Origin of the sequence: Streptacidiphilus jiangxiensis (assembly GCF_900109465.1) — a bacterium.
GTDB lineage: Bacteria > Actinomycetota > Actinomycetes > Streptomycetales > Streptomycetaceae > Streptacidiphilus > Streptacidiphilus jiangxiensis.
On the sequence record NZ_FOAZ01000001.1, the window covers coordinates 56,055 to 170,418 of the forward strand.

At 72.2% G+C, this 114,364-nt stretch carries 98 protein-coding genes (2 of these 98 only partly in view); 56 read left to right on the plus strand and 42 right to left on the minus strand.

Going from position 1 to position 114,364, the window contains the following annotated elements; genetic code table 11:
• Together BMY61_RS00255 and BMY61_RS00260 are read right to left on the minus strand one after the other, a co-directional pair.
• On the minus strand, window positions 1–239 hold the 5' portion of the coding sequence (locus BMY61_RS00255; RefSeq protein WP_042453594.1) for a YcxB family protein. Its footprint begins 223 nt before the window's first position; 239 of the gene's 462 nt are visible here — the first part of the coding sequence; its start codon is at window positions 237–239; its stop codon lies beyond the left edge, outside the window.
• A 26-nt stretch (window positions 240–265) separates the two neighbouring features.
• A complete protein-coding gene (locus BMY61_RS00260; RefSeq protein WP_042453596.1) occupies window positions 266–934 on the minus strand; it encodes an HD domain-containing protein in 669 nt (222 codons plus the stop codon).
• A gap of 209 nt (window positions 935–1,143) precedes the next feature.
• Between BMY61_RS00260 and BMY61_RS00265 the strand changes: the two genes are divergently transcribed.
• Complete coding sequence (locus BMY61_RS00265) at window positions 1,144–1,848, plus strand: copper homeostasis protein CutC (protein WP_042453598.1); 705 nt, start codon at window positions 1,144–1,146, stop codon at window positions 1,846–1,848.
• A gap of 182 nt (window positions 1,849–2,030) precedes the next feature.
• On the opposite strand, the gene BMY61_RS00270 is transcribed toward BMY61_RS00265, so the two are convergent.
• A complete protein-coding gene (locus BMY61_RS00270; protein WP_042453599.1) occupies window positions 2,031–4,151 on the minus strand; it encodes a HelD family protein in 2,121 nt (706 codons plus the stop codon).
• 314 nt (window positions 4,152–4,465) lie between these two features.
• Between BMY61_RS00270 and BMY61_RS00275 the strand changes: the two genes are divergently transcribed.
• Window positions 4,466–4,669 (plus strand): hypothetical protein, encoded by a 204-nt coding sequence (locus BMY61_RS00275; RefSeq protein WP_042453601.1) that lies wholly within the window; start codon window positions 4,466–4,468, stop codon window positions 4,667–4,669.
• A 21-nt stretch (window positions 4,670–4,690) separates the two neighbouring features.
• On the opposite strand, the gene BMY61_RS00280 is transcribed toward BMY61_RS00275, so the two are convergent.
• From BMY61_RS00280 to BMY61_RS00290, 3 genes are all read right to left on the minus strand, one after another.
• Entirely contained in the window at window positions 4,691–6,247 is a 1,557-nt protein-coding gene (locus BMY61_RS00280; protein WP_042453602.1) for a hypothetical protein, read from the minus strand.
• A gap of 95 nt (window positions 6,248–6,342) precedes the next feature.
• Window positions 6,343–7,980: a DNA repair helicase XPB gene (locus BMY61_RS00285; protein ID WP_042453604.1), complete on the minus strand. Its 1,638-nt coding sequence runs from the start codon at window positions 7,978–7,980 to the stop codon at window positions 6,343–6,345.
• A gap of 219 nt (window positions 7,981–8,199) precedes the next feature.
• Complete coding sequence (locus BMY61_RS00290; RefSeq protein WP_042453606.1) at window positions 8,200–10,629, minus strand: helicase C-terminal domain-containing protein; 2,430 nt, start codon at window positions 10,627–10,629, stop codon at window positions 8,200–8,202.
• Between the two features lie 156 nt (window positions 10,630–10,785).
• Between BMY61_RS00290 and BMY61_RS47310 the strand changes: the two genes are divergently transcribed.
• Window positions 10,786–11,859, plus strand: coding sequence for a hypothetical protein (locus BMY61_RS47310; RefSeq protein ID WP_042453608.1), 1,074 nt, complete (start codon window positions 10,786–10,788; stop codon window positions 11,857–11,859).
• Window positions 11,860–12,033: 174 nt separating this feature from the next.
• Here the strand turns inward: BMY61_RS47310 and BMY61_RS00300 are convergent, their stop codons facing one another.
• On the minus strand, window positions 12,034–12,948 hold the full coding sequence (locus BMY61_RS00300) for a class I SAM-dependent methyltransferase (RefSeq protein ID WP_052439072.1): 915 nt from the start codon (window positions 12,946–12,948) through the stop codon (window positions 12,034–12,036).
• Between the two features lie 57 nt (window positions 12,949–13,005).
• Window positions 13,006–14,094 carry an ABC transporter substrate-binding protein gene (locus BMY61_RS00305; protein ID WP_052439073.1) on the minus strand — a complete coding sequence of 363 codons (1,089 nt, stop codon included), beginning with the start codon at window positions 14,092–14,094 and terminating at the stop codon, window positions 13,006–13,008.
• A gap of 107 nt (window positions 14,095–14,201) precedes the next feature.
• On the opposite strand from BMY61_RS00305, the gene BMY61_RS00310 reads away from it, so the two are divergent.
• A complete protein-coding gene (locus BMY61_RS00310; RefSeq protein ID WP_042453610.1) occupies window positions 14,202–14,834 on the plus strand; it encodes an HAD family hydrolase in 633 nt (210 codons plus the stop codon).
• 90 nt (window positions 14,835–14,924) lie between these two features.
• On the opposite strand, the gene BMY61_RS00315 is transcribed toward BMY61_RS00310, so the two are convergent.
• On the minus strand, window positions 14,925–15,179 hold the full coding sequence (locus BMY61_RS00315) for a hypothetical protein (RefSeq protein ID WP_042453698.1): 255 nt from the start codon (window positions 15,177–15,179) through the stop codon (window positions 14,925–14,927).
• Between the two features lie 362 nt (window positions 15,180–15,541).
• Between BMY61_RS00315 and BMY61_RS48255 the strand changes: the two genes are divergently transcribed.
• Entirely contained in the window at window positions 15,542–15,925 is a 384-nt protein-coding gene (locus BMY61_RS48255; RefSeq protein ID WP_042453611.1) for a cold-shock protein, read from the plus strand.
• A 127-nt stretch (window positions 15,926–16,052) separates the two neighbouring features.
• Here the strand turns inward: BMY61_RS48255 and BMY61_RS00325 are convergent, their stop codons facing one another.
• The 4 genes from BMY61_RS00325 to BMY61_RS00340 are packed head-to-tail and all read right to left on the minus strand — an operon-like array spanning window position 16,053 to window position 19,683.
• Window positions 16,053–16,964, minus strand: coding sequence for a 1,4-dihydroxy-6-naphtoate synthase (locus BMY61_RS00325; protein ID WP_042453613.1), 912 nt, complete (start codon window positions 16,962–16,964; stop codon window positions 16,053–16,055).
• Window positions 16,961–17,683 (minus strand): futalosine hydrolase, encoded by a 723-nt coding sequence (locus BMY61_RS00330; RefSeq protein ID WP_063773327.1) that lies wholly within the window; start codon window positions 17,681–17,683, stop codon window positions 16,961–16,963. The genes BMY61_RS00325 and BMY61_RS00330 overlap by 4 nt, the downstream gene beginning before the upstream one ends.
• Window positions 17,683–18,201, minus strand: coding sequence for a hypothetical protein (locus BMY61_RS00335; RefSeq protein ID WP_042453615.1), 519 nt, complete (start codon window positions 18,199–18,201; stop codon window positions 17,683–17,685). The genes BMY61_RS00330 and BMY61_RS00335 overlap by 1 nt, the downstream gene beginning before the upstream one ends.
• Before the next feature lie 27 nt (window positions 18,202–18,228).
• Window positions 18,229–19,683 (minus strand): MFS transporter, encoded by a 1,455-nt coding sequence (locus BMY61_RS00340; RefSeq protein ID WP_082015330.1) that lies wholly within the window; start codon window positions 19,681–19,683, stop codon window positions 18,229–18,231.
• Window positions 19,684–19,868: 185 nt separating this feature from the next.
• On the opposite strand from BMY61_RS00340, the gene BMY61_RS00345 reads away from it, so the two are divergent.
• Entirely contained in the window at window positions 19,869–20,795 is a 927-nt protein-coding gene (locus BMY61_RS00345) for a DUF3027 domain-containing protein (RefSeq protein WP_042453617.1), read from the plus strand.
• Between the two features lie 120 nt (window positions 20,796–20,915).
• On the opposite strand, the gene BMY61_RS00350 is transcribed toward BMY61_RS00345, so the two are convergent.
• Genes BMY61_RS00350 through BMY61_RS00360 form a run of 3 tightly spaced genes read right to left on the minus strand, consistent with a single transcriptional unit; the run spans window position 20,916 to window position 23,732 of the window.
• The gene (locus BMY61_RS00350; protein ID WP_042453619.1) at window positions 20,916–21,860 is read right to left on the minus strand and encodes an isopenicillin N synthase family dioxygenase; all 945 of its coding nucleotides are present in this window, start codon (window positions 21,858–21,860) and stop codon (window positions 20,916–20,918) included.
• Window positions 21,857–22,306, minus strand: coding sequence for a nucleoside deaminase (locus BMY61_RS00355; RefSeq protein ID WP_042453620.1), 450 nt, complete (start codon window positions 22,304–22,306; stop codon window positions 21,857–21,859). Before BMY61_RS00355 ends, BMY61_RS00350 begins: the two co-directional genes overlap by 4 nt.
• Window positions 22,307–22,310: 4 nt before the next feature.
• Complete coding sequence (locus BMY61_RS00360; RefSeq protein ID WP_042453622.1) at window positions 22,311–23,732, minus strand: purine-cytosine permease family protein; 1,422 nt, start codon at window positions 23,730–23,732, stop codon at window positions 22,311–22,313.
• Window positions 23,733–23,839: 107 nt separating this feature from the next.
• Between BMY61_RS00360 and BMY61_RS00365 the strand changes: the two genes are divergently transcribed.
• From BMY61_RS00365 to BMY61_RS00415, 11 genes are all read left to right on the plus strand, one after another.
• Window positions 23,840–25,297, plus strand: coding sequence for a menaquinone biosynthesis decarboxylase (locus tag BMY61_RS00365; protein WP_042453624.1), 1,458 nt, complete (start codon window positions 23,840–23,842; stop codon window positions 25,295–25,297).
• A complete protein-coding gene (mqnP, locus tag BMY61_RS00370) occupies window positions 25,297–26,196 on the plus strand; it encodes a menaquinone biosynthesis prenyltransferase MqnP (protein WP_042453626.1) in 900 nt (299 codons plus the stop codon). Before BMY61_RS00365 ends, mqnP begins: the two co-directional genes overlap by 1 nt.
• Window positions 26,197–26,264: 68 nt before the next feature.
• Window positions 26,265–26,876 carry an NADPH-dependent F420 reductase gene (locus BMY61_RS00375; protein ID WP_052439075.1) on the plus strand — a complete coding sequence of 204 codons (612 nt, stop codon included), beginning with the start codon at window positions 26,265–26,267 and terminating at the stop codon, window positions 26,874–26,876.
• 27 nt (window positions 26,877–26,903) lie between these two features.
• A complete protein-coding gene (locus BMY61_RS00380) occupies window positions 26,904–27,560 on the plus strand; it encodes a UbiX family flavin prenyltransferase (RefSeq protein ID WP_075003701.1) in 657 nt (218 codons plus the stop codon).
• 118 nt (window positions 27,561–27,678) lie between these two features.
• A complete protein-coding gene (locus tag BMY61_RS00385) occupies window positions 27,679–28,158 on the plus strand; it encodes an Lrp/AsnC family transcriptional regulator (RefSeq protein WP_042453628.1) in 480 nt (159 codons plus the stop codon).
• Between the two features lie 7 nt (window positions 28,159–28,165).
• Window positions 28,166–29,137 carry a threonine ammonia-lyase gene (locus BMY61_RS00390; protein ID WP_042453630.1) on the plus strand — a complete coding sequence of 324 codons (972 nt, stop codon included), beginning with the start codon at window positions 28,166–28,168 and terminating at the stop codon, window positions 29,135–29,137.
• A gap of 200 nt (window positions 29,138–29,337) precedes the next feature.
• Window positions 29,338–30,501, plus strand: coding sequence for an aminofutalosine synthase MqnE (gene mqnE / locus BMY61_RS00395; RefSeq protein WP_042453632.1), 1,164 nt, complete (start codon window positions 29,338–29,340; stop codon window positions 30,499–30,501).
• Window positions 30,501–31,025, plus strand: coding sequence for a GNAT family N-acetyltransferase (locus BMY61_RS00400; protein WP_042453633.1), 525 nt, complete (start codon window positions 30,501–30,503; stop codon window positions 31,023–31,025). The genes mqnE and BMY61_RS00400 overlap by 1 nt, the downstream gene beginning before the upstream one ends.
• A gap of 115 nt (window positions 31,026–31,140) precedes the next feature.
• The gene (locus tag BMY61_RS00405) at window positions 31,141–31,476 is read left to right on the plus strand and encodes a DUF4229 domain-containing protein (protein WP_052439076.1); all 336 of its coding nucleotides are present in this window, start codon (window positions 31,141–31,143) and stop codon (window positions 31,474–31,476) included.
• A gap of 19 nt (window positions 31,477–31,495) precedes the next feature.
• Window positions 31,496–32,515: a LacI family DNA-binding transcriptional regulator gene (locus BMY61_RS00410; protein ID WP_042453635.1), complete on the plus strand. Its 1,020-nt coding sequence runs from the start codon at window positions 31,496–31,498 to the stop codon at window positions 32,513–32,515.
• Window positions 32,516–32,762: 247 nt separating this feature from the next.
• Window positions 32,763–33,362, plus strand: a complete 600-nt coding sequence (locus BMY61_RS00415; protein ID WP_042453638.1) for a hypothetical protein — start codon at window positions 32,763–32,765, stop codon at window positions 33,360–33,362.
• A gap of 64 nt (window positions 33,363–33,426) precedes the next feature.
• Here BMY61_RS00415 and serC read toward each other — a convergent pair whose 3' ends face one another.
• Together serC and BMY61_RS00425 are read right to left on the minus strand one after the other, a co-directional pair.
• Entirely contained in the window at window positions 33,427–34,545 is a 1,119-nt protein-coding gene (gene serC / locus BMY61_RS00420; RefSeq protein WP_042453640.1) for a phosphoserine transaminase, read from the minus strand.
• Between the two features lie 231 nt (window positions 34,546–34,776).
• Entirely contained in the window at window positions 34,777–35,877 is a 1,101-nt protein-coding gene (locus tag BMY61_RS00425; protein ID WP_042453642.1) for a citrate synthase 2, read from the minus strand.
• A gap of 442 nt (window positions 35,878–36,319) precedes the next feature.
• Between BMY61_RS00425 and pdxH the strand changes: the two genes are divergently transcribed.
• From pdxH to fxsT, 6 genes are all read left to right on the plus strand, one after another.
• Window positions 36,320–36,952: a pyridoxamine 5'-phosphate oxidase gene (gene pdxH, locus BMY61_RS00430; protein WP_042453704.1), complete on the plus strand. Its 633-nt coding sequence runs from the start codon at window positions 36,320–36,322 to the stop codon at window positions 36,950–36,952.
• Between the two features lie 749 nt (window positions 36,953–37,701).
• Window positions 37,702–37,884: an FXSXX-COOH family cyclophane-modified RiPP peptide SjiA gene (gene sjiA, locus BMY61_RS48700; protein ID WP_369405959.1), complete on the plus strand. Its 183-nt coding sequence runs from the start codon at window positions 37,702–37,704 to the stop codon at window positions 37,882–37,884.
• A 46-nt stretch (window positions 37,885–37,930) separates the two neighbouring features.
• Complete coding sequence (locus BMY61_RS00435) at window positions 37,931–40,390, plus strand: FxsB family cyclophane-forming radical SAM/SPASM peptide maturase (RefSeq protein WP_042453644.1); 2,460 nt, start codon at window positions 37,931–37,933, stop codon at window positions 40,388–40,390.
• A complete protein-coding gene (locus tag BMY61_RS00440; RefSeq protein ID WP_042453646.1) occupies window positions 40,383–41,186 on the plus strand; it encodes an AAC(3) family N-acetyltransferase in 804 nt (267 codons plus the stop codon). Before BMY61_RS00435 ends, BMY61_RS00440 begins: the two co-directional genes overlap by 8 nt.
• 175 nt (window positions 41,187–41,361) lie before the next feature.
• Window positions 41,362–42,717, plus strand: a complete 1,356-nt coding sequence (locus BMY61_RS00445; protein ID WP_075003728.1) for a TIR-like protein FxsC — start codon at window positions 41,362–41,364, stop codon at window positions 42,715–42,717.
• On the plus strand, window positions 42,710–46,696 hold the full coding sequence (fxsT, locus tag BMY61_RS00450) for an FxSxx-COOH system tetratricopeptide repeat protein (RefSeq protein WP_342342502.1): 3,987 nt from the start codon (window positions 42,710–42,712) through the stop codon (window positions 46,694–46,696). The genes BMY61_RS00445 and fxsT overlap by 8 nt, the downstream gene beginning before the upstream one ends.
• Window positions 46,697–46,772: 76 nt before the next feature.
• On the opposite strand, the gene BMY61_RS00455 is transcribed toward fxsT, so the two are convergent.
• The 3 genes from BMY61_RS00455 to BMY61_RS00465 form a co-directional block, all read right to left on the minus strand.
• Window positions 46,773–47,678 carry an alpha/beta fold hydrolase gene (locus BMY61_RS00455; protein ID WP_042453648.1) on the minus strand — a complete coding sequence of 302 codons (906 nt, stop codon included), beginning with the start codon at window positions 47,676–47,678 and terminating at the stop codon, window positions 46,773–46,775.
• A gap of 75 nt (window positions 47,679–47,753) precedes the next feature.
• The gene (locus tag BMY61_RS00460) at window positions 47,754–48,671 is read right to left on the minus strand and encodes a DUF4231 domain-containing protein (protein WP_042453650.1); all 918 of its coding nucleotides are present in this window, start codon (window positions 48,669–48,671) and stop codon (window positions 47,754–47,756) included.
• Window positions 48,672–48,805: 134 nt separating this feature from the next.
• Entirely contained in the window at window positions 48,806–49,555 is a 750-nt protein-coding gene (locus tag BMY61_RS00465) for a sugar isomerase domain-containing protein (RefSeq protein WP_042453652.1), read from the minus strand.
• Window positions 49,556–49,737: 182 nt separating this feature from the next.
• Here BMY61_RS00465 and BMY61_RS00470 point away from each other — a divergent pair, with 182 nt between their 5' ends.
• Window positions 49,738–50,421 carry an iron-dependent transcriptional repressor DtxR gene (locus tag BMY61_RS00470; RefSeq protein ID WP_042453653.1) on the plus strand — a complete coding sequence of 228 codons (684 nt, stop codon included), beginning with the start codon at window positions 49,738–49,740 and terminating at the stop codon, window positions 50,419–50,421.
• Between the two features lie 614 nt (window positions 50,422–51,035).
• Here the strand turns inward: BMY61_RS00470 and BMY61_RS00475 are convergent.
• A complete protein-coding gene (locus BMY61_RS00475; protein WP_042453707.1) occupies window positions 51,036–51,737 on the minus strand; it encodes a bifunctional DNA primase/polymerase in 702 nt (233 codons plus the stop codon).
• 294 nt (window positions 51,738–52,031) lie between these two features.
• Here BMY61_RS00475 and BMY61_RS00480 point away from each other — a divergent pair, with 294 nt between their 5' ends.
• Together BMY61_RS00480 and BMY61_RS00485 are read left to right on the plus strand one after the other, a co-directional pair.
• On the plus strand, window positions 52,032–53,411 hold the full coding sequence (locus tag BMY61_RS00480; RefSeq protein ID WP_042453655.1) for an NsdA family TPR-like regulatory protein: 1,380 nt from the start codon (window positions 52,032–52,034) through the stop codon (window positions 53,409–53,411).
• Between the two features lie 132 nt (window positions 53,412–53,543).
• The gene (locus BMY61_RS00485; RefSeq protein ID WP_052439078.1) at window positions 53,544–54,575 is read left to right on the plus strand and encodes a hypothetical protein; all 1,032 of its coding nucleotides are present in this window, start codon (window positions 53,544–53,546) and stop codon (window positions 54,573–54,575) included.
• A 41-nt stretch (window positions 54,576–54,616) separates the two neighbouring features.
• On the opposite strand, the gene BMY61_RS00490 is transcribed toward BMY61_RS00485, so the two are convergent.
• Window positions 54,617–55,873, minus strand: coding sequence for an ABC transporter substrate-binding protein (locus tag BMY61_RS00490; protein WP_042453657.1), 1,257 nt, complete (start codon window positions 55,871–55,873; stop codon window positions 54,617–54,619).
• 206 nt (window positions 55,874–56,079) lie between these two features.
• Between BMY61_RS00490 and BMY61_RS00495 the strand changes: the two genes are divergently transcribed.
• On the plus strand, window positions 56,080–56,532 hold the full coding sequence (locus BMY61_RS00495) for an SCO4402 family protein (RefSeq protein ID WP_042453659.1): 453 nt from the start codon (window positions 56,080–56,082) through the stop codon (window positions 56,530–56,532).
• A 43-nt stretch (window positions 56,533–56,575) separates the two neighbouring features.
• The gene (purU, locus tag BMY61_RS00500; RefSeq protein WP_236656338.1) at window positions 56,576–57,427 is read left to right on the plus strand and encodes a formyltetrahydrofolate deformylase; all 852 of its coding nucleotides are present in this window, start codon (window positions 56,576–56,578) and stop codon (window positions 57,425–57,427) included.
• Between the two features lie 42 nt (window positions 57,428–57,469).
• Here the strand turns inward: purU and BMY61_RS00505 are convergent, their stop codons facing one another.
• A complete protein-coding gene (locus tag BMY61_RS00505; protein WP_042453663.1) occupies window positions 57,470–58,537 on the minus strand; it encodes a maleylpyruvate isomerase family mycothiol-dependent enzyme in 1,068 nt (355 codons plus the stop codon).
• Entirely contained in the window at window positions 58,534–59,097 is a 564-nt protein-coding gene (locus BMY61_RS00510) for a sigma-70 family RNA polymerase sigma factor (RefSeq protein ID WP_042453665.1), read from the minus strand. Before BMY61_RS00510 ends, BMY61_RS00505 begins: the two co-directional genes overlap by 4 nt.
• Window positions 59,098–59,309: 212 nt before the next feature.
• Between BMY61_RS00510 and BMY61_RS00515 the strand changes: the two genes are divergently transcribed.
• Both BMY61_RS00515 and BMY61_RS48260 read left to right on the plus strand, forming a co-directional pair.
• Entirely contained in the window at window positions 59,310–59,678 is a 369-nt protein-coding gene (locus BMY61_RS00515) for an STAS domain-containing protein (protein ID WP_042453667.1), read from the plus strand.
• Window positions 59,679–59,737: 59 nt separating this feature from the next.
• Complete coding sequence (locus BMY61_RS48260; protein ID WP_042453668.1) at window positions 59,738–61,882, plus strand: bifunctional glycosyltransferase/CDP-glycerol:glycerophosphate glycerophosphotransferase; 2,145 nt, start codon at window positions 59,738–59,740, stop codon at window positions 61,880–61,882.
• A 120-nt stretch (window positions 61,883–62,002) separates the two neighbouring features.
• Here the strand turns inward: BMY61_RS48260 and BMY61_RS00525 are convergent, their stop codons facing one another.
• The 3 genes from BMY61_RS00525 to BMY61_RS00535 form a co-directional block, all read right to left on the minus strand.
• Window positions 62,003–63,115: an alpha/beta hydrolase gene (locus BMY61_RS00525; RefSeq protein WP_042453669.1), complete on the minus strand. Its 1,113-nt coding sequence runs from the start codon at window positions 63,113–63,115 to the stop codon at window positions 62,003–62,005.
• A gap of 170 nt (window positions 63,116–63,285) precedes the next feature.
• Window positions 63,286–64,869, minus strand: a complete 1,584-nt coding sequence (locus BMY61_RS00530; RefSeq protein WP_042453670.1) for a class I adenylate-forming enzyme family protein — start codon at window positions 64,867–64,869, stop codon at window positions 63,286–63,288.
• Window positions 64,866–65,492, minus strand: coding sequence for an isochorismatase family protein (locus BMY61_RS00535; RefSeq protein ID WP_042453671.1), 627 nt, complete (start codon window positions 65,490–65,492; stop codon window positions 64,866–64,868). The genes BMY61_RS00530 and BMY61_RS00535 overlap by 4 nt, the downstream gene beginning before the upstream one ends.
• Before the next feature lie 122 nt (window positions 65,493–65,614).
• Here BMY61_RS00535 and BMY61_RS00540 point away from each other — a divergent pair, with 122 nt between their 5' ends.
• The 5 genes from BMY61_RS00540 (at window position 65,615) to BMY61_RS00560 (ending at window position 70,893) form a co-directional block, all read left to right on the plus strand.
• Window positions 65,615–66,844, plus strand: coding sequence for an amidohydrolase family protein (locus BMY61_RS00540; RefSeq protein ID WP_042453672.1), 1,230 nt, complete (start codon window positions 65,615–65,617; stop codon window positions 66,842–66,844).
• Between the two features lie 42 nt (window positions 66,845–66,886).
• Window positions 66,887–68,035: an acyl-CoA dehydrogenase family protein gene (locus BMY61_RS00545; RefSeq protein ID WP_042453673.1), complete on the plus strand. Its 1,149-nt coding sequence runs from the start codon at window positions 66,887–66,889 to the stop codon at window positions 68,033–68,035.
• Between the two features lie 3 nt (window positions 68,036–68,038).
• Window positions 68,039–68,917 carry an acyl-CoA dehydrogenase family protein gene (locus BMY61_RS00550; protein WP_042453674.1) on the plus strand — a complete coding sequence of 293 codons (879 nt, stop codon included), beginning with the start codon at window positions 68,039–68,041 and terminating at the stop codon, window positions 68,915–68,917.
• A 363-nt stretch (window positions 68,918–69,280) separates the two neighbouring features.
• A complete protein-coding gene (locus tag BMY61_RS00555; protein ID WP_082015336.1) occupies window positions 69,281–69,727 on the plus strand; it encodes an ATP-binding protein in 447 nt (148 codons plus the stop codon).
• Window positions 69,728–69,858: 131 nt separating this feature from the next.
• Window positions 69,859–70,893, plus strand: a complete 1,035-nt coding sequence (locus BMY61_RS00560) for a GDSL-type esterase/lipase family protein (RefSeq protein WP_052439079.1) — start codon at window positions 69,859–69,861, stop codon at window positions 70,891–70,893.
• A 324-nt stretch (window positions 70,894–71,217) separates the two neighbouring features.
• Here the strand turns inward: BMY61_RS00560 and BMY61_RS00565 are convergent, their stop codons facing one another.
• Window positions 71,218–72,153 (minus strand): cyclase family protein, encoded by a 936-nt coding sequence (locus BMY61_RS00565; protein ID WP_042453676.1) that lies wholly within the window; start codon window positions 72,151–72,153, stop codon window positions 71,218–71,220.
• A gap of 80 nt (window positions 72,154–72,233) precedes the next feature.
• Between BMY61_RS00565 and BMY61_RS00570 the strand changes: the two genes are divergently transcribed.
• From BMY61_RS00570 to BMY61_RS00590, 5 genes are all read left to right on the plus strand, one after another.
• A complete protein-coding gene (locus tag BMY61_RS00570) occupies window positions 72,234–73,142 on the plus strand; it encodes an SDR family oxidoreductase (protein WP_042453677.1) in 909 nt (302 codons plus the stop codon).
• A gap of 15 nt (window positions 73,143–73,157) precedes the next feature.
• Window positions 73,158–74,312, plus strand: coding sequence for an acyl-CoA dehydrogenase family protein (locus tag BMY61_RS00575; RefSeq protein ID WP_042453678.1), 1,155 nt, complete (start codon window positions 73,158–73,160; stop codon window positions 74,310–74,312).
• A gap of 99 nt (window positions 74,313–74,411) precedes the next feature.
• The gene (locus tag BMY61_RS00580; protein ID WP_042453679.1) at window positions 74,412–75,899 is read left to right on the plus strand and encodes an aldehyde dehydrogenase family protein; all 1,488 of its coding nucleotides are present in this window, start codon (window positions 74,412–74,414) and stop codon (window positions 75,897–75,899) included.
• A gap of 66 nt (window positions 75,900–75,965) precedes the next feature.
• Window positions 75,966–77,039 carry a Zn-dependent alcohol dehydrogenase gene (locus BMY61_RS00585; RefSeq protein ID WP_042453680.1) on the plus strand — a complete coding sequence of 358 codons (1,074 nt, stop codon included), beginning with the start codon at window positions 75,966–75,968 and terminating at the stop codon, window positions 77,037–77,039.
• Between the two features lie 100 nt (window positions 77,040–77,139).
• Complete coding sequence (locus BMY61_RS00590; protein ID WP_042453681.1) at window positions 77,140–77,784, plus strand: NADPH-dependent F420 reductase; 645 nt, start codon at window positions 77,140–77,142, stop codon at window positions 77,782–77,784.
• 21 nt (window positions 77,785–77,805) lie between these two features.
• On the opposite strand, the gene BMY61_RS00595 is transcribed toward BMY61_RS00590, so the two are convergent.
• Complete coding sequence (locus BMY61_RS00595) at window positions 77,806–78,807, minus strand: GlxA family transcriptional regulator (RefSeq protein ID WP_042453682.1); 1,002 nt, start codon at window positions 78,805–78,807, stop codon at window positions 77,806–77,808.
• Between the two features lie 89 nt (window positions 78,808–78,896).
• Between BMY61_RS00595 and BMY61_RS00600 the strand changes: the two genes are divergently transcribed.
• Window positions 78,897–80,228, plus strand: a complete 1,332-nt coding sequence (locus tag BMY61_RS00600; RefSeq protein WP_042453683.1) for an MFS transporter — start codon at window positions 78,897–78,899, stop codon at window positions 80,226–80,228.
• Here the strand turns inward: BMY61_RS00600 and BMY61_RS00605 are convergent.
• The 3 genes from BMY61_RS00605 to BMY61_RS00615 all read right to left on the minus strand — a co-directional run bounded on the left by BMY61_RS00605 (window position 80,200) and on the right by BMY61_RS00615 (window position 83,941).
• Complete coding sequence (locus BMY61_RS00605) at window positions 80,200–80,817, minus strand: flavin reductase family protein (protein WP_042453684.1); 618 nt, start codon at window positions 80,815–80,817, stop codon at window positions 80,200–80,202. The genes BMY61_RS00600 and BMY61_RS00605 overlap by 29 nt on opposite strands.
• A 164-nt stretch (window positions 80,818–80,981) precedes the next feature.
• Window positions 80,982–81,788: an enoyl-CoA hydratase/isomerase family protein gene (locus BMY61_RS00610; protein ID WP_042453710.1), complete on the minus strand. Its 807-nt coding sequence runs from the start codon at window positions 81,786–81,788 to the stop codon at window positions 80,982–80,984.
• Complete coding sequence (locus BMY61_RS00615; RefSeq protein WP_042453685.1) at window positions 81,785–83,941, minus strand: acetate--CoA ligase family protein; 2,157 nt, start codon at window positions 83,939–83,941, stop codon at window positions 81,785–81,787. The genes BMY61_RS00610 and BMY61_RS00615 overlap by 4 nt, the downstream gene beginning before the upstream one ends.
• Window positions 83,942–84,094: 153 nt before the next feature.
• On the opposite strand from BMY61_RS00615, the gene BMY61_RS00620 reads away from it, so the two are divergent.
• The 4 genes from BMY61_RS00620 to BMY61_RS00635 all read left to right on the plus strand — a co-directional run bounded on the left by BMY61_RS00620 (window position 84,095) and on the right by BMY61_RS00635 (window position 87,749).
• The gene (locus BMY61_RS00620; RefSeq protein WP_042453711.1) at window positions 84,095–84,550 is read left to right on the plus strand and encodes a hypothetical protein; all 456 of its coding nucleotides are present in this window, start codon (window positions 84,095–84,097) and stop codon (window positions 84,548–84,550) included.
• 15 nt (window positions 84,551–84,565) lie between these two features.
• On the plus strand, window positions 84,566–85,012 hold the full coding sequence (locus BMY61_RS00625; RefSeq protein ID WP_042453686.1) for a Zn-ribbon domain-containing OB-fold protein: 447 nt from the start codon (window positions 84,566–84,568) through the stop codon (window positions 85,010–85,012).
• Between the two features lie 285 nt (window positions 85,013–85,297).
• Window positions 85,298–86,692 (plus strand): L,D-transpeptidase family protein, encoded by a 1,395-nt coding sequence (locus BMY61_RS48705; protein ID WP_425314652.1) that lies wholly within the window; start codon window positions 85,298–85,300, stop codon window positions 86,690–86,692.
• 109 nt (window positions 86,693–86,801) lie between these two features.
• Window positions 86,802–87,749, plus strand: coding sequence for a beta-ketoacyl-ACP synthase III (locus BMY61_RS00635; protein ID WP_042442037.1), 948 nt, complete (start codon window positions 86,802–86,804; stop codon window positions 87,747–87,749).
• 244 nt (window positions 87,750–87,993) lie between these two features.
• Here the strand turns inward: BMY61_RS00635 and BMY61_RS00640 are convergent, their stop codons facing one another.
• Window positions 87,994–88,341: a hypothetical protein gene (locus BMY61_RS00640; protein WP_143094113.1), complete on the minus strand. Its 348-nt coding sequence runs from the start codon at window positions 88,339–88,341 to the stop codon at window positions 87,994–87,996.
• A 131-nt stretch (window positions 88,342–88,472) separates the two neighbouring features.
• The gene (locus tag BMY61_RS00645) at window positions 88,473–89,720 is read right to left on the minus strand and encodes a thiolase C-terminal domain-containing protein (protein WP_082014683.1); all 1,248 of its coding nucleotides are present in this window, start codon (window positions 89,718–89,720) and stop codon (window positions 88,473–88,475) included.
• Between the two features lie 133 nt (window positions 89,721–89,853).
• On the opposite strand from BMY61_RS00645, the gene BMY61_RS00650 reads away from it, so the two are divergent.
• Both BMY61_RS00650 and BMY61_RS00655 read left to right on the plus strand, forming a co-directional pair.
• Complete coding sequence (locus BMY61_RS00650; protein ID WP_042442039.1) at window positions 89,854–91,143, plus strand: acyl-CoA dehydrogenase family protein; 1,290 nt, start codon at window positions 89,854–89,856, stop codon at window positions 91,141–91,143.
• On the plus strand, window positions 91,140–91,607 hold the full coding sequence (locus tag BMY61_RS00655) for a nitroreductase family deazaflavin-dependent oxidoreductase (RefSeq protein WP_042442040.1): 468 nt from the start codon (window positions 91,140–91,142) through the stop codon (window positions 91,605–91,607). The genes BMY61_RS00650 and BMY61_RS00655 overlap by 4 nt, the downstream gene beginning before the upstream one ends.
• Before the next feature lie 311 nt (window positions 91,608–91,918).
• Here the strand turns inward: BMY61_RS00655 and BMY61_RS00660 are convergent, their stop codons facing one another.
• Window positions 91,919–92,566: a TetR family transcriptional regulator gene (locus BMY61_RS00660; RefSeq protein ID WP_042364995.1), complete on the minus strand. Its 648-nt coding sequence runs from the start codon at window positions 92,564–92,566 to the stop codon at window positions 91,919–91,921.
• Between the two features lie 148 nt (window positions 92,567–92,714).
• Window positions 92,715–94,178 (minus strand): SAM-dependent methyltransferase, encoded by a 1,464-nt coding sequence (locus BMY61_RS00665; protein WP_042442041.1) that lies wholly within the window; start codon window positions 94,176–94,178, stop codon window positions 92,715–92,717.
• 340 nt (window positions 94,179–94,518) lie between these two features.
• Between BMY61_RS00665 and BMY61_RS00670 the strand changes: the two genes are divergently transcribed.
• Window positions 94,519–97,212: a serine/threonine-protein kinase gene (locus BMY61_RS00670; RefSeq protein WP_042442043.1), complete on the plus strand. Its 2,694-nt coding sequence runs from the start codon at window positions 94,519–94,521 to the stop codon at window positions 97,210–97,212.
• A 559-nt stretch (window positions 97,213–97,771) separates the two neighbouring features.
• On the opposite strand, the gene galE is transcribed toward BMY61_RS00670, so the two are convergent.
• The 4 genes from galE to BMY61_RS00690 all read right to left on the minus strand — a co-directional run bounded on the left by galE (window position 97,772) and on the right by BMY61_RS00690 (window position 101,738).
• Complete coding sequence (gene galE / locus BMY61_RS00675; protein WP_042442044.1) at window positions 97,772–98,746, minus strand: UDP-glucose 4-epimerase GalE; 975 nt, start codon at window positions 98,744–98,746, stop codon at window positions 97,772–97,774.
• 90 nt (window positions 98,747–98,836) lie between these two features.
• Window positions 98,837–99,553: a polyprenol monophosphomannose synthase gene (locus BMY61_RS00680; RefSeq protein WP_236655839.1), complete on the minus strand. Its 717-nt coding sequence runs from the start codon at window positions 99,551–99,553 to the stop codon at window positions 98,837–98,839.
• A 424-nt stretch (window positions 99,554–99,977) separates the two neighbouring features.
• Window positions 99,978–100,439, minus strand: coding sequence for a Zn-ribbon domain-containing OB-fold protein (locus tag BMY61_RS00685; protein ID WP_042442046.1), 462 nt, complete (start codon window positions 100,437–100,439; stop codon window positions 99,978–99,980).
• 156 nt (window positions 100,440–100,595) lie between these two features.
• A complete protein-coding gene (locus BMY61_RS00690) occupies window positions 100,596–101,738 on the minus strand; it encodes a lipid-transfer protein (protein WP_042442047.1) in 1,143 nt (380 codons plus the stop codon).
• 213 nt (window positions 101,739–101,951) lie between these two features.
• Between BMY61_RS00690 and BMY61_RS00695 the strand changes: the two genes are divergently transcribed.
• From BMY61_RS00695 to BMY61_RS45795, 3 genes are all read left to right on the plus strand, one after another.
• On the plus strand, window positions 101,952–103,529 hold the full coding sequence (locus BMY61_RS00695; RefSeq protein ID WP_042442048.1) for a FadD3 family acyl-CoA ligase: 1,578 nt from the start codon (window positions 101,952–101,954) through the stop codon (window positions 103,527–103,529).
• A 262-nt stretch (window positions 103,530–103,791) separates the two neighbouring features.
• Window positions 103,792–105,183, plus strand: coding sequence for a bifunctional glycosyltransferase family 2/GtrA family protein (locus tag BMY61_RS45790; protein ID WP_174514458.1), 1,392 nt, complete (start codon window positions 103,792–103,794; stop codon window positions 105,181–105,183).
• Window positions 105,180–107,579, plus strand: a complete 2,400-nt coding sequence (locus BMY61_RS45795; protein ID WP_042442049.1) for a glycosyltransferase family 39 protein — start codon at window positions 105,180–105,182, stop codon at window positions 107,577–107,579. Before BMY61_RS45790 ends, BMY61_RS45795 begins: the two co-directional genes overlap by 4 nt.
• 48 nt (window positions 107,580–107,627) lie before the next feature.
• On the opposite strand, the gene BMY61_RS00710 is transcribed toward BMY61_RS45795, so the two are convergent.
• Window positions 107,628–108,359: a phosphatase PAP2 family protein gene (locus tag BMY61_RS00710; protein WP_052438271.1), complete on the minus strand. Its 732-nt coding sequence runs from the start codon at window positions 108,357–108,359 to the stop codon at window positions 107,628–107,630.
• A 291-nt stretch (window positions 108,360–108,650) separates the two neighbouring features.
• Between BMY61_RS00710 and BMY61_RS00715 the strand changes: the two genes are divergently transcribed.
• From BMY61_RS00715 to BMY61_RS00735, 5 genes are all read left to right on the plus strand, one after another.
• Window positions 108,651–109,622, plus strand: coding sequence for a sigma-70 family RNA polymerase sigma factor (locus BMY61_RS00715; RefSeq protein WP_042442050.1), 972 nt, complete (start codon window positions 108,651–108,653; stop codon window positions 109,620–109,622).
• Window positions 109,623–109,800: 178 nt separating this feature from the next.
• Window positions 109,801–110,835 carry an MFS transporter gene (locus BMY61_RS00720; protein ID WP_143094114.1) on the plus strand — a complete coding sequence of 345 codons (1,035 nt, stop codon included), beginning with the start codon at window positions 109,801–109,803 and terminating at the stop codon, window positions 110,833–110,835.
• The gene (locus BMY61_RS00725) at window positions 110,832–113,150 is read left to right on the plus strand and encodes a molybdopterin oxidoreductase family protein (protein WP_042442052.1); all 2,319 of its coding nucleotides are present in this window, start codon (window positions 110,832–110,834) and stop codon (window positions 113,148–113,150) included. Before BMY61_RS00720 ends, BMY61_RS00725 begins: the two co-directional genes overlap by 4 nt.
• Window positions 113,151–113,157: 7 nt before the next feature.
• Window positions 113,158–113,808, plus strand: a complete 651-nt coding sequence (locus BMY61_RS00730) for a 4Fe-4S dicluster domain-containing protein (protein WP_042442053.1) — start codon at window positions 113,158–113,160, stop codon at window positions 113,806–113,808.
• A protein-coding gene (locus BMY61_RS00735; RefSeq protein WP_042442054.1) for a QcrA and Rieske domain-containing protein crosses the window boundary here: on the plus strand, window positions 113,805–114,364 show its 5' portion. 76 nt of this gene lie beyond the right edge of the window; only the first 560 of its 636 coding nucleotides appear in the window; the start codon lies at window positions 113,805–113,807; the stop codon falls past the right edge of the window. The genes BMY61_RS00730 and BMY61_RS00735 overlap by 4 nt, the downstream gene beginning before the upstream one ends.

Here is a 114,364-nt window from a genome sequence, read left to right on the forward strand (position 1 = left end):
GGCTCGGCCGAGGAGAGCGCGCGCAGTCTGCGGCTGACCGTCTGCACGAGCGTGGCGAACAGCAGGGCCGAGATCGCGAGCAGCGCGAGGTGCGCGACGGTCAGGCCGCGCGTGGCGAAGGCGACGACCAGGCCGGCGAGGCCCACCACCAGCCAGAGGACGGTCGCCCGGCCGGACGTCCGTAGCCAGCGGCTGCGCAGCTCGCCGTGCTGGTACTCGAACTCCGCCTCGATATCCATGCACCCCACCCGGCAGCCCAAGGGACTCACGTAACGGGCGGCACCTTATCGCGCAACCGTGCCAGCTCGGAACGGAGGTTCGCCTCCGCGCGCGGACCGAAGGTGCTCTGCGCGGGCTGAGTGCGGTAGAGGGAGGGCTTTTTCGTCAGCAATCGGGTCAGAATCTCCGCGCGGCCCTTGCGGAAGTCCTCGTCGGGCACGAATGCGTACTCGGCGCGGACCGCCGACACGTAGCCTGCGTAGATCTCCGGCGGGGCGCCGAGGATCGCCAGATCCGCGTCGCACAGGACCTCGCCGTTGTGGTCGCCGGGCGCCGGGTCGTGCTCGGCGGTCAGCCGGACGAGGCGGGCCACCTCCGCGATCGCCTCGTCGGAGACGCCGAGTTCGGGCAGGACCCGTTCGGCCAGACGCGCGCTGCGCTCCTCGTTCTCCGTCCGGTCGGGCGCGTAGACGGCGTCGTGGAACCAGGCGGCGAGCCGTACCAGGTCGGCGTCGTCGGCGTGACCGGCCAGCCGGTCGACGACCTGCAGCGTGGCGGCCAGATGGCGCAGGGTGTGGTACTTGCGCTGCGGCTCCGACCAGCGCCGCAGCAGCTGCTCCCCGTACGGCTCCGCCTCGGGGGTCGCGAAGAGCGCGGTCCAGCGGGCGAGCAGGGCTTCGACGAGGGTTCGGTCGGGATGCGACGGCTCGGGCATAGGGCCATTGTGGTACGGACGATGCCCCGCGCGCTGTCGGACCGTCCTCATGTGGGGGACACGTCGTCGCTGTCGCAGCGTCGCGCCAACGGCTAGGCTGTCCACATTGGACTAGACCTGTTGTGGCCTTTCCGTGAACCCCTCCTCCTGCCAAGCAGGCGGAGGGGTCGGTCCGAGGCAGGCATGGGAGCGGAGCAGAGAGGCTGCACATGAGCGATCGGGCGATCTTCGAGGTCATCGCGACGTCCGCGGAGGACGCCGTCGCGGCCGCGGCGGGCGGGGCGGACCGTCTGGAACTCGCCGGCGACATGGCCGCCGACGGGCTGACCCCCGACCTCGCCGAGTTCGCCCGGATCCGGGCAGCGGTCCACGTCCCGCTCCGGGTGATGCTGCGTGACGGCGACGGCTTCCTCGTCCGTGACCTCGACGCGCTCTGCCAGAAGGCACAGGCGCTGCGCGCCGAGGGCGCGGAGGAGTTCGTCCTGGGCTTCCTCACCCCCGAGGGGGAGGTCGATCTGGCGTCCGTGCGGACCCTGCTGGAGGCCATCCCGGACTGCCGCTGGACCTTCCACCGGGCACTGGACAACGCGGCGTCGCGCGACCACGTCCGCGCCGCGATCGACGGCCTGCCCGGCCTGGACACCGTCCTCACCGCCGGCAGCGCGGCGGGCGTGGCCTCCGGCATGGACGTCCTCGCCCGCGAGGCGTCCCGCGCGGGCGCGCCCGGCTACGGCCCGCGCATCCTCGTCGGCGGCGGCCTCAAGACCGAGCACGTCGCGCGCCTGCGCACGGCCGGCATCGACGGCTTTCACGTCGGCACGATGGTCCGCGCCGCGGGCTGGGACAGCCCGCTCGACACGGGCCTCGTCCAGCAGTGGCGCCGCCTCCTCGACGCGGAGCCCGTGGCCGCGTAGCGGCCTCAGGGGTGCGAGGAACTGCGCGAGAAACCGACGACGTGCGGATGGCCCTGCGCAGGGAGGACCATCTGCTCGTCAGTGGCTTGTCGCGCCCACGCGGCGGAGCCGCACATCGGCCGAGCCCCGCGCCCCCGGGTGCAACCGGCTCTTCGTGCAGACGTCCCCGCGCCCCTGGGGGATTACCCCAGTGCCGCGGGCAGCGGGCGGGCGTGGAGGACGTCGAGGCCGGAGACGGCGCGGGTGAGGCAGACGTAGAGGCGGCGCAGGCCCGTACGGAGGTCCGCCTCGCCGTCGACGATGGCCGCCGGCTCGTCCAGGACCACGTAGTCGTACTCCAGACCCTTGGCCAGCGAGGCCGGGACCAGGGTGAGCCGGCTCTCGGCGTTCGTCTCCGTGCCGGGGTCGAGGTAGGGCAGGCCCGCGGCCGTGAGTGCCGCGCCCAGCGCGGGGACGCGTGCGTCCGCCGCGATGAGGCCGATCGAGCCCTCGTTGCGCAGCGCCGCGCCGACCGCCGCCAGGACCGCTTCCGTCAGCGCCGGTGGCGTCGCCGGCGCCAGCTCGGACGCCGCGTCCAGCGCGTCCGCGTCCTCCGGCGCGGCGGAGCCGTCGACGCGGCGGATCGCCAACGTGTCGGACGCGGTGCGGATCGACGTCGCGGGGGCCAGGTCGGGGGCGATCTCGGGCAGCAGGCGCGACGCGTAGCCGATGACCTCGCCGGGGACACGGAAGCCGACGGTCAGCTCCTCCACCCGTGAGCCGGGCTTGCCCAGATGGTGCAGGGCGGTGGACCAGGAGTCCGTGGACCACGGCGTCGTGCCCTGGGCGATGTCGCCCAGCACCGTCGCGGATCCCGTCGTGCAGCGGCGGCCGACCGCGCGGTACTGCATGGGGGAGAGGTCCTGGGCCTCGTCGAGGACGACGTGGCCCAGCGAGGCCGTGCGCTCGACCAGATCCCGCGCCTCGTCCACGAGGACCGCGTCCGCGGGCGTCCAGGGCGCGGTCCTGACGCCCTTGCCGGGCTTGGGCCACAACACCGCCGCCTGCTCCTCCTCCGTGAGCAGTCCCTCCGCGCACCGCGCGAGGAACTCGGCGTCGGAGAGCAGGCGCAGCACCAGCTTGGCCGGGTCGACCGGCGGCCACAGGGCCTTGGCCGTCGCCTTCACGGCGGGCGTGCGGGCGACCGCGTCCTGGACACGGTCGTCGGGGGCCTCGCCCCCCTGCTCCATCTTCACCAGGACGGCGTGCGCGATCCGCTGCGGCAGCGCGGCCTGGGCCGCGCCGTAACGGATGTCACGGTCCATCAGCTCCCGGACGATCTCCTCCAGCTCGTAGGAGGCGACACGCCAGCGGCGCGAGCCGCGGACCACGACGCAGCCCTCCGTCGGCAGGGTGATGCCCGAGCGCACGGCGCGCCGCAGCACCTCGGCCATCCGCGCGTCGCCCTTGATCCGGGCCGCCTGCGCGGTGTCGGTGCCGCGCAGCGGGACGTGCGCGACCAGTTCCTCCACGGTGGCCTGGGCGACGTCCAGTTCGCCCAGCGCCGGCAGGACCTGCTCGATGTACTGGAGGAAGGACCGGTTCGGGCCGATGACCAGCGTGCCGGTGCGGGCCAGGCGCTCGCGGTGGGCGTAGAGGAGGTAGGCGACACGGTGCAGGCCGACGGCGGTCTTCCCGGTGCCGGGCGCCCCCTGGACACAGACGGTGCCGTGCACGTCGGCACGGACGATCTCGTCCTGCTCGGGCTGGATGGTCGCGACGATGTCGCGCATCGGGCCGACGCGAGGACGCTCGATCTCCGCCGCGAGCAGCGCGCTCGCCCCGGTCGTCTCCTCGGGGTCGGTCAGGTGCTCGTCCTCGTAGGCGGTCAACTCGCCTCCGGTGTAACCGAAGCGGCGACGCAGCCCGATGTCCATCGGGTCCTTCTTGCTGGCCCGGTAGAAGGACTGGGAGACCGGCGCGCGCCAGTCGATGACCATCGGGTCGCCGTCGGCGTCGTGGACGTGGCGGCGGCCGATGTAGAACCGCTCGCCCTCACCGCCCTCCGCGAGGTCCGCGCCCGGTGCGTGCAGGAAGTCGACCCGGCCGAAGAAGAGCGGGGTGTGCGCAAGGTCGGCGAGGGCCTTGATCCGGTCGTCGATCTCGCGGGCCAGGATCGCGGCGTTGACCCAGTTGCCGGTGACGTCGCGGATGTCCAGCGACTCGACGTCCTCGCGCATGGAGCGCAGTGCGGAACGGGAGGAGGCCAGGTGGGAGCGCTCGCGGTCGAGCGGGTTGTCGGAAGCTGTGCTGTGCGCAGGCACGAAGGAGCCTTCCCGGCTGCGCGGGGCCGGGGGTGTCCGGCGCGCAGCGGTCTCAAAAGTCTGCGATGGAATTTGAGAACCACCCGGTTTCCGTCCGGGCGGAGCCTCCCCACGTGCGTCCCGGGGAGGCGGCAGACCGGACACCCTATACCCACGAACGACCTGCGGGCGAACCGCTTATTTACTCGTTGAATATCAGGGGTAACCCTGAGGAGATGACGAGGTCGTGTCCCTCTGCGGGATGACGCCGCAGGCCCTGCGGATTCGGCCGTTGGGCTGACGATTCACGGGCGCCCGAAACCTACCTTTGAGACATGGCTACCGCACACATCGACCCCCGCCCCCGACCCACCCACCGTCCCGTCGTCGCCCGTGGTGCCACCAAGGCGGCACGCGCGCCGCGCAACCCGATCGCGGCCTGCGCGCGCCGCGTCGGCATCGTGGCCAGCACGGCCTTCTCCGTCGTCGTCCTCGGCCACGACGGCCTTCCGGACGATCTCGTCCGGAAGGCCGACTGACCGGGCCGGAGCGCGCGAGCGTCAGCCGATGGCGTAGGCGCGGTAGACCGTGGTGGTCGCGCTGCTGCCGTCGGTGTCGTTGACGGTCGAGCGGAGCGAGACCGCTCCGGAGGCCGCGTTCGGCACCAGTGCCGCCCACGTGCCACCCGTGTGCGTGACGGAGACGGCCTGCCAGGTGACGCCGCCGTCGAACGACGCCCACACCTTGACCGAGCTGACCGTGCCCCGGTGGTCGGCGATCGACTGGTCACCGCCCTGGTGGTCCAGCCAGAGCGTCACCCGGGTGCTGCTCTTCGGCGCGGCCTGGTCGTCCATGCCGAGCCCCTGCGGGTCGAAGCTCGTCAGGTAGGCCGGTGCGTAGGCGTTGACCGCCGGATTGATGTAGTAGTGCACGCTGACCGTCGACGCCGTCGACAGCATGCCCGCCGGGTAGTGGATCCCGGGGTAGTAGCGCTGGGCCGCGATGTTCACCGTGTACCAGCCCTTGGAGCTGACGTGCGGCTCCCAGCTGCCGGGCACCGGGCCCATGTCCGTCCAGCTGTGCGAGGAGACGACCTTGCCGCCCTCGACCAGCGTGCCGGTGTACTTCGCCGCCGCCTCGTGGGCGTACGCGACGGTCGGGTCCGTGAACATGTCCGGCTGGAAGTCCAGACGCCCGTACCAGGTGGACGGCTGTGACCCCACCGGGCCCCAGGTGTTGGCGTACAGGCCCTGCGCGTAGTGGCCGCCGGCCTGGAACTGCCGGTCCGCCTCCACGCCGCCGAAGTCGGCGTTGGTGGCGTCGTCCATCTCGTCCGAGCGGACCGCCCAGGTGCCCGCGGAGACGTGCGCGGTCATCGCGAAGGGCGGGGCGCCGCGGTAGAACTCCTGGAACAGCCGGTTCTGGCACGAGTTCGTCGTGCTCAGCGGCTGGAGGGAGAAGTCGACGTCCGAGGTGCCCTCGGGCCCACGCTTCGCCTGGACGTGGACGCTCGCGAGCGACGCGGCCTTGAAGGTCACCGTGGGGGTGCTCGGGACGCCGTTGGTCTGCCCGCTGACGGAGTAGACGTCGGTGGCCGTCATCGGCTGGCCCCACGAGGCCAGGTAACCGAGGTGCACCTGGGAGGAGCTGCTCGGGATCACGTAGAACTTGCCCGGCGAGCCCCACGCGCCGGCGCCCATCGGGCTCGACCCGATGCACAGCTGGGCGTAGTAGCTCTCCTGCACGTTCGCCGGGGCGTGGTCGAGCCGGATGGAGAGCGGGCGGCCCTTGCGGGCGTCGATCGTGGTCGTGGTGCGGCCCGAGACGGTGACGAGCTGCGAGCCCATCGTGTCCGTCTGGTCCTTGCTGTTCCAGATGTCGACGACGACGCCGTACCGGCCGGCGGGCAGCGACAGCGCCCGGCCGCTGGTGAACTGGTACGACTGGCCGGTCGTCAGGCTCAGCACCTCACCGGAGGTGGCGACCTTCGCGCCGCTTCGGCCGAGGGTGTCGACGGTGAGCGAACTGCTCGCGGCCGAGGCCGGGGTGCTCACCCCGGTGAGAAGGAGCGGCGTGAGGGCGGCCGCGGTGGCGAGGGTTCTTCGGATACGACGCATGAAGTTGTGGCCCCCTGTCTGCGATGCCCCCGCTCGGGGGCGGCTGATCGTAGCAGCGACGATTCAGCGCCCCCAAGGCGGATTCACCGGAGACTTCAGAGGATGTCGTCCGCGTCCACGATCCGGTAGGCGTAGCCCTGTTCGGCCAGGAACCGCTGCCGGTGCGCGGCGAAGTCCTGGTCGATGGTGTCCCGGGCCACGACGGAGTAGAAGTGCGCCATGTGCCCGTCCGCCTTGGGGCGCAGCACCCGGCCCAACCGCTGGGCCTCCTCCTGGCGCGAGCCGAACGTCCCGGAGACCTGGATCGCCACTGTCGCCTCGGGCAGGTCGATGGAGAAGTTGGCGACCTTGGACACCACCAGCACGCTGATCTCGCCCTCGCGGAAGGCGTCGAAGAGCTTCTCGCGCTGCGCGTTCGTCGTCTCGCCCTTGATGACCGGCGCGTCCAGCGCCTCACCCAGCTCGTCGAGCTGGTCGATGTACTGGCCGATGACCAGGGTGGGCGTGCCCCGGTGCTTCTCCACCAGCGCCTGCGTGACGCGGCGCTTCGTCGCCGTCGTGGCGCAGAAGCGGTACCGCTCCTCCGGCTCCGCCGTCGCGTAGGCGAGCCGCTCGTGGTCGGTCAGGGTGACCCGCACCTCGCAGCAGTCCGCCGGGGCGATGTAGCCCTGCGCCTCGATCTCCTTCCACGGGGCGTCGAAGCGCTTGGGGCCGATGAGGGAGAACACGTCTCCCTCGCGCCCGTCCTCGCGCACCAGCGTCGCGGTCAGGCCGAGCCGACGGCGCGCCTGCAGGTCGGCGGTGAACTTGAAGACCGGCGCGGGCAGCAGGTGCACCTCGTCGTAGACGATCAGACCCCAGTCGCGCGAGTCGAACAGCTCCAGGTGCGGGTAGACGCCCTTCCGCTTGGTCGTCATCACCTGGTAGGTGGCGATGGTGACCGGCCGGATCTCCTTGCGGGCACCGCTGTACTCGCCGATCTCGTCCTCGGTCAGGGAGGTCCGCTTGACCAGCTCGTGCTTCCACTGGCGGGCCGAGACGGTGTTGGTGACCAGGATCAGCGTGGTCGCCTTGGCCTTGGCCATCGCGGCCGCGCCGACCAGCGTCTTGCCGGCGCCGCAGGGCAGCACCACGACGCCGGAGCCGCCGTGCCAGAAGCCGTCGGCGGCCTGCTGCTGGTAGGGGCGCAGCTGCCAGCCGTCCTGCGCCAGGTCGATCGGGTGCGCCTCGCCGTCGACGTACCCGGCGGTGTCCTCGGCCGGCCAGCCGAGCTTGAGCAGCACCTGCTTGATCTGGCCGCGCTCGGACGGGTGCACCAGCACGGTGTCCGGGTCGAGGCGCTGGCCCACCAGCGGGATGATCTTCTTCGACCGCAGCACCTCTTCCAGGACCATGCGGTCGGTCGCGGTCAGCACCAGCCCGTGCACCGGGTCCTTGGCCAGCTTCAGGCGCCCGTAGCGGTCCATGGTGTCGGCGATGTCCACCAGCAGGGCGTTCGGCACGGGGTAGCGCGAGAAGCGCACCAGCGCGTCCACCACCTGCTCGGCGTCGTGCCCGGCGGCGCGCGCGTTCCACAGGCCCAGCGGGGTCACCCGGTAGGTGTGCACGTGTTCCGGTGCCCGCTCCAGCTCGGCGAAGGGCGCGATGACGCGCCGGCAGTCGTCCGCGGCGGCGTGGCCGGTCTCCAGGAGCAGGGTCTTGTCGGACTGAACGATCAGCGGCCCGTCGTGCACGTGCGTCTCCTCCGGTACCGGGCGATGGCCAAACCCCAAGTGTCCCGCATCGGGCGCCGGACCGGAAAGCACGGGCCCTCGAACCCTGTGACGAGGCCGCGGCCCGGGCGGCCACCTGCTCCCGGAGGACGCCCCGGAGGAGATCGCGGCAGCGGTCAGAGCTGGTCGATCGCGGTGAGGTCGATGTCGATCACGTCCGAGTGCCCAGGTCGTGGCCGCTCAGGCCTCGTCGTCCGCCAGCTCCGCGACGCCGGTGATGCGGTGCAGGGAGAAGGTGCGGACCTCCTCGTGGACCTGGTCGAAGGCCGTGACGAAGCCGCCTTCCACCCGGACCGGTTCGATGACGCGCTGGCTGGCCGCGCCGTCCGCGTTGACGTAGCCGATCCAGACCGCGTCGCCGGTGAGGACGGCGGTCTGGAGGGTGGCCAGGGTCTCCGCCGCCGGGGTGCGGGGGAGGGGGCCCGGGGTGGGGGCGCGGTGGGTGACGGTGGCCGCGCGGTCGCCCGCGCGGATGGCCTTGACCGCGGCCGCCAGCAGGCCCGTGGTGACCGGTGGGGGGCCGTCGGGGACGGGGGTCGGCGGGGTGCGCGGGGGAGTGCGGCGCGCGTCCGGGCGGGTGATCAGGACGTCGCCGTCGGCGGTCTCCGCGGCGGGGGCGTAGCCCATCGTCCGCAGCTGGGTGAGCACCGCCGCCGGATCGGCCTGCGCCGCCAGGACGGTGGGGGCGAGTCGCCGCAGGCGCAGCTGCGCGGCCCGGCGGTCGGCGAGCAGCTCGTCCAGCAGGGCGTCGTCGTCGCAGCGCAGGTACGCCGAGGCGGCGCCGACCCGCAACCGGCCGTGGCGGCGGGCCACGTCGTCGACGAGATAGGTCAGCGGCTGCGGCACCGGGGTGCTGGAGTGCTCCGCGAGGAACGCGTGCAGCTCGGCCGCGCTGCGGCCGGCGTCGAGAGCGCGGCGCACCGAGTCGGGGGTGAACCGGTAGACCGTCGCGCCGCCCTTGGACTCCACGTCCGCCGCCACCGCGAGGGTCTGCGCCAAGGGGGTGCGCAACGGTCCGGGCGCGATCGCGGTCAGGTCGGGCTGGAGGATGACCTGGTCCAGTGGCTCCGGCAGCAGCGGCGCCAGCCGCGACAGTGTTGTCGTCTCGTCGTCGTCCAGCAGCGGCGCGGCGAACCGGGCGAGCACGCCCCGTCCGGTCAGGCCCAGGTCCTCGGCCTCCGCCAGCGTCCACGCGACCAACTGGTCGCGCAGGTCGCCGCCACGCAGCGGGAGCTGCCAGGCGATCCGGGCCGTCAGCGAGGCGGCGTCGCCCGCGCTGCCGCGGGGCAGCGCGGCCAGCAGGCCGAGCACGTCCCGGCGCAGCTCCGGGGCGAGGGTGCGGTCGAGGCCGCTGCCGAGCGCGGGCAGCACCTTGTCCTTCGCGTCCTTGGTGCCGACGAGGGCCGCGACCCGGGTCGCGGCGAGCCAGGTGCGGGCCAGCAGCAGCCAGCGCTCCGCGACGGGCCGGCGCAGCCACTCGTCGTAGGCGGGGGTCGGCGCCCAGTGCTCGTCCACCTCGCCGTCCGGGGCCACCAGGCCTGCGCCGTAGGCGAGTTCGAGCCAGAAGGCGGCGTGCGGCTCGGTCAGGTCCAGCGCCTGTGCGGCCCGGCGCAGGTCGCGGACGCCGAGGCCGCCCGCGCGCAGCACGGTGGGCGACTCGGTGCTCCAGAGGTCCATCGCCTCCTCCACCGTCCGGACGGCCGTGAAGGCCTGTGCGGCGGCGGCGTGGTCCGCCTGCTCCGGGTCGACGGTCCGCGCGGCCCTCACCTCCGGTGCGACCGGCTGGACCTGACGGTGGGCCAGGCCGCCGCGCAGATGGAGCGCGACCTCGCGCGGCAGCACCACCGCATCCCGGCCGGCCGGGAGCAGCAGGCCGCAGGCCTGGAGCCACTCGACGGGGGTGCGCGCGTCCTCCGCGCGCACCGCGCGGGGCGGCGTCGCACCGAACGGCGGACCCCAGGTCAGCTTGGACAGGACGCCGCGTGCCCCTTCGGGTGCCTGCGCCAGCAGGGCGTCCGCGCGCTTGCGGTCCGCGAACAGGGCGCTCAGCGCGGCCAGCGCGCTCACCTGGTCGTGGGTGCTGCGCAGGCCGGCGTCGGCGAGGATCTCCTGCAGGCGTGTGGGCGACAGCCCCGCGCCCGCGTCGGCGTACAGGGGCCCGAGGCCGGTCGGCCCCGGCTGCCCACCGGCCGGTGCGAGGACGTCCCGGGCGGTGCGGACCAGCCGCAGCCGCTCCGGCTCCCCCCACACCAGCGCGGCGTCGCGCAACGCCGCCACGGCCGGGTCGAACGCGGCGGCGACGTCCGGGTCCTGGTCCACGCCCAGCAGCGCCTGCAGCTCCTGCGGCGCGCAGGGGTCGGCGGCCACGGCGAGTGCCTCGGCGACCTGGAGGGAGAACCGGTCGAGCCGCTCCAGCGCGCGGATGACGCTGGCCCGGGTCGAGCTGCGGGTCGCCAACTGGCTGAGATCGGCCGGGACGGGGTGCACGAGGTCCGGTCGCGCCCGCAGCAGCGCGGAGAGCGCGGCGTCGTCGCGCCCGCGCAGATCCTCGGCGAGGGTGCGGGGCAGCGTGCGGACACCGTCGGCGTCCTCGGTTCTCCCGGTGCTCATCCGACTCAGGTTACTTGTTGCGCTCCACGACGGCTCCCGCCGTGGGCTGCCGGTGGGGCCGGGAGTAGTGGGCCGCTGTTCCGGGTAAGGCCGTGACGTCCGCACGACGCCCCCTAAGCTGACGCCGGAGCTGGTTGCGGGGAGGGCGGGAGCACCATGGGGATCGAGAGCGAGCAGCTGGTCTACGACTACCTGAGTCGCGTCGGGGACATCGCCGGGCGGTCCGGCGGGCTGACGGCGGCGCAGCGTGCTCGGCTCGTCAACGAGCTGCGGCAGACCATCGACTCGCAGCGTGCCGCGAACTCCTCGTCCTCCGTCCGTGCGGAGGTCGGTGCCGTCCGCAGGATCCTGGCCGGGCTCGGCACGCCGGACGAGGTGGTGGCACGCGCCTCCGGCGGGGCGATGTGGCCCACCGCCGGCCCCTCCGTCCCCGCCCAGTCCCGGTCGGCCACCGCGACGATGCCCGGCACCACGTCCGGCGCGACGCCCATGATCCCCTCGCAGGCGCAGCCGCCCGCGGTCGAGGGGCGGGTGGAGTTCGTCAGCGCCGATGCCGGCCGACAGCCCCTGACCGGTGGCGTGCCGCTGTGGTCCGCCGAGCCGGAGAGCGGGGACTACCCCGGCGCGAACGGCGTCCGGATGGTGCAGTTGCCCGGCTGGTCCGGCACGTTCGACGGGGCGCCCCCGACCTGGGATCCCTCCGGCGTCATCCATCCGCTCACCGGACTTCCCGTGGCCCCTCCGGCCGGTGTCCCCGGCGAGGTGCCGTTCCCCGGCGCCGGGGCCCCGTTCGTGGCGCAGCCGAGGCCGGGTCTGCTGCGTCGCCTGCTCGGCGCGTCCGCGACCGCGCCGGCACCGGCGGGCGCGGTCGCGGAGCCCGTCGCCGCGGTGCCGCGCGCACCGATTCCGTTCGTCGAGGCGGTGGCGACGCTGGTGCTGGCCGCTGGCGCGGTGACGGGGTTCTGGTACGTGGCGATCCTCGGCTGGCTCTTCGCTTACGGCGGACGCCGGCTCGGCCGCGGGGTCGGCCGCTTCGCGGCACTGTGGATCCCCGGCCTCACCGCGGCGGCCTGCGGCTTCTGGCTCTACCGGACCGGACACCCGGCCGGCCACCCGGCTCTGACGAACGCGCAGTTCGCTACCGCGACACACAACGCCTTCGCCTTCTGGCTCCGGGCCGCCTCCGCGCTCTCCGCCGCGTTCCTCGCCTGGCGCATCACCCGCCGCTGAGCCCTGTTCGAGCAGCCGGGTCAGTTGCACCTCCAGGGGCGCGGGGAACCGTGCGACAGGCCACTGATGCGCGGATGGTCCTCGACGCTCAGGGCCATTCGCACAGGGTGGCTTCTCGCGCGCCCACGCAGGGGGCACCTCCCGGCCGAGGATGGTGCAACCGGCCCGGCTGCCCTACGCCTCCCGCACGGCCGTGGTGAACCGCAGGGCGGTCGTGCTGCGCAGGATGCCGTCCGGGTCGCGGAGTTCGTCCAGCTCCGCCAGCGCCGCGGACTTCGCGGCGTCGCGGCGGGCGTGGGGGATCTTCTCGAGCCAGGCCCGGCGGCCCGTCGACCACTGGGAGCGCCACCACGCCTCGCCGCTCTCGATCACGTGCACGGAGGTCTCCTCCACCGTGCGCACCTGCGTGAAGCCGCACGCGGTGAACAGCTCCGCGATCGACTCGGCGGTGTCGAACGCCGGGTGGCCGCCGCGTGCGCCCTGGCGCGGGGAGGACGCCGGCAGCGGGTCGTCGAGAAAGGCCAGCGCTGCGTCCAGCGGGCGGGTCCAGCGCGGGTCGGGGACGGCGCCCCAGCTGGACATGGCGAAGCGTCCGCCGGGGACGAGGATGTGGTGGGCCGAGCGCAGCACCGCCGCCGGGTCGGGGGTGATGAACAGCATCAGCCCGGCCAGCACCGCCTCGAAGGAGCCGGTGGGGAAGCCGGGGTCCTCGGCGTCGCCGACGCGGGCGGTGACGTTGCGCAGGCCGCGCTGCGCGATGTCCGCGGCGGTGGCGTGGGCCATGCCGGGGGAGAGGTCGAGGCCGGCCACGTAGCCGTCCGGGCCGACCGCCGTCGCGGCGGCGAAGAGCACCGCGCCGCGGCCGCAGCCGACGTCGAGGACCCGGTCGCCGAGCCGCAGGCCGGCCAGTTCGACCAGACGGCTGCCGCTGGACCGGAAGAACTCGGCGTCCACGGTTCCGTAGGTGTCCGCGACCAGGTCGAAGCCCTCCGCGATGAACGTCTTCCGCGCTGCCGCCGCGCGCTCCCGCTCGCGTGGCGACCCGTGTTCCTGGTGGTCCCGCTGCTGTTGAGTTCTCGTCGTCGGCATGGAGCCATGGTGTTCCCGCGTGAGGTACATCACAAGACTCTTGGCGCGTATCGGTCGCTACCCGCCCAAGTAGCGCCTGAGTTGACCGAGGATCAGGTCGGCCCCGAAGTAGCCGACACCCTGGTACCAGAGCTGGTCGTCGACGGCGTAGACGCGCCGGGCCTTGACGGCCGACAGGTCCGCCCATTCCGGACTGCCGAGCACCTCGTTCGTGTGGGCCCGGGCGGGATCGCCGTAGGTGGCGTAGAAGATCGTGGTGCCGTCGGCCTCGCCGAGCTTGGACTCCCCGGGGATGACGACCTCCGTCGTGTTCCCGTTCTGCGAGGCGGGTCGGCCCAGCTGGACGTCTGCGAGCAGGACTCCGAGGAAGCTGTGGGCGGCGATCACGCGAGGGTCCTGGCCCTGGACGAAGCGGACCAGGCTGATCTGCTGCTTGCGGGTCGTTCCGGAGCCGCCCAGTTCGGCGGTGACCTCGCGGACGTGGTCCTGGTAGGAGGTGGTGATCGTGTCCGCGACGGACTGGGCGTTCAGCGCCTGGGCGTGCAGTTGGAAGTCCTGCTTCCACGACGCCCCGGTCGACTCGGTGAGGACGGTCGGCGCGATCGCCGACAGCGCCTCGTAGCGCGACCCGTCGGTGGCCCGGCTGGACAGGATCAGGTCGGGCTGCAGCCGCTCGATCGCGGTCAGGTCCGGCGCGCCGACCACCCCCACTGGTGCGATCGGGGCGAGCCAGGCGGCCGGGAAGTAGTCCGGCAGGCCGGAGTCGAGTGCGCTGCGCGCCGCGCCGACGGGGGTGAAACCGAGGGTCAGCGCGGAGTCCAGCTCGGCGGTCCCCAGCACGACGACCCGGGTGGGTGCGGCGGGGACGCGGACCTGACCGGTCGCGGCGTCGACGGTCCGGGTGGGTGGCGGGGTGGGCGAGGCGGAGGCGCTCGGCGAGCCCTCCGTGCCGGGCGAACCCGCCGCACTCCCCGAACCGGTCGCGCCGACCGCCTCCGCGGCGCCGGACGCACCGGCGGAGGAACTGGAGGCGGAGCCGGAGTCCGGTGGCAGGCGGTTGTCGCCCTTGCAGCCGGCCAGCAGAACGCCCGCGCCCAGTGCGCCGAGCGCGCCGAGCAGTGTGCGGCGCGAGCAGGAACCCGACATCCGGCCTCCCAAGGCTTCTGGTGTCCCGTGCGCTTTTCAGCGGGTTTGTCCCGAAAGAGATCCAGCTCGCAGTATCGCCCACGGTCCGCCCGAATAGGGTGAAGGCCATGACGCCGTTGACGCCGCTCCCTCCCCTGGCCGTCGGGTTCGACCTCGACATGACGCTGATCGACTCGCGCCCGGGGATCGCCCGCGCCTACGAGCTCCTCTCCCGGGAGACCGGGACGCCGATCGACTCCGAACTGGTCGTCTCGCGGCTCGGGCCGCCGGTCGAGATCGAGATGGCCCACTGGTTCCCGGCCGAGGAGGTGGCCTCCATGTCCGACCGGTACCGGGCGCTCTACGCCGAGAACGGCGTCGCCGGGGTCACGCCGCTGCCGGGCGCGCTGGAGGCGCTTGCCGCCGTGCGCGCGGCCGGCGGGCGGACCGTCGTCGTGACGGGCAAGTACACGCCCAACGCCAAGCTGAACCTCGCCGCCCTGGACATGCGCGTCGACGCCCTGCACGGCGACGTCTTCGCCGCCGGCAAGGCGGAGGCGCTGCGCGCGGAGGGCGTCAGCGTCTACGTGGGGGACCACCTCGGCGACGTGGAGGGTGCGCGGGTGGCCGGGGCCCTGGCCGTCGCCGTCGCCACCGGCCCGTACGACCAAGAGAGCCTGCGCGCCGCGGGCGCGGACGTGGTCCTCGCCGACCTGACCGCGTTCCCGGCCTGGCTCGACGCCCACCTCCGCGACGCGTAGCCGCGACGCCCGGCCGCAGCCTGGCACAGCCTCGACGCCCGGCCGCAGCCTCGACGCCCGGCCGGAGCCTGGCACAGAGGCAGGAGCCGGTCAGTCGGAGGTGACCTGGCGGCGTTGCGCGCGGGCCGAGCGGAACAGCCCGCCGAGGGCGACGGCGAAGCCGAGCGGCATCACCATGCAGACGAAGTAGGCCGGGGTCGGCAGCCGGTGCAGGCCGAGGAAGAGCGGAAGCACGGTGGCGATGGTGGCGACCGCGCCGACGGCGAACAGGATCGCCCCGGCGCGGACCAGCCCGTCGCCCGGCGCCGTCGAAGTGCTCGTCCGGGAGATGGAGTCAGCGTTCACGCCCTCCACGCTAACCGGTCCGCACAGGTGCGCGTCGCGCCCGGGGTTAGCCCGGCACTCGGGGAGGGTATGCACGTCACGCACGGGGACCGTGCGTGCGCGCAGCGGCACCGCTGCGACGCGACCTGGCTGTTCGAGGAGGGGGTGCACCATGTCCGCTGCGACGACCACACGTCGATGGCGTGTGGCGCCGGCGCCTCCCGTGCCTCCGGCGGAGCAATCGGGTCGATCATTTCGGCGCCGACCTGGAACAATGGCCCGGCGCTAGCTCGCCTGCGGCGCCCAGCGGTCACCACCGGTAGCCGGTGGGGTTCCGCACCCCGTACGACACACTCCGAAACGACTACCGACGAGGTCTCCCCATGCCTACGGGCAAAGTGAAGTGGTTCAACTCTGAGAAGGGCTTCGGCTTCCTCTCGCGCGACGACGGCGGCGACGTGTTCGTGCACTCCAAGGCGCTGCCCGTGGGCGTGGAGTCGTTGAAGCCCGGCCAGCGGGTCGAGTTCGGCGTGGTCGCCGGCCACCGGGGAGACCAGGCGTTGACGGTGACCCTCCTGGAGGAGGCCCCCTCGCTGGCCGCGGCGTCCCGCAAGAAGCCGGACGAGCTGGCCGCGATGGTCCAGGATCTGACGACCATCCTGGAGCAGATCCTCCCGGGTCTCCAGCGCGGCCGCTACCCGGACAAGCCGGTCGGCAAGCGCGTCGCCACCCTGCTGCACCACGTCGCCGACCAACTGGACGTCTAGTTGCCACTTGCTCAGGCGCGCGGGGAACTGCGCGACGAGCCACCGACGCGCGGATGGTCCTCACTGGACAGGGCCATCCGCACAGGGTGGTTGCTCGCGCCGTTCCCCGCGCCCCTGGTTGTGCAACTCACCCGGGGAACGAAAGCGCCTCGTCCGAGATTGCCGGGGTCAGCCCCTCGGCTGCCGCGCGGGTGAAGAGGCCGCGGACCGCGGCGTAGCCGGCCTCGCCGAGGTCCTCGGTGAACTCGTTGACGTAGAGGCCGATGTGCTGGTCGGCGACCGCCGGATCCATCTCCTGGGCGTGGGCCATCACGTAGTCGCGCGAGAGCGCGGGATCCGCCCAGGCCTGCCGCACGCTGCTGCGGATCGCGTCCGCCAGTGCGGTGAGCCGCTCCGTGCCCAGCGAACGCTTCGCGACGATCGCGCCGAGCGGGATGGGGAGGCCGGTCGCGGTCTCCCAGGCCTCGCCCATGTCGGCCAGGCAGTGCAGGCCGTAGTTCTGGTACGTGAACCGTGCCTCGTGGATGACCAGGCCCGCGTCGACCTTGCCGTCGCGCACTGCGGGCATGATCTCGTGGAAGGGCATGACCACGATCTCGCCGAGGCCTCCCGGGACGGCCTGCGCCGCCCAGAGGCGGAACAGCAGGTAGGCGGTGGAGCGCTCGCTCGGGACGGCCACCGTCCGTCCGCGCAGCGCGGACGGGTCGACGGAGGCCTCCGTGCCGTCGGAGAAGTTCGGGCCGGTGAGGACGAGAGGGCCGCAGCCGCGGCCCAGCGCGCCGCCGCAGGGCAGCAGGGCGTACTCGTCGAGGATCCACGGCAGCTGCGCGTAGGAGATCTTCAGGACGTCCAGTTCACCGCGCTCGGCCAGGCCGTTGGTGATGTCGATGTCGGCGAAGGTGACCTCGGGCGGCACCGCGCCCGCGACCAGGCCGTGAGCCCAGGCGTGGAAGACGAAGGTGTCGTTCGGGCAGGGCGAGTAGGCGATCGTCAGGGCCGACGAGGAGGCCGGGGCGGGGGCGGGGGAGGTAGAAGTCACCCGACCAGTGTCGCGTACGGCAGTTTCGCGTAGACGGCCGCCAGGGCGTCCAGCGCGTCGCCGATGCGCCATGCGCCGCGGTCGCGCGGGCCGACGGCGTTGGAGACGGTGCGCAGCTCCAGCACCGGAAGGGCGTGTCCGGAGGCCGCCTCGGCGACGCCGAAGCCCTCCATGGCCTCGGCGACGGCGCCGGGGTGACGTCCCAGCAGCTCGGCCGCGCGTTCCGCGCTGCCGGTGACGGTGGAGACCGTCAGCACCGTGCCGACGGCGGTCGGCCGGCCCGCCTCGCGCAGCGCGCGGGCCACCGGGTCGGCGGCCGGGCAGCTGTAGCGGACGCGGCCGAAGCCGAGCTCGGTGACGTCCGCGAAGCCGTCCGGCGTCTGCGCGCCGAGATCTGCCGCGACGATCGTGTCGGCGACGACGACGGAACCGATCGGTGCGGTGGGCGCGAAGCCGCCCGCGATGCCGGAGGAGACGGCCAGGCCGTAACCGGGGGACGCGGAGGCAGCGAGGGCCAGGGCCGTCGCGGTGGCCGCCGCTGCCGCCGCGGGGCCGACACCCGCGACCACCACGTCGAGCGGGCCGACCGAGGTCAGCGGATACCCGCCGGGCAGTGCGCGCTCGACCGGCTCGGCGTCGCCGAACCGGCTGCGGGCACCACGCAGCACCGCCGCCGCTTCGGGAGCGACGGCGGTGACGACGAGGAGGCGGGAGGGGATCAGGACCCCTGCTGCTTCACCACGAACGTCCAGACGCCGTAGATCTGCTTGCCGGAGTCGTCGCTCTCGACGACCGTGACCGGGGCGCTGCCGGTCTGGGAGGCCTGCAGGGCCGCGGCGAGCGGGATGTTGCCGACCTGCTGGTTGGTGGTGCGGGAGAACAGGCCGACCGGCTGCTGCTGCCCGGGCACCTGCGCGTACCAGCCCTTGGCGGCGATGTCCTCATTGGTGTTGATCATAAAGGTGCCGTTCTGGGCGACCTCCAGGGTGGGCGTGTCCTTGCCGCCCGCCTGGGCCTTGGCCAGGTCCTTGAGGCAGGAGGTGATCTGCTTCTGGGTGAGCACGTCACCGTTGTTCCAGCAGACCGGCGCGAACTGCTTCCAGGTCGACCCCGAGGTCGCGGCGACCATGGGCTTCGGCTGGCCGAAGTGGTGCGCGAGGGGGATGGACCAGCCGAGCGTCGCGACGCCGACGACGGCGACAGCTCCAAGGGCGGCGACACCGCGGTTGAGACTCATGGTGCTGAGGCTACCGTCCCGTGACGATCACGCCACGTCGGGGGCGGCCGCCGCGTGACGCACGTGGAGCGTCGTACGGGCCCGGACGGCCCACAGCAGGGCCACCCCCATCAGCGCGGAGGCCGTGGCCATGCCGACCTCGCCGACCAGCGGCAGCACGATCCCGAGGCCGCCGCCGAGCACCCAGGTCAGCTGGACGACCGTCTCCGAACGGGCGAATGCGGAGGTCCGGACGGTCTCCGGCACGTCGCGCTGGATCAGCGCGTCGAGGGCGACCTTGCCCATGCACTGCGCGAAGCCGGAGACGAAGGCCAGCAGCACCACGGTGGGAGCGCCGTAGAAGACCGCCGCGGCCAGCGCCGAGCCGAAGGCCAGGGCCAGCATCAACGTGACGAGCGTCTCAGGGCCCCGGGTGCGCAGCCAGGCGCCGACGACCGTGCCGAGGGTGTTGCCGATGCCGAGCGCGGCGGCGACGAGGGCCAGCGACGCTGTCGCGGGCAGTCCGGCGAGCGGGTGCTCGCGGACCAGGAAGGCCAGGAAGAAGGTGAGGAAGCCGAACAGGACGCGCAGCGAGCCCTCCGCGCCGAGCGCGAGGATCACGCCGGGGCCGACCGAGCGCAGCACCGCCTTGGCGCTGTGCCGCGTCGCGGCGGGCTCGGTCCCCGCCTCGTCCGTGTCCGTCGTGTCGGTCGAACCGGTGTGCGGCGCGTCGGCGGGTTCGGCGGATTCGGCGTGCAGCAGGGCCCGCTCCTCACCCTTGGCCAGGTCCACCTTGTGCGGCAGCGCGAAGGCGAGCCCGGCGCCCACGACGTAGATCAGGAACGCCCCGCGCAGCGGCCAGTCCGGTCCGATCAGGTGCAGCAGGCCGCCCAGCACGGCGGCCACGCCGGTGGAGAGCAGCCCGGCGAGGGAGACCCGCGAGTTCGCCTTCACCAGTGGCAGTTGTGGCGGCCGTAGTCGTGGCACCACGACGCTGCGGATCACCCCGTAGGCCTTGGACGCGACCAGCACACCGAGCGCCAGCGGATAGATCTGCAGCCCCGCCCCGGCGATCGAGCCCGCCATCATCCACGCGAGCGCGGCGCGCACCAGCATGCTGCCGGCCATCGCCGCCCGGCGTCCGCTCGGGATCCGGTCCAGCAGCGGACCGATCACCGGGGCGAGGAGGACGAACGGCGCCATGGTGATCAGCAGGTAGAGGGCGACACGCCCGCGCGCCTCGTGCGTCGGCACCGAGAAGAAGATCGTCGAGGCCAGCGCGACGGTGATCATCATGTCGCCCGCGGAGTTGACCGCGTGCAGTTCGATCAGCTTGGCCAGGCCCGACTCGCCCGCGCCCTCCGCGGACGTCGCCTTGCGGATCCCGCGCCCCGTCGCGTTCGCGGCGTTGCCGGTGCGCAGGGCGGCAGCCGAGGTGAACCGGTGTACGGCTGACGCCGCACGCCGGGCTTTTCCCGCTTCCGCCTCGGCCATATCTCCCATGGTGCCCGACAGGGAGGGCGCGGAGCGGTAGTTTCAGCGGCGGGTTCCGCGTCCACACGGGACAGCGGAGCGGACGTTCGGCAAGAATAGGAACCCGGACCGCCGCCGCGCGCACCCCGCGCAGGGTGGCTGGTTCGAGGGCGTGGTTGGGGCCGCGACGAGGTGTAGGAGAGAATCGGTCCGTGATGACTGCTGCGACGACGACGCGAAGCCGTACCCCTGACCGCGTGTGCGCCGAGGCCGTGGAGTTCGCCCGGCACGCGGCGGTCGACGCCGTCGGTGCTGCGGCTGTCGGTGAGCACCTCGGCCTGGACGTCGAGGGCGAACGCGTGGTCACCCACTACTTCGCCACCACCGAGAGGGCCTACCGGGGCTGGCGCTGGGCGGTCACGGTGACCCGTGCTGCGCGGGCCAAGCAGGTCACCCTCGACGAAACGGTGCTGCTGCCCGGGCAGGACGCGCTGATCGCGCCGGAGTGGGTGCCGTGGAGCGAGCGCCTGCGCCCGGGTGACCTCGGCCCCGGTGACCTCCTCCCCAGCGAGGCGGACGACCTGCGCCTGGAGCCGGGCTACTCCGGCGACGAAGAGCCCGCGCCGAACTCGGTGCTGGCGGAGGACCGCCTGTCCGGCATCGCCGGAGAGGACGTGGCGATCGAGCCCGACGGCGGACGCGTGCAGGTCGCCGCGGACGTCGAGCGCGCGCAGATCGCGTCCGTCGCCGACGAGCTGGGCATGGGCCGGCCTCGGGTGCTCAGCCGGCTCGGCCTCAACCTGGCCGCGGACCGCTGGGAGAAGGAGTTCGGCGCGCACTCGCCGATGGCGCAGGCGGCGCCGGCGGCGTGTGTCTCGTGCGGCTTCATGGTTCCGCTGGGCGGCTCGCTGAGTCAGGCCTTCGGCGTGTGCAGCAACGAGTTCAGCCCCGCGGACGGGCGCATCATCTCCCTCGCGTACGGCTGCGGCGCCCACTCCGAGGCGGCGGTCATGCCGGCTCCCGCGGTTCCGGCTGCGCCGGTCCTGGACGAGTTCTCCCTCGAACCCCTCCCGCTCCACCCGGACCGCTCCGGCGGCTCCGTCGAGGAGAGCACCCCGGCCGAGGAGCTCGGCCACAGCTGACGGTCACCCTCAGGGGCGCGAGGAACTGCGCGAGCAACCCACCCGAGGCGGATGGCCCTGTCCGCTCGGGATCTCAAGGCCGCGGGTGGCTTGTCGCGCAGTTCCTCGCGCCCCTGAGGGTCACACCGTGATTGCCTCCAGTTTCCGTCGCAGGTACTCCGACGAATCCACCGGCGCGTATGCGACCGGGCCGGCCACCGGGGACACCCGCGTGTGGGGGTCGCACTCGTAGAAGAACACCAGCGACATCAGGTCCTCCTCCGGCGCCTCCGCCGACGGCGGCAGCACGCGGTGGCGCCCGCTGCGCCACCGGTCGCCCGTCCAGCGCGCCATCAGGTCGCCGATGTTGACCGTCAGCGCGCCCGGGACGAACGGCGCGTCGACCCAGCCCTCGCCCGGGATGTCGACCTGGAGGCCGCCGAGGCCGGGCTCGCGGTCCAGCAGGGTCACCGTGCCGAAATCCGTGTGGGGGCCGATCCGGAACTGGCCGGGTTCCGGTGCGCCGACCACGGAGACGCCCGGGTACCAGTTGATGTTCAGCGTGTAGGTGGGATGCCGGGTGTGGTCGGTGAAGAACGACTCGCCCTGGCCGAGCGCCGCGCCCAGCAGGCGCAGGATCTCGTCGGACAGGGTCCGCATCCGGGACAGGTAGGACTCGACGGCCGGCCGGAGCGCGGGGGCCTCCGCCGACGGCCAGCGGTTGGGCTGGAACCAGAAGGCGTCGATCGCGCTGTCGCCGCTCGGGGTGTCCGCGCCGACCGTCCAGGACTCCTTGAGGTCCGGTGGCGTGGGCGTTCCCTCGGCGTAGCCGTTGGCCTCCGCGCCCTTGGCCAGCCAGCCCCGGCCGCCGACACCGACGGAGTACCGCTGCTTCCTCGCCGACGGCAGGGCGAAGAACTCCCGTGCCGCCGCGCGCACCGCGCCCCGCTCCGCCGGGGTGACGCCGTGTCCGGTGACCAGCAGGAAGCCGGCGTTGCGCAGCGCGACGTCGACCGCCGTCGCCGTCGTGGCCTTCTCGGCCGCCGTGCCGGTCAGCCAGGGGCCGAGGTCGATGGTGGGGATCATGCGCCGATGTCCTCGTTCCACAGGTCGGGGTGGTCGCGGATGAAGTCCGTCATCATGCGGACGCACGCGGGGTCGTCGAGCAGCACGATCTCCACGCCGTGCTCGGCGAGCCAGTCGTGGCCGCCGTGGAAGGTGGTGGCCTCGCCGACGACGACGCGGCCGATGCCGAACTGCCGGACCAGGCCCGAGCAGTACCAGCAGGGCGAGAGCGTCGTCACCATCGTGGTGCGGCCGTAGCCGCGCAGCCGGCCGGCCGCGCGGAAGGCGGCGGTCTCGGCGTGCACGGAGGGATCGCCGTCCTGGACGCGACGGTTGTGGCCGGAGCCCAGCAGCTCGCCGTCGGGACCGAAGAGCGCGGCACCGATCGGGATGCCGCCCTCGGCGAGGCCGCGCTGGGCCTCGCCGACGGCGACGGAGAGAAGGGAGCGGTAATCGAGGGAGGGCATGTGCTTACGATGCCTCGGCGAGCCCGCCCCGAACCGGACCGAAGGCGGGAACCGCCCGGAGCGCCGCGTAGACCAGACCCGCGATCAGGAACCCGGCCAGGAACGCGATGTCGCCGATCTGCGGGACGTGCCGGGCGACCAGCCCGGTGTACTCCGTCTGGTTGGAGAAGAGCCAGACACCGAGCCCGGTGCCGACCGCCATGGCGACCGGCCCGGCCCAGTTGCCGAACCGCGCCGTCGGTGAGTTCGAGGCCGGCTCCAGATCCGCGGCTACCGTCGCGTCGTCCTGCCCGCGCCGGTACCAGCGGTCCAGGAAGACCACGGCCAGCCAGGGGCCGATCCAGTAGGTGATCACCAGCAGGAAGTCGGTGTACTTCGCGCCCGAGTCGTGCAGGCCCGACCAGGCCACCGCCGTCCCGGCCACGCCGAAGACCAGCGCGACCGTCGCCCGCCGCACGGACGCCGGGAGCCGGATGCCCATGGCCACGAACGACAGCGCGCCGGAGTAGATGTTCAGCGCGTTCGCGGCGATGCCGCCCACCGTGATCGCCAGCAGGGTCAGGTCGGCGAGCCAGCCGGGCAGCGGGTGCACGAAGGCGGCCGTCGGGGACAGCCCGGACGGCACCGTGATCGTCACCGAGGCCGCGCCGACGATCTCCAGCAGCACGCAGGACCAGAACACGCCGACGGCCGGCCACAGGCCCACCTGCCGGCGCGGCGTCGACGCGGGCAGGTAGCGGGTGTAGTCGGAGCCGTAGGGCGTCCAGCCGGCCGCGTAGCCGAAGGCGGCGCCGGCCGTCAGCAGGAAGGCGCCGGGGAAGGCGTGCGCGCCGGTCGCCGCGCCGAGGTGCGCCTTGCCGAGGATGACGGCCGCCGCGACCAGGAAGACCACCGTCAACACGGGGAAGGTGTACTTCTCCGCCGTGTGGATGAAGTTGTGGCCGAAGAAGGCGATGGCCACCTGCAGCACGGCCACCAGGAACAGGCAGAGCAGCACCGGCCAGCCCGTCAGTGTGCCGAGCGCGTACGCGGCGCTGACGCTGTTCACGGCGAACCAGCCGATCCCGGCGGTGAGCGCGTTCAGCCCGGCGGGCAGGGCGTTGCCGCGGTAGCCGAAGGCGGTGCGGCCGGCGACCATCTGCGGCACGCCGAAGCGGGGACCGGCCAGGCCGAGGAAGCCGTGTGCGACGGCGCCGAGCGCGGTGCCGAGCACGATGGCCAGGGCGGCCGACCAGAAGTCCAGACCGAACACGCCGACGCCGAGCACGCCGACGAAGACGGTGGCGAACTCCATGTTGGGTGAGGTCCAGGTCCACAGCAGGCCCAGCGGGCGGCCGTGGCGCGCGGAGGCGGGGACGGGTTCGGCCCCGGTGGGTTCGACGGCGAGGACGTGGTCCCCGTAGGCGGCTATCCGGTCGGTGGTCATGCCCGGCAGTGTCGGGGCGCCGTGCACCCCTGTAAATGCACGAAACAAAGCATTTACGCCCGCCCCCGCAATCGGTGATCGCGGACCCGTGACGGATACTGAGCGCTATGGCTTACGACGATCTACGGTCCTTCCTCCGAGCGCTGGAGCGCGAGGGCGACCTCAAGCGGATCAAGGTGGAGGTGGACCCGTACCTGGAGGTCGGGGAGATCGTCGACCGCGTGCAGAAGGCGAAGGGCCCGGCGCTGCTCTTCGAGAACGTCAAGGGTTCCTCGATGCCGCTGGCGATGAACGTCTTCGGCACCGAGCGCAGGCTGGCGAAGTCGCTGGGACTGAAGTCCGCCGACGAGATCGGCGAGAGGATCGCCGGGCTGCTCAAGCCGGAGCTGCCGCACGGCTTCACCGGCGTGCGCGAGGCCTTCGGCAAGCTGGCCGGGATGACGCACGTGCCGCCGAAGAAGGTGAAGCCGGGCGAGGCCAAGGTCCAGGAGGTCGTGCTCACCGGTGACGACGTGGACCTGATGCAGCTGCCCGCGCTGTTCACCTGGCCGCAGGACGGCGGGTCCTTCTTCAACCTGGGCCTGACCCACACCAAGGACCCGGACACCGGTGTCCGCAACCTCGGGCTCTACCGGCTGCAGCGCCATGACAAGCGCACCATCGGGATGCACTGGCAGATCCACAAGGACAGCCGCAACCACGCCGCGGTGGCCGCCAAGCGTGGCGAGAAGCTGCCGGTGGCGATCGCCTTCGGCTGCCCGCCGGCCGTCACCTACGCGGCCACCGCGCCGCTGCCGGGCGACATCGACGAGTACCTGTTCGCCGGATTCGTCGGCGGCGAGCGGGTGAGGATGGTCGACTGCAAGACCGTCCCGCTCCAGGTCCCGGCCGACGCCGAGGTCGTGCTCGAGGGGTGGTTGGACCCGGACGTGATGCTCCCCGAGGGCCCGTTCGGCGACCACACCGGCTTCTACACCCCGCAGGAGCCCTTCCCGGCGCTGACCATCGACTGCGTGACGATGCGCCGCCGTCCGATCCTGCAGTCCATCGTGGTCGGCCGCCCGCCGACGGAGGACGGTCCGCTGGGCAAGTTCACCGAGCGGTTCTTCCTGCCGCTGCTCAAGGTGATCGTGCCGGACATCGTCGACTACGACCTGCCCGAGGCCGGCGGCTTCCACAACTGCGTGATCGTCTCGATCGACAAGAAGTACCCCAAGCACGCGCAGAAGGTCATGCACGCGATCTGGGGCGCCCACATGATGTCGCTGACCAAGCTGATCATCGTGGTGGACTCCGACTGCGACGTCCACGACTACCACGAGGTCGCCTGGCGGGCGCTCGGCAACGTGGACTACAGCCGGGACCTGTCGGTGGTGGAAGGGCCGGTCGACCACCTCGACCACGCCTCCTACCAGCAGTTCTGGGGCGGCAAGGCGGGGATCGACGCGACCCGCAAGCTGCCGGAGGAGGGCTACACCCGCGACGGCGGCTGGCCCGAGATGGTCCTCTCGGACCCGGCCACGGCCTCGCTCGTGGACACGCGCTGGAAGGAGTACGGGCTCTGATGACTACGGCTGTCGCCACGCCGGAGATCGGCAAGACGAAGGCGTTCCTGCGGCTGGTGATGATCGAGCACTCGGTCTTCGCGCTGCCCTTCGCCTACATCGCCGCGCTGACGGCGATGTTCCTGCAGGACGGGCACGTGCACTGGACCCAGCTGCTGCTGGTGACCCTGTGCATGGTGGGTCTGCGGACCTTCGCCATGGCCGCGAACCGCATCATCGACCGCGAGATCGACGCGCGGAACCCGCGGACGGCCGGACGCGAGCTGGTCACGGGGGCGGTCTCGCTGCGCACCGCGTACACCGGCTCTGCGGTCGCGCTGGTCGTCTTCCTCGCCGCCGCGGCGCTGCTCAACCCGCTCTGCCTGGCGCTGGCGCCGATCGCGGTGATCCCGATGGTGGTCTACCCCTACGGCAAGCGGTTCACCGACTTCCCGCACGCGATCCTGGGCCTGGCCCAGGCCATGGGCCCGATCGGCGCGTGGATCGCGGTCACCGGCACCTGGTCCTGGGAGGCCTGCGTGCTGGGCCTGGCCGTCGGCGTCTGGATCGGCGGCTTCGACCTGATCTTCGGCTGCCAGGACGTGATGGCCGACCGTGCCGACGGCGTCCGCTCCGTCCCGGCCCGCTTCGGCGTCGCCAACGCGCTCTACGGCGCGCGGGCCGCGCACGTCGTCACGATGCTGCTGCTCGGCTGGTACGCGTGGCTGACCGGGGCCGGGTGGGCGTTCTGGATGGGCCTCGTGGTGGTGGCCGTGGCGTTCGTCTACGAGCACTCCATCGTCCGTCCGGGTGACCTGAGCCGGCTCAACCGGGCCTTCTTCCAGGTGAACGGTTTCGTCGGGATCTCGCTGTTCTGCTTCGCCCTGCTCGACCTGGTGCTGCGCGGGCTCACTCCCTGACGGAATTTCAACGGCCCTCCCGTTGCTGACCGACCTCGTAGGTCGATCGTCAACGGGAGGGCTTCGTCATGAGCGGGATCGACAGTGTCATCGGCACCACCGCCGTCATCGGCACCGGAAACATCGGGGGCACGTTGGGCCGTGCCTTCGCCAGGGCCGGTCACTCCGTCGTCTTCGGCTCCCGCGACCCGGGTGCCTCCGAGGCCGCGGGTGACACCGGGGCGAAGGTCGCCACCCCGCAGGAGGCCGTCGCGACCGCCGACACCGTGCTGCTGGCCATCCCGGCGGGTGACGTGGAGGCGTTCCTGCGCACCCACGCGGACGCCCTCGCGGGCAAGCTGTTGATCGACGCGACCAACCGGTTCCCGCAGCCGGTCCTGCACAGCGCCGAACTGGTCGGTGCGCTGGTCCCGACGGCGCGCTACGCCCGCGCCTTCAACAGCCAGGCCTGGGAGACCTTCGCCGACCCGCTGTGGGACGGCGAGCCGGGGCACCTCTTCTACACCGTCTCCGACGCCGCGGACGCCCCCACCGTCGAGGCCCTGATCACCGCCGTCGGCCTGGTCCCCGCCTTCGCCGGCCTCGGCCGACCGGACCTGCTGGACGCCGCGCTCCTCCTGCTCGCGCCGTCCTTCGGCACCCTCGGCCGCCGCACGGCCTTCCGGTTGGTGCACGACTGACCGGCCGATCCCGTTAGGGTCGATCACGTGAAGCGTGAACCGTGGGTCGTGGGGGTGTCGGGGGCGTCGGGGACGCCGTACGCGGCGGCGGTGATACGCGGCCTGCTCGGGGCCGGCGAGGCCGTCGACGTGGTGGTCAGTCGCGCCGCACGGCTGACGCTGATCGACGAGACGGGCATCTCCTTCCGGGACGGGCACTGGCGCGAGGACCTGCGCGAGTGGCTGGAACACCCGCTGGACCGCGGCAAGCCCGACCCCTTCGAGCTGGACGACGTGCGCTACTGGACGGCCGGGGACTTCGCCGCGGGCCCGTCCAGCGGCTCCTACTCGGCCAAGGGGATGATCGTGGTCCCGTGCAGCGCTGCGGCGGTCGCCGGGATCGCGATCGGGCTCAGCAAGGACCTGCTGCAACGTGCCGCGAGCGTCACCCTCAAGGAGCGCCGCCCGCTCGTGCTGTGCGTGCGCGAGTCGCCGCTCAGCGGGGTGACCCTGCGTCAACTCGCCGATCTGGACGGGCAGGGCGCGGCGGTCATCCCGGCCTCGCCGGGCTTCTACGCGGGCTCGGCGAGCGTGCAGCAGCTCGTCGACTTCGTGGCCGGACGCGTGCTCGACGCCGCGCGCGTCCAGCACGGTCTGTACGCCCGCTGGACGGGCGAACTGGGGAGCGGCTCCGCCTCGACGTGATGGAGGTCACCTCGTCGGAGTATCTTCTTTGCGAACCGGGGGCCGCGTCGGCTTGGAGTTTTGGATTCCGGATACTGTCGGCAGGTTCCCCAACGATTGGAAGGCCAGGTTCTCGATCATGGATGCCGTGGACAGGCAGCTCATCCAGGCGCTGCGTGAGAACGGACGCGCCTCGTACGCCGAGCTGGGACGGCTCGTCGGCCTGTCCGGCCCCAGCGTGACCGACCGCATCAACCGGCTGGAGCAGGCCGGTGTCATCACCGGCTACCGCGCCACGGTGAACCCGGCCTCGCTGGGCCTCGGCGTCACCGCCCTGATCGGCCTGCAGCTGACCGACGCCGCCGACCACGACGACGTCGCCTCCCGGCTGCGCGACCTGCCCGACGTCGAGGACTGCTGGTTCATCGCGGGCGACGACTCGTACATGCTCAAGGTGCGCGTCCCCGACGTGGACGGCCTCGAATCCATCGTGAAGCGGCTCTCGGGCACCAAGGGCGTCGCCCGGACCCGCACCACGGTGGTCCTCTCCACCAAGTGGGAGAACCGGGCGGTCGAGCTGCCCGACACCGAGTTCACGGACGCGACGCGAAAGGCGTGATGCCCCCATGGCCCTGGTGACACTGGACGAACTGCGCGAGGCGCAGGGACGGATCGCCGGGGTCGCGGTGCGCACCCCGCTACTGCCCTGCCCCTGGGCCGACCTCCCCGGAAGGTCGCTGCACCTGAAGCCGGAGAACCTCCAGCCCACCGGTGCGTTCAAGATCCGTGGCGCCTACAACCGCCTCGCCGCGCTGAGCGCGGAGGAGCGGGCGCGCGGCGTCGTCGCCCAGTCCAGCGGCAACCACGCCCAGGCGGTCGCCTACGCGGCGCGGCAGCTCGGCATCAAGGCCGTCATCGTCATGCCCGACACCTCGCCCGAGGTGAAGGTCGAGAACACCCGCTCCTTCGGCGCCGAGGTGATCCTCGTCGACATGACCCAACGGGACGACCTCCCGCGGGAGCTGGTGGAGCGGCACGGCTACGTCTGGGTACCGCCGTACGACGACCCGTACATCATCGCGGGCCAGGGCACGGCCGGCCTGGAGATCTCCGACGACGCGGCGACGCTGGACCTGGACCTGCAGACCGTCCTGGTCCCGGTCAGCGGCGGCGGTCTGATCAGCGGGGTCGCGGCGGCGCTCAAGCTGACCATGCCGGGCGTCCGCGTCATCGGCGTCGAGCCGGCGCTCGCGGGCGACGCGGCGGAGAGCTTCCGCGCCGGCGAGCGGCGCGCCTGGGCCCACGCGGACACCTACCGCACCATCGCCGACGGCCTGCGCACGACCTCGCTGGGCGAGCTCCCGTGGGAGCACGTGCAGGCGTACGTGGACGACATCATCACGGTCTCGGAGGAGGAGATCGCGCAGGCGGTCGCCGTCCTGGCCCGCAGGGGCCGCCTGGTGGCGGAGCCGTCCGGCGCGGTGGCCCCGGCGGCGTACCTCTTCCACGGCGAGAAGCTGCCGGGCAGCCGCTTCGCCGCCGTCGTCAGCGGCGGCAACCTGGACCCGGCCCTGCTCGGCAGACTTTTGGCACTTTGAGGTAGCTGCACTCACCTCAGGGGCGCGAGGAACTGCGCGACAAGCCACCCACGCAGACGGGGTCCGGCACGCGCGGGGCCATCCGCACGCCGGTGGTCTCTCGCGCAGTTTCTCGCGCCCCTGGGGGGTGCAACGTCCCCATCTGCCCAGGGCGTAGGCTCGTACGGATTTGTCAGGTCGCTGATGGAGGCGGGACTCGGATGGACGCAGGGCTGAAGCGCGAGCTGGAGGCGAAGGTCTACGCCGGGGAGCGGCTCACCCGTGAGGACGGGATCGCGCTCTACGAGACCGACGACCTCGCGTGGCTCGGTGGGCTGGCCCACCACGTTCGGACGCAGAAGAACGGCGACGTCGTCCACTTCAACGTCAACCGCCACCTGAACATGACGAACGTCTGCACCGCCTCCTGCGCGTACTGCTCGTTCCAGCGCAAGCCGGGCGAGAAGGACGCGTACACGATGCGCATCGAGGAGGCGGTCAAGCTCGCCAAGGCGATGGAGACCGACCAGCTCACCGAGCTGCACATCGTCAACGGCCTGCACCCCACCCTCCCCTGGCGGTACTACCCGCGGTCGCTGCGCGCCCTCAAGGAGGCGCTGCCGACCGTCGGGCTCAAGGCCTTCACCGCCACCGAGATCCACCACTTCGAGAAGATCTCCGGCCTGTCGGCCGACGAGATCCTCGACGAGCTGATCGACGCCGGCCTGGAGTCGCTGACCGGCGGCGGCGCCGAGATCTTCGACTGGGAGGTGCGGCAGCACATCGTCGACCACGACACCCACTGGGAGGACTGGTCGCGGATCCACCGCCTGGCGCACTCCAAGGGCCTCAAGACGCCCGCGACGATGCTCTACGGCCACATCGAGGAGCCGCGCCACCGCGTGGACCACGTGCTGCGGCTGCGTGAGCTGCAGGACGAGACCGGGGGCTTCCAGGTCTTCATCCCGCTGCGCTACCAGCACGACTTCCACGACTCGCGCGATGGCAAGATCCGCAACACGCTGCAGGCGCGCACCACGATGGCGACCGGCGCGGACATGATCCGCACCTTCGCCGTCTCCCGGCTGCTGTTCGACAACGTCCCGCACGTCAAGGTCTTCTGGGTGATGCACGGCCTGGCCGGCGCCCAGCTGATGCTGAACCACGGTGCGGACGACATGGACGGCTCGGTCGTCGAGTACAAGATCACCCACGACGCGGACGGCTTCGGCACGCCGAACAAGCTGACCCGTGACGACCTGCTGGACCTGATCCGCGACGCGGGCTTCCGTCCGGTCGAGCGGAACACCCGCTACGAGATCATCAACGAGTACCCGGGGCCGGACGCCGACCGCCGCGAGGCGCCGCAGCCGATGCGCTTCTGATGGCGCTGCGTTTCACGCTCGACCCGGAGCTCACCCCCGACGTCGTCGAGGGGATCGTCGGCGTCTGGACGGACGCCAGCAACGCCGGCGGCGCGATCGGATTCGTGCCGCCGGTGAGCCGGGAGGACGTCCGGCCGACCGCGCTCGCGGCCTTCGCCGGGCTGGGGGACGGCGCCGACCGGCTCCTCGTCGCGCACGACGTGGAGACCGGCCGCCTGGCCGGGGCACTCTTCGTCGTCGACAACCGCTTCGGGCTCAAGGCCCACTGGCGGGGCCTGGCGCGGGTCATGCTGCACCCCGACTTCCAGGGCCGCGGCGACGGGGTCGCCCTGCTCGCGGAGGCGGAGCGGCTGGCCCGCGGCTGGGGCCTTACCGGGCTGCAGTTGGACTGCCGCGGCGGGATCGGGCTGGAGCACTTCTACGCCCGCTGCGGCTACAAGGAGGTCGGTCGGCTGCCGGGTGCGATCCGGGTGGCGCCCGGCGACGACCGGGACGACATCCTCATGTGGCTCGACCTGCGCTGACGCGGCCCCCGACGGGTCCGCCGAGGTGTTGTCCACAGCCCTGTGAAGATCGCCCCGGGGGGCATGCTTCACTTGTTGGGTATTGCCATCCCCGTAGGGAAAGAGAATCCGCGTCGTGAGCACCAAGTCGCACGCCACCCTCCGCTACAGCGCGATGCGCGCCAGCATCTTCCTGGCCTGCTTCCTGATCGCTCTGGTGCTCGCCCACTTCAAGGTCATCCCGGTGACGGCCGGGGTCTCCGGGGTCTTCCTGCTGATGATCATCGCGGCCGCCGTCTCCGGGCTGGTGAGCTACGTCATGCTGAGCAAGCAGCGCGACGCGATGTCCGAGCAGATCACCGACGGGCTGGCCCGCCGCAAGGCGAACAAGCAGACCATGACCGGCCGCATCGCCGCCCAGAACGCCGCCGAGGACGCGCTGGACGACGCGGTCCGCGCCCAGCAGCAGTAACCCCTCCGGGCCGTCGCGGGTGAACCGCCGTCCGACCGGGCGCGACGTCGCCGAGCGCGCCGGGGTCTCCCAGGCCACCGTCTCGCTGGTCTTCTCCGGCGGCGGAGCGGCACTGCACCGCGTCTCCGAGGCCACCCGCGAGCGGGTCCTCGCCGCGGCCGAGCAGCTCGGCTACCAGCCCCAGGCGGCCGGCCGTCAGCTGCGCCTCGGTCGCACCGGCATGCTGCTGCTCGCGGTGCCGAACATCCTCGGGCCGTTCTTCGCCAGGGTCCTGGCCGGTGCGCAGGCCGAGGCGGCCGCCGCGGGCGCGGACACGTCCCAGGGGCTCTCGGTCGTCGTCTCCTCCGCGTGGGACCACGCCGCACTCGCGCGGGCCGCGCGCGGCGGGCAGTACGACGGCCTGCTGATCTGCTCGCCGGACGACAGCCAGCTCGGTGGCGAGCTGCCGGACGACGTCCCCGTCGTCTTCCTCGACGCCGACCCCGCGCTCGGCGCCGGGCACCCGCGCCGCCGCACCCAGCAGCTCGACGTCGGCGCCGGGATGGCCGCCGCCGTCACCCACCTGCGGGCCCTGGGCCACGAGCGGCTGGGACACCTGCGCTCCGTCGAGTCCGCGCACACCTTCCGGGCCCGCCAGGCGGGCTTCGAGGCCGCTGCGGCGGGCGCGGACGTGCGCGAGGTCGGCGTCTCCGTGAACGGCGGCCTGGAGGCCGCCAGGGAGGCCGCCCGGGCCCTCCTCGCCGCCGCCGAGGGCCGCCCGCGCGCCGTCGTCTGCGACGACGACATCGTCGCCGCCGGCGTCTACCACGTCGCCGCGGAGCTGGGCCTGCGCATCCCGGAGGACCTCTCGGTCGTCGGCATCGACAACATCGTCGCCGCACCGCTCTTCGCGCCCGCGCTCACCACTGTCGACCTGCCCGGCGAGCGCCTCGGCGCGGCCGGCGTCCGGCTGCTCGCCGCGCTGACGGCGGGCGAGGCCGTCCCGGAGCCGGCGCCGCTGCCCACCCGGCTCGTCGTCCGCGGGTCCACCGGGCGCTGAGCCGGCGCACCCACCGGGCGCTGATCCGGTTCGGACGGGGGCTAGGCTGAACGTGTGGATCCCAAGACCCGAACCCGCATCGTCACCGGTGCATTGGTGCTGCTCCTGATCGCCGTCGTGATCGGTGCCGCCTTGCGGTAGGCGTGTGGGTGATAACCGTTTGGATCTCCCGCGTTGCCGAGAGTGACCAACGGGGTGAACTTGAGCGAGTCCGACCAAACCCGATTGAGTTAGGGAAGTCACGCTCATGCGTCTCAAGCGCGTCCACTCCGTGATCGCCGGTGCCACGCTCGCCGCCGTCCTGGCGGGCAGTACCCTCGTCGCGACCGCGGAGGCCGCCCCGCAGCCCGTCGGCACGCAGGCCCAGCACTCCGTGGGCCATCACGGGCTGATCCCCGCCGCCGACCCCAGCACCGCCCTCGGCGTGCTCGGCAAGCTCGGGGCCGTCCAGAGCCTCATCGGCCAGATCACCGCTGCCGCCGGCAAGACCCCGCCGGACACCGCGGCGATCCAGGGCCTGGTGCCCCAGCTGACCCAGGCCGTCTCCGACCTCAAGGCCGCCGTCCCGGCCCCGCCGCTGCCCGTCAGCGGCAAGCCGGCCCCGCACAGCGGCGGCCAGGGCCTGCCCGTCCCGGTGCCGGTGCCGCTGCCGAACCCGCTCGGCGACGCGCTGACCAAGCTCACCGGCGACGTCACCGCGCTGGTGGCGGCCCTGACGAAGACCCCGCCCGATGCGGGCGCGGTGACGGCGGCGCTCACCTCGACGGTGACCGACCTGCTGGCCGTGGTCACCCAGACCGTGGCGAGCCTGGGCCTCAGCCTGCCGCTGCCGGTCGCGCACCACTGACCCGGTGAACGCGTGAAGGGGCGGGCCCTCGGGCCCGCCCCTTCACGCGTGGTCGTGCGTCCTGCTACAGCTTCTCGATCACGTGGTCGATGCAGGCCGTCAGCGCCTCGACGTCCGCCGGGTCGACGGCCGGGAACATCGCGATGCGCAGCTGGTTGCGGCCCAGCTTGCGGTAGGGCTCGGTGTCCACGATGCCGTTGGCGCGCAGCACCTTGGCGACCGCGGCGGCGTCGATCGCGTCGTCGAAGTCGATCGTGCCGATGACCTGCGAGCGCTCGGCCGGGTTGGCGACGAACGGGGTCGCGTAGGACGACTTCTCGGCCCAGGTGTACAGGCGCGAGGACGAGTCCGCGGTGCGGCCGGTGGTGAAGGCGAGCCCGCCGTTGTCGTTCATCCAGTCCAGCTGGTCCGCGAGCAGGAACAGCGTGGAGATGGACGGGGTGTTGTACGTCTGGTCCTTCGACGAGTTGTCGATGGCCGTCGGCAGGTCGAAGAAGGGCGGGATGTAGCGGCCGGACGCGGCGATGCGCGCGGCGCGCTCCAGCGCGGCGGGGGAGAACACCGCGAGCCACAGGCCGCCCTCGGAGGCGAAGGACTTCTGCGGCGCGAAGTAGTAGACGTCCGACTCGGTGATGTCCACCGGCAGACCGCCGGCCCCGGAGGTCGCGTCCACCAGCACGAGTGAGCCTTCGTCGGCGCCCGCGACCCGGCGGATCGGCATGGCCACACCGGTCGAGGTCTCGTTGTGCGTGAGCGCGTACACGTCCACGCCGGCCTCGGCCTGCGGCAGCGGGTGCGTGCCGGGCTCGGACTTGATCACGGTGGGCTCGGCCAGCCACGGGGCGGCCTTGACGCTGCCCGCGAACTTGGAGGAGAACTCACCGAAGTTGAGGTGCTGGGACTTGTTCTCGACCAGCCCGAAGGCGGCGATGTCCCAGAAGGCGGTGGACCCGCCGTTGCCGAGGACGACCTCGTAGCCCTCGGGGAGCGAGAAGAGGCTGCTGATGCCCTCACGCACACGCTTGACCAGGTTCTTCACCGGGGCCTGGCGGTGGGAGGTGCCCAGCAGGGAGGCACCGGTCGCAGCAAGGGCGCCGAGCGCCTCCGGCCGGACCTTGGACGGACCTGCACCGAAACGGCCGTCAGCGGGCCTGATGTCAGCGGGGATCTGGATATCAGCCACGACGGAAGCCTATCGGCTGACCGAGGGCCCGAGACGCAGGGTCCGCCGACTGAGATGGATCAGTTGCAGCACCTCAGGGGCGCGCGGCCGTGGCGATTCCGCCTGCGCTCGGCTGCACCTCAGGGGCACGAGGAACTGCGCGACAAGCCACCCGAAGAGGTGACTGGCCGAACGAGCAGGGCCACCCACGCTCGGTGGTTGCTCGGACAGGTCCCCGCGCCCCTGACAGGGTCAGTGCCCGATGGACGCGTAGCCCTCGATGTCCCGGACGCTGCGCGTGCCCGGGCCGATGTAGCGCGCGGAGGGGCGCACCAGGCGGCCCGTGCGCTTCTGCTCCAGGATGTGCGCCGACCAGCCGGCGGTGCGGGCGCAGGTGAACATCGAGGTGAACATGTGCGCGGGGACCTCGGCGAAGTCCAGGACGATGGCCGCCCAGAACTCGACGTTGGTGGCCAGGACGCGGTCGGGGCGACGCGCGTGCAGTTCCTCCAGGGCGGCCTTCTCCAGCGCGGCGGCGACCTCGAAGCGCGGAGCGTCCAGCTCCTGCGCGGTGCGGCGCAGCACGCGGGCGCGCGGGTCCTCGGCGCGGTAGACGCGGTGGCCGAAGCCCATCAGGCGCTCGCCCTTGTCGAGGGCGTTCTTCACGTAGGCGACGGCGTCGCCGCTGCGCTCGATGTCCTCGATCATGCCGAGCACGCGGGACGGCGCACCGCCGTGCAGCGGACCGGACATGGCGCCGACGGCGCCGGACAGGGCCGCGGCCACGTCCGCGCCGGTGGAGGCGATGACACGGGCGGTGAACGTGGAGGCGTTCATGCCGTGCTCGGCCGCGGAGGTCCAGTACGCGTCGACGGCCTTGACGTGCTTCGGGTCCGGCTCGCCGCGCCAGCGGATCATGAAGCGCTCGACGATGGTCTCGGCCTTGTCGATCTCGTTCTGCGGGACCATCGGCAGACCCTGACCGCGCGCGGACTGGGCCACGTAGGAGAGGGCCATCACGGCGGCGCGGGCGAGGTCGTCACGGGCCTGCTCGGCGCTGATGTCCAGCAGCGGGCGCAGACCCCACACCGGCGCGAGCATCGCCAGCGCGGACTGGACGTCCACGCGGATGTCGCCGGAGTGGACCGGGATCGGGAACGGCTCCGCCGGGGGCAGGCCGGGGTTGAACTTGCCGTCGACCAGCAGACCCCAGGTGTTGCCGAAGGAGACGTGGCCGACCAGCTCCTCGATGTCGACACCGCGGTAGCGGAGCGAGCCGCCCTCCTTGTCGGGTTCGGCGATCTCCGTCTCGAACGCAACGACCCCTTCGAGTCCGGGTACGAAGTCGGACATCAGGCGGCTCCTCTGATCTGCTGCGACCGGTCTGTCGTGGCCGGTCGGATCGGCGGAAGGCTTGGTGGTGTGGCCAAGTCGTCTCTTGATATGTCGCCGCGCGGTCGCGCGGTGCGGCGGTGTGGCGCGCGTGGCACGCAGTGTCAGATTGGCAGGCACTGGGTGCATCGCGCCAGATCCCACGACGGTGATGCCCTGCACACACGTCGTAATCACCTGGTGCGTCCGGCTTCGTCGACGGAGCTCGGCCACATTACTCTCTCGATGTCGAGAGAATCCATGCATCGAGTGCCCGGTTTCCAGTCGTCGGACGATCTTCGCGGTCCGTTCAGCCCGGCGGCCCGGGTGCGCCTGGGATGATGGCCGCGTGCACGCATCGGATGCCCCCCTCGCGCCGGACCATGGCCCCCTCGCGCCGCTCGCCCAGGTCGACCCCGCGGACATGCGCCGCCAGTACCGGGCCGCCGGTCTGCTGGAGGCGGAGCTGGCCGCGGACCCGATCCAGCAGTTCACCCGCTGGTTCGTCGATGCCCAGCACGCGGCTCTCGACGAGCCGAACGCGATGATCGTCTCCACGGTGGACGGGTCCGGTCGGCCCAGCATGCGCACGGTGCTGCTCAAGGGCTACGACGAGCGTGGCTTCGTGTTCTACACCAACTACGACAGCCGCAAGGGCCGCGACCTCGCGGACAACCCGCACATCGCGCTGCTCTTCCCCTGGCATCCGATCGCCCGCCAGGTCATCGTCACCGGCACGGCGACCCGCGTCGGCCGCGACGAGACCGCGGCCTATTTCCGCTCCCGCCCCCACGGCTCCCAACTCGGCGCGTGGGCCAGCGAGCAGTCCCGGCCGGTCGCCTCCCGCGAGGAACTCGAGCGCCGCTACGCGGATCTGGCGACCCGCTACCCGGAGGGCGAGGGCGTCCCCGTCCCGCCGTTCTGGGGCGGCTTCCGGGTCGCCCCGGAATCGGTCGAGTTCTGGCAGGGCCGCGAGAACCGCCTCCACGACCGTCTCCGCTTCGACGCCGACCCCACCGCCCCGACGGGCTGGCGGGTGGAGCGGCTCTGCCCCTGAGCGCAGGGGTGCCACCTGCACGGCGTTGCCCTGGAGACCGCGCGACGGTGCCTGCGCGGACGCGCCGGGTTTCGGCCGGGTGGACGATTTGCGCGCACTTCTCGGCTCCCCGCGCCGCCCGTCGGGACCAAGGCCCTCGTATACCCTCTCCTGCCCGGTCCATTTTCCGTCGAATCCGGGCGGTGTCCTCGGTGCCTGCCTTCGGCTATTTCAATCTCCTGGCAGGGAAGCGGTCTGACGGGTCGTTGGGTCACGATGACCTGTCGACTCGTCAGCCGCCAGGATTCCGGGCCCATGACGCGGCTGCAGCGGTGGCCGGTGGCTGCCCGCGCGGTTGCGGCGGGTCGAGCGGGTGCGCCGGTGTCGCTGTGGGGCGGCGGCGGCATGGAGGCTGGACGCGTCGCAGGAGGTCGGGGGGGTGGGCGGCTCGTCCGTCTCGGCACGGCGTGTCCAGGGCGGGTACCTAGGATGGCGTAATTAAGTCAGTTGTACGTCAGCCGTCGGCGTGAATTTGGAAGCCTGGAACGCGCAGATCCACTTCACTGACCAGCGCACATCACCGTCAGTGTCGGACGACTCCTGACGGGATCTTGAAGACTGCGCGGTGGCGCCCGCGCGGACGCGATAGGTTTCGGCCGGGTAGATGGTTTGCGCGTACTTCTTGGACTCCCTGGGCAGACCATCGAGACAAGGCCCTCGTAGACCCTCCCTACCCGGTCCTTGTTCCATCGAACCCATCAGGGGTCAATATGTCCGCATCTCGCGACTCCAAGTCCCGTGTGACGGAAGTTCGTTCGGCCGTCTCCTCCCGTCCTGCGCCGGTCCGGCTGGCGAAGCGCGGTGATGCCGCGCACAGCTTGATGCTGAGCCGCGTGCTGCCCGACAACGGAGTTTCCAGGCTCGACGTCGCCGGCTTCCAGTCCTCGATCTGACGAGGGGCAGAGGCCTTCCTTCCACAAGCGACACATTAGGGCCGAGATGTTGGCTTCCGTTGTCCCCTTTCGACAGTTCGTCCTGAAACTGAACAGTCGATGTGATCTCTCTTGTGATCACTGCTACGTGTACGAACATGCGGACACGAGTTGGCGCGGCCTGCCGAAGGTCGCCTCCGACGAGGTGCTCGCCCGTACCGCGGCGAGGATCGCCGATCACGCGAGGGTGCACGGGCTGCGGACCGTCCACGTGGTGTTGCACGGCGGGGAGCCTCTGCTGGCCGGTCCACTCAGGTTGCGTCGGGCCGCGCAGGAGCTCCAGGGGGCCCTGCGCGGGGTCTGTGATCTCGACCTGAGGATCCACACCAACGGCGTCACGCTCAACGAGCGGTTCCTCACCCTGTTCGACGAGTACGACATCCGTGTCGGCATCTCCCTCGACGGCGATCGCGCCGCCAACGACCTGCACCGTCGCTACGCCGACGGCCGCAGCAGCTACGACCAGGCCGTTCGAGCAGTGAACCTGCTCCGGCAACCCCGCTGGCGCCATCTCTACGCCGGCCTCCTGTGCACCATCGACGTGCGCAACGACCCCTGCGCCGTCTACGACGCCCTCGTCGACCTCGATCCGCCGCGGATCGACTTCCTGCTGCCGCACGCCACCTGGGACGAACCCCCGCTGCGGCCCGACGGGCTCGGTGCCACCCCGTACGCCGACTGGCTTCTGCGGATCCACGAGCGCTGGACGGCCCAGGGCCGTCCCGTGCCCGTCCGCATGTTCGACTCGATCCACCGCACGCTGCGCGGTGAGAGCAGTCTCATCGAATCCCTCGGGCTGGCCCCCGCCGACCTGGTCGTCGTCGAGACCGACGGGTCGCTCGAACAGGCCGACTCACTGAAGACGACGTACGACGGCGCGGCCGCCACCGGCTTCGACGTCTTCCGGCACGACTTCGACACCGCCGCCCGGCACCCCGGCATGATGGACCGCCAGCAGGGCCTGGCCGGGCTCTGCGCGGAGTGCCGCGCCTGCCCGGTGGTCGAGTCCTGCGGTGCCGGCCTGTACGCCCACCGCTACCGCAGCGCGGACGGCGGCTTCCACACCGCCGACGGCGGTTTCGACAACCCGAGCGTCTTCTGCCCCGATCTTCTCGCCCTGATCACCTCGGTCCGCGACCGCACTGCGAGCGCGGAGACCGTCGTCGAGTCGGTGGCGCCGGTCCCCCTCCAGGAGCACAACCCCATGTCGTCCCCGTCTGCCGAACTGCTGACAGACACGCACTTCGACCAGCTGGCCACGGGCTACGGCGACCGTGGCGCCGTCGACGCGCTGCGCGCCGCGCAGGTCGAGCTGGCCCGGATGCTGCTCGACCAGGTCGCCGAGGCCTGGGCCGCGAGCCCCGAGACCGACCTGCCGTACACGGAGGCCTGGGAGGCCGTCGCCACGCTGGACGAGGCGGCGCCCGAGGCGCTGGACCAGGCGCTCGCGCACCCGTTCACCCGTTCCTGGGCACTGGACTGCCTGCGCGAAGCGAACCGGCCCGCCGCCGAGCGCTTCGGTGGTGTGGCCGAGCTCGCCGCCTCCGCCGCCCTCTTCGCCGGGCGCCGGGAGAAGCTGACGCTCCCCGTGCGGGACGGCGGCGAACTGCGACTTCCCGGCCACGGCGTGCTGAGCGAGGTCGGCGGGGCGTCGGTCGTGGTCGTCACGGAGCGGGGCCGGTTCACCGTGGAGACCCCGGACGAGCACATCGAGGTGCTGCTGGGCCGCGGGGTGTCGGACGCGCGCTGGCACCCGGTGCACCGACGCTCGGGCGGGCAGGGGGCCTCCGCCTGGGAGCTCCAGCTCGACGACACCGACCCGCAGCGCCGCGCCCACCACTGGGATCCGGCCGATCCCATGGCGGAGGCCGAGGCCGACGCGTGGCAGACCGAGCTGGCCGAGGCCTGGCAGCTGATCGACGAGACCCTGCCCGGCTACGCCCCGGGGCTGCGTGCGGGGCTGCGGACGATCGTGCCGCTGCGCCCGGCCACCGACGGCACGTACGTGAGCGGCGCGGCCAGGGACGTGTTCGGGACGGTCGGCATCGCCCGCCCCGGCTCCGCCGAGCTGATGGCGCTGCTGCTGATCCACGAGTTCCAGCACGTGAAGCTGGGGGCGGTCTTCGACCTGGAGGACTTGTTCGACCGCAGCGACGCGCGGCTCTTCCACGCTCCCTGGCGCAAGGACCTGCGCCCGTTCGAGGGGCTGTTCCAGGGCACGTACGCGCACATCGCGGTCGTCGAGTTCTGGCGTTCCCGATCGCGGGCGACGGGCGAGCAGCAGGCACGGTACGAGTTCGTCCGCTGGCTCGACCACACGTATCGGGCCATCGTCGAGATGGCCGGATCGGGCACGCTGACCCCGCGCGGGGAGCGCTTCGTCGCGGCCATGCGGGCTACGGTGGAGCCGTGGCTCGCCGAGACGACCGAGGCCGAGCGGGCCGAGGCGGGGGGCACGCGTGGGTGAGTGGACGCAGGAGGATCTCCAGCTCGGGCTGAAGCGGCTTGGTGTGCAGCCGGGCGGGGTGCTCTTCGTCCAGGCCTCGTTGCGGCGGGTCGGGCCGGTGGCCGACGGTGCCGCCGCCGTCCTCGCCGCGCTGCGGCTGGCGGTGGGGGAGGCGGGCACGCTCGTCGCCTACACGGCCACCCCGGAGAACTCGCTGACCTCGCCCGTCCACCGCCGGGTGACGGCGGGGCTCAGTGTCGCGGCGCTGGCCGACTTCCATGACGCGATGCCTCCCTTCGACCCGGCCCGGTCTCCCTGCTCGCCGAGCATGGGGCGGCTCTCGGAGGAGCTGCGGCAGGCACCGGGGGCCCTGCGCAGCACGCATCCGCAGACGTCGTTCGCGGCGCTGGGCCCGCTGGCCGCGGAAATCACCTGGGAGCACCCGCTGGAGCAGCACCTCGGGCCGGACTCGCCGCTCGGCCGGCTCTACGGCCTGGGCGCGCATGCCCTGCTCCTGGGCACGGGGCCGAGTACGTTCACCCCGTTCCACCTGCTCGACTACCAGCGTGAGGATCACCCCCGCAAGCGCTACAGCGCCAAGGTCCTCGGGCCGGACGGGCGTCCGGCCTGGCGTCACTTCACCGGGCTGGACTTCGACGACTCCCACTTCGGGGAGCTCGGCCGCCGGGTCGAGCCCCTGGTGCGGGTCCGGTACGGGCGGGTGGGGTCGGCGCCGGCGGCACTGGTGTCGCTGCGTGCCGCGGTCGACGCCGCGGCGGCCCTGTCGGCTCCGGTGGCTCCGGCGGTGCGCGACTGACTGACCCACCCCGGGTCGCCCCAGGCGAGGCTCCCGGCTGCCGTGGTCACAACAACCGGTTTCCGGCGCACTGTTGACGCTCCGTCGACTAGCGGGTTCCATCGTTCTATCGCACGATGCGTTCCGGTCGCTGGGGGAGCTGCGGGTGGTGGACCACGGAAGCTGGCCGGAGGGTGTGCCACGGCCTTACTTCTTTCTGAGCTATGCGCACTCTCCGCGAGTCCCGCGTTCGTCCAACGGCCCGGTGAAGTCCAAGTCGCACTGGGAGGAGCAGCTCTTCCACGACCTGTGCGAGGCCGTCTCCGAGCTGGCCGGGCTGGACGACGACGAACCGGCCGGCTTCATGGACACCGGCATGCACCTGGGCGAGGGCTGGTCCGAGCGGATCACCGAGGCCGCGGCGCACTGCCGGGTCTTCGTGCCGCTCTACTCGCCGCGTTACTTCCGCTCCGAGGCCTGCGGGCAGGAGTGGGCCGCGTTCACCTCCCGGCAGGTGCTGTTCAACCGGCCCGGCATGCACGCCTCCCAGATGAGCGGCGTGGTGCCGGTGCAGTGGGTCGTCGTGGGCCAGGAGGACCTGCCGGACGTCGCGCGCCCGCTGCAGTACGCCCACCGGGACTTCGGCGAGGACTACGTCACCGAGGGGCTGCTGAGCCTGGCCCGGCTCGGCTACTTCCGGCCGCAGTACGAGATCGCGGTGCTGCGGCTGGCGCAGACCATCGTGCGGGTCGCCCAGCAGACCACCATCACCGTCGGGCGGCGCCGCGACTTCCAGAGCCGGCCGAGCGTGTTCCAGCCACCGGACCAGCGGCGTCGGCTGCGGATCGCGGTGATGGCCTGCGACGTGCGGAACCTGCCGGTGGGCCGGTCCGGGGACGCCTACGGGATCAGCGCCGTCGACTGGAAGCCGTACAACGACATCAACGACAGCCTGGCCCGGCGCGCGGCGTACGTGGCGCGGCAGTCGGAGTTCCACCCGAGCATCCACGAGTTCGAGGAGGAGGCGCAGCTGCTGCTGCGCGGCGAGGCCCCGACGGCGCCCGGTGTGCTGCTGCTGGACCGCTGGAGCCTGCTCGACAAGGACCGGCGTGAGCTGCTCAAGCGGTTCGACGCGCAGAACCCCAGCTGGGTGGGCGTGTTGGAGCCCTGGCCGAGCGACGACCCGGAGTGCGAGCGCCGTGACGAGGAGCTGCTCAAGCTCGCCGACGACACGCTGACCCACATGCGGGTGGAGCGCCGCCGCCGGCTCGGGGAACGGTCCAACGGCGCGCTCGCGACGCTGGAGGACTTCGAGGACGCGCTGCCCGGCGCGGCGATGGCCGCCCAGCACGCCTTCGACCTGGTCCGTGAGCAGGCCAAGGACCGCCCCCGCGGGCCGGGCCGACCGAGCCTGCGCGACGACCCACCGGGGCAGCCACCCGGCTCGCCGCCGTCGTCCCACCCATCGACCCAGCCACCGTCGAAGTCATCGTCCAAGCCACCGTCAAAGCCACAGTCACCGTCAGGTCCGGGGGAGGACTCTCGTGAGTGAGCAGGAGCCGACATACGCCGGATCGGCGACGACCCCCGCGCGGGGCATCCCGTCCGCCGGGCTCGGCGGCCGGATCGTCACGTTCTACAGCTACAAGGGCGGGACCGGCCGCACCATGGCGCTGGCCAACACTGCGTGGATCCTCGCCGCCAACGGCAAGCGCGTCCTCACCGTCGACTGGGACCTGGAGGCGCCGGGGCTCTCGCGCTTCTTCCATCCCTTCCTCGACCAGACCGCACTCGATGCCAGCACCGGCATCGTCGACCTGATCCACGAGTATCGCGAGCAGGCGCTGGAGCGGGAGAACCGCAGTGACGAGTGGCTCGCACGGATGGTCCGGGTGCGGCCGCATGCCCTGTCGATCAACTGGCAGGGCTTTCCCGGCAACGGCTGCCTCGACTTCCTCTCGGCGGGGCAGGCCCACGGCGACTACGGCGCCACCGTCGCCAACCTCAACTGGGACCACTTCTACGAGCACGTCGACGGCGCCCGGTTCTTCCACGCCCTGCGCGAGGAGATGCGCCGCCACTACGACTACGTACTGATCGACAGTCGGACCGGCCTGTCCGACATCGCCGAGATCTGCACCGTCGAGATGCCCGACGACCTCGTCGTCTGCTTCACGCTGAGCTCCCAGAGCATCGAGGGTGCCTCCGAGATCGCGCGCAAGATCGCCGACCGGCACTCCGACCGCGGCATCCGGCTGCTGCCGGTGCCGATGCGTGTGGACGACGGCGAGAAGAGCAAGGCGGAGGCCGGCCGGGCGCTGGCCCGCAAGCGCTTCGGGCAGATGCCGCAGCAGATGAGCCCCGCCGTCCGGGACCGCTACTGGGACGCGGTGGAGATCCCCTACGTGCGGTTCTACGCCTACGAGGAGATCCTGGCGACCTTCGGCGACCGGTCCGGTCCGCAGGGCAGCCTGCTCGCGGCGTGCGAGCGGCTGGTGGGCCAGCTGACCGAGAACAGCGTCAGCGCGCTGCCGCCGATGGAGGAGGACATCCGCCTGCACTACCGCGACCGCTTCACCAGGCCGCACCCGACGGCTCGTGAGGACGTGCTGCTCTCCTACGCGTCCGAGGACCGGATGTGGGCCGAGTGGATCGAGTGGGTCCTCACGCGTGCCGGACTGCGAGTGGTTCCAAGGGAGTTGGGTGCGATGCCGCGCAACGACAGCGATCGGGTGCGGGACGCGGTCACCCGCACCGTCGCGGTCTGGTCGGCGCCCTTCGCCCGCGCGATGCAGGCCCGCGCCGCGCGCGACATCCTGGTCGGCAACCCGACGGAGGACTCCCGCGAACTGATCCCGGTGCGCGTCGGCGAGGCCCGGCCCACCGGCCTCTACAGCAACGCCAACACCGTCGACCTGCAGCGCCTGGACGAGCCGGGCGCCGTCACGGCGCTGCTGCGCGCCGTCGGCCACAGCGACAACCCGCCGCCGGAGACGGTGCCCGGCGAGGGCCCGCGCTATCCGGGCCTGCGGCCGGCCATCTGGAACCTGCGCCTGCGCAACCCCGCCTTCACCGGCCGCTCCACCGTCCTGGACCGGCTGCGCGACCAGCTGCGCGACAAGCAGCGCGACCGCCGCTCCACGGTCGTGCTGCCGACCCCGCAGACGCTCTACGGCCTCGGCGGTGTCGGCAAGACGCAGGTGGCCCTGGAGTACGCCTACCGCTTCATGGCCGACTACGACCTGATCTGGTGGATCGAGGCCGAGCAGCCCGAGCAGGTCGCCACCTCGCTGGCCGATCTCGGGCGGCGCCTGGACCTGCGTGTCAGCGAGAACGCGTCGGAGACGGCCGAGCTGGTCAAGGAGACGCTGCGCTCCGGCAGCCACGCCAAGGCCCGCCGCTGGCTGCTGATCTTCGACAACGCCGACGACCCCTCGACGATCGTCCGCTACTTCCCGGGCGGTCCGGGCGACGTGCTGGTGACCTCCCGCAACCAGGCCTGGTCCGGCCACGCCGAAGCGCTGGAGGTCGACGTCTTCCAGCGCGAGGAGTCGATCGAGCACCTGTGCCGCCGCAACCAGGGACTGTCCCGCGAGGACGCGGGGCTGGTCGCCGAGGCCGTCGGCGACCTGCCGCTGGCCGTCGAGATCGCGACCGCCTGGCTGGAGACCACCGGAGTCCCGGTCCAGCAGTACGTCACCCAGCTGAAGAACCAGGCCGTCAGCGCGCTGGCGGTGAACCGGCCGGCGGACTACCCGATGACGTTCAGCGCCACCTACAACGTCTCCATCGCCCGCCTGCGAGCCGAGAAGCCGGCCGCCGCCCGACTGCTGCAGCTGTGCGCGTTCTTCGCGCCGGACTCGATCGCGCTGAGCCTGTTCTACAGCGACCAGATGATCGAGTCGCTGGTGCCGTACAGCGAGGAACTGCGCGACAAGAACATGATGGGGACGGTGATCCGGGCACTGGGCCGGTACGGCCTGGCCAAGGTCGACAACGTCAGCAAGACCTTCCAGGTGCACCGGATGGTCCAGGCGGTGATCCGGGCCGAGCTGACCGCGGACGAGGAGGAGAAGGCGATCCACGAGGTGCACCGCGTCCTCGTCAGCGCCCGCCCCGACGTCGGCGACACCGACGACCCCAACAACTGGCCGGCCTTCCAGTTGATCTGGCCGCACCTCGGCCCCTCGAACGCGGAGAACTGCGACGAGCCGGACACCCGGCAGCTGCTCATCGACCGCGTCCGCTACCTGTGGAAGCGCGGTGACCTCGACCGCGGCGAGGAGCTGGGCCGCCGCCTGGAGAGCGCCTGGGTCGACAAGCTGGGCGACGACGACCGGCAGACCCTGCAACTTCAGTTCCAGCTCGGCAACGTGCTGCGCAGCACCGGCCGCTTCGCCGAATGCCTGGAGCTGGACGAGAGGGTGCTGGAGATCCAGCGGCGGGTGCTGCACGACGACCACCCGCAGACCCTGCAGACGGCCGGCTCGCTCGCCGCCGACCTGCGCGCGCTGGGACGCTACCGGGAGGCGCTGGACCTGGACCGGTCCACCTACCAGCGGATGCGGGAGGTGCTGGGCGAGGACGACCCGACGACCCTGCGCATCGCCAACAACCTGGCCGTCGACTACCGCTGCAACGGCGACTACGAGGCCGCCCGGGTGCTCGACGAGGAGGTCTACGCGATCCGCGTCGAGGTGATCGGCGCGACGCACCCGCACACGCTCCAGTCCAAGGGCTCGATCGCCGAGGACCTGCGGGCACTGGGCGACTACAAGGCCTCGGTGGGCCTGCTCATGGAGTTCCGTGACGAGTACTCGATCCCGGTCCCGGACCTGCCCTCACTGCGCTACGCCAAGTCGCTGGCCGTGGCCCTGCGCAAGGACGGCCAGCAGAGCGACGCGCGCCGTCTCACCATCGAGACGTACAACCGCTATCTGGAGCGCTACAACTCCAACATCCCGGACGCGCTGTCCTGTGCGCTGAACCTGGCGGCGGAGTACTCGGCCTCCGGCGACAAGGAGGCGGCGACCGAGACCGCGAAGGAGATCTACGACCACCACGTCGAGGCGCTGGGCGAGCGACACCCCTCGACGCTGATCTGCGCCAACAACCTCAGCATCTACCTGCGGGACGGCGGTCGCGTCCAGGAGGCCGTGGTGCTCGGGCAGCGGACGCTGATGATGCTGGAGGAGACGCTCGGGACCGAGCACCAGTACACCCTCATGTCGATGATCAACCTGGCCAACTCCTTCGGTGACAGCGGCGAGTTGCTCCAGGCGGAGACACTGGGCAGGCGGGCCCTGGACGGGCTCTCCGCACGCTACGGCGCCCTCCACCCCGACTGCGTCGTCGCGCAGATCAACCTCGCCATCACCTACCGCGAACAGGGACGCCGGGCGGAGGCCCAGGATCTGCGCTCGTCGGCGCTGGACGAGCTGATCCGGCAGCTGGGCGACGAGCATCAGGCCGTGCAGAGTGCCCGCTCCTGGCGCCGGCTCGGGCGCGACCTGGAACTGCTGCCGCTCTGACCGGCCGTGGGTGCACGGCCGCGGGCCGGAACGCCTCCCTGCGTTCCGGCCCGCGGCCACCGTGTGCGGGGCGGGGTCAGTGCGGCCAGGCCACCGCGCCCTCGCCCGGCTCCTGTGCGGCCCAGTGCAGCACGTCCGGCATCACCCGCATCGCGCCGAAGTGGCCCTCGAACGGGCGGATGTCGACGCGGGCGTGCGGGATCCGCTCGCCCAGCCAGACCGTGTGCTCCACGGGTGCGTAGACGTCGTCCGCGCCGTGCCAGAGCAGCACCTCGCCGGGGATGTCGACGACGTCGAAGCCCCACGGCTGCCGGAACGCCAGCGCGTCGTCCACCCAGCCGCCGCGGTCGCGGCGCAGAGCCTCGCGGTAACTGGCCCGCAGGAGGCTGGTCATGGTGCCGCTGGCGAGCACCCAGCGGTCCGTGGCCGGGAGTTCCCCGCGCAGCTGGTCCAGCAGCCGCTGCGGGTCGTCCCGGATGTCGCGCGAGCGGATCCGCAGCGTGGTGGACAGGTGACGACCCTCGTCGTCGTCGCGCTCGCCCCTGCGGTAACTGCCCCGGTTGCTGGCCGACATGCCGGCCTGCCAGTCCAGGCCCTCGGCGTGCCAGGGCGCGATGGAGACCAGGGCGGCCGTGCGCACCACCCGGTCCGCCAGCAGGGCCGCACAGGCCAGGGCATGGGGTGCGCCGCCGCTGCGCCCCACCACCGAGAAGCGTTCGATCCCGAGCTGCTCGGCGATGATGCGGACGTCCTCGGCCGCGTCGCTGACGCGGCGGCCCGGGAGCCGGTCCGACTCGCCGTAGCCGGGGCGGTCGAAGGTGATGACCCGCAGACCCAGCCGGGACAGCAGCGAGCTGCGGGGCGTCTGCCCGAGCCGGCTGCCCGGACTGCCGTGCATCAGGAAGACCGGCCGGCCGTCGGGTCTGCCCCAGGTCGCCGCCGCCAGTGTGCGCCCGTCGGCTGCCTTGACCTGTAGCTCCATCACCCGGTGTCCCCTTCGTCGTCCGCGCAGGGTGGTCGTGCTCGCGGCGTGGCCGCCCTCCCAGGGAGAGGGCGCTCAGATCCGGCGGTCGCTGCGGGCACGCCAGACGGCCTGCTCCTTGGCGAGCGTGGACTCCGCCTCGCGGGCGAGGCGGGACCAGAGCTCCTCCGCTCCCGGTTCGGCCGGATTGAGCCTGGTGAGACGGTTCTCGATCTGCTCCAACTCCTTTGCGGCGACGCGGTAGGCGGCGGCCAGCGGGCGGAACTGCTTGAGCTGGGTCCACGCGGTGATCGCGGCGCCGAGGGTGGCGAAGGTGCCCAGCGCGTGGAAGTGCAGGGCGCCGGACATCTGCAGCAGGGCCAGGGCGAAGCCGAAGCAGATCGCGGCGAGGGTGGCGAGCGACCAGACGGTGCTCTTGTTGTCGTAGGCGTCGGCCTTGCCGATGTACCAGACCCGCTGGGCGCGCACCCGCTCGCGCAGGTACACCTCGCGGCGCACGGCGAGACCCTGGCCGCGCAGCCGGGCCATCTCGGCGGTGACGGCCGGCTGCGCTTCCGCGTCGATCACGCCGAGGCCGCGGTAGATCTCGAAGATCTCGCTGAGCTCGTCGAGGAACTGCTCGTCCGCGTCGGGTGAGAAGGCCGGGCCGTCGAAGGGCCGTGACCTGATCGAGTAGCGCCAGACCAGGCCTTTGATGGCCTCGGCCGCGGCGCGGCTCTCGAACCAGAGCGTCTGCGGGTGCTTGGCCCGTAGTCGGCTCCAGTAGTAGAACGCGCACAGGAACGCGGCGACGGACAGGGCGGGGGAGATGTCGATGCCGTCGGCTCGCCAGTCCCCGATGCCCAGCGCGGAGGCGGCGAACAGCGCGAGGATCTGTCCGCCGTACCAGCGCGTCGCCCGCTGCTGTTCGTTCACCGCGACCTGGTCGATGGTCGGGTATGGCTCCGGGATGAGTGCGTCCTCGCGGAACTCCCGGGCAGAGATCTGGACCATGACCGACTCCCCCTCATGCTCGCCCCGAATAAGTGTCAACCTGCCCAGCGTCCGTGCACAGCACACGTATTCGCTGAATCGGTGAGCGGAGGAGAAGGGTCCGCCTCGGCTTCGCCCCTGGTGATGACGGAGTGTCAGAAGGCGTAGAAGATGCGGTCCTTGTGCTCGGCCATCAGCTTGGCGTTCCAGTCGGTGCCGCCGTCGACGTTGCCCGAGCGGAACAGCGGCGGCGTGGCGCCGGCCGCGGCCAGCTTGCCGACCGCGACGGCGACCACGGACTGCATCAGCGCGACGGTGGTCAGCGTGGAGACGGGACCGAAGGTGGTCTGCGCGCCGGGTGCGGTCAGCTCGCCGTCCCCGACCGCGATCTTGCTGTCCAGGACGAGATCGCAGACGTCCTTGAGGTAGAGCCCGTCCGGGTGCTGCGAGGTGACCTGGGCCGGGTAGGCCAGCGAGGTCACGCCGATCACGGTCAGACCGCGCGAGCGGGCGTGGCGAGCCAGCTCGACCGGCATCACCTGGCGGCCGGAGAGCGAGATCACGAACAGCAGGTCGCCGGCCCGGGCCGGGCCCGCGTCCAGCGTCGCCGTCGCCAACCCCGGTACTCGCTCCAGGGCGCTGCCCAGGTGTGCGGGCACGACGTCCACGCCGATCACGCCAGGGACGGCGAGCAGGTTCATCAGGACCAGGCCGCCGGCCCGGTAGACGACGTCCTGGGCCGGGAGGGAGGAGTGCCCGGCGCCGAAGGTGAAGATCCGGCCTCCCTCCTGCACGGTCCGCGCCAGCGCCTCGGCCGCGGCCTCGATACCGGCGGCCTCCTCGTCCCTGATCCGCTGCAGGTGGGCGATGGCGGCGTCGAGGTACTGACCGGCGAGATCGCTCATCGGGTTTCGGCTCCCCTGAGTAGCTGAGTAGTGACTGGCACGGTGGTGGTTCGGCGGTCCCGCTGTCAACATCGCGGGCCGCCTGTCACGGGGCCGTCCGGGTTGTCGGCCCGATGCGCAAGAATTGAGAGCGCCCCGGAAGCGCGACCGGAGCACATTCGAGGAACGGAGCCCGCGGTCCGATGTCTGGTCTGATCGATACCACTGAGATGTACTTGCGGACGATCTTCGAGCTCGAGGAGGAAGGCATCGTCCCGATGCGCGCCCGGATCGCGGAGCGCCTGGAGCAGAGCGGGCCGACCGTCAGCCAGACGGTCGCCCGGATGGAACGCGACGGCCTGCTCACGGTCGCCGGGGACCGCCACCTGGAGCTGACGGCCGAGGGCCGCAAGCTCGCGGTCCGCGTCATGCGCAAGCACCGCATCGCGGAGTGCCTGCTGGTCGACGTGATCGGCCTGGAGTGGGAGCAGGTGCACGCGGAGGCGTGCCGTTGGGAGCACGTCATGAGCGAGGCCGTCGAGCGCCGCGTCCTGGAGCTGCTGCGGCACCCCACGCAGTCCCCCTACGGCAACCCGATCCCGGGCCTGGAGGAGCTGGGGGAGACCCCGGCGGACGAGGGCGAGTCCCTGGTCACCCTCGACGAGCTGGCCGGCGGCGCCGAGGGGCGGAGCGTCGTGGTCCGCCGCATCGGTGAGCCGATCCAGACGGACGCCCAGCTCATGTACACCCTCCGCCGCGCGGGCGTGCAGCCCGGCGCGGTGGTGAACGTGACGCAGTCCACCGGCGGCGTCCTGGTCGGCAGCGGCGGCGAGGCGGCCGAACTCGGCCGCGACATCGCGGCCCACGTCTTCGTCGCCAAGGCCTGACCCCTTTCGTTCCCACCTGTGGTTGCACCACCTCCAGGGGCGCGAGGAACGGCGCGAGAAACCACCCGGGGCGGATGGCCCTGAACGTTGAGGACCATCCGCACGCCGGTGGCTTGTCGCGCCCGCGCGGCGGAGCCGCAAATTGGTAGGGCCTCGCGCCTTGGGGGGTTGCAACTGCTGCGGGAGCGAAGTCGACCCGGGTCCCGCCCCGCGGCGGAGCCGCAAATCGGCGGAGCCTCGTGCCCCTCGTGCCCCTCGGGCGCCTACGGCGCAAAAGGCGGGGGCGAGGGGCCTCGGCTCTTTTCCCCGAGCGCCGAGGTCCCTCGCCTGCCCCCCTGTTTGTTCCCCGCCCCGAACCCCCGAACCGTGCCCGGCTTCCCCTCCGGGCGCCCCCTGGTGTGCGCCGCGCTCTCCTCTCGTTCGGGTTCGGCGCTTACGCAGCAATTCATTTCCTCGGCAGATCTCGGCAATCCTTGAGCCCGGTCACTCAAAAGTGGGGCTTTTCCACACTTTCGTGTGGGTAGCCTCTTCGATCCCGGACATGACTGTGCCCCCGGTCGACCGCGGGAAGCGACACCGCGGGACTCGGGGGCACAGGGGATTGCCGGGCTCAGCTACTGCCCCGCATGAGCGGGCAGCGGCGCCTCTCGGCCGCAGGCGTAAGCAATGGGGTTGATGACCTCGGCCGCCTCCGGCAGCCAGCGGTTCAGCGCGGTGGGCTCCCGAGCCCACTGCGCGTAACCGAGTGCGCCGATGCGGGTCGGCGGCGCGACGATCCAGCCGCCCTCGCCGTGACCGACGAGGTCCAGCCGACCGGGGCCCCAGCCGAGGCGGCGGAGCATGTCCGGCAGCTTGGACAGTGCGCCCGGCAGCACCAGGAAGACCAGCCGGCGGCCGCGCCCGGGGCCGCCCGGCATCGCGAGGACGGGGCCGAGCTGCAGGCCCATCCGCTCCATGCGGGCCAGCGCCAGACAGCCGGCCACCTCCGGCACGTCGATCGCGTCGAACGAGCGGCCCGTCGGCAGCAGGATCGAGGCCTGGGGGTTCTCCGTCCACCAGCGCCGCACCACGCCGGGGCCGGAGCTGGCGCGGCGCGTCCAGTCGCGCGTCGCCGGGTGCGCGCCCGGCATCGGGCAGCCGAGGTCGCCGCACGAGCAGCGCGGCGGGCCGTCGTCCTCCACCAGCCAGGCACCGGGGGAGACCTCCCAGTGCCGCTCCTCCGCATACGTCACCGCCGCCTGCAACAGCAGATCCCGCGCGCCCCTCCCGGTGTCCGCGCGGCCTTCCTGCTCGGTGGCTCCCAGGGTGTCTTCCACGTGCTGCACAACTCGGCGGCGGAGCAGGAGTTACGGGTGATCGGCAAAAGTCGGCCAATCAGGACGCGCCGGGTGGGGCGCGCGGTTGCACGCCAGGGGGCGCACGGGGGGTGCACCCGGGGTGAGCGGGTATTTGTGCCCCCGATGCTTCGCTACGCTGGTCAGCAGTCGGCCCAATGTCGCTCTTTCCCAGCCATTGACCGCTCTTGACACCTCGTGACGCATCACCGGAACGCATCAGGGGAATGCTCCTGTCCTGCGACCTCCGACTCTCCAGGGGAGGCAGTGACGTCCATGGCCGCCAGACCGCTCGTCGCACGACAGCCCAACGAACGGCTCCAGGCGCTGATCCAGGAGGCAGGCTGCTCCAACGCGGGGCTGGCCCGCCGGGTCAACCTCTGCGGGGCCGAGCACGCACTGGACCTGCGGTACGACAAGACCTCGGTCGCCCGCTGGCTGCGGGGCCAGCAGCCGCGCGGACAGGCCCCGGCCGTCATCGCCGAGGCGATCGGTCGCAAGCTGGGTCGTTCCGTCACGGTCGACGAGATCGGCATGTCCGACGGCAAGAGCCACGCGTCAGGCGTCGGCCTGCAGTTCGCCCCGACGCTGCCCGACGCGATCGAGCACGTCAGCGAGCTGTGGCGGAGCGACGTGGGCCGCAGGGACTTCCTCAGCGGCGCCTCGGTCGCCGCGGCCGCGCTGGTCGAGCCCAGCCGTGACTGGCTGATCACCGGGCCGGATCTCTCCGTCGCCCGCACCGGCGGACCGCGCGTCGGCCTCGCCGACGTGGAGGCGGTGCAGGCCACCACCCAGATGCTGGTCGACCTCGACCACCGCTTCGGCAGCGGCCACGTCCGGCCGGTGGTCGTCCACTATCTCAACTCCGTGGTCTCCGGCCTGCTCGCGGGCGCCTACAAGGAGGAGACGGGCCGCAAGCTCTTCGGCGCCGTGGCCCGGCTGACCGAGCTGGCCGGCTACATGGCGATCGACACCGGCCAACCGGGCCTGGCCCAGCGCTACTACATCCAGGCGCTGCGGCTGGCCCAGGCGGCCGGCGACCGCGCGTACGGCGGCTACGTGCTGGCCTCGTCGATGAGCCACCTCGCCGCCGCACTCGGGAACCCGCGCGAGATCGCACAGTTGGCCCGGGCCGCCCAGGAGGGCGCGCGCGGCCAGGCCACCCCGACGGCCATGGCGATGTTCTACGCCGCCGAGGCCCGCGGCCATGCGCTGCTCGGCGACAGCCGCAGCTGCGACGCGGTGGCCGGGCTGGCCCTGGAGCAGTTGGAGCACAGTCGTCCCGAGGAGGACCCGGACTGGATCGGCCACTTCGACCACGCCTACCTCGCCGACGAACTCGCGCACTGCCACCGGGATCTGGAGCAGCCGCGGCAGAGCGCCCGGCAGGCGCGTGAGGCGCTGCGCGGCCACCCGGAGTCGCGGGTCCGCCGTCGTGCCGTCGACCTCGTCCTGCTGGCCATCGCTCAGCTCCAGTTGCGCGAGGTGGACGAGGCCTGCGACACGGGCGCACACGCCATGGAGCTGATGTCCGGTCTGCGTTCGGCACGGGGCACCGAGTACCTGGACGACTTCCGCCGGATGCTGGAGCCCTACCGCAACCAGCGCTCCGTGCAGGAGTTCCAGGCGCGGGCGATGGCGGAGGCCGCGGCCTGAGCCGCGGTGGGCGGGCAGATGACGCGGATGTGGGGGACCGGTGAGACCAGTCCCCCCAGGATGGTCACCCGTTGGTGTGAACGGGTAGCGTGTGCCGCGTTGTGAGCGCCGCCCACACCTAAGGAAGAGCGCGTGAACCATCGTCGTCCCAACCCCGACGAGCTCACCCCGGACGACCTCTTCCGTCCGGACGATGGGCCCACGGCGGCGTACGGCGCCCCCCTCCAGGAGCCGGAGGTGCAGGCGGCCGCGACGCAGTACCTGCCACCGATGCCTGCGGCACCGGACGCGCAGTCCTACCCGTCGCCCGCCTACGGACAGCCGACCCAGCCCGTCGGGCAGGGGTACGGCGCGCCCGGCTTCCCGCAGCAGACGCAGCCGTTCGCCCAGCAGGCGCAGCCGACGCAGCAGTACGGCGGCTACCAGCAGAACGGCTACCAGCAGGGCGGCCAGGGCGGTTACGAGCAGGGTGGCTACGAGCAGGGTGGCTACGAGCAGTACGACGACCGCGACTCCTACGACGAGGACCCGCACCGCAACCGTCCGTCCATGCGGACGCTCGGCATCGCCGTCGTCGCGGTGTGCGCCCTCGCCGGCATCGGCCTGGGCGCGCTGCTGAGCAGCGGCTCCTCCGGCGGCGCGGAGGCCGGCAAGGGCGCGAAGAGCGCGAAGCACGGTGCGACGGCTGCCGCCAACCCTGGCGACAAGGCGGCCCAGCTCGACCAGGCGAAGAAGCTGAGCGCGCTGCTGGAGACGGCTTCGAGCAACCGCTCGGCCGTCGTGGCGGCGGTTGCGAACGTCTCGCACTGCCAGGCGCTGCCGCAGGCCCAGCAGACCCTCACCCAGGCGGCTCAGGCCCGGGCGAGTCTGGTGACCCAGTTGGGCCAGCTCCAGTTCGACGCGCTGCCGTCCGGCCAGGAGCTGGTCAACAAGCTCACCGCCGGCTGGCAGGCCTCGCAGCAGGCGGACGAGCACTACGCGGCCTGGGCGCAGCAGTCGATCGGGATCTGCCAGAAGAAGCACCACCCCAAGGAGGGCGGCGACGCGACCGCGGCGCAGCAGGCGAGCAGCACCGCGACCTTGGCGAAGTCCGAGGCCGCGGACCTGTGGAACCACATCGCCACCGCCAACGGCCTCCCGCCGAAGGACCCCCACCAGCTCTGACGGTGCGGACCGCGGTCAGAGCCGACGGGGGCGGCCGAGGGTCAGGTGCCGGCGGTCAGGGCCGCGCCGACGTCGATCAGGCCGGAGCGGCTCTCGGTGAGCTCGCCGTTCTGGACGACCTGGAAGGTCACGTCCGTGTTGACCGTGCGCGGGGTCGCCGCGAGGGAGACCAGGTTGCCGTCCTGCCAGGCCAGCGGCGGCGTCGCGCCGCCGGTGCTCACCGGGCCGGTCGCGTCGAACGCCGCGTGCACGCTCTGGGAGGTGATGGCGCTGCCCTTGATGCCGTCGACGACCTTCTTGAAGACCTCGTAGGCGATCCAGGTGGTCTGCACACCGGGATCGGACGGGTTGATGCTGTTGTCGGTGAACGCGTACTTCTTGATCACCGCGTGCATCTCGTTCCAGACCTGGTTGCTGTCCGGCGGGTACCAGCCGGTGGCGAGCGCGCCCTCCAGCGGTCCGTCGGCGCCACCGGTGCTGTCGACCAGCGACTGCTGGAAGCTTCCGATCAGCGCCGCGAGGCGCGTGTGCGCGGGAGCGGCCTGGCGCCAGCTGTCGAAGAGCGTCTGTGTCGAGGCGGCGTCCAGCGCGCTGGTGACGCAGTCGTGCGGGCGGTCGGTGCCGATCGCCCTGGCCACCTGGGCGTCGTAGTTGGTGCGCCCCTCCTGCGCCGGGACGTCGGAGGCCTGCAGGCCCTTCGCCGCGAGACCGTTGTTGAGGAAGGTGTACATCGAGTCGCCCACGGCCGTGTCCGGGCGCACGATCGCCACGTGCCGGCAGCCGGCCGCGGCCAACTGCTCGCCGTTGCCCACCAGCAGCGTCTGGTAGCCGCCGTTGACGGGGTAGGAGTAGGGCGAGGAGAACTCGGCGGCGGAGGCCCCCGACCCCCCGATGTAGGGGATGCCGGCGGCCTCCAGCAGCGGCATGAACGAGGCGCCGTACTGGCTGGCGGATCCGATGACGGCCACCACCTTGTCCGAGACGGCCTGGTTGGCACAGGCGATGGCGCCGGCGGAGGTGTTCTGCTCGTCGCAGGTGTCCACCTTCACCGGGTGTCCGGCGACGCCGCCGTTGTCGTTGAAGTACTGCGCGATGGCCTGCGCGAGGGCCGGCATGCCCGGCTCGGCGCCGGCCTTGCCGCTCATCGGCGCCCAGGTCATCACCGTGATCGGCGAGGACGTGTCGGCGCTCGCGTCGCCCCCGCAACCCGTCACGCCGCCCCCGAGCAGCGCCGTCGCGGCGACCGCCGCACCCGTGCGCCGCAGCCGCCGCGCGGTATCAGCTCCCTTGGACCTCATCTGGACCGTGCCCTCCCCGCACAACGGAACTCGTACGGAAGGCCACCCTTGCCTCGACTTCGGGCGCGTACGGGGCCCTAGGGGGAACGGAGGGTCACGGATAGGTGAACAGGAGGTGAGGACACGCGTAGAACGTAGGATCGGGTCTTATGCAGGCCGCGCACGATACGTCAAGGACTTCTCGAACGGGCACCCGCTCCAGGAGGATGGGCGCCATGCCGCTCACTGACCTTCCCTGGTGGCGCTGGCGGGCCCGCGTCCGTTCCGCGCTGCACATGCTCGGCGACCCGCGCTTCCAGCAGGACTGCTGGGCGGCCGGGCGCGAGGGCTACGGCGACGTCACCGACGCCGTCTACCGCCTGGTCGAGGACACCTGGCTGGACCGCTGGTCCGCGGAGAAGTACGTGGGCTCGATCTTCCGCGACTCCGCGGAGGCCACCGCGGTGGACACGGCCGTGCTCCGCGTCCTGCGGATCATGCACCAGGTCGGCCCCGACGCACCCGCCAGCGCGTACTTCCAGCACCACGCCTGGCCGGAGGCGGTCCACGCCTGCCGCGACGCCCATGTCCGCCTCGCCCTCGCCGACGGCGAGGACCCGGACGCGGCCCCCCGCTCGCTCGCGATGCTGGGCATTCTCACCCGCACAGCCGGAGCGTGAGACGGCCGGACGGGCCGGCGCCCGGATGTGGCAGAGTTTCCACATGGCCGAGCAGTACATCCTGACCCTCTCCTGCCCCGACAAGCAGGGGATCGTCCACGCTGTCTCCAGTTACCTGTTCATCACCGGATGCAACATCGTGGACAGCCAGCAGTTCGGCGACCCGGACAGCGGACTGTTCTTCATGCGCGTCCACTTCTCGGCCGAGGAGCCGGTCACCCTGGAGAAGCTGCGGGCCAGCTTCTCCGCGACGGGTGACGCGTTCCACATGGACTGGCGGATCAGCTCCGGCGACGAGAAGATGCGGGTCCTGCTGCTGGTCAGCAAGTTCGGCCACTGCCTCAACGACCTGCTCTTCCGCGCGCGCAGCGGCGCACTTCCGGTCGAGATCGCGGGCGTGGTCTCCAACCACCGCGACTTCGAGGAGCTCGTCGGCTCGTACGGCGTCCCGTTCCACCACATCCCGGTGACGGCGGACACGAAGGCGGAGGCGGAGGCGGCGCTGCTCCGCATCGTCGACGAGGAGAGCGTGGACCTGGTGGTCCTCGCCCGCTACATGCAGGTGCTCTCCGACGACCTGTGCAAGGCTCTGGCGGGGCGGGCGATCAACATCCACCACAGCTTCCTGCCGAGCTTCAAGGGCGCCAAGCCCTACCACCAGGCCCACGCCCGCGGCGTGAAGCTGATCGGCGCGACGGCCCACTACGTGACCGCGGCGCTGGACGAGGGCCCGATCATCGAGCAGGAGGTGGTCCGTGTGAGCCACGGGGTCACCCCGCAGAAGCTGGTCGCCCTCGGCCGCGACGTCGAATGCCAGGCGCTCGCCCGCGCGGTCAAGTGGCACGCCGAACACCGGGTCCTCCTCAACGGCTCCCGCACCGTCGTCTTCGCCTGAGGTTCTGCTCCCGCGCGCGGTTCCTCGCGCCCCTGACCAGGCCTACGGCCTTGAGAGCAGCGGGGCAGCGGCCAGCAGCGCGCGGGCGAGAGTGCGGTCGCCCGTGATACCGACGGGCATCCGGTGAGGGTCCCTGCGGCCCGCGCACAGGTGGCAGAACTCCACACCGTCGATCGCCACCGTCGCCGTCGGCTCGGTGTCCGGTGGCGTCTCCGGGTCGTCCAGAGGGATCAGCCACTCGCCCTCGCCGCGGCCCTCGACGATCAGCTTGACCAGCCGGCCCGTGCCCGGTTCCCCCGCGAACACCACCGGCAGGAGCCGGACCGCGAGCCCGATCAGGGCTCGGATGTGGGTGCCGCGCGGCGGGTTGTAGGGGTAACCCACGGCCTCGGCGATGTCCTCCGCGTGGATCCAGCACTCGAACGCCCGGTCCAGGAACGAGTCCGCGACGGGGACCCGGAACGCGCCGTAGTCGACGAATCGTTCCGCCATGCTCTCCGGCGCCAGCGCGGCCGTCTCCACGATGGCGCGGGTCTGCGCGCGCCACAGCGCGCGGACCGTCGTGGGTGGGCGGCCCGTCTGTGCGGAGCGGAGGCGCGCGTCGCGTTCGAGGAGGTCCGTGCCCTCGGAGGGGTCGGGCAGGCCGAGTGCGCGGGCCAGGACGCCGTCCACGGCCGTGAGGTGGCACAGCACCTCGGCCGGGCGGCGTTCCACGCTGCCGCCGTGCCAGCGCAGCGTCGCCCGCTCCAGCCAGTCCAGCTCGCCGAGGTCGCGCAGCAGCGCGTCCAGGCGGGCGGTCTCCGCGACGAACGGTTCGGCGTAGGCGGGCACGCGGAAGGCCGGCTCGCGCCGGCCGAGGCAGCCGTCGAGGACCTGACGGCGCAGGCTCGGCTCGGGGTCGAGCGGCTCGTCGGTGGAGAGCCAGCCGGCGGCGTCCCGCAGCTGGTGCCCCTCCTCGCGGCAGGACGCGCAGGAGGCCAGGTGGGCCTCCAGTCGCACGGACTCGTCCGTGCCGCAGGCGTCCAGCGCCCAGGCGCCCAGCAGCGAGCGCAGCTCCTCGTGGACGGCGCCCTCCAAGGCGCTCGTCTCGGCGCCCGCCTCCGCGCTCACCGGGCCGGCTCCGTCGACAGGGCGCTGGCCAGCAGCTGCAGGCCGAGCCGCATCCGGTGTTTGGCCGTGGCGGGGGCGATGCCGAGTTCCTTCGCGGCCTGCCGGTAGGTGCGGCCGCCGAAGTAGGTGAGCAGCAGCGTCTCGCGCAGCGCCTGCGGCAGTGAGGAGACGACGTACTGGACCCGGGCGGCGGTGGCCGCGGCCAGCACCTCCTCCTCCACGCTGGACGGCTCGAGCGGCGCTCCCTCGCCCTCGCCGTCGGCCGCCCCGGCGGCCGCGTCGCGGCGCAGGCGTTCGACGGAGCGGCGGTGGGTCAGTGTGCCGATCCAGGACCGCATCGATCCCTGGGCCGGGTCGAAGCTCTCGGGGTGCTCCCAGACGTGGGCGAAGACGTCCTGGGTGATCTCCTCCGCCGCGGCCTGGTCGGCGAGGACCCGGTTGGCCAGGCCGTGCACGAGCGGGGCGAACTGGTCGTAGAGCTCGCCGAGCGCGGACTCCTCGCCACGCGCCAGCCGGCGCTGGATCTGCCGGTCCCAACGGATCGGCGCGGGACTCGACATCGGCACCACCGCTCCGCCCGTCGACAACATGGCCAAGGAATCACCAAGGAACCCTCACACGAAATCTAGCGCCGCGCGTGTGTGCCGTCCGGATGTTTGAGGAAACTAAATGCCAGGCACGATGGCACGGAGTGTCAGATCACTCGGATGCGCCGCTAATCTGAAACCTCATCATGAACATGTAGAGCACGCAGGAGAATCGTGACACCGTGATGACAACACTGCGCGTGGAGCGCGAGGAGAACGACGGCTGGGTGCTGCTGCGAGTCCACGGCGATCTCGATCTCGGGACCGGCGGCCGGGTTCGCGAGGCGGTCAGGGAAGCCGTCGCGGAGGGTTCACGCCGGGTGGTGGTCGACCTCGCCGAGGTGCGGTTCTGCGACTCCACCGGGGTGGGCGTGCTGATCGGCGCACGCCGGCTGCTGCGCTCCTGCGGCGGGGAACTGCGCCTGGTGCTGCCGCGCACGGATGTCGCGCCGGGAGCCATCCCCTCCCAGGTGCACCGGGTCTTCGCGGCACTCGGGGTGCACCGGCTCTTCACGGTGGTCGAGCAGTCCCGGGGCGAGCACCGACCACAGTAGAGACGGGCCACAGTAGAGTGCGGGGGAGCCCACCCCGCGCGACCTGGAGCAGCACCGCCGTGACCACGCCCGTCTCCCTCAGCATCGTGCTGCCCGTCTACGGTGTCGCCGACTACCTTCCGCGCTGCCTCGACTCGATCCTGGCGGCGAAGCTGCCGGGGTTGCAGGTCATCGCCGTCGACGACTGCTCGCCGGACCGCAGCGGGGAGATCCTCGACGCCTACGCCGCACGCGACCGGCGGCTCCAGGTCGTCCACCTGGCCGCCAATCGCGGCCTCGGCGGCGCCCGCGAGGAGGGCCTGAAGGCCGCCACCGGCGAGTACGTCTGGTGCGTGGACAGCGACGACTGGCTGGCCGACGGCGCCGTCGACGAGGTCGCCGCGCGCCTTGCGGAGATCCGTCCGGACGTACTGATCACCGGCTTCGCCCGGGTCTACCCGGACGGGGCCACCGAGCCCGACACCTGGCGCCGCCTGCTGGTCGAGCCGCCGCTCCCGCCGACCTTCACGCTCGCCGAGCGGCCCGGGCTGCTCCAGATGATCATGTCGGTCTGGAACAAGGTGATGCGCCGCGAGTTCCTCGCCTCCCTCGACGTCCACTTCGGCGCCGGCTACTACGAGGACATCTCCGTCACCTACCCGCTGCTGCTGGCCGCGCGGACGATCGGCTACCTCGACCGCGACGTCTACTTCTACCGCCGCCAGCGCGCCGGGGCGATCACCAACACCGCCTCGCCCAAGCACGCCGACGCCTTCGCCCAGTACGACGCGATCTTCGCCTTCCTGGACCGCCGCCCCGAGATCGGCCCGAGCCTGTGCCGCCTGGTCTTCGACCGCACGGTCAAGCAGGCGGTCACCATCCTGGACACCCCCGGCCTGGTCCCCGAGGACCTGCGCGAGGAGTTCTTCCGAAGGATCACCGAGCACTTCCGCCGCCACCGCCCCGCGGGCCACACCTTCCCCAAGGGGCTGCGCGGCGTCCAGTACCGCCTGGTCGAGCGCGGCGCGTGGGGCGCGTACCAGCGCCTGCGCCCGCTGCAGGCGCTGCCGCGCACGCTGCCCGGGACCGTCAAGCGGGCGGTGCGCGGCGCGGGCCGCCGCGGACTGTACGAGACGTACCGCCGCCTGCCGATCGAAGAGAACCTCGCCGTCTACGCCGCCTACTGGTACCGCGGCTACAGCTGCAACCCGGCGGCGATCCACGGCGCCATGCGCGAGCTGGCCCCCCAGGTCAAGGGCGTCTGGGTGGTCAACACCCCCGCCCAGGCCGCGGCGCTGCCGGCCGGCGTGCCGTACGTGCTGGCCAACACCCCGCGCTACCTGAAGCTGATGGCGACCGCCAAGTACCTCGTCAACAACGTCAACTTCCCCCACACGATGACGAAGCGCCCCGGCTCGGTGCACGTCCAGACCCAGCACGGCACCCCGCTCAAGTACCTGGGCCTGGACCTGCGCGACCGTCCGCTCGCCGCCGACGGCATGGACTTCGACCGTCTGCTGGAGCACGTCGGCCGCTGGGACTACCTGGTCTCGCCCAACCCGCACTCGACGGAGTCCTTCCGCCGCGCCTACCCCGGCGGGTACGAGGTCCTGGAGACCGGATACCCCCGCAACGACCGCCTCGCCGACCCGGACCCGGCGGAGATCGCCGCGATCCGCGAGCGCATCGGCGTCCCCGCCGGCAACCGCGTCGTCCTCTACACGCCCACCCACCGCGAGCAGCACGACTCCTTCGTCCCGGCCCTGGACGTCGTCGCGCTGGCCCGCGCCCTCGGCCCCACCACGACGGTGCTGATGCGGGCCCACTACTTCTACGGCGACACGGGCCTGCCGACCGACGCGGGTGTCATCGACGTCTCGTCCCACCCCGTCGTCGAGGACCTCTACCTCGCGGCGGACGTCCTGGTGACCGACTACTCCTCGGCGATGTTCGACTACGCGGTCCTGGACCGCCCCGTCGTGATCTACGCCCCGGACTGGGAGGACTACCAGCGCATCCGCGGCGTCTACTTCGACCTCATGGCCGAGGCACCGGGCGCTGTCGCCCGGACCGAGGACGAACTCGCCGCGGTCCTGCAGCCGTACGGCGGCTGGGACTCCCCGGAGTCGACGAAGCTGCGGGCCGCGTTCCGCGCCAAGTTCTGCCCGTGGGACGACGGCCACGCCGCGGAGCGGGTCGTGCGGAAGGTTTTTCCGATGAAGTAGCTGCACCACCTCAGGGGCGCGGGGAACTGCGCGAGCAACCACCCTGTGCGGATGGCCCTGCGCGTTGGGGACCATCTGGCTCGGGTGGCTTTTCGCGCAGTTCCCCGCGCCCCTGACGAGCTAGCTCGCCGTTCCCTGGCTTGCCGTCCTGGCCGACAGCCATGTCAAGGCCGCCGGCAGCATCCCCCGCCAGACGTCCGGGGTGTGGCCGCCCGTCTGGACCGTCAGGAGCCGGCTCGCGCCGGGCTGGTGCAGGACGCCGAGAAGCGCTCGCGCCGCCGGCACCGTGCCCTGGTCCTGCAGGCTGCCGGCCATGAGGAAGGAGACCGGCGGCTGCTGCTTCGCCTGCTTCAGCAGCAGGTAGGGGTTGTTCGCGCGGGCCAGGGAGGGATCGCGGGTGACGAGCGGGGACTCCGGCGTGTTGTAGCCGGAGAGACTGACCGCCGCGCGGAACGTCTCGGGGTGCTGGACGGTGAGGTTGACCGCGCAGTACGCGCCCGCGGAGTAGCCCATGATGCCCCAGCCGTCGGCGCCCCTCGCGGCGCGGAAGTTGCTGCGGACCAGCGCCGGGACGTCCTCGGCGAGCCACGTCGCCGTCTTCGCCGTGCCGGGGATGTCCGCGCAACCCGCGTCGGTGTTGCCGCCGAGGGTGTTCAGCTTGGCCGAGACCATGATCATCGGCTTGACCTTGCCCTGGGCCATCAGCTTCTGCATCTCGTCCTGGACGCGCATCGTGCCGAACCAGGCCTGCGGCGTGCCGGGCGTCCCGGGCAGCAGCTCGACCACCGGGAAGGAGGTCTGCGCGTAGGCCGGGTCGCGGTACTGCGGCGGCAGCCACACGTAGACGCTGCCGTCGATCCCGGACCGCGCGCCGACCGTGCGGGCCTTCATCACGCCGGGGCTGTACTCGGTGAAGTGCAGCTTGCCGTCGCCGGCCTGGCCGCCGCCGTGGCCGTGCTGGCCGCCCCCGCCGACCGCCGTGGTCACCGGGGGCGCGCTGCTGCCGCCGAAGAGGTCGCTCCAGCTCTCGTAGAACGGACCCATGCTGTTGTTGACGTAGACCATCACCGCGACCACGGCCGTGAGCTGGGAGAACAACGCCAGGCCCAGGCGGCCGCCCAGACGGGCCGGTCTGGGGCCGGGTATTCGGTTCCAGAACACGAAAAGCGCGACCAGTGCGCAGATCGTGATCAGGATGGTCAGTACGAAGAAAGGTGTGCTGGTGAGACTCATCGCCGCCCCTTCAGGAAACTCCCCCGTCTCCGGATGCGACTCACGGGTGGAAAAGACAAGCTCTCACGAGCCTATCGACCAGCCGAAATACCTCTTCATACCCACGGATGAAGTCCGTACATCCGAACGGCGGGGGGAACCCCTAGGGGGTAGGGGTGGGAGAGTGAGGATCAGCGCGGCTCCTGCCACGGCAGCGTCGCGAACATGTCCCGAAGCCGGTGCTTCAGCACCTTCCGCAGGGTCTCGTTGCGGGGCAGTGCGTCCACGACCTCCACCTGCTCGGGGATCTTCTGCGTCATCAGCCCGGCCACCCGCAGCGCCTCGGCGATCTCCGCGAGCGTCGGCGGCTCCACCCCCGGACGGCGCTCGACCACCGCGCAGACGCGTTCGCCGCGCACCGGGTCGGGCAGGCCGATCACGGCCACGTCCCCGACCCGGGGGTCCTGGTAGAGCAGGTCCTCGATCTCCTTGGCGGAGATGTTCTCGCCCTTGCGGATGATGATGTCCTTGAGCCGCCCGGTCAGCCGGACGTGCCCGTCGGGGCGGACGTGACCGAGGTCACCGGTGCGGAACCAGCCGTCGGCGGTGAAGGCCTCGGCGGTGAGCGCCGCGTCGGTGTAGCCGCGGCAGATCATCGGGCCGCGCAGCCACACCTCCCCGTCGACGATCCGCACCTCGCAGCCGCGCACCGGGTGGCCCTCGGTGTACGCCAGCTGCTCGGGGGTGTCGCGGGGCGAGCCCATGGTGATGGCGGGGGCCTCCGTCATGCCGTAGCCGTGGGCGAGGACGACGCCCATCTCCTCGGTGATCTCGCGGTAGAGCTCCGGGGGCATCGGGGCGCCGCCACCGGAGAGGATGCGCAGGGTGGGGACGAGGCGCTCGCCGGCCGGCAGCTTGCGCTGCTCCGCGAGGAAGGCGGAGTAGAACGCGGTGCTGCCGCCCGCCATGGTGACCCCGTTGCGCCGGTAGACGGGCAGCACGTCCGGGAGTGCGAACTGCTCCACCAGCAGGGCCGGGAACCCGTGGACGAGCATCGCGACCAGGTAGTCCGGTCCGCCGATGTGCGCGTAGGGGAACGCGATCGACCCGACGTCGTCCGTGCCCATGTCCAGGGCCAGGGCGAAGCCGCTGCCGCCCGCGATCAGCGTCCGGTCGGTGTGCCGGGCGCCCTTGGGTGCCGAGGTGATGCCGGAGGTGTAGTAGACCCAGCGGACCGGCGCGTGCGCGTCGTCCAGGTCGGCGCGCGGCGCGGGCGGCAGCGTGGCCGGGTCGCCGTCGGGCAGGTCCGCGTCGGTGTACAGGACCCGGACGGCGGGCGGCTCTGCCCAGCCGCGGGTCAGCTCCTCGGCCATCTTCACGTGGTCGAAGCCGCGCCAGACCCCCGGCACCAGGTAGAGCCGGGCGTGGGACTCGCCGAGGATGTGCCCGACCTCCGCGCCGCGGTAGATCGCGATGATCGGCGTCTGTACCGCGCCCAGCCGCGACAGCGCGAGCGAGACGAGCACCGTCTCGATCCGCGTCGGCAACTGCCAGGCCGCCGGGGTCCCGTCCTCGATCCCGTACGCGTCGCGCAGGCCGGCCGCGACCCGCTCGGCGCGGTCGCGCACCTCGCGGAAGGTGAGCCGCCGGTCCGGCGCGCTCTCCCCCGCGCCCGTCCTCTCGTCGGCGGCCTGGATCAGCATCGGCGCGTCCGGCGTCGCCGCGACGCGCCGCTCCAACAGGTCCCAGAGACTTCCGGCGGCGGTGATGGTCACAGGTCTCTCCCGGGGGTGGTCAGCACGGCGACGACGTCGTCCGTGGTGGCGAGGGTCGCGACGAGCGCGAGGGTGTGGGTGAGGACGGCCTCCGCGTACGCGGGCGGGGTGCCGGCCACCGCGTCGGTGGGGATCACGACCTGCAGTCCGGCGTCGACCGCCCCCAGCGTCAGTTCGAGCAGCGCGACGTTGAGCGAGACCCCCGTGACGACGAGCGTGGTCGCGCCGAGGTTGCGCAGCAGTGAGGCCAGCCCGGTGTCCTGGAACGGGCCGAGGCCGTGCAGCCGCGGCAGCACGAAGTCCCGCTCCGGGTCCGCGCCGAGGCCCGGGTGCAGCGCCGGGTCGAACGGCGTCGCCGCACGGGCCGCGGCGGCGAACAGGCGCGCGTTGGTGTTCCCGCCGAGCCCGTCCGCGCGCCGCTCGGCCGTGCAGTGCACGACGGGCACGTCGACGTCGCGGGCGGCGGCGCAGAGCCGGCGCACGTTCCCGACCAGCCCCGCCTGCTGCGCCGCCTCGGCGAGCGCGGGGAAGACCGCCTTCTCGCCGAGCACGGCCTCCTGGCACTCGCAGGTGACCACGGCGGTGTGCGCCGGGTCGAGAAGTCGCCGCAGTCCTACAGCCATCCGGTCCTCGCTCGCCTGCTCGGTCGTCTGCTTGCTTGCCGCCCAAGGGGTCCGTCACTAGTCTGAATCTGACGGACCGTCAGGTAAAGGGTCGTGCCGTGGAGACGGAGAGGGAGCCCTGAATGGAAAGCTCTGCCGAACTGCCGATGGTGGTCAGCGTCGACGACCACGTGATCGAGCCGGCCCACCTCTTCGAGACCTGGCTGCCGGCCAAGTACCGCGACCGCGGACCCAAGCCGCTGACCGCCGGGATCGGACAGCTCGAATACATCGGCGGCAAGTACCGCATCTCCATGGACCCGGACGGCCCGCCCACCGACTGGTGGATCTACGAGGACCTCCAGTTCCCGTACAAGCGCAACATCGCCGCCGTCGGCTTCGACCGCGACGAGATGACCCTGGAGGGCATCACCCGCGAGCAGATGCGCCGCGGCTGCTGGGACCCCAAGGCGCGCATCGAGGACATGGAGAACAACCACGTCGAGGCGTCGCTGTGCTTCCCCACCTTCCCGCGCTTCTGCGGCCAGACCTTCGCCGAGGCGCACGACAAGGAGGTCGCGCTCGCCTGCGTCCGCGCCTACAACGACTGGATGGTCGAGGAGTGGTGCGGCGACAGCGGCGGTCGGTTGATCCCGCTGTGCCTGATCCCGCTGTGGGACGTCCAGCTGGCCGTCGCGGAGATCAAGCGGAACGCGGCGCGGGGCGTGCGGGCCGTCTGCTTCAGCGAGATCCCGACCTACCTGGGCCTGCCGAGCATCCACTCCGGCTACTGGGACCCGTTCTTCGCCGAGTGCGAGGCGACCGGCACGGTCGTCTGCATGCACATCGGCTCCTCCTCGCAGATGCCGGCCGCCTCACCGGACGCGCCGCCCGCGGTGCAGGCGACGCTGAGCTTCAACAACGCGATGGCGTCGATGACGGACTTCCTCTTCAGCGGCGTGCTGGTGCGGCACCCCCGGTTGAAGCTCGCGTACAGCGAGGGCCAGATGGGCTGGATCCCGTACGCGCTGGAGCGCGCGGACGACGTCTGGCGCGAGCACCGCGCCTGGGGCGGCGTGCGGGACCTGATCCCCGAGCCGCCGTCGACGTACTACTACCGGCAGATCTTCGCGTGCTTCTTCCGTGACAGGCACGGCGTCGCCTCGCTGGACAAGGTCGGGGTGGACAACGTGACGTTCGAGACGGACTACCCGCACGTGGACTCGACCTGGCCGGAGACGAAGGCGGTCGCCCTGGACCACATGGCCGGGCTGCCGCCGGAGGTCGTCTACAAGGTGATGCGCGGCAACGCGATCCGCATGCTGGAGCTCGATCTGGACCGGCACGTGAACGCTGACGGCAGGCTGCGCTGACCAGGGGCGCCTCGCGCCCCTACGGCTAAGGAGAGTGCATCAGTGCAGCTCAGTGACACCGCCGCCGAGGCCGACTTCCGGCGCCGGCTGCGCGAGTGGCTCGGGAAGACCCTTCCGGAGCTGCCCGCCGCGCCGGATCCCGCCGACTGGCCGGGCCGCCGTGCCTACGACACGGCCTGGCAGCGGCGGCTGTTCGACGCCGGGTACGCCGGTGTCCACTGGCCCGCGGACGCCGGCGGCCGCGGCGCCACCCCTTCGGAACACCTGATCTTCCTGGAGGAGACGGAGCTCGCGGGCGCGCCCTACGTCGGGGCCAACTTCGTCGGCCTCCTGCACGCGGGGCCCACCATCGCCACCGAGGGCACCCCGGAGCAGCGTGCCCGCCTCCTCCCGCCGATCCTGCGCGGGGACGAGATCTGGTGCCAGGGCTTCAGCGAACCGGGCGCGGGCAGCGACCTCGCCGCCCTCCGGACCCGTGCGGTCCGGGACGGGGACGAGTACGTCGTCACCGGCAGCAAGATCTGGACCTCGCACGCCGAAGTCGCGGACTGGTGCGAGCTGTTGGTGCGGACCGACCCGGACGCGCCGAAGCACCGGGGCATCACCTGGCTGGCCATGCCCATGGACGCGCCGGGCGTCACCGTCCGGCCGCTGGCGACGCTCGCCGGGACGACGGAGTTCGCCGAGCTGTTCCTCGACGAGGTGCGCGTCCCGGTCGCCAACCGGCTCGGCGACGAGAACGACGGGTGGCGGGTCACCATGGTGACCCTCTCCTTCGAGCGCGGCACCGCGTTCGCCTCCGAGGTGGTCGCCTGCCGCCGCGAGGTGCGCGAGCTCGCGCGCGTCGCCCGCGCGAACGGCGCCTGGGACGACCTCGAACTGCGCCGGGAAACGGCCACCCTCGCCGCCGAGTTCGCCGCCCTGTGGCGACTCGTGCAGTGGAACGTCTCGGAGGCCGCGGCGCGCGGCGTGCCGGGGGCCGGCGGCAGCGTCTTCAAGCTGCGCTTCAGCGAGGCGCGGCAGCACCTCTACGACCTGGCGGCCCGCGTCGTCGGCACGGAGGCCCTCCTGGACGGTCGCTGGACCGCCCAGCGGCTCCAGGGGCTGTCCTACACCATCGCGGCCGGCACCTCCCAGATCCAGCGCAACATCGTGGCCCAGCGCATCCTGGGCCTGCCGAAGGGGCGTTGAGCGATGCACTTCCGGTTGACGGACGATCAGGAACAACTCCGTCGCGCCCTGCGCGAGCTGCTGGCGGACCGTGAGGCGAGCTGGGCGGAGCTGACGGAAGTCGGTCTCTTCTCGCTCCGCGTGCCGGAGGACGCCGGCGGTCTCGGCCTCGGCCTGCCCGAGGCGGTGGTCGCCTTCGAGGAGGCCGGCCGGGCCGTGCTCCCCGGCCCGCTGGTGGGCACCGAACTTGCGGCCGCGGTGCTCGGGTTGACCGGGCGGGCCGAGGTCGTCAGGGTCCCGGCGCGCGGCCCCGTGCTCGTGCCGGACCTGCCGACGCTCGAGCACGTCCTGCTGCTCCACGCCGACGACGCCCTTGCCGTCCTCCCCGCCGCCGGGCTGGACGCGACACCCGTGCCCGCCGTCGACCCGGACCGCCCGCTGTGGCGCCTGGAGGGGGTGCTGCCGCTCGGCGAGCAGTCGCCGCAGGCGCACCGCGTCGCCGACGAGGCGACGCTGTTGACGGCCGCCCTGCAGGCGGGCCTGGCGGCCCGCACGGTGGCCGAGGCGGTCGCGTACGCGCGTACGCGCGAACAGTTCGGACAACCGATCGGCGCCTTCCAGGCGGTCCAGCACCTGTGCGCGGACATGCTGGCCCGCGCGGAGCTCGCCCGCGTCGCCGTCTACGCCGCCGCGGTCGACGGTGACGAGGCCGAGATCGTCGGCGCCAAGCTGCTGGCGGACGACGCCGCGGTGCACGGCGCCCGCGACTGCCTGCAGGTTCACGGCGGCATGGGCTTCACCTGGGAGGCGCGGGTGCACCGCCTGCTCAAGCGGGCCTGGGCCTGGGAGCAGGCCGGCGCGGACCGCGGTCGCTGCCTCGACGTCCTGGCCGGGCGGCTCTAGCACTGGTGTCGCAAGGGTGTTTTTGCCGCGACGCCCCTCGGTTTCCCGGCGTCGCGGCAGGGTTCGGTTACGCTCACGGGGGTGCGCAGCAAGCAGTCCGCCCATGGCGGTCCGGTGGTCGACGCGGTCGTCGGCTCGGCCGTGGGCCCGGTCGTCGGCGTGACGGGCCTCCGGGGCAGAGCGGTCGGGGCAGTATGCACCCCTGGGTGCCCCCTCGGGTGGAATATGCCTGAAGACCATGCTCCTGGCCGTCGGGGCGGATCATCCTGGTCCGTATACGTGCCGGTACGCGGCTCGCGCGGAGGTCCGGCCCGGCTGATCCCGCTAGCACGGGTGGTGTGACAGGTGCAGGTTCAGGCACAGGTGCTTCAAGTCCAGACGGCGGTCCAGGCCGACCCCGCAGAGGTCGGTCGGGCGCGGCGTTGGGCCCGCAGTCGCCTCACCGGCTGCGGCTTCGACCTCGACGCGTCCCTCGCGGACACCTTGGTGCTGGTGGTCTCGGAGCTGGTCACCAACGCCGTGGTCCACACCGGCTCGCCGGCCGTGCTGCGGCTGGTCTTCCCCGTCGGGGAGGACGCCTGCCACCGCCCGGTCCGGGTCGAGGTGACCGACACCAGCGAGGCGCCCCCGGCCCAGCGGGTCGCCCCGGACGAGGCGACAGGCGGCCGCGGGCTCGAGCTGGTGAGCGTCCTGACGGACCGCTGGGGCTGGTTCCCGGACGGCAGCGGCAAGCGGGTGTGGTGCGAACTGGTCCCTGAAGGGACAGTTGCCCTGTCCGGGGGCGCGAGGAACTGCGCGACAAGCCACTGACGTGCGGGTGGTCCTCGACGAGCAGGGCCACCCGCACGCCGAAGGTTCCTCGCCCAGTTCCTCGCGCACTTCCTCGCGCCCCTGCGGGTCCGCCGCGGTTGATCCTCCGCCTTCACGGGAAGTGATCCCGCATGAACGTTTCTTCCGGTGCGTGGGACGCCGCCGCGACGGTGCGCGCGCTGGAGGGTGCCATCGACGTCGAGTGGGCGGCAGACCGTGGGTGGGCGATGCCCTGGCGGCTACCTGTCGCAGACCTCGAGCTCCACCACCGGGATCTCGTCCTGCCGGCCATGTGCCCGAGCGGTGTGCGGATCCGGTTGCGGACCGCGTCCACGCGGATCCTGCTGGATGCGGAGTCGGTGCAACTGCAGGGCGGGCCGGTGTTCGAGGCCTGGTGCGACCTGTCCGTCGACGGGGAGGTCGTGCGATCCACCGCGCTGGGCGTCGCGGGTGTCGTCTTCGGCGGTCTGCCGCCGGGGGACAAGGAGATCGAGATCGCGCTGCCGATCGTTCCCGCGGTCCGCCTGCGCGGCCTGCGCACGCTCGACGGTGAGGCGCTGCATCCGCTGCCGGACCCGCGTCCCCGCTGGACGGTCTACGGCAGCAGCATCAGCCACGGCTACGAGGCCACCCCGACGCAGACCTGGCCGGCCACCGCCGCCCGCCTGTTGGGGCGCAACCTCACCAATCTGGGGTACGGCGGAGCCTGCCTGCTCGACCCGCTGGTCGGGCGAATGCTGGCAAAGCACCCCGCTGACTTCATAACCCTCGAACTCGGTATCAACGTCTACAACTCGGCCGCGCTGCGGGAGCGGACCTTCCTTCCCGCCGTGCACGGCCTGTTGGCCGAAATTCGCTCCCGGCAGCCGGATCTCCCGGTGACCGTGCTCGGTCCGGTGTTCGGTGGGGCGCGGGAGACCGAACTGGCGGACGGCATGTCCGAGGCCTTCGGCGACCTGACCCTCGGTGCCCTGCGCGAGCAGCTGCACGACGCCGTCGAGTTGCGCCGCAAACGCGGTGACACGGCACTGACCTGGATCGACGGCCGTGAGCTCTGCTCGGCCACGGATGCCGCGCACGGCGTCCTGCCGGACGGTCTGCATCCGCACGCGGCCCACCAGCAGGAGATGGGCCGGCTCTATGCGGAGCTCTGCGGGCGCTGCTGACATCTGCTTGCACAACGAACAGATGAAGGCTCAAACCATACGCAACCAATGCGACTTCACGACAAGCCATTGACGTGACGTGTCCGCCTGATCACGCTTGGATTCAGCGATTCGTTGCGAGGGGACGCCAAGGGCGCGCCCAGTCTTCGCGCTGTCCGCTTCCTTGGCGAGTGCGAATCGTGTCGGCGCCGGTTTCAGGGCGCGTGCGGCGCCGACGGGGGCACCCCCGGCCGCAGGTCGGGGGCTGGTGGCGGGGCGCCGTGACGCGTGGAGACATCCGCGCACGGCGCCCCGCCATCCGACCTTCCGTCCGGCCTCCGCTCGCTACTTGACCGCGACGGGCGCCACCGGCGCGCCCACGCCGCCGACGAACGGCTCCGGCGCCGCCGACAGCAGGAACGCGTGGACGCCGTCCTGTGCGCAGTCCGCGGCCAGCGCCTCCAGGTTCCAGTTCTGGCCCTGCATCATGCCCATCTCCACCAGGTCCAGCGCGTGGACGGGCAGGTAGAGGCCGTCGACCTCGGGCGGGAAGATCTCGAAGGTCAGCGTGTCGTTGGCGACGGCCGCCACGTCGCGGGCGTGGAACCACTCGGGGCAGCGCAGGCCGAGGCCGGGGGAGGGGAAGGCGTAGGCGTCCCGGTCGCCGCCCAGGTAGAACTGCATCTGGCCGGTGCGGACCAGCACGACGTCGCCCGCGCGGACGGTGACGCCGGCCTGCGCCTCGGCGGCGTCCAGGTCCTCCGGGGTGACCACGTGGTCACCGGGGAGCCGGCCGACCCCGTGCAGGCGGGCGATGTCGAGCAGCACGCCGCGCGTCAGCAGCGGCCCCACCTTCTCGATGCCGGAGCGGGTCGCCCCCTCCTGGGCGTTGATGCTGTCGGCGGGCCGGTTGTTGTAGATCCGGCCCCCGTGGCTGACGTGACCGAGGCCGTCCCAGTGGGTGGCCGCCTGCAGGCCGAGGGTGGCGACGTCGTCGCTGGTGGCGATGGCGCCGGGGCCGAACATCTCGTAGTTGAGCGCGACCATGCTGTGCAGCGGGTTGACCCGACCGGGGATCATCCCGGTCTGCACGCCCTGCTGCTGGAGCGGCAGGCCGAGCTGGAAGCGCTTGCCGGTGCGCACGCAGGAGGCTGCGGCGCGGACCACCTCGGGGGTGATCAGGTTGAGCGTGCCGATCTCGTCGTCGGCGCCCCAACGTCCCCAGTTGTTGACGCGTTTGGCGATGTCACGGAACTCGTCGAACTCGGCCGGTGCGGGCACGGTCCTCGCCTCCTCTTCCCCTGGGACAGTCCATCGGCAAGAATCTAACGGTCCGTCAGATTCTTGAGGAGGGGTACGGCGTGGCTGAGTTCCTGCGCGGCAAGGTGGTCGCGGTCACCGGTGCCGGACGCGGCATCGGGCGTGCGGTGGCGCTCGCCTGTGCCGCCGAGGGAGCCAAGGTCGTGGTCAACGACTACGGCGTCGGCATCGACGGCTCCGCGCCGACCAGCGAGGTCGCCGACGAGGTCGTCAAGGAGATCGAGGCGGCCGGCGGCGAGGCCGTGGCCGTCGCCGACGACATCGCCACCATGGCCGGCGGCGAGCGGGTCGTCCGCACCGCCGTCGAGGCCTTCGGGCGCCTGGACGGCGTCGTCTGCGTCGCCGGCATCCTGCGTGAGCGGATGCTCTTCAACATGTCCGAGGAGGAGTGGGATCCCGTCATCGCCACCCATCTCAAGGGCACCTTCACCGTCTTCCGTGCCGCGTCCGCGCTGATGCGCAAGCAGGGCGGCGGGAGTCTCATCGGCTTCACCAGCGGCAACCACCAGGGCTCCGTCAGCCAGCCCAACTACAGCGCGGCCAAGGGCGGCATCATCTCCCTGGTCCGCAGCGCGGCCCTGGGCCTTGCCAAGTACGGCGTCACCGCCAACGCCGTGGCCCCGGTCGCCCGCACCCGCATGTCGGCGAACGTCCCGATGGAGCTCAAGGAGATCGGAGCGCCGGAGGACGTGGCGGCGCTCGTCGTCTACCTGCTCTCCGACGCCGCCCACGAGATCACCGGGCAGGTCTACACCGTCGCCGGATCCAAGATCGCCGTGTGGGCCCAGCCGCGCGAACTTCGGGCCATGTACGCCGAGCCGGGCTCCTGGACCCCGGAGCGGATCGCGGACTTCCTGCCCGGGACGGTGGGCGTCGACCCGATGCCGATGCTCGCGCAGCTGGAGGCCATGGCGAAGGCCGCCGCCGCCAAGGACCGCCCCAATGCGTAAGGCCTGGTGAACGGAATGGACTTCGGTTTCGACGCGGCGGACGAGGAGTTCCGCGGGCGTGCACGTACCTGGCTGGCGGAGCGGCTCGGCCCCGGCGGCGCCTTCGCCGACCTGTGCGGCGTCAAGATCCCCGAGGACGCCGAGCGGCGCCGCGCCTGGGAACGCGAGCTGGGCACGGGCGGCTGGATCGGCGTCGGCTGGCCCGAGTCCAGCCTGACCCGTCAGGTGGTCTGGTTCGAGGAGTACGCCCGCGCGCAGGCGCCCGACCCGCTCGGCATCGTCGGCGAACAGCTCCTCGCCCCGACACTGCTGCTGCACGGCACCCCGGAGCAGCGCGAGCGCTATCTGCCGGGCGTGGCCACCGGCACCGAGATCTGGTGCCAGGGCTACAGCGAACCCGACGCCGGCTCCGACCTGGCGGGCGTCCGCACGGTCGCCGAACCGGCGGACGACGGCGAGGGTTGGGTGGTCACCGGCCAGAAGACGTGGACGTCGCTGTCGCAGTGGGCGGACTGGTGCTTCGTGCTGGCCCGCACCGAGCCCGGCTCGCGCCGCCACGAGGGCCTGAGCCTGCTGTTGCTGCCCATGCGGCAGGAGTCCGGCCGGATCGACGTGCGGCCCATCCGGCAGCTCAACGGCGTCAGCGAGTTCAGCGAGGTCTTCTTCGACCGCGCCCGCGCCGTCGACGTGCTCGGGGCGGTCGGCGACGGCTGGAAGGTCGCCATGACGCTGCTCTCCTTCGAACGCGGCGCGGGCATGCTCGGGCGCCAGATCGGCTACCAGCGCGAGCTGGACACCGTCCTGCGCGCCGCGGCGGACTCCGGCGCCGACCGCGACCCCGTCCTGCGGGAGGCGCTGACGCGCCAGTGGGCCGACCTGTGGGTGATGCGCGCGAACGCGTTGCGCACGCTGGGCCGGGCCGAGCCGGGGACCGCGGCGGTGGCGAAGCTGGTGTGGGGCAACTGGCACCAGCGCCTCGGAGAGCTGGCGCTCCAGGTCCAGGGCCTCCCGGGCGCGTTCGTGCCGGGGGCCTCGCATGACCCGACCGGTTACCCGCTCACGCCTGCCCAGCACACGATGCTCTTCTCCCGCGCGGACACCATCTACGGCGGCAGCGACCAGATCCAACGCAACATCATCAGCGAACGGGTCCTTGGACTGCCTCGCTAGTTGCACCTCCAGGGCCGTCCGCACGCCCGTGGTTCTCGCGCAGTTCCTCGCGCCCCTGAGGTGGGTGCAACTTCCCCTTGATCTCAAAGTGAGGGCTCAATGAGCGAAGCAACTCCGCACCGCCTCTTCATCGACAACGAGTGGCGTGAGGGCGGCGCCGGTACCTATCCGATCATCAACCCTGGCACCGAGGGCCTGGTCGGTCACGCGCCGGAAGCGTCCGCGCAGGACGTCGCCGACGCGATCGCCGCCGCGCGCAGCGCTCAGGCGGAATGGGCGGCCACCGCTCCCGCGAAGAGAGCAGCGCTCTTGGACCGGATCGCCGATCTCGTCATGGAGCGGGCGGCCGACTTCGTACCGCTGCTCCAAGCCGAGACCGGTGCCACGATCCGCGTCGCCTCGACCATGCAGCTGCCCGTCGTCGCCGACCGCTTCCGCCGCTACGCGCGCGGCGCGCTCGAGCCGACCGTGGAGTCGTTCCCGGCGCACCCCGTCGCGGCGACGCCCCTGGCCGCCGGCGGGCTGACCAACGCCGCTGCCGCCCGTCGGCCCGTCGGCGTCGTCGGCTGCATCACCTCGTACAACTTCCCCATCGTCAACCTGGCCGGCAAGCTCGCGCCCGCGCTCGCGATGGGCAACACCGTGGTCGCCAAGCCCGCGCCGCAGGACCCGCTCGCCTGCCTGAAGCTCGGCGAGATCTTCGTCGAGGCCGGGGCGCCCGCGGGCCTGTTCAACGTCGTCACCGACTCCGGTGCCGCGGCCGGTGCCGCGCTCGTCGCCTCGTCCGACGTCGACATGATCAGCTTCACCGGCTCGACCACCGTCGGCCGACGCATCGCCACCGACGGCGGCGCCACCATGAAGCGGCTGCTGATGGAGCTCGGCGGCAAGGGCGCCGCGATCGTGCTGGCGGACGCCGACCTCAGCAAGGCGATCATGGCCATCGGCTCCACCTGGGCGTTCCACTCGGGACAGATCTGCACCGCGCCCACCCGGGCGTTGGTCCACCGGTCCCGCTACGACGAGGTCGTGGCGGGGCTCGCGCAGTTCGCCTCCCGGCTGCCCGTCGGCGACCCGCTGTCGCAGTCCACCGTCGTCGGGCCGGTCATCTCCGCCGCGCACCGCGACCGCGTCGAGGGCTACATCACGGGCGCGTTGGCCGAGGGCGCCCGGCTCGTCGTCGGCGGGACCCGCAAGGAGCACACCCCGGACACGCCCGAACTGCCCGCCGCAGGGTTCTTCGTGGCGCCCACGCTGCTCGCGGACGTGACGGCCGGGATGACGATCGCCCGCGAGGAGGTCTTCGGGCCGGTCGTCGCGGTGATCCCGTTCGAGGACGAGGAGGAGGCGCTCGCCATCGCCGGCTCCACCGAGTACGGGCTCTACGACTACCTCTTCACCGCCGACACCGCCCGCGCCTACGCGCTCGCCGCGCGCCTGCGCAGCGGAAACGTCGGCATCAACACCGCCCAGCGCCACCCGGAGACGCCGTTCGGCGGCTTCAAGCAGAGCGGTGTCGGCCGCGACGGCGGCTCCTTCGGCCTGCACGCCTACAGCGAGCAGCAGGCCGTGGTCTGGCAGTCCTAGGCAGTCCCCAGCAGTCCCCAGCAGTCGTCAGCAGTCCTCGGCGGTCACAAGGGAGGTACGGACAGCATGAAAGGCGTCATCTTCGACGGCAAGGCCCCGCAGGTGGTGGACGACCTGACGGTGCGCGAGGCGGGCCCGGGTGAGGTGCTGGTGCGGATCGCCGCCGCCGGCCTGTGCCACAGCGACCTGTCGGTCATCGACGGGACGATCCCGTTCCCCGTCCCGGTCGTGCTCGGCCACGAGGGCGCCGGCACGGTGGAGGCGGTCGGTCCGGGCGTCACCCACGTCAGGCCGGGCGACCACGTCGCGCTCTCCACCCTCGCCAACTGCGGCACCTGCCGCGAGTGCGCGCTCGGGCGGCCGACGATGTGCCGCAAGGCGATCGGCATGCCGACCAAGCCGTTCACCCGCGACAGCAGCGGGCAGGAGCTCTACAACTTCGCGTCCACCTCGGTGTTCGCGGAGCGCACGGTGGTCAAGGCCGTGCAGGTCGTGCCGATCGACCCGACGATCCCGTTCACCTCCGCCGCGCTCATCGGCTGCGGGGTGCTGACCGGCGTCGGCGCGGTGCTCAACCGGGCGCGGGTCGACATCGGTGACACCGTCGCCGTCATCGGCTGCGGCGGCATCGGCCTCAACGTCATCCAGGGCGCGCGGATCGCAGGCGCCTCGCGGATCGTCGCGATCGACGCCGTCGCCGACAAGGAGGCCGTCGCCCGCACCTTCGGGGCGACCGACTTCGTCGACGCGCGCGCCGTGGACGACATCGTCGCGGCGGTCAAGGCGCTGCTCCCGAACGGCGTGGACCACGCCTTCGAGTGCGTCGGCCCGACCAAGCTCACCCGGCAGGCCATCGACATGCTGGACCGGCACGGTCAGGCCGTGCTGCTGGGCATGCCGGCGGCCGACGCCGAGGCCACGTTCCGCCCGGCGGAGCTGTTCCTGGACAAGTCGGTCCTCGGCTGCCGCTACGGCTCCTCACGCCCGCCGCGCGACATCGCCCGCTACGCCCAGCTCTACACCGCGGGCCGACTGCTCCTCGACGAGCTCGTCACCTGCACCTTCCCGGTCGACGAGTTCGACGCGGCGGCGAAGGCCACCCATACGGGCGGCGTCGCCCGGGCGGTGCTGACCTTCTGACGGTGTGTAATTCCCTGTGTGGAGCGCCGCGCCCGTGGATGATCGGTCCGGATCCGACGGGCCGTCCCCTGCGGCCGGCACTCTGCAGACAGGAACGCACATGAAGATCGCAGTCCTCGGCACCGGCGAGGTCGGCCACACGATCGCGACCCGGCTGGCCGGCCTCGGCCACGAGGTCACCATGGGATCGCGCAGCGCGGACAACCCGGCCGCGAAGGAGTGGGCGGCGGCCAACGCCGCCGCCCACGGCACGTTCGCCGAGGCGGCGGCGGACGCCGAGATCGTGGTCAACGCCACCGGCGGCCTCGTCTCCCTCGCCGCGCTGACCGCGGCGGGCGCGGACAACCTGCGCGGCAAGGTCGTCGTCGACGTCTCCAACGGTCTGGACTTCTCCGAGGGCTTCCCGCCGAAGATCGTCACGCCCGACGGCGTGAGCGTCGCGGAGCAGCTGCAGCGCGCCTTCCCGGAGGCCCGGGTCGTGAAGACGCTCAACACGATGAACAACGCCGTGATGGTGGACCCCTCGCGGGTCCCCGGCCACCACAACGTCTTCCTCAGCGGCGACGACGAGACGGCGAAGGCGGCCGTCGCCGAGCTGCTGCGCTCCTTCGGCTGGGGTGACGACCAGATCCTCGACCTCGGCGACCTCACCAGCGCCCGCGCGGTCGAGCAGCTGGTCGGACTGTGGGTCCGCCTCTACGGTGCCCTGGGCACGGGGGACTTCAACTTCGCCGTCGTGAAGTAGTTCCCCGCGCCGCTGCGGGGGCTAGCCCACCGCCCGGAACGTCCGCCGGTACGTCGTCGGGGAGACGCCCAGCACGGAGTGCATGTGCTGGCGCAGCCCCGCCGCACTGCCGAAGCCGACCTCGTGGGCGATCCGGTCCACCGTCAGCTCCCCCTGCTCCAGCAGCCGCCGGGCCCGGTGCACGCGCTGGACCACCAGCCACTGCACGGGGCTCTGCCCGGTCTCCTCGCGGAACCGGCGGGTGAAGGTGCGGACGCTCATCCCGCAGCGTTCCGCGAGGAGACCCAGCGTGAGGTCCTCGGCCAGGTGCTCCAGGGCGTAGGCGCGGGCGGGGGACGTGCCGGAGGTGCCGGGCTCGGGGACAGCGGCTTCGACGTACTGCGCCTGGCCGCCCTCGCGCCACGGCGCGACCACGCAGCGGCGGGCGACATGGTTGGCGACGGCGGCGCCGTGGTCGCGGCGCACGATGTGCAGGCAGAGGTCGAGTCCGGCCGCCACGCCGCCGGAGGTGAGCACGTCGCCGTCGTCGGTGAAGAGCACGTCCGGATCGAGCAGCACCTGCGGGAAGAGCCGGCGGAAGGACTCGGTGTAGCGCCAGTGCGTCGTGGCGCGCCGTCCGTCGAGCAGGCCGGCCGCGGCCAGCACGAAGGAGCCCGTGCAGATCGAGACCATCCGCGTTCCGGGCCGGACCAGGCCGAGCGCGTGTTCCAGCTCCGGCGTCAGCCGTCCCTCGGCGAAGACGGGGCCGAGCTCGAACGAGGCCGGGACGACCACCGTGTCGGCCTCGGTCAGCAGCTCGGGTCCGTGGTCCACCTGGACCCGGAAGTCGGAGCCGGTCTCCACCGGCCCGCCGTCGAGCGAGCAGGTGCGCACCCGGTAGCGCGGGGCGGTGTCCGGCTCGTGCGCGGACTCGAAGATCCGTGAGGGCGTCGCGAGCTCGAACGCGACCACGCCGGGCAGCGCGAGGACGGCGACCTCGTGCGGCCGGGCGGCAGAAGCGAGGGCAGAGCTGGGGGAGTCCATGGAGCCACTCTCCCTCCTGGCCTGATCCTTGCGCAAGGTGGCCATCGGGCCACTCGTAGGCGCGTGCGCCGATCCGCCAAGCTCGCGGGGTGACCGATCAGCTGAGCCCCGCATCCGCCCTCGACCGCCCGCTGCCGCCGCGCGCGGGCGGCCCGCGCCTGCACTACGCGTGGATCATCGCGGCCGTCGCGCTCGTGGTCCTCGTCGGCGCCGCCGGGTTCCGTTCCACGCCCTCGCTGCTGATGGAGCCGCTGCACCACGAGTTCGGCTGGTCGCACGGGCTGGTCGGCGCGGCGGTCTCGATCAACGTGCTGCTCAACGGTCTGGCGGCGCCGTTCGCCGCCGCGCTGATGGACCGCTTCGGCATCCGACCGGTCGTCTCCGTCGCGCTCGCGGTGATGGCGCTCGGCGCGGGCGTGACGCTGGTGATGGACCAGCCCTGGGAGCTGCTGCTCGGCTGGGGCTTCCTGGTGGGCCTGGGCTCCGGGTCGATGGCGCTGGCCTTCAGCGCGACCGTCACCAGTCGCTGGTTCGTCAAGCAGCGCGGCCTGGTCACCGGGGTGCTGACCGCCGCCAGTGCGGCCGGCAACCTGGTCTTCCTGCCGGTCCTGGCCTGGCTCGTGCAGCAGTACGGCTGGCGCAGCGCCTCCGTGACCGTGGCTGTGTGCGCGCTCGCGGTCGTGCCCGTCGTGGCGCTGCTGATGCGGGAGCGCCCGTCCGACCTGGGCCTGCTGCCCTACGGCGCCCCCGAGGACCACGTCGAGCCGCAGCCGCCCGCCGGGCGCGGCCTGCGCGCCGTGCGGGTGCTGCGCGAGGCGGCCCGGACCAAGGCGTTCTGGCTGCTCACCGGTTCCTTCGCGATCTGCGGCGCGACCACCAACGGACTGGTCGGCACGCACTTCATCCCCGCCGCCGGGGACCACGGCATGGCCGAGACCGCGGCGGCGTCCCTGCTCGCCCTGGTCGGCGTCTTCGACGTGATCGGCACGGTCTTCTCGGGTTGGCTCACCGACCGCCTGGACTCGCGCAAGCTGCTCGGCGTCTACTACCTGCTCCGTGGCGCGTCGCTGCTCTTCCTGCCCGTCCTCTTCGCGCGGACGGTGCACCCGAGCATGGTCGTCTTCATCATGTTCTACGGGCTGGACTGGGTGGCGACCGTCCCGCCGACGGTCGCGCTGTGCCGGGAGTGGTTCGGGGAGGACGCGCCCGTCGTCTTCGGCTGGGTGCTCTGCGGCCACCAGATCGGTGCGGCGATCGTCGCCGCGGCCGCCGGCGTCATCCGCGACCAGCTCGGCAGCTACGACGTCGCCTGGTACGGCGCGGGCGCGCTGTGCGCGGTCGCGGCGGCCTGCTCCCTGCTGCTGCGCCGACCCGAGGGCACGGCGGTGCCGCTCAGTCCTCCGGTTGCTGCAACTGCCTGAAGCCGCTGCGGTAGAAGAGCAGCGGACCGGCCTCGGCGCCGCGCGGTGCGGCGAGTTCGCGGACCCGGCCGAGGACGATCAGGTGGTCCCCGCCGATGTGCACGGCATGCACGGTGCAGTCCACCCACGCCAGCGCCCCCTGCAGACGCGGTGACTGCGTCGCCGGGGCCGGCTCCCAGGCCACCCCGGCGAACTTGTCCGCACCGGTGGACGCGCTGACGGCGAAGGACCGGCACAACTCGCCCTGGTCCTCGGCCAGCACGTTGACGCAGAACGCGCCCGCCCGCGCGATGCGCGGCCAACTGGAGGACGTCCGCGCGACGTTGAAGCAGATCAGCGGTGGATCGAGGGAGAGCGAGGAGAACGACTGGCAGGCGAAGCCGACGGGCTGCCCGTCCTCCCCCGCCGCGGTGATCACCGTGACACCGGTGGCGAAGTGGCCGAGCGCGTCGCGCAGCACGCGCGCGTCGGCGTCCGCCCGTGCCTCCGGTTCGCTGAACACCTCCGCCACCGCCGGCGCGACACTCACCGGCGCCCCGGCCGCCCGCAGGTAGCGGACGGCGGCCATCGCCATGCCTTCGTGCCCCATGCCTCGCTCCTTCGGACGTCGAATGTGTTGCACTCACCTCAGGGGCGCGAGGCTCCGCCTGTTTGACTGCGTGCGCGAAAGCCACCCACGCACGTAGCGCGCCGAGCGAGCGGGGCCATCCGCATGCCAGTGGTCTCGCGCCGAGCCTCGCGCCCCTGATGGGGCTATCGCCCCTCGAACCGTGCTTCCCGTCGTTCTACGAAAGCACGAACGCCCTCCTGCGCGTCGCGAGTCGCCATGTTGATCTCCTGCGCCGTCGCCTCCGCCGCGAAGGACGCGGCCCGGTCGCCGTCCAGGGAGGCATTGACCAACGCCTTCGTCAACGCGTAGGCACGGGTGGGACCGGCGGCGAGACGTTCTGCCCACTCACTCACGGTCTTCTCCAACTCCGCGCCCGGCACGACCCGGTTCACCAGCCCCAGCCGCTCCGCCTCCGCCGCGCGGACCTTCTCGCCGAGGAGGAGCAGCTCCTTGGCCCGCTGCACGCCGACCAGGCGCGGCAGCAGCCAGGCAGCGCCGCCGTCCGGGACGAGCCCGCGCCTGGCGAAGACCTGCACCAGCGAGGCTTCCTCCGCAGCAAGCACCAGGTCGCAGGCGAGGGCCAGCTGCACGCCGACTCCGGCCGCCACGCCGTTGAGCGCGCACAGCACCGGCTTCTCGCAGTCCAGCACCGCCCCGACCATCCGCTGCACGCCCAGCCGCAGCATCCGCGCGACGTCCCCGGCGGTCCGCTCGCCCCCGGCGCCGCCGCTGAGGTCCGCGCCGGAGCAGAACGCGCGCCCGGCGCCGGTCAGCACGACCACGCGCACCGTCCGGTCCGCCGACGCCTCCTCCAGCGCGGCGATCAGCCGCTCCCGCAGCTCGGCGGTCACGGCGTTCAGCGCCTCGGGCCGGTTCAGCGTCAGCCGCCTGACCCCGTCGTCGCCGTCCTCGACCAGCAGTACGGTCCCGTTCTCCGGCGACGCGCTCATCGGCACACCGCCAGCGCGTCCAACGCGACGACGCCCTTGCCGCGTTCCAGCACCACCAGCGGGTTGATGTCCAGCTCGGTGAGCTGGTCGCCCAGATCGAGCGCCATCCGCTGGACCCGCAGCACCACCTCGACCAGCGCGTCCACGTCCATCGGCGGCAGGCCGCGGACGCCGTCCAGCAGCGGGCGGCAGCGCAGCCGGGCCAGGGCGCGGCGTACGTCGCCGGGCCCGAACGGCGGGACGAGCACCGTCGTGTCGCGCAGCACCTCGACGAAGACGCCGCCCATGCCGACCGTGACGACCGGCCCGAAGACCGGGTCGTCGGTGACGCCGACGACCATCTCCACGCCCGCCTCGACCATCTGGCACACCAGCACGCCGTCGAGTCTCGGGATGCCGCCCGCCCGCGCGTTCTCCGTCAGCTCCCGGAACGCCTCCCGCACCTGGCTGGCGCTGGTCAACCCGACCTTCACCAGCCCGAGTTCGGTCTTGTGCGCGACGCCGGGCGCCGATCCCTTCAGCACGACCGGATAGCCGACCACCCCGGCCGCGCGCACCGCGCCCGCCGCGCTGGTGACCAACTGCTCGCGCGGCACCCGGATGCCGTAGGAGCGCAACAACTGCTTGGCCGCGAACTCGCTGAGCTTCTCGCCCCCGTGCAGCAGCCGCTGCGCCTTCGCCTTGCCGGCGCAGGCCTCGCGCGGCGCGTCGTCGAACGGGGACCGGTAGGTGCGGGCGAACGCGTGGTGCTCCAGGTAGGCGGCGACCGCGCGGACGCAGTTGCCGAAGGTGCGGAAGACGGCGACCCGGGAGGAGCCGAGCAGCGTCTCCCGGTAGGCCGCCTCCGTCCCGACCGGAGAGCCCCAGATGACGCAGACCAGCTTGTCCGTCGTCTCGGCCACCTCGACCAGGTCCTGCGCCAGCTTGTCGCTCATCGGCGGGAACGGGCCGGTGATCGGGCAGATCAGCACGCCCACGTCGGGGTCGTCGAGGATCGCGTCGAGGATCTTGCGACCGCGCCAGTCGCCGACCGGGTGGCCGCCGTTGTCGACGGGGTTGGCGACGCTCAGGTACTCCGGGATCCACTGGTGCAGCTCGTCCTGCTTGGCCTCGGACAGCCGCGGCAGGGAGAGCCCGGCCGACGAGGCCATGTCGGCCAGGTGCGCACCGGTGCCGCCGGAGATGGAGTAGACGACGACGCCGGGCGCCCGCGGCGGCTTGGCTCGCGCCAACAGGGCTGCGGTGTCCTGCAGTTCGTCCAGGCCGTCGACACGGATCACACCGAACTGGCGGAACGCCGCGTCCACCACGTCGTCGGCACCGGTCAGTTTGCCGGTGTGGGACTGCGCCATCCGCGCACCCTCGTCCGTGCGGCCCACCTTGACCGCGACGACCGGGACGCCGCGCCGGGCGGCGTGGTCGGCGGCCAGCAGGAAGGCCCGGCCGTCCTTGATGCCCTCGATGTAGGCGGCAATCGCGCCGATCTCGGGCTGGTCGGCGAACCACTGCACGAAGTCGGCGACCTCCAGGTCGGCCTCGTTGCCGGTCGGCGCCCAGTGGCTGAGCCGGATGCCCAGTTCCTGGAGGGTGAACAACGGGCGGCCCTGGTGGCCGGACTGGGTGATCAGCGCGATGGCCGGCCCCGTCAGGTCGTCGCGGAACCGCTCGAAGGCGTTGAGGTTCGTGTTGGGCCCGAGCAGGCGCAGGCCCGTCGGGGCCTCGGCGACCAGGCGCTCCAGGTGCCGCTGCGCCGCTCGTCCGCTCTCGCCGGTCTCGGCGAAGCCGGAGGCGAAGGCGACGGCGTACTTCACCTTGGCCTCGACCAACTGCGGTACGACGGCTGCCGGATCGGCGAGCAGGATCACCGCGAGGTCGATCGGGTCCGCGTCCGGGTCGGCCGGGATCGCCGCGAGGTCGGGATAGCAGGGCAGCCCGTCCACCTCGTCCCGGCCCGGGTTCACCGGGTACATCCGCGCTCCGACCCGCTCCGACCACGCACGCAGCTGCCGGGTGATCCCGGTGTTGGGCCGTCCCGGCGTGTCGGATGCGCCGATCACGGCCACGGCCGTGGGCCGGAAGAAGCGGTCCAGGTCCACCGCGCGCGGGCGCAGCGGCCGCCCGCTCGCGTCGGTCTCGGTGTCCGTCTCCCGCATGGCGCGCCTCCGATCCGGTCTGTGCCGTCTCTCGAATCTGACGTACCATCAGATTACTGTCGGGAGTGCTCCGCAGGAAGACGCCAAACTGACGCTGCGTCAGAAAATCCTGGAGCCTGGTGGAACCGATTGGGGAGGACGCGCGTGCAGACGGTGCACACCTACGGGCTGTCGGCGGCCCAGTGGCTGGCGGTGCTGCGGATCGGGCTCGGCCTGTGGTGGCTGGAGAGCTGGCGTCACAAGGACAAGAAGGGCTGGCTGCAGCGCTCGACCGGCATCGAGTGGGCCAAGGACGTCGCCTCCCGCCACCGCTGGGCCTTTGTCCGGGGCTCCTTCGACCGCATCGTCGCCCCTCGTCCCCGGGCGATGGCCTACGTCGTGGTCCTCGCCGAGCTCGCCCTCGGTCTCGGCCTCACCTTCGGCCTGCTCAGCCCGATCGCGCTGGCGGCCGGACTGCTGCTCAACCTCCTCTACTTCGTCCTGATGATCCACGACTGGGCCGAGCAGGGGCAGAACCTGATGATGGCGCTCGTCTCCCTGGTCTGCCTGCTCGCCGCGAGCTGGCAGTGCTGGTCGCTCGACCGCGCCTTCCACCTCTTCGGCGCCTGACCTCGGAGCTGTCTGATGACGACCCACCGCACCGACCTGCCCGAGCCCGACGCCTTCACCCGTCCCTACTGGGACGCGGCCGCCGAGGGTCGCCTGCTGCTGCGCCGCTGCGGCGCCTGCGGCCGTGCGCACCACTACCCGCGCGAGTTCTGCCCCCACTGCTGGAGTGAGGACGTGGCCTGGGAGCCGGCGAGCGGACGCGCCGTCCTCTACACCTGGTCGGTGGTCCACGCGAACGACCTCCCACCGTTCCGGGACCGGCTGCCCTATGTCGCCGCCGTGGTCGAGCTCGCGGAGGGACCTCGGATGATGACCACCCTGGTGGACTGTGATCCGACAGGCCTTCAGATCGGTATGGAGCTTGTGGCCGACTTTGTCGCATTTGCCGTCGGCGACGAGCCCGGGCCGCGCGTCCCCGTATTCCGGCCGTCGCCCGACTCGCGCTCCCACTCGGGAGCCTGACGCTGTGTGGCACCTGTGACCTTAGACACATCGGGTGATCTGTGTGCTGACCGTCCGCTGGACTGCGACGGAGTGGTTCGGCCCTGGCCTCTTCGGCGTGTCGCAGGCTGACCGGCGCTCAAAAAGGGCTGATCCCGGGCACGGCGTTGCCGGGTGCCCTCACTCGATGGGGGTACCGTGACGCGGGTGACGCCTGCACATCAGGGTGCGGGCGGACGGCCTGAGAGGTGGTGGCCAGCGGCTCACCCGGCCCGCGTCACGACGACCACCTGCGAGGATCCAGCTATGCCCAGCCACGCCCGCCACGGCTCCGGGGCCCGCCCCGAGCCAGCTCCGCACGCCGACGCGCACCACCACGACGCGCCCTACCAGGACGCCGGGTACGACGACGGCGCCGCGTACGGCGGCTACGGCGCTCACGACGGCTACGGCACGCCGGTCCACGCGGACAGCGCCTACGACGCTCAGGGCTACGAGAGCCAGGGCTACGGCGGTCAGGCCTACCGAGGTCAGGGCTACGGCGGTCAGGCCCAGGGCGGTCAGGCCTACGACGGCCAGAGTCACGGTGGCCACGGCTACGGCGGCCAGGGCTACGAGCAGGCCGGCTACCAGCAGTCGGGTCACACCTCCGCCGGACACAGCTCCGCCGGTTACGCCTCCGCGTACGAGTACGACCCCGTGTACGCCGCGGATCCCGGGTACGACCCCGTGTACGCCTCCGGCGGCCCCGCCCACGAGCAGGGCGGCCCGGAAGAGCACCCCCACCCCTCCGCCGCTGCGGCGAGCGCGCCGCGACGCGGCGGCAGCCGCGCCGCCTCGGCCGGCGGCCAGGGGCCGCGTCCCACCCGCGCCCAGGCGCGGGCCGCGGCGCGCGCCCGCACGCGGCGCAAGCGGCGCATGCGCAACGGGTTCCTGGGTGTCGGTTCGGTGGCGGCCGTCGCGGTGATAGCGGTCGCCGGCTTCGTGAACCCCCACCACGGCGCGGCCAGTACGACCGCCCAGTCGGACACCTCGGCCGTGCCGGTCGCGGGGCGCACCGGCGACGGCGACGCGTCCCGTTCGGTCGACCGCGCGACCCCGGCCGCAGCCGTCAGGCAGCTGCCGGGCCTCGGCAAGACCTTCCTGGCCAAGGTTCCGGCCGGCGCGCAGCAGGTGCTGCTCGTCACCGGCAAGGGCAAGAACCAGAACACCGGCACCGCCGTCCTCTACACCCGCACCGCCGGCGGCGGCTGGATGCCCGGACCGACCTGGGCCGCCCGCAACGCCAAGGACGGCTGGACCACCGACCACCACGCGGGTGACCTGCACAGCCCGATCGGTGTCTACTCGCTGACCGACGCCGGCGGTCTGGACCCGAACCCGGGCACCAAGCTCCCCTACCTCCGCTCCTCCGCGTTCCAGGCGCCGGGCACGGGCTTCGAGGGCGAGTCGCTGGCGGACGCGTTCGACTACGTCGTCGCCATCAACTACAACCACGTCCCCGGCACCTCGCCGCTGAGCCCGGAGCGCCCGATGGGCGCCTCGCGGGGCGGCGGCATCTGGGTCCACGTCGACCACGGCGGCCCGACGCACGGCTGCGTCGCGCTGGCCAAGAACGACATGCGGGCGTTGCTCCAGGCCCTGGATCCGTCGAAGCACCCGGTCATCGTGATGGGGGACGCGGCGTCGCTCGCACAGTGATGCGAGTGTCGCACGAAGTGAGGGTTTGTCCGGGATCTACAGCTCCTACCGATGGATCCTGTACCAAGTCCTCTCAAGCGACCCGTCGGTAATCGGCTTGAGTGGAAGCATGACAGGTTCCCGCATCGTCGCGTTGGGTCACTACCAGCCGTCCAAGGTGCTCACCAACGCCGAACTGGCGCTGCAGGTCGACACCAGCGACGAGTGGATCACCTCCCGGGTCGGTATCCGCACCCGGCACATCGCAGGCCCGGACGAGACGGTCGCCGACATGGCGTCCCGCGCCGCGGCGAAGGCCCTGGCGGCCAGCGGCTTCGACCCGCAGAGCGTGGACCTGGTCGTCGTCGCGACCTGCACCGCGATCGACCGCAGCCCCAACACGGCCGCGCAGGTCGCCGCCCGCCTCGGCATCCCCGCTCCCGCCGCGTTCGACGTGAACACCGTCTGCTCCGGCTTCTCCTACGCCCTGGCCACCGCGGACCACGCCCTGCGGGCGGGCGCCGCGCGCCGCGCGGTGGTGGTGGGCGCCGAGAAGATGTCGGACACCGTCGACTGGACCGACCGCACCACTTGCGTGATCTTCGCCGACGGCGCCGGCGCGGCGGTCCTGGAGGCCACCGACGACGGCTTCGAGGGCGTCGGGCCGGTCGTCTGGGGCTCCGACCCGGCCAAGGGCGACGCCGTCCGCATCGACGGCTGGGACCCGACGATCAGCCAGCAGGGCCAGACCGTCTTCCGCTGGGCCACCACCCAGCTCGCCCCGATCGCCCGCCTGGCCTGCGAGCGCGCGGGCGTGCGCCCGGAGGAACTGGCCGCGTTCATCCCGCACCAGGCCAACCTGCGCATCATCGACGCCATCGCCGCCAAGCTCGGCCTCTCCCCGGACGCCGTCGTCGCCCGCGACGTGGTCGAGTCGGGCAACACCTCGGCCGCCTCCGTCCCCCTGGCCCTGTCCAAGCTCGCCGAACGCGGCGAACTCCGCTCCGGTGCCCCCGCCCTCCTCTTCGGCTTCGGCGGCGGCCTCGCCTACGCCGGCCAGGTCATCCGCTGCCCGTAGCGACGGACGCGGCGCCATGCTCGCGGGGGACGCGTCCCCCGCGAGCATCGTCCGTTCCGGCCTCGAATCGAGCCACCGCCGACTGCGTCATGTCGGCACGCCGCCCGAGCTCCGTCTGGGACGAGCTCGGCCTGGGAGATGCCGGGCTCGGGCCGCCGCAGGCGAACGGACTCTCCGAGCTGCGGTTCCTCCTCGTCGAGCGTATGCGCCTCGCGTCGACACCCTCCGAGCGCCCGCTGTCGGTTCACCCGTCCGTGGGGAGGTGGGTCCGCGCGTCGGCTGCGGACGACTGTGCCTCGTGCGCGTCCAGTGCCGCCCGTAGGAGGCGGGCGCGGTCGGGGTCGGTCGGCGGGACGCGGTGGGCGGCGGCGATCGCCTCGGTGAGGAGGGTGGCGCGGAGTGCGGGCGCGGGCCCGCCCTTGTCGCACCAGAGCAGCAGGGAACGGACGAGATGGGTCAGGTAGCGGGGGTCGACGCGGATCAGCAGGCGGTAGGCGTCCGTCCGTTCCTGGTGCGGGAGCCGGTCGACCCCCAGAAGCTTCACTCGGGCGCGGATGACCATGTCGGGATGGATGTTCTCGGCAGAAGTCATGACGGAGATGTTCGGCCCTGACGGCAGGTCGGAACAATGGTCCGCCGGTGTGCGATCGGTCCTACCCGAACCCCCGCTGACCTGCCATGATGGTGACGCTCACACATCCGGCGGGCCCGCGCGGGCCCGCGTCAGCGCCCCAGGACGAGCGTTCCCGAGGAGCAGAACCAGCCGCCCGTGCCGCTCACCAGCGCCAGCTCGGGGGAGCCCGGCACCTGACGCTGTGGCGCCGACGTCGCGTACTCGCGCCGGAGTTGGCGCACCGCCTCGACGACGAGGAAGAGGCCGCGCATGCCCGGGTGGCAGGCGGAGAGGCCGCCGCCGTCGGTGTTGGTGGGCAGCTCGCCGTCCCGCAGCAGGCGGCCCGCCTTGGCCTCGACGAACGTGCCGCCCTCGCCCTTCGCGCAGAAGCCGAGGTCCTCCAGCATCACCAACGGCATGTAGGTGAAGGCGTCGTAGAGCTCGCACAGGTCGATGTCGGCGGGGGAGACCCCCGCGCGCTCGAAGGCGAGGCGGCCGGAGACCGCGGCCGGGGAGACCGTGAAGTCCTCCCAGTCCGACATCGTGCTGTGGCTGAGCGCCTCGCCCGTGCCGAGGACCCAGACCGGATCGTGCCGGCTGTCCGCCACGTACTCCTCCGCGGCCAGCAGCACCGCGCAGCCGCCGTCGGAACGGATGCAGCAGTGCAGCTTGGTGAACGGGTCGGCCACCATCGGCCCGTCCAGGACCTCGTCGACGCTGATCGGTGTCCGGTACATCGCGTCCGGGTTGGTTGCGGCGTTGGCCCGAGCCTGCACCGCGACGCCCGCCAACTGCTCGGCCGTCGTGCCGTACTCGTGCATGTGCCGACGGGCGGCCATCGCGTACTTGGCGATCAGCGTGTGCCCGTACGGCGCCTCGAACTGCAGCGGCCCGCGGGCGCCGAGCGACAGCGCGGCGGTGCGGCGGCGTGCCTTCAGGTCCGCGCGGGCGGTCGAGCCGTAGACGAGCAGGACCGCGTTGGCGTGCCCCGCCGCGATCGCGTCGGCGGCGTGCGCGGCCATGACTTCCCAGGTCGAGCCGCCGACGGAGGTGGAGTCGGTCCAGGTCGGCCGCAGCCCCAGGTACTCGGAGACCTCCACCGGCGCCAGGATGCCCAGGCCCGCCGAGGCCACGCCGTCGATCACGTCCTTGGACAGGCCCGAGTCCGCGAGCGCGCGCCGCGCGGCCTGGGCGTGCAGCTGGAACGCCGTCGCCTCGTCGACCCGTCCGCAGTCGCTGAGCGCGACCCCGACCACGGCCACCCGACGGCGTCGGCGCGGCGCGTCGTCGGCCGGGACGGGGTGGTGCAGCGGGCCGGGGGCGACGGTGGCGGAGGGCGAAGGACCAGCAGCAGTCATAAATCTGACGGTACATCAGATCTGCTCTCGCGCGCCCCTGTCCGGCGCAGACGGTGGAACCTAGTATGACGAACCGTCAGATCTACTGTCTGCGCCTCAACGCGGACGAAGCGGCTGGAACCCAGGAGGCGGCATGGATCCCGCGCTCACCCAGGAACAGGACGAGATCGCCCGCGCCCTGCGCGACGCGCTCTCCAAGCAGGCCGGGATGGAGGAGGTTCGCGCGGCCGCCGCCACGCCCGTCGGATACGACGCCGAGCTGTGGCGCAGACTGGCCGAGCAGCTGGGCCTGGCCGGCCTCGCCCTGCCCGAGCGGCACGGCGGCACCGGGCTCGGCCCCGTCGAGCTGGCCCTCGCCTGCGAGGAGGCCGGACGCGTGCTGCTGCCCTCGCCGCTGCTCGCCAGCTCCGTCCTCGCCGCCACCGCGATCGCCGGCTGCGCCGACGCGGCCCAGCGCGACGACCTGCTCCCCGCACTCGCCTCCGGCGCCCGGACCGCCGCTCTCGCCCTCCCCGGCACGCCCGCGCTCGCCCTCGGGCTCGTTCCGGACGCCAATCCCCAGCCCTTCCTCGGCGACGTCCCGTCCGGTGGCGGCCGCGCCGGGGGCATCCAGGCCAAGCCCGCCGACGACGGCTACTGGACCCTCTACGGCGAGGCCGTCCACGTCCTCGACGGCGCCCGCGCCGACCTGCTCGTCCTCGCCGCCCACGCGGGCGGCTTCCCGCGCGGGCGCACCGTTCTCTTCGTCATGGACGCGGCCGGTGCGGGAGGCGGTGCCGCAGCCACCGGCTCGGGCGCCTCCGGTGCCGGGGGCGGCGCGCCCGGCCTGCGCCGTGAGCGCAGCGCCGGCATCGACTCGACCCGCAGCGTCGCCCGGGTCGAGCTGCGCGACGTCCTCGCCCGTCCGCTCGGCGACCCGGCCCGTGACGCCGGCCCCGTGCTCGCCTCGGTGGGCCGTCTCGCGGCCGTCGCCGTCGCGGCCGAGGCCGTCGGGGCAGCGGCCCAGGCACTCGCCAGGACCGTGGAGTACGTGCAGGCCAGGCAGCAGTTCGGTCGCGCGGTCGGCTCCTTCCAGGCGGTCAAGCACCGTCTCGCCGACGTCTACGTGGCCGTGGAGACCGCCCGCTCGGCGATGCTCTACGCCGCCTGGTCCGCCGTGACCGCGCCCGAGGACCCGGTACCCGCGCTGTTGGCCCTCGCCCACGCCCTCACCGCCCAGCGCACCGCCGCCGCGGAGGCGATCCAGCTCCACGGCGGCATCGCGATCACCTGGGAGCACGACGCCCACCTGTACTTCAAGCGCGCGGCCGCGGACGAGCTGCTCTTCGGCCCGCCGCATCTGCTGCGCGCCCGCGCGGCCGAACTGTCCGGCGTGCTCGCCGCGACGGGTACCACCCGCACGGGAGGGGCGACGACCCGATGAAACTGCTGGAGACCGCGATGCAGAAGGTGTCCGCGACGCCGACCTTCGCCCGGATCGCCCCCTCCGTCGTCCCGCGCCTGGACAAGGCGGTGCACAGGCTGAGCGGCGGCAAGTTCATGTTGAGTCAGTGGATGCTGCCGTCGCTCTTCCTGACGACGACCGGCCGCAGGAGCGGGGAGCCGCGCACCACCCCGCTGGCCTGCCTGCCGCAGGGGGACGGGTTCCTCGTCGTCGGCAGCAACTTCGGCCGGACCTCCCACCCCTCCTGGACGGGCAACCTGCTCGCCGACTCCGACGCCGTCGTCGAGCACCGTGGCCGCACGGTGCCCGTCCGGGCCCGGATGCTCGCCGACGACGAGCGCGCGGACGCCTGGGCGGCGCTGTTGCGGATGTGGCCCCCGTACGCGCAGTACCAGGCCCGGGTGGAACGCGAGATCCGCGTCTTCCGCCTGGAGCCGCGCTAGCGGCGATCCAGGGGCGCGCGGAACTGCGCGACAAGCCATCCGCGGCCCTGAGATCCCGAGTGGACAGGGCTGTCCGCCTGGCGTGGGTTTCTCGCGCAGTTCCGCGCGGCCCTGGGGGTGCAACCCAAGGCAAAGGAAAAGGGGCGGCGTCGTCAGGTCATCGACGACGCCGCCCTTGGCGGCACGGGCCGTGGGCGCGCAGGACCTACCTCCCCCGAGGCACAGCCCCGGCGCTCACGCCGGCGGACAGGCGACCGGGCCCCACGGCTCCGTAATGATCTTGTTGTGATCCCGTTGGTGGCCGGGACGGCCTACTTCGGGGGCTTCTTGCCCGTCATACCGAGGTAGACCAGCAGAGCCAGGTTGGGGGTGAGCTCCTTGGCCTTGACGCCCCAGGAGTCGAATCCCTTCTGGTGCTCCGCGACGGCGGCCAGCATCGCGACCAGCGACCCGGCGACAGCCGGCGCGCTGACCGACTTGTCCGCCTTGCCGGACGCCTGCATGGCCTTGAGCGAGTCCGTGAGGGAGTTGGTCACGGCGTTGAGGATCTTCATGCGGATCTTGAAGAACCGCTTGTCCCCTTCGGCCGCACCCAGCGTCACCACACGAAGGATGGCCTCGTTGTCGCGCCAGAAGGAGAGGAAGCCGTCGACCAGCTCCTCCGCCGTCTGGTAGCCGGCCTTGCCGACCCACGACTTGTCGGCGACGAGGTCCTTGAGACCGGCGCCGTCCTTGGCCATTTCATCCGCGATCTCGAGGACAGCGCCCTCGACGTCGGGGAAGTACTGATAGAAGGTTGCGGGGGAGGTACCCGCCATCCGGGCGACGTCGATGACCTTGACGTCCCGGTAGGGCGAGGTCGCGAGCATTTCGCGGAGGCAGTCCAGCAGCTTCTGCCGCGTGGCCTGTCCACGACGCCCGGCGACACGCCCGTCGACGGTGCGAACTTGTCCTGTCATGCCGTCAGTTTACCGTGGCAAGATCCGGGCGCTATTCGGCGGGAAATCTGAATGCTCCGTCAGGCTGACGAGGGCTCTGCTGGGGCCCAGGAAAGGCGCCAGCAGGCCCCTGATCAGCTACTCCGTCCCGGGGGTCGATCCGCGCCCGTCAGACCTCCCCGTTCTCTTCCGGCCGTACGGGGTCGAGATCCAGCCACGCGCCACGGCTGAGCGGCAGTCCACTGAGGCCCTCCGGGCCGGTCCTGACGGCCAGGACCTGGTTGACACCGATCCGGTTCTCCTCGAAGGCCAGCGCCGAGGCGGCCATGTAGAGGCGCCACACCCGGGCCCGGCCCAGCCCCGCCAGCTTGACCGCCTGCGTCCACTCCTCCTGCAGGTTGGTCACCCACCGCCGCAGCGTCAGCGCGTAGTGCTCGCGCAGCGACTCCACGTCGCGGACCTCGAAGCCCGCCCCCTCCAGCGCCGCGACCGTGCTGCCGATCGGCGCCAGTTCGCCGTCGGGGAAGACGTAGGCGGCGATGAACGGGCTCAGCCGGTACGCCTCCCCGCGGGCGTCGGGACGCCGGGCGATCTGGTGGTTCAGCAGCCTTCCGCCCGGCCGCAGCAGGCCGTACAGCGTCCGCGCGTACCGCCGGTACATGGCCGAGCCCACGTGCTCGGCCATCCCGATGCTGGAGATCGCGTCGAACGGGCCGTCATCGATCTCGCGGTAGTCCTGCAGCCGGACCTCCAGCCGGTCCGTCAACCCGGCCTCCGCGATCCGCTCCCGGGCCAGCCGCGCCTGCTCGGCGGAGAGCGTCACACCCACCCCGCGGACACCGTAGTGCTGGGCGGCGTGCAGCAGCATCGAGCCCCAACCGCAGCCCACGTCGAGCAGCCGGGCGTCCGGGCCCAGCCGGTGCAGCCCGAGCTTGCGGCAGACCAGGTCCAGCTTGGCCTTCTGGGCCGCCTCCAGCGTGGTCGTCCCCGGCGGCCAGTAGGCGCACGAGTAGACCATCGACGAGCCCAGCACCAGGCGGTAGAAGTCGTTGCCGACGTCGTAGTGGTGACTGATCGCCGCCCGGTCGCGGCGCAGCGTGTGCACCGGCCCGCGGGTGTGCCGCATCTCCTCCGGCGGGATCGGCGGACGCGGCCCGAGCGCGCCCAGACGCGCGGCCGTGGCGACCATCCGGCGTGTGTCCGGGCCGAACAGGGCCCGTGGGTTGCCCGGGGTGAGCGCCGATTTCAGGTCGAAAGGCCGCAGGGACAGCTCGGGCCGTTGCTCGGTCAGCCGGCCGATGCGGCGCAGCAGCTCGTACAGGCCGGTCAGGTCGGCGCGGTCCGGGTCGTCCGGGTCGTCCGGGTTGTCGTCGTCGCCGTCGCCGTCGTCGGCGTGGGTCGGGTCGCCGTCCTCGTCGGGCAGCGTGATCGCACCGGACACGTAGGCGCGGGCCAGGCCGAGCTCGTTCGGCGCCCAGAGCAGGTGCCGGAGCGCACGGCGGTCGGTCAGCGCCATCAGCGGCGCGTCGGCCGGACCGGCCTCGGAGCCGTCCCAGGTGCGGACGCGGAACGGGGGCTCCTCGCCGAGCAGCTCGGTCAGCAGGGTGTACAGGTCATGGGCACTGTCGCTCATCACGACTCCTCGAGGATCGTCAGGCCGCTCGAAGGTGGTGCGGGAGGTTGGTGCAAGTGGGTGGTGCAGGCCGTGCCGGGTGTACCGAAGGTTGTTGCATCCACCAATCTAGATCGCATGTGCCCCGTCGTCGTGGATTCACACGGTCCCGACGGCGCGTCGCGGATTCCCAGGCCGGGCCGTGTGGTTGCCGGACTGTGGCGTGATTGTGGCGAGGGTGTGGCTGATGTCCCTCCCGGCGGGTTGGCCTGGGGGGCGTCCGGACATGGAGAATCAGTGCTGCGCCTGTCCTGCTCTCCTGCCGGCGGCGCTGACGACCCAACGGGGAGGTGCTGAGGACGTGGACCAGCTGACGGCGCACGATCCCAGACGGATCGGGCCCTTCGAGGTGCTGGGCCGGCTCGGCGCGGGCGGAATGGGCTTGGTCTACCTGGCGCGTTCGGCGGCAGGCCGCCGGGTCGCCATCAAGACGGTCCGTGCGGAGCTGGCCGAGGACCAGCTCTTCCGGGTCCGTTTCGCCCGCGAGATCGCGGCGGCACGCACGGTCAGCGGCTTCTACACCGCCGCGGTCGTCGACGCCGACGCCGACGCGGCCGTGCCGTGGCTCGCCACCGCGTACATTCCGGCGCCCTCGCTGGAGGACCTGGTCACCGAGGCCGGGCCGCTTCCCGTCGCCACGGTGCGCTGGCTGATCGCCGGCATCGCGGAGGCGCTGCAGTCCATCCACGCGGCCAACCTGGTCCACCGCGACCTCAAGCCCTCCAACGTGCTGATCACGGAGGACGGCCCGCGTGTGATCGACTTCGGCATCGCGGCGGGCGTCTCGCACACCCGCCTCACGATGACCAACGTCGCCGTGGGCACCCCCGCCTACATGTCGCCCGAGCAGGCGCGCGACAGCCGTGGCGTCAAGGGCTCCTCCGACGTGTTCTCGCTCGGCTCGCTGACGGTCTTCGCCGCCACCGGCCATCCTCCGTACCACGGGGCCAACCCCGTGGAGACGGTGTTCATGCTGCTCCGCGAGGCCCCGGACCTCGCCGGGCTCCCGGAGGAGCTGGCCCCCCTGGTCCGCGCCTGCATGCGTACCGCGCCCGAGCGACGCCCGCTCCCGGAGGAGATCGCCGCCGAGCTCGCACCGCACCTCTACGGTTCCGGTGACGGCAGCGGGGACGACGCGGGGGAGTACTTGCCCCCGGCGGCCCTGGCGCTGATCGAGCGCATGAAGGGCAAGCGCACGCCGCCCCCGCCGCCGTTCCAGCCGCAGCCCCCGCGCCAGCCGTCGGCGGGGCAGGTGCCGCAGGGCGGCGGCTTCCCGGGGCAGGGGCAGGGGCAGGGGCAGGGGCACGTTCACGCCGGTGGCGGTGCCGGTGGTGGTGGCGGTGGTGCCGGCGGCGGTCAGATGCAGGGCGGGCCGGACCCGTACGGTCGCCACGGCGGCTCCGCGCCGCTCGGGCCCGTTCCGCCGGTCGGTCAGCCGGTTCCGCCGGTCGGTCAGCCGGGGCAGCAGCCCGGCTACCCCGGCCACGTGGCAGGGCTCCCCGCCGCCGAAGGCGGGCCCGCGCCCGTCGGCGGGCGGCACGCCGCGCCCGTGCCGGGCACGCCGCCCGAGGCGGCGACGACCGCGCGACCCGTCGTGCACCTGCCCGGTGTGGCCGCGCCGATAGGGCCAGGCGTCCGCCTGCCCGCCCATCCGTCGTCCGAGCCCGTGGCACCGCCCACGACGGGCTGGGTCCGCCACGGCGGCTCCCACGCCGCGCCGGGCGTGCCGGCGGCCTCGGGCGCACCAGCCGTGCCCGCCGTCCCGGCGCCTGCGCAGCCGACCCCCTCGCACGCGTCCGCCCCGTCGGCACCCGCCGTTCCCCCGGAGCGACCGGGACCCGGGCCGGTGTCCGTCCCCGGGTCCGTGCCGGGGTCGGATCCGGGAGCGGTTCCGGGGGCGGACACACCGTGGCGCCCGTGGCGTTTCCGCATGTCCCACGACGTGTGGGGCTCGCCGGTCGTCTCGGACGGTGCGCTCTACGTCACCAGCTTCGGCGTCCACGCCCTCGACATCGCCAGCGGCCGCCGCCGCTTCCGCACCGAGAGCGTCGCCTGGGCCCTCGCCGTCGCAGACGGCCGGGTCCACGCTGCCGACGGCCCGAACCTCTTCACCCTGCAGGCCGCCGACGGCGCCGAACGCTGGCGCGTCGCCCTCGACGGCTGGACGTACACCCTCGACGCCGCCGGCGGCGCCCTCGTGGCCGGCACCCGCGGCGGCGGCGTCCACGTGCGCTCCGCGATCGACGGCAGCGAGATGTGGCAGGCCCGGGACGCCCAGCAGGCCTACGAGAACCCGGCCTCCGGCCCGTGCGTGATCGGCGACTCGGTCTACTACTACGGCGGCGGGTGCCTACGGTCCGTCGAGTTGACGACGGGTCAGCCCCAGTGGGCACTGCCGCTCGGCGAGGACGTCCCCTCCCGCCCGGTGCTCCACCGCGGTGTGCTCCTGCTATGCAGCGGCACCCGCGTCTACGCGGTGGACGAGCAGACCGGCGCGGAGCGGTGGCGCTTCGACGCCCCGGTGGTGCTGTTCACCTCACCGGCCGTCAGCGAGCACGGGGTCTTCGTCGCCGACTACCTCGGCACCGTCTTCGCTCTGGACCCGGCCACCGGCGGCGTCCGCTGGCACGCCCGCACCGGCGGGCGGCAGGGCGCGGAGCCCGTCGTGGTGGCCGAGGACAGCGTCCTGGTCGGCAGCGGCGACACGGCGTACGCCTTCGACGCCCGCACGGGCGCGGAGCGCTGGCGTTATGCGGCCCGTGCGGAGCTCGCCGGAGTCCCGGCCGCGGCCGACGGCCTGGTCCACCTCGGCAGCCGGGACCACTCCCTGCACACCCTCGAGCTCGCCACGGGCCGCCTGCGCTGGAAGCTCGACACCGGCGGCGAGATCACCGGCCCCCCGGTCACGGCCGACGGCCGCGTCTTCGCGTGCAGCAAGGACCACTGCGTCTACGCCCTCGACGCCGCCCGCGGTACGGCGACGACGAGGGAGTAGCCCACGGGCCGGGCCTCCCCAGGAGGCCCGGCCCGTCCGCCCGTCGTCGACACGCCCCGTCGGCGGGTCCCGCCGCGGATACGTCCGGCAGCCCGGGTCCCGCCGACTCTCGCCGATACGTCCGGCAGGCCGGGGCCCGCCGCCCTCGTCCAGCGCCGGGTCCCGTCGACACGTCGTCCCGCCGCCGGGTCCCGCCCGGCGTGGCGGCTCGGTGAGCCTTCAGCGCCGCGCTCCGGCGCGCCCGAGGCCATGGTCGGCGGCTTGGCGGGGCCGGTGGGCCGAGCGCCCCGCCGTCGGCGTGCACCGTTGAGGTACCGGCGGGAAGCCCGGCACGGGCTCCGGCATGCGTGGGCGGGCTAGCGGCTCCGGCAGGGGTTCTGCCGGATCTGTACCGCCCGTGCGTCCCGCGCGCCCGCCGACTTGCCCGCGCGGGCCTGAGGCCCTGGGGGCCGCCGCGTCGCAGGCACGCGTCGCAGACACGGGAGCGGGGCGCAGAACGGTCCCTGCGCCCCGATCAGTGCGCGGAGAGCAGCGCGCGGAGTGCACGCGCGGCCGCGCGTCAGGGGGCCGGGTGCCGCAGGCGCCAGCCGGCCCACGCGGAGGCGATCATCTCGCGCACGTCGAAACGCGCCTTCCAGCCCAGCTCCTGGGCGATCAGCTCGGCCGAGGCGACCACCCGCGCCGGGTCCCCGGCGCGCCGCGGGGTGACCTCGCCGGTCGCGTCCAGGCCGGTGACCTCGCCGATGACGTCCAGCATCTGCTGAACGGAGACGCCCTCGCCGCGACCGATGTTGAGGATCAGGTCGGTGCCGTCGGGGTCGTCGGTCAGCCGCCGCACCGCGGCGACGTGCGCCTCCGCCACGTCCGCGACGTGGATGTAGTCGCGGATGCAGGTGCCGTCGGGCGTGGGGTAGTCCGCACCGAAGACGCGCGGCGCCTCACCGGCGTCCAAGCGCTCGAAGACCATCGGGACGAGGTTGAAGACACCAGGGTCGCCCAGCTCCGGCGTCGCCGCACCGGCCACGTTGAAGTAGCGCAGCGAGACCGTGCCCATGCCGTGCGCGCGGCCCGTCGCGCGGACCAGCCACTCGCCGACGAGCTTGGTCTCGCCGTAGGGGCTCATCGGACGGCAGGGCGTCTCCTCGGTGACCAGGTCGACGTCCGGCATGCCGTAGACCGCCGCCGAGGAGGACAGCAGGAAGCGACGCACACCGGCCTCCGCCGCCGCCTCCAGGACGACGCGCAGGCCCTCGACGTTCTCGCGGTAGTACCAGAGCGGCTTCTCGACCGACTCGCCGACCTGCTTCTTTGCGGCGATGTGGAGCACGCCGGTGACGGCGTGCTCACGCAGCACGGACGCGAGCAGCGGCTGGTCCAGGGTCGAACCCTGCACCAGCGGAACGCCCTGCGGCAGCCGCGCCTGGTCGCCCGTGCTGAGGTCGTCGAGGACGACCACGCCGTGGCCGGCCTCGACCATCGCGCGGACAACGTGTGCTCCGATGTAGCCGGCACCGCCGGTGACAAGCCAAGTCATGCCGCCACTCTAGCGACGCCCTTCCGATGTGCGCGTAGGGTGACGACCCGACTGCGGCCCGCTACGGTCCGACCGCTCCCGCTCGGCTGCCTACTTGCTGCGGGAACGCAGCCGCAGACGCCACGGCACGAGTGCCGACTCCAGCTGCACGCCGAAGCTCATCTTCGACTCGCCCGCGCGCCGCTCCTCGAAGCGGATCGGGATCTCCAGCGCGCTGAAGCCCTTGTGGACGGCGCGGAACTTGAGCTCGACCTGGAAGCTGTAACCGGCGCTCTCCAGCGAGGCGAGGTCGACCGCGTGCAGCGCCTCCGCGCTCCACAGGTTGAAACCCGCGGTGATGTCGCGGACGCGGGTCGACAGGATCGTGCCGGCATAGGCGTTGGCCCAGCGCGACAGCAGGCGACGGTGCCAGCCCCACTCGTCGGCGAGCTCGCCGCCCGGGACGTAGCGGCTGCCGACGACCACGCCGGCGCCGGTGGAGAGGGCCGTGCCGAGCATCTGCGGGATGGCGAGCGCGGGGTGGCTGCCGTCGGCGTCCATCTGGACGACGTACTGGGCGCCCTCCTCGACGGCCAGCGACATACCGGCGGCGTAGGCCTTGCCCAGGCCGTCCTTGCCCTTGCGGTGCAGCACGCTGATGCGCGACCGGCCGTTGAGGGTGTGGCGCTCGGCCAGCTTCTCTGCCAGCTCGCCCGTGCCGTCGGGGCTGCTGTCGTCGACGACCTTCAGGTGCAGGCCGGGCAGGGGCAGCGCCATGACCTGCTCGACCGTCGCCTCCAGGCTGCCGATCTCGTTGTAGGTCGGCATGACGACCGTCACGGGCGTGTCGGCCCAGTCGTCGGGCAGCGCGGCGGGGATGGTCACGATGACTCCTGGTCCAGATTGCGGGGTCCGGCCGTGCATGCGCGGGGACAGGCTCGGACGACGTTGCACTGTAGTAGATGGAAGCAGACGTGCGGTGATGGTGCGGGGGAGTTCACCGCCGCGAAACGCACTGTTCCCAGGCCAGGAGTGACTGCTTCGGATTCACCCGGACGGACGACCACGCCGCGCCGCTGTCATTGACCTTCCCCGTCGTGGACGTCCTACTCCCGCCGGGTCCGCCCGCCCACCCCTCCATCCGCCGGCAGGACCGCCTGACGATCACCCACCGGCCGCCCACCTGCCGCCCGCCGGTCACCCGGCAGGCACCCGTCGGTCGCCCGCTGATCAGCCGCTCGTCAGCCGCCACTCATCCGCCGCACAGCGCCCAGCGCACCACCGTGACCTCGGGCGTGACCGCCTGGAAGACCGCCTGGACCGGCGCGCCGATGCGCAGCCGCTGCGGCGGAACCGAGTTCCACGGTGCATTGGGCCGCCGGACCGAGCCGGTCAGCGTGCCGACCAGACGTATGTGCGGGTCCTCCTCCAGCTCCACGACCGCCACGGGGTAGGGGGCCCGCTCCGCGTAGGCGGGCAGCAGCGGTGGGTGGGCGACGACGTAGGACCACAGGCGCCCACGTCCCGACATCAACTGCCACTCGTCGGTGAAGCTGCCGCAGTGCGGGCAGCAGGGGCGCGGCGGGAAGCGCAGCCGCCCGCACTCCGCGCAGGCCTGGACGCGCAGCTCGCCCTGGCGGGCGTAGGCCCAGAACGGCTCGCCGTCGTCGTCGGGCCACGGCAGCAGCAGCCCCTCGGCGGTCAGGGTGTCCATCTCGCAGCCTCCAGGTGCTCCGGGCCGGTCGGTCGGATCGCTCGGCTCGCTCGGATCGGTTCGCTCGCTCGGATCGGTTCGCTGGTTCCGTCGGCTCGGATCGGTTCGGTTCTGTTCGGTTCGGCGGTCGGTCCGGCCGATGACAGGTGCCCGTCGTCAGACGCGCAGCAGCACGGCCGAGGTCGGCACGCCCTCGCCTGCGGTGACCAGGCAGGTTGCCGCGTCGGGCACCTGCGCCGTGGAAATGCCGCGCAACTGCTTGACGCCCTCGTTGATCAGGTTGAAGCCGTGCACATAGCCCTCGGAGAGCCCGCCGCCGCCGGTGTTGATCGGCAGCCGCCCGCCCAGTTCGAGCGCGCCGCCCTCGGTGAAGGCCGCGCCCTCGCCGCGCCCACAGAAGCCGTAGCCCTCCAGGGAGAGCGGGATGAGGGGGGTGAAGGCGTCGTAGATCTGGGCGACGTCGACGTCTCCGGGGCCGAAGTCGGCGGTCTTCCACAGCTGTCGGGCGGCCGTCCAGGCGGGACCGGTCAGCGGGTCGTCGTTCCAGTAGTTGACCATCCCGTGGTGCTGCGCGGGCAGGCCCTGGGCGACCGAGTGGATGTAGACGGGCCGTTGGCGGCAGTCGCGGGCGCGCTCCGCGCTGACCACGACGCAGGCGAGGGCGCCGTCCGTCTCCAGGCAGTTGTCGTAGAGGCAGAGCGGTTCGCTGATCCAGCGGGCGTCCATGTACAGCTCGCGGGTGAGCGGGCGGTCGTACATGATCGCGTCGGGGTTCTGGTTGGCACGGTTGCGGCAGGCCAGTGCGACGTTGAACAGGTGGTCCCGGGTGGCGCCGTACTCGTGCATGTAGCGGCGGGCCAGCATGGCGATCTCGTCCGCGGGCCGCAGCAGCCCGAAGGGGCGGGTCCACTGCGCGGGCGTGGGCAGCTGCTGTGTCGTGTTGGTCCAGGGACGCTTGCCGCTGCCGCGTTTGCGGCTGCGCCAGGCGACGCCGACGCTGGCCTGGCCGGTGGCGACGGCCATGGCCAGGTGGGCGACGGTGGCGCAGGAACCGCCGCCACCGAAGCCGATCCGGGAGAAGAAGGTGACGTCGCCCGCGCCGATGGCCTTGGCGAGCTCGACCTCGTCGGTCTCCTCCATGGTGTAGGAGGCGAGGGCGTCGACCTCGTGGGGCTCGATCCCGGCGTCGTCCAGGGCAGCGAGCACGGCCCGGCAGGCGAGCGCCTTCTCGGACTCCTCGAGATGTTTGGCGAAGCGGGTCTGGCCGATGCCGACGATGGCCGTGCGGTCCCTGAGCATGGGCGGCTCCCGGAGTGCGAGTGCTCCTACAAGGCTGGAACAGGGCTGGGCCACGGAGGCGGTGGGCCACAGGGAAGATCTTCTGACGTACCGTCAGAATAGGGCGCCCGCCTCCCTTCCGGGAAGTCCGCCGTCAGCCTAATCTGACGATCAGTCACCTGCGAGGCGCAGGAGCGGAACGGGCCGAACGGCTCACCGGCGGAGGGGACGGTCATGCGCGCGGATCTCGAGTGGGGCACCATCGCCAACCTCGTGCAGGCGGCAGGTGACCGCTACGGGGACCGCGAGGCGGTCGTCGGCCCACGCAGCCGCATCGGCTACGCGGAGCTGGCCTGTCGGGTCCGGCGGGCGGCGGCCGGGGTCATGGCCGCCGGGGTCAGGCCCGGCGACCGCATCGGCATCTGGGCCCCGAACACCCCGGACTACGTCGTCGCCGCGCTCGGCGCGGTGAGCGCGGGCGCCGTGCTCGTACCGCTCAACACCAGGCTCAAGGGCGGAGAGGCGGCCGAACTGCTCCGGCGCACCCGGACCCGCCTGCTCTTCGTCACCTCCAACTTCCTCGGCGTCAGCTACGTCGCCGCCCTCAAGGCCGCGGGCCCCTTGCCGGAGCTGCTCACCACCGTCGTCCTCGGCGAGACCGCGGCTGTCCCCGGCGACCTGCTCTCCTGGCGCGGCTTCCTCGCCGCGGGCGCGGACATCCCCGATCGGGCCGTACAGGCCCGGATCGCGGCCGTCGCACCCGGGGACCCGGCCGACATCATGTTCACCTCGGGCACCACCGGCCTGCCCAAGGGCGCCGTCACCACCCACGCCCAGACCCTGCGGGCCTTCGACACCTGGGCCGACCTCTCGGGCCTCGCCGAGGGCGACCGCTACCTGGTGGTCAACCCGTTCACCCACACCTTCGGCTGGAAGGCGGGCATCCTCGCGTCCCTGATGCGGGGCGCCACGATCCTGCCCCAGCCCGTCTTCGACGCCGAGGCCGTGCTCGCCAAGATCGCGACCGAGCGCGTCACCGTCCTCCCCGGCGCGCCGACCGTCTACCAGACCCTGCTCGACCACCCCGCCCGCGAGCAGTACGACCTCACCTCGCTGCGCCTGGCCGTGACCGGCGCCGCCGTCGTCCCGCTGGAGCTCGTCCACCGCATCCGCGACGAGCTCGGCTTCGACACCGTCCTCACCGCCTACGGCCTGACCGAGAGCTGCGGCATGGTGACCATGTGCCGCCGCGACGACACCGCCGACACCGTCGCCGCGACCTCGGGCCGTGCCGTCCCCGGCGTCGAGGTCCGGGTCCGCAGCGCCGAGGGCAAGGACCAGGCGGCCGGCGAGCCCGGCGAGGTCCAGGTCCGCGGCTACACCGTCATGCGCGGCTACTTCGAGGACCCGGCCGCCACCGCCGAGACCTTCACCGAGGACGGCTGGCTCCGCACCGGCGACATCGGCGTCCTCGACGCGGGCGGCAACGTGCGGATCACCGACCGCCTCAAGGACATGTACACCGTGGGCGGCTTCAACGCGTACCCGGCCGAGATCGAACGCATCCTCGCCCGCCACCCGCTGGTCGCCGACTCGGCTGTGATCGGCGTCCCGGACCCCCGGCTCGGCGAGGTCGGCCGGGCCTACGTGATCCCCCGTCAGCAGCCGAGTCCGGAAGCGGCGTCGGAGCTCGTCGACTGGTGCCGTCGTGAGATGGCCAACTACAAGGTCCCCCGCGAGGTGGTCTTCGTCGACGACCTGCCGCGTAACGCCATCGGGAAGGTCCTCAAGGGCGAACTCCGCAAGCACTGACGTGCCCGTCCCCGCCCTCGTCTCCGACGCGACCTGCCCGACGCCGATCTGCCCCGACCTCGACCCCGACCCAGACCCTGACCCTGGCTGGTGCCGGTGCCGGGGGTGCCGGTCCCGGGCCCCTGGCCTCGCGTCCTCGCGCCTGGCTCCGGCCCGTGGCCTCGCACGAGGCAACGGCCCGTCGCCTCGCCTGCTCGACCTGCCAGCCTGGCCCTAATCGGCGCACAGGTGCAGCACAGCACCGCGCTCAAGAGTTCAGGGCATGAACCATTCGTCCGCGCCGGCGGCACACGCCGCCCCTCCCGTCGCAGGCCGGGACGGCACTCGCACCGAGCTGGTCGAGGTGGTCGTCCCCGTCTACAACGAGGAGCACGTCCTCGCCCCAAGCGTGCGCACCCTGCACGCCTACCTGCGTGAACACTTCCCGTACCCGTTCCGCATCACCATCGCCGACAACGCCAGCATCGACACCACCTGGCAGGTCGCCACCGCGCTCGCCGCGGAACTTCCCGAGGTGCGCGCCGTGCACCTGGACCAGAAGGGCCGGGGACGCGCCCTGCGTACCGTCTGGGGCAGCAGCGACGCCACTGTGGTGGCCTACATGGACGTGGATCTCTCCACGGGGCTCGAAGCCTTCCTCCCGCTGGTCGCCCCGCTGCTCTCGGGACACAGCGACCTCGCGATCGGCAGTCGGCTGCACCGCGGCTCGGCCGTGGTCCGCGGTCCCAAGCGCGAGTTCATCTCCCGCACCTACAACCTGCTGCTGCGCGCCACCCTGGCCGCCAAGTTCTCCGATGCCCAGTGCGGCTTCAAGGCCGCCCGCACCGACGTGGTGCAGGCCCTGCTCGCCGACGTCGAGGACCAGACCTGGTTCTTCGACACGGAGTTGCTGCTCCTCGCGGAGCGCAGCGGCCTGCGCATCCACGAGGTGCCCGTCGACTGGATCGACGACCCCGACAGCCGGGTCGACATCGTCCGTACGGTCAAGGACGACCTCAAGGGCATGTGGAGGGTCGGCAAGAAGGCCGCATTCGGAGCGACCCGCATGCCGGTGCCGCCGCGCGTGCTGCGCGCCGAACTGCCGACCGGCATGCGCTGGCAGCTCTCCAGCTTCGCCGTGATCGGCGTGGTCAGCACCCTGGCCTATCTCGGCCTCTACCTGCTGACCCGTCAGATGGCACCGGCGATCCTGGCCAACGCCTTCGCCCTGCTGGTCACCGCCGTCGCCAACACCGCCGCCAACCGCCGCTTCACCTTCGGCGTCACCGGCTCGCGCGACGCGCTGCGGCACCAGGTCGAGGGCGGTATGGCGTTCCTTCTCGGGCTGGTCCTGAGCACTCTCGCGCTCGCCGTCTCCCGGGTGGTCGCTCCCGGCGCCTCCCACGCCGCCGAGCTCGGCTGGCTCGTCGGCGCCAACGCACTCGCGACGGTGGTCCGCTTCGTGCTGCTGCGGGCTTGGGTGTTCAACCCGCAGCGCACCGCCAAGCACGCCCGCGAGGCCGACCTGTCCGAGCTCTCCGCCCTCACCACGAACCACCAGGGCGAACCGAGTCACCCGAACCATCTGACGTACCCGAACCACCCGACCTCCCCGAACCACCCGACCTACCCCCCGAACCCTTCGATCCACATGAACCAGGAGTCACGCCGGTGAGTGCCTACATCGACGCTCCGGCGGAGTCCTCCGCCGTCCCGCCCCATAGCCGCTCGGCCTCGCTACGAGCGCGTCGCGCACGCTGGGTCCGCCCGGCCTACTGGGGCAGTCTGATCCTGGCCGCATTGGTCTACTGCTACGGCCTGGGCCAGAACGGGAACGCCAACTCGTACTACGCGGCGGCCGTGCTCAGCGGCACCAAGAGCTGGTCCGCGATGTTCTACGGCTCGCTCGACGCGGGCAACTTCATCACGGTCGACAAGCCTCCCGTCGCGCTGTGGCTGATGGAGACCTCATGCCGGATCCTCGGCTTCGGCAGTTGGCAGATGCTGCTGCCGATCGCCGCCTGCGGAGTGGCGTCGGTGGCGGTCCTCTACAGCGCAGTCCGGCGCAGCTTCGGCACCGTCGCGGCCACCGTCGCCGCGGTCGTGCTGGCGCTGACCCCGATCACGGTGGCGATCAACCGCGACAACAACCCCGACCCGGTGCTGGTGCTCCTCACCGTCTCCGCCGCCTGGTTCTGCCTGGAGGCGATCCGGCGCGGCACCCTGCGGCACCTGGTGATCAGCGCCGTGCTGGTCGGCTTCGCGTTCAACACCAAGATGCTGCAGGCCTACATGGTCCTGCCGGCACTGTTCCTGGCCTACCTCTGGGCTGCCCGCGGCAGCTGGCTCGTCCGCGTCCGGAACCTGCTGGTCGCGGGAGTCGCCCTGATCGTCTCCAGCGGTTGGTGGATGGTGGTCGTCGACTCGATCAAGGGCCACCCGTTCATCGGCTCCAGCTCGGACGGCACGGTGTGGAACCTGGTCATCGGCTACAACGGCCTGGAGCGTGTGCTCGGCGCCAATGCCGGCAACGTGACCGGGAGCGGCAGCGGGACGGGCAGCGGTGCCGCGGCCCGGTTCGGCGGTGGCGGTGGCGCGGGTGGCGGGGGAGCCAACTTCGGTGGCACCTCCGGGGCGGGCCGGCTCTTCAACGACACCCTCGGCGGCCAGATCTCCTGGCTGATCCCCTTCGCCGTGATCGCCCTCGTCGGCGCCCTGGTGCTGCGCGGCCGACGCCGTCGGACCGATCTGCAGCGCGCCTCACTGCTGCTCTGGGGCATGTGGCTGCTGACCCACTACGTCGTCTTCAGCTTCTCCTCCGGCACGTTCCACCCCTACTACACGACCATGCTGGCCCCGCCGATCGCGGCGCTGACCGGTGCCGGCGGCACGATGCTGCTGCGCGCGCTGCGCTCGCCCTCTCGCAAGCCCGTCTGGGCGGCCGTCCTGCCGCTCGGCATCGCGGTCTCGGCGGTCTGGGCCGTGCTGCTGCTCCGGCGTTCCACGAGCTTCGCGCCGTGGCTGTGGCCGCTGGTGGTGGTGCTGGCGATCGGCGGCGTGGTCGCGCTGCTCGTCGCCCGGTTCGGGGCCGGTTCGGTCGCGACCGCCGTTCGCAAGCGCGTCCTCGCGGTCGGCGCCGTGGCCGCCGCGCTTGCTCTGGTCGCCGGACCCGCCGCCTACGCGGCGGACACGGTCACGGCCGGCGCCATCCAGGGCACCAACCCGACCGCCGGACCCTCCTCGGGCGACGGCTTCGGCGGCCCCGGCGGCGGCACGCGCGGCGGTTTCCCCGGCGGCATGCGCGGCGGTGAGCTCCCCGGTGGCATGGGCGGCTTCCCAGGCGGGACGTCGTCCGGCAGCTCCGCCGGTCAGTCGGGTCAGTCCGGCCAGGGGGGTCAGTCCGGCCAGTCCGGTCAGGGCGGTTTCGCGGGCGGTTTCCCGGGCGGTACGTCCGAGGGGACCTCCGGTGGTGCGGCCCCGGGGGGCAACGCCGCCGCAGGCGTCGCAGGCGGTGCGACCGGTGCCGACGGTGCGGGCGGCGCGCTGCCGGGTGGCACTGCCGGGACCTCCGGCGGCCTCGGGGACGCGACCGGCGGCGACGGCCGCACGCGCACCGGCGGCTTCGGCGGAGGTGGCTTCGGTGGCGGCATGGGCGGGACGGTCAGCTCGGCCCTCATGTCATACCTGGAGAAGAACCAGGGCAGTGCCACCTGGCTGGTCGCGGTCTCCAGCGCGCAGTCGGCGGCCGAGATGATCCTCCAGTCCGGCAAGCCGGTCATCGCGATGGGCGGCTTCACCGGCAGCGACCCGGCGATGACCCTGGCCAAGATGAAGTCGCTCATCGCCTCCGGAAAGCTCCGCTACGTGCTGCTCGGCTCCAGCGGCATGGGCGGCATGGGCGGTCCGGGCGGTGGCGACGCCAACAGCGCGGCGACCTCCTACGTGAAGTCCACCTGCACGGCGGTCAGCGCGTCGGCCTACGGCGGCACCTCGTCCTCCTCGTCCACCGCCTCGAGCACCTCTTCGTCCACCGCCTCGTCCGGCCAGACGCTCTACGAGTGCACCGGCTGACCCGGTTCTCACCCCGGCGTGAAAAGCCGACCCGGAGCGCGGGCCCGTCTAGAACGGGTCCGCGCTCTGGCGTCGAGCCTGCTGCCGCTGCACCCGCTCAGCGGAGCGGGAGGTCAGTCGGTGCAGTTCGGCTGCCCGCTGGTCGGGCCGCCAGGTGTCGAACGCCGCCGTCACAGCGCAGAGCGTGAAGCCCGCCAGCAGCCAACCGGCCACGACGTCGCTCGGCCAGTGCACGCCGAGCCCGATCCTGGTCCAGCTGACGAGCAGCACGAGCACGCCGGCGATCCCCGCCGTGAGCATCCGGGTTGTCCGAAGGCGTAGGTGCGGCCAGGCGATGACGACGAACAGTGGGATCACCGTCGCCGCGGTCATGGCGTGGCCAGAGGGGAAGGACCAGCCCGTCGCCGTGGACACGGGCTGGGGCAGTGCGGGTCGAGGGCGGGCGACGGCGGTCTTCACCGTGATCTCCAGTGCGCCCTGCACCAGGCCGCAGGTGGCCGCCCAGAGCGCGGCGATCCGTGCTCCGCGCCACCACAGCCACAGCACCATGGCACCGAGCGCCACTCGGAGGACCGTGGGCTCGAGTACCGAGCTGACGGTGCGCATCGACCCCGTCCAGGCCGCGTCATGCAGCGCAGTGGTGTGCAGGTGCCGGTCGACGACGAGGTCGAGATGGAGCAGCGAGCTCCAGCCGGCCTCGACCATCCCCAGCAGCACCCCGAACAGGGCCAGGCAGGCGCCTGCGCCCGCCCAGAGCCCCCACGGTTGCTTGTGCCGCACGCGCGCCACCTCCCCGGTCCCGGACGTCTTTCCCGTACCAGACTCACCGTGCGGGGAACTGTTACGGGGCGGACAATCGTCCCAGAGAGTGACAGAACCGGACGCCCGCCGCGCTGTGATCGAGCGATGACGCTCTGCTGATGATCGCGGGCGAACCGCACAGCATACTGCTACGTGCGAAGAAAAACACCGCTTCGGGAATGTTTCTTCGGACATCGTCGTTGACTCGTTACGTAAGCAGTTCCCAGGTACGGGCCAGCCAGGCCCGTCAGGTCACCCGAGGGAGTACGTATGGCCACCCGTGCCGTCGTCCGCGACAAGGCCGATCGGACGCGTACCGCGCGCCCGACCGCAGGTGAGGCCGACCGAGACCTCGTCGGTATGTACCTGGACGAGATCGCGCGCACCCCGCTGCTCGACGCGGCGCAGGAGGTCGAACTGTCGACCCGGATCGAGGCAGGCGTCTTCGCCGAGCAGTTGCTCGACGAGGGCGGGACGGCGGTCGGGGCGTCGGAGGACGAGCTGCGTGCCATAGCCGCCGACGGCCAGCGCGCCAAGGACGTCTTCATCCGCTCCAACCTCCGCCTCGTGGTCGCCGTCGCCCGCCGGTACCCGCGCAGCGGCCTGCCGCTGCTCGACCTCATCCAGGAGGGCAACGCCGGCCTGGTGCGCGCGGTGGAGAAGTTCGACTTCAGCAAGGGCTACAAGTTCTCCACCTATGCCACCTGGTGGATCCGCCAGGCGATCACCCGTTCCATCGCCGACCAGTCCCGCACGATCCGCCTGCCCGTCCACCTGGTGGAGGAGCTGGGCCGGATCCGTCGCGTCCAGCGCGAGAAGTCCAAGGAGCTGGGCCGTGAGGTCGAGCCGGCCGAGGTCGCCGCCGAGCTGGACACCACCGAGGACCGCATCAAGGACGTCCTGGACTGGGCACGCGACCCGGTCAGCCTCAACATGACCGTCGACGACGACGGCGAGACCCAGTTCGGCGACCTGGTGGAGGACACCGGGGCCACCTCGCCCGAGGACGCCGTCCTGGTCATGCTCCGCCGCGAGGAGCTGGACGCCCTGATCGACCGGCTCGACGACCGCACCGCCTCGATCATCCGTTCCCGCTACGGCATGGAGGACGGTCGGGAGCGGACCTTGACCGAGGTCGGCAAGCAGCACGGCCTGACCCGTGAGCGCATCCGCCAGATCGAGAAGCACGCGCTGGCGGAGCTCCGCAAGATCGCCGACCACTCGGGCTTCGAAGCCGCCTGAGCCCACCCCGCACCCCGAAACCACCAGCCCCAGCACCCGCCCCCGGGTGCTGGGGCTGTTCGGTGCAGACCCTTCCCGCGTTCGGCGCAATCGCTTTGTCGCTGAACTGCGAGATCAACTGACCCTCCCTAATGTCGCGAACAGGAGAGCGTAGGCGCTGCGACGGAGGGCGTGGTTCGTGGACAGACGGAAGCTGCAACAGCGAGCTGCCCTGGTGGGCGCTCTGGTCTCGTTGGCGCTGGTCGTGGCGATCGTGCTGGGCAGCCGGGGCCTGCGGGACTTCGACTCCGCGCTGTTGCCCTATGCCGTGGCGACGGTCTTCCTCGCCTTCGGCGTGGCCTACCGCTACACGATGTGGGTCAGCGAGCCGGCAGCCTGGCGGATGTTCCGCAAGGGGCTGCGCTCCGCCTTCTCGATGGAGAGCTTCAAGCGGGCCCCCACCGTACTGCCCCGGATGATCGCCACCTACCTCGGGTTCCAGAAGTTCCTGGGCGCCCGCAGCCACGCCCGCTGGGCCGCGCACCAGCTCATCTTCTGGGGCTGCCTGCTGGCCGCCGCGATCACCTTTCCGCTGACCTGGGGCTGGTTCACCTTCACCGCCTCCAGTGCCACCGGCCCCGGCTACGAGATGCGCCTGTGGGGCTTCAAGCTCTTCGGCTTCAACTCCAGCAGCGTCCTCGGCTGGGCCATGTTCCACGGGCTGGACCTGGCCGCCGTGCTCGTGATCGGCGGAGTGGGCTACTTCCTGTGGCGGCGGTACCACGACCGGGCCGCGATCACCGGGCAGCGCTTCGCCTACGACTTCCTGCCGCTGCTCGCGCTGCTGACCGTCTCCGTGACCGGCCTGCTGCTGACCTTCTCGGAGATCTTCCTGCACGGCGGCGGCTACGAGTTCCTCGCCGTGCTGCACATGGTCTCGGTGGTCTTCACCCTGGTCTACCTGCCCTTCGGCAAGTTCTTCCACATCATCCAGCGTCCCGCGGCCGTCGGCATGCAGCTGTTCAAGTTCAACTCCCGCAAGGCCGGGGAGCCGCTGTTCGCCTGCAAGCGCTGCGGCACCGAGATCGACACCGTCCCGGCCGTGGAGAACCTCCGCGGCACCATGCGCGACCTCGGGCTCGGCTTCGACGCCTGGGCCGAGTACTGCCCGCGCTGCAAGCGCGAACTGCGCGGCGGCGCCTACCTGACCGACGTGAAGCGGGGGTTCAAGTGACCGGCACCGACGCGGCCGCCCAGCAGAGGGTTTCCCTCGATCCGTCCGTGGCACCGCCCGGCACCCGGAACTTCCGCGATGCCGGTGGCATCCCGGCCGCTCTGTGGCGCGCCGACCAGACCAAGCAGACCCTGGTGCCGACGCACTGCTGCTTCTGCGGCGTCCAGTGCGGCATGTACCTGCGCGTCGACGAACACGGCAAGGTCTTCGGGGTCGAGCCGCGCAACCACGACATCAACCGCAGCCGACTCTGCCCAAAGGGCCTCAACGCCTACCAGCAGGTCAACCACCCCGACCGGCTCACCGCCCCGCTGATCCGCCGCAGCCGCGACGAGGAGTTCCGCGAGGCGAGCTGGGAGGAGGCCCTCGACTTCACCGTCGCCGAGATCCGCCGGATCCAGGCCGAGTTCGGTCGCGACGCCTTCGGCCTGCTCGGCGGCGCCAGCCTGTTCTCCGAGAAGACCTACCTGGTCGGCAAGTTCGCCCGCGTCGCGCTGCGCACCAAGCACGTCGACTACAACGGGCGGCTGTGCATGGTCAGCGCGGCCGGGGCGAACAAGCTCGCCTTCGGCATCGACCGGGCCGGGAACCCCTTCAGCGACATCCTGCTGACGAACTGCCTGCTGATCGCCGGCTCCAACGTCGGCGAGTGCTTCCCGGTCATGACCCAGTACCTGTGGGGCGCCCGCGACCGCGGCGCCACCCTCATCGTGGTCGACCCCCGCGAGACCGCGATCGCCCGTACCGCCGACATCCACGTGGCGCTGCGCTCCGGGACCGACGCGGCCTTCTTCAACGCCGTGCTGAACGTCGTCATCCGGGAGGGCTTGGCTGACGAGGCGTTCCTCGCCGAGCGCGCCACCGGCTGGGAGGAGGTCAAGCGGACGGTCTCCGCCTACACCCCCGAGCGTGCCGCCGAGATCTGCGGCATCCCCGCCGAGCAGGTCGTCCAGGTCGCCCGGATGTTCGCCGGCGCGGAGCGGGCGATGGCCTGGCACGCCCGCGGGATCGAGCACCACACCCAGGGCGTCGAGAACTGCCTGACCGTCATCAACCTGTGCACCGCCACCGGCAACCTCGGCAAGCCCGGCGCCGGTTACGGCACCATCACCGGCCAGGGCAACGGCCAGGGCGGCCGCGAGCACGGCCAGAAGTCGGACCTGCTGCCGGGCGGCCGATCCATCAACGACCCGGCGGCACGAGCCTGGATCTCGGACTTCTGGGGCATCAGGGAGGAGGACCTGCCGCAGGCCGGCACCTCCATGATGGAGATGGTCTGGCAGATGCAGCGCGAGGAGATCCGCGGCCTCGTCGGCATCTGCAACAACCCCTTCGTCTCCCTGCCGCACTACGCCACCGTCAAGGACGGCTACGACAAGCTCCAGTTCCACGCCCAGTTCGACTTCTTCCTCTCGGAGACGGCAGCCAACGCGCACGTGGTCTTCCCCGTCACCACCTGGGCCGAGGACGACGGCGTGATGGCCAACGCCGAGGCGCGCGTCGTCAAGCACAACAAGGCGCAGGACCCGCCGCCCGGAGTCCGCACCGACACCTGGGTGATGTGCGAGCTCGCCCGCCGCCTCGGCGCGGGGGACAAGTTCGACTTCGACACCTCCGAGCAGGTCTTCGACGAGCTGCGCGCGGCGTCCCGTGGTGCCGTCAACGACTACTACGGCATCACCTACGAGCGGTTGGAGCAGACCGGCGGCATTGCCTGGCCCTGTCCGGATCTGGACCACCCCGGCACCCCGCGGCTCTTCGCCGACGGCCGGACCTACCACCCGGACGGCAAGGTGCACATGCAGGTCGTCGAGTGGCACGAGCCCGCCGACGCCTTCGACGAGGACTACCCGATGCGGCTCACCACCGGACGGACCGTCGCGCACTACCTGTCCGGCAACCAGACCCGCCGGCTCGGCGCGCTGGTCGAGCAGACCCCACGGCCCTGGGCCGAGGTGCACCCCTCCCACGGCTATCGGACCGGAGACCCGGTCCGGGTCACCACCCGTCGCGGCAGCGAGGTCTTTCCCGCCCTGGTGACCGAGGCGATCCGCCCCGACCACGTCTTCGTCCCGTACCACTGGCCCGTACCGACGGCTGCCAACGCGCTGACCATCGACGCCCTGGACCCGCGCTCGAAGATCCCCGAGTACAAGGTCTGTGCCTGCCGGATCGAGCGCGCCGCCCACGTCGACGAGGTCCCGGCGCCGCCGACACCGCCGGGCCGCCCCGCCTATCCCGAGGCCCAGGCCTCGCGGACCACCACAAGGCCGCCGTCCTCCTCGCAGGGCCGCGGTACCGGAGAAGGGAGCTGACGCCGCCATGATGGGCCGCACCCTGTTCATCGATCCGGGCCGGTGCATCGGCTGTCAGGCCTGTGTCTCCGGCTGTCGCGAGTGCGATTCGCACCGGGGCAAGTCGATGATCCACCTGGACTACACCGACGAGGGCCGCTCGGTCGCCTCGCAGCCGACGGTCTGCATGCACTGCGAGGACCCGGTCGCGCCCTGCGCCGAGGTGTGCCCGGCCGAGGCCATCCTGATCACCCCCGACGGCGTGGTGCACGAGGCCGACCCGACCCGCTGCATCGGGTGCGCCAACTGTGTCAACGCCTGCCCGTTCGGGGTTCCCAAGATCGACCTTGAGGCGAAGCTCCAGCTCAAGTGCAACATGTGCTACGACCGCACGGAGCTGGGCCTGGCCCCCATGTGCGCGACCGTCTGCCCGACCGGCGCGCTGTTCTACGGAACCCTGGAGGAGCTCCAGGCCGACCGTCCCGGGGTCGCCGTGTCGAACTGGTTCGCCTTCGGGGACGTCGGGATCACCACCGGCGCCGCCATGGTCGTGCCCGATGGCCGCGACAGCCGCCCCGTTCCCGGCGGCCTGCCACTGGTCTCCGTCAACGGCCGGGACGTGCCCGGCGCCGGCGCCACCCGCGCCGCTGCCGAGCAGAGTGGAGGAGCGGTCGCATGACCGACGAGCAGCCCACCCCGGCACCGATGGACGACGCCACAGCCGAGGACCAGAGCCGACTGCACGACCGGCTCAGCGCCGACTCCCTGACCAGCCGCCGGAACTACCTCCGGGTCATGGCAACGGTCTCCGGCGGTCTTGTCGTCGGTTCCGTCGCCGTCTCGGCCGGCGTGCTGCCCCGGCACGGAGACGCGGCGGCCGCGGACGTGCAGCCGATGCGGGTGGCCGACCGGCTGCCCCGGGGTCGGGCGGTGACCTTCGCCTACCCCACCGAGCACGACCGCGCCATCGCCATCCGGCTCCAGGACGGCACTCTGGTCGGCTACTCCACCGTCTGCACCCACCTGGCGTGCGGGGTGCTGTGGCGTGAGGACCGCGGCACGGAAGGGGAGCTGTACTGCCCCTGCCACGAAGGCGCCTTCGAGCCGCGGGAGGGAGCGGTGGTGCAAGGCCCGCCGCCTCGCGGCCTGCCCAAGGTGCTGCTGGCGGAACGGGCCGATGGCAGCGTCTGGGCCATCGGCACCGCCTACTCAGACGAGAGCCGGCTCCACGCGGC

Coding starts and splice junctions, on each gene's coding strand:
- BMY61_RS00260 (WP_042453596.1), bottom strand. CDS start 934: ATGCCCGAGCCGTCGCATCCCGACCGAACCCTCGTCGAAGCCCTGCTC.
- BMY61_RS00265 (WP_042453598.1), top strand. CDS start 1,144: ATGAGCGATCGGGCGATCTTCGAGGTCATCGCGACGTCCGCGGAGGAC.
- BMY61_RS00275 (WP_042453601.1), top strand. CDS start 4,466: ATGGCTACCGCACACATCGACCCCCGCCCCCGACCCACCCACCGTCCC.
- BMY61_RS00280 (WP_042453602.1), bottom strand. CDS start 6,247: ATGCGTCGTATCCGAAGAACCCTCGCCACCGCGGCCGCCCTCACGCCG.
- BMY61_RS00290 (WP_042453606.1), bottom strand. CDS start 10,629: ATGAGCACCGGGAGAACCGAGGACGCCGACGGTGTCCGCACGCTGCCC.
- BMY61_RS47310 (WP_042453608.1), top strand. CDS start 10,786: ATGGGGATCGAGAGCGAGCAGCTGGTCTACGACTACCTGAGTCGCGTC.
- BMY61_RS00300 (WP_052439072.1), bottom strand. CDS start 12,948: ATGCCGACGACGAGAACTCAACAGCAGCGGGACCACCAGGAACACGGG.
- BMY61_RS00305 (WP_052439073.1), bottom strand. CDS start 14,094: ATGTCGGGTTCCTGCTCGCGCCGCACACTGCTCGGCGCGCTCGGCGCA.
- BMY61_RS00310 (WP_042453610.1), top strand. CDS start 14,202: ATGACGCCGTTGACGCCGCTCCCTCCCCTGGCCGTCGGGTTCGACCTC.
- BMY61_RS48255 (WP_042453611.1), top strand. CDS start 15,542: ATGCCTACGGGCAAAGTGAAGTGGTTCAACTCTGAGAAGGGCTTCGGC.
- BMY61_RS00335 (WP_042453615.1), bottom strand. CDS start 18,201: ATGAGTCTCAACCGCGGTGTCGCCGCCCTTGGAGCTGTCGCCGTCGTC.
- BMY61_RS00340 (WP_082015330.1), bottom strand. CDS start 19,683: ATGGGAGATATGGCCGAGGCGGAAGCGGGAAAAGCCCGGCGTGCGGCG.
- BMY61_RS00345 (WP_042453617.1), top strand. CDS start 19,869: ATGACTGCTGCGACGACGACGCGAAGCCGTACCCCTGACCGCGTGTGC.
- BMY61_RS00350 (WP_042453619.1), bottom strand. CDS start 21,860: ATGATCCCCACCATCGACCTCGGCCCCTGGCTGACCGGCACGGCGGCC.
- BMY61_RS00355 (WP_042453620.1), bottom strand. CDS start 22,306: ATGCCCTCCCTCGATTACCGCTCCCTTCTCTCCGTCGCCGTCGGCGAG.
- BMY61_RS00360 (WP_042453622.1), bottom strand. CDS start 23,732: ATGACCACCGACCGGATAGCCGCCTACGGGGACCACGTCCTCGCCGTC.
- BMY61_RS00365 (WP_042453624.1), top strand. CDS start 23,840: ATGGCTTACGACGATCTACGGTCCTTCCTCCGAGCGCTGGAGCGCGAG.
- mqnP (WP_042453626.1), top strand. CDS start 25,297: ATGACTACGGCTGTCGCCACGCCGGAGATCGGCAAGACGAAGGCGTTC.
- BMY61_RS00375 (WP_052439075.1), top strand. CDS start 26,265: ATGAGCGGGATCGACAGTGTCATCGGCACCACCGCCGTCATCGGCACC.
- BMY61_RS00385 (WP_042453628.1), top strand. CDS start 27,679: ATGGATGCCGTGGACAGGCAGCTCATCCAGGCGCTGCGTGAGAACGGA.
- BMY61_RS00390 (WP_042453630.1), top strand. CDS start 28,166: ATGGCCCTGGTGACACTGGACGAACTGCGCGAGGCGCAGGGACGGATC.
- mqnE (WP_042453632.1), top strand. CDS start 29,338: ATGGACGCAGGGCTGAAGCGCGAGCTGGAGGCGAAGGTCTACGCCGGG.
- BMY61_RS00400 (WP_042453633.1), top strand. CDS start 30,501: ATGGCGCTGCGTTTCACGCTCGACCCGGAGCTCACCCCCGACGTCGTC.
- BMY61_RS00415 (WP_042453638.1), top strand. CDS start 32,763: ATGCGTCTCAAGCGCGTCCACTCCGTGATCGCCGGTGCCACGCTCGCC.
- BMY61_RS00425 (WP_042453642.1), bottom strand. CDS start 35,877: ATGTCCGACTTCGTACCCGGACTCGAAGGGGTCGTTGCGTTCGAGACG.
- pdxH (WP_042453704.1), top strand. CDS start 36,320: ATGCGCCGCCAGTACCGGGCCGCCGGTCTGCTGGAGGCGGAGCTGGCC.
- sjiA (WP_369405959.1), top strand. CDS start 37,702: ATGTCCGCATCTCGCGACTCCAAGTCCCGTGTGACGGAAGTTCGTTCG.
- BMY61_RS00435 (WP_042453644.1), top strand. CDS start 37,931: ATGTTGGCTTCCGTTGTCCCCTTTCGACAGTTCGTCCTGAAACTGAAC.
- BMY61_RS00455 (WP_042453648.1), bottom strand. CDS start 47,678: ATGGAGCTACAGGTCAAGGCAGCCGACGGGCGCACACTGGCGGCGGCG.
- BMY61_RS00460 (WP_042453650.1), bottom strand. CDS start 48,671: ATGGTCCAGATCTCTGCCCGGGAGTTCCGCGAGGACGCACTCATCCCG.
- BMY61_RS00465 (WP_042453652.1), bottom strand. CDS start 49,555: ATGAGCGATCTCGCCGGTCAGTACCTCGACGCCGCCATCGCCCACCTG.
- BMY61_RS00470 (WP_042453653.1), top strand. CDS start 49,738: ATGTCTGGTCTGATCGATACCACTGAGATGTACTTGCGGACGATCTTC.
- BMY61_RS00480 (WP_042453655.1), top strand. CDS start 52,032: ATGGCCGCCAGACCGCTCGTCGCACGACAGCCCAACGAACGGCTCCAG.
- BMY61_RS00490 (WP_042453657.1), bottom strand. CDS start 55,873: ATGAGGTCCAAGGGAGCTGATACCGCGCGGCGGCTGCGGCGCACGGGT.
- BMY61_RS00495 (WP_042453659.1), top strand. CDS start 56,080: ATGGGCGCCATGCCGCTCACTGACCTTCCCTGGTGGCGCTGGCGGGCC.
- purU (WP_236656338.1), top strand. CDS start 56,576: ATGGCCGAGCAGTACATCCTGACCCTCTCCTGCCCCGACAAGCAGGGG.
- BMY61_RS00510 (WP_042453665.1), bottom strand. CDS start 59,097: ATGTCGAGTCCCGCGCCGATCCGTTGGGACCGGCAGATCCAGCGCCGG.
- BMY61_RS00515 (WP_042453667.1), top strand. CDS start 59,310: ATGACAACACTGCGCGTGGAGCGCGAGGAGAACGACGGCTGGGTGCTG.
- BMY61_RS00525 (WP_042453669.1), bottom strand. CDS start 63,115: ATGAGTCTCACCAGCACACCTTTCTTCGTACTGACCATCCTGATCACG.
- BMY61_RS00535 (WP_042453671.1), bottom strand. CDS start 65,492: ATGGCTGTAGGACTGCGGCGACTTCTCGACCCGGCGCACACCGCCGTG.
- BMY61_RS00540 (WP_042453672.1), top strand. CDS start 65,615: ATGGAAAGCTCTGCCGAACTGCCGATGGTGGTCAGCGTCGACGACCAC.
- BMY61_RS00550 (WP_042453674.1), top strand. CDS start 68,039: ATGCACTTCCGGTTGACGGACGATCAGGAACAACTCCGTCGCGCCCTG.
- BMY61_RS00560 (WP_052439079.1), top strand. CDS start 69,859: ATGAACGTTTCTTCCGGTGCGTGGGACGCCGCCGCGACGGTGCGCGCG.
- BMY61_RS00575 (WP_042453678.1), top strand. CDS start 73,158: ATGGACTTCGGTTTCGACGCGGCGGACGAGGAGTTCCGCGGGCGTGCA.
- BMY61_RS00580 (WP_042453679.1), top strand. CDS start 74,412: ATGAGCGAAGCAACTCCGCACCGCCTCTTCATCGACAACGAGTGGCGT.
- BMY61_RS00585 (WP_042453680.1), top strand. CDS start 75,966: ATGAAAGGCGTCATCTTCGACGGCAAGGCCCCGCAGGTGGTGGACGAC.
- BMY61_RS00590 (WP_042453681.1), top strand. CDS start 77,140: ATGAAGATCGCAGTCCTCGGCACCGGCGAGGTCGGCCACACGATCGCG.
- BMY61_RS00595 (WP_042453682.1), bottom strand. CDS start 78,807: ATGGACTCCCCCAGCTCTGCCCTCGCTTCTGCCGCCCGGCCGCACGAG.
- BMY61_RS00605 (WP_042453684.1), bottom strand. CDS start 80,817: ATGGGGCACGAAGGCATGGCGATGGCCGCCGTCCGCTACCTGCGGGCG.
- BMY61_RS00610 (WP_042453710.1), bottom strand. CDS start 81,788: ATGAGCGCGTCGCCGGAGAACGGGACCGTACTGCTGGTCGAGGACGGC.
- BMY61_RS00615 (WP_042453685.1), bottom strand. CDS start 83,941: ATGCGGGAGACGGACACCGAGACCGACGCGAGCGGGCGGCCGCTGCGC.
- BMY61_RS00625 (WP_042453686.1), top strand. CDS start 84,566: ATGACGACCCACCGCACCGACCTGCCCGAGCCCGACGCCTTCACCCGT.
- BMY61_RS48705 (WP_425314652.1), top strand. CDS start 85,298: ATGCCCAGCCACGCCCGCCACGGCTCCGGGGCCCGCCCCGAGCCAGCT.
- BMY61_RS00635 (WP_042442037.1), top strand. CDS start 86,802: ATGACAGGTTCCCGCATCGTCGCGTTGGGTCACTACCAGCCGTCCAAG.
- BMY61_RS00640 (WP_143094113.1), bottom strand. CDS start 88,341: ATGACTTCTGCCGAGAACATCCATCCCGACATGGTCATCCGCGCCCGA.
- BMY61_RS00645 (WP_082014683.1), bottom strand. CDS start 89,720: ATGACTGCTGCTGGTCCTTCGCCCTCCGCCACCGTCGCCCCCGGCCCG.
- BMY61_RS00650 (WP_042442039.1), top strand. CDS start 89,854: ATGGATCCCGCGCTCACCCAGGAACAGGACGAGATCGCCCGCGCCCTG.
- BMY61_RS00655 (WP_042442040.1), top strand. CDS start 91,140: ATGAAACTGCTGGAGACCGCGATGCAGAAGGTGTCCGCGACGCCGACC.
- BMY61_RS00660 (WP_042364995.1), bottom strand. CDS start 92,566: ATGACAGGACAAGTTCGCACCGTCGACGGGCGTGTCGCCGGGCGTCGT.
- BMY61_RS00665 (WP_042442041.1), bottom strand. CDS start 94,178: ATGAGCGACAGTGCCCATGACCTGTACACCCTGCTGACCGAGCTGCTC.
- galE (WP_042442044.1), bottom strand. CDS start 98,746: ATGACTTGGCTTGTCACCGGCGGTGCCGGCTACATCGGAGCACACGTT.
- BMY61_RS00680 (WP_236655839.1), bottom strand. CDS start 99,553: ATGCCGACCTACAACGAGATCGGCAGCCTGGAGGCGACGGTCGAGCAG.
- BMY61_RS00685 (WP_042442046.1), bottom strand. CDS start 100,439: ATGGACACCCTGACCGCCGAGGGGCTGCTGCTGCCGTGGCCCGACGAC.
- BMY61_RS00690 (WP_042442047.1), bottom strand. CDS start 101,738: ATGCTCAGGGACCGCACGGCCATCGTCGGCATCGGCCAGACCCGCTTC.
- BMY61_RS00695 (WP_042442048.1), top strand. CDS start 101,952: ATGCGCGCGGATCTCGAGTGGGGCACCATCGCCAACCTCGTGCAGGCG.
- BMY61_RS45790 (WP_174514458.1), top strand. CDS start 103,792: ATGAACCATTCGTCCGCGCCGGCGGCACACGCCGCCCCTCCCGTCGCA.
- BMY61_RS00715 (WP_042442050.1), top strand. CDS start 108,651: ATGGCCACCCGTGCCGTCGTCCGCGACAAGGCCGATCGGACGCGTACC.
- BMY61_RS00730 (WP_042442053.1), top strand. CDS start 113,158: ATGATGGGCCGCACCCTGTTCATCGATCCGGGCCGGTGCATCGGCTGT.